Here is a 115,343-nt window from a genome sequence, read left to right as displayed (position 1 = left end):
TACGTGTCAAAGCAGCTTCCAAAGCAAATTGGCGGACAGTTTCCCAATTCTTTTCACTACCATAAAAAGCACCCATATTATTCAAATAAACATCGGCGATTTCCTCTTCACTTTCCCAACGGTCACCAGATTGCACCATACTTTGTATACCCGTACCATAATTGCCATTCACTCCTCCAAACACACGAAAAGTAGACATTTCGCGGGCTTCTTTCGGAGTCAGACCTTTTTCTATCAATACACGTTCAGCTTCCACAACACCTGCCGCCACTTGATTTTCAAATTGATCCTCTTTAGCATTGGCAGCCATCTCTACGGCACGGTTGATAAGGAACAGGCGTGAAGCGGCAATATCTCTCAACTGCCCGCTAGTTTGCACCACAACATCAATACGAGGACGCCCCAATTCTGCCGAAGGGATCAAACGAAGATCCGTCACGCGTCCGAACGTATCACGAATAGGCTCTACACCTAACATATACAATACCTGTGCAATAGTAGCGCCACCGGTTTCTATAAATTCTCCACTCCATAATGTATAGCTTACTTTACGGGGAATAGAGTCATTATGACGACGACGATACATTTCGATAGTATTGTCAGCCAATTGTTTCCCTTTCTCCCATGCAGATTCCGACGGAGTTTCTTCAGCATTGATAGCAAAAAGATTTCGTCCCGTAGGTAAAGTATTAGGATTGGCGATAGGATCGCCACCCGGTGAAGGTTGTGTATATCCTCCATTCAACGCATTAACCATAGAGGTCAATTCTCTTTCCGGACTTTCCAAAAGAGCACTCTTATAATTACCCACATTCTTCAAAGTGCGTTCTACTTCCATGACAGCCAAAGCAAAATTTATCTCCTCTTTAGAGTATTCTTTTTTCTTGGACATCATAACTTTCATCATCGCTTCCATGCCTCCGAATTTATCACTATCCGCTTTTTCACGTTTTCCTCGAGAAGTTGTTTTCATTATAACCGTATCTTTGGCCAGTGTATTCATACCTACAGCATGGCTCTTGTACATTCCTGTTTCCATTTTCTTTAAAGCTTCAGGGCTTGCACCTATTCTTTTTGCAAGTTCCATAGCTTTCTCAGGATTCATACCTTTCGCTATTTCCTTCATTTTCTCTTTCATTGACTCAGATATGCTATTCCTTTTCGAACGTACGCTTTGGTCAGCCTGCATTATTCCACCGCTCATATCAGCATGTGTTTTAGCCTCAGCCGGAGCCTCTTCAGCTAATGCCATCATCATGGCCATCATGCCTTGGGGAGTATTACGGGATTTATTGATTTCATGTGCTTTAGCAAGTTCATCGGAAGTAATGCCAGTAATACGACAAATCAATTCGTCAGAAACCAACGACGGATCAGCCAATAAACGAGTGACCAAATCACGTGCAGGTTCCAAATAACGTTGAGTAAAAAGAGTGCGATGTTTCTCTACCTGTCCGTCCGCACGATTACGTAGTTTATCTAATGCCAACAGACTATAGGCTATCGGCTCGGTAGCCATAGCATACACACTGGAAGTAATACGAATGGGTTCGTAGGGAATCCCCATTGTATACAACTGACCTGTAATCTTCTCATTTGCCAGCTCCTCAGCAAAATTTTCTATACGCTGAATATCTTCTTCAGCATAAGGAACAGTAAGAAGACTATCCAATCCCAATTCACGATGGATGCCCAGTTTCACCGTGAGTTTCTTTACCATCAATGAAGCACGGTTCAAAGCTTCTTTATTTCCAGTAGACAGTACAGCCTGCCCATCAGCCGGAAGCAAATTATTGTATGTCTTGACAGCCTCAGTCAGTTCACGATAAATGGCGCGAACACTACTTTCCATAAAAGGTGGAGTAAGGTAAGATTGCAATCCCGCATACGAACGACGCTTAGCAATCATCCCTTCGCCTACATTGCCGATGGAATAAATATAAAAATGAGGTAATGCACCTACCAGACGGTCGGACCAGTCATTGCTACACAAAGCAACTTGTTTGCGCGGAGTGAACTCTAAACTGCCATGAGTACCGAAATGAATCAACGCATCAGCTTTAAATCCAAATTGTGTCCACAGATAAGAAGCAATATAAGTATGTGGAGGAGCTGCATTGGTTCCATGTACAACTTTAAATGCATTATCCCCACTACCGGCTGCATTCTGTGGCAAGAGCACCACATTTCCAAATTGCAAACGAGCTACTCCTAAACGGCCGTCTGAAGTAGTCATATATGCTCCGGGAAATTCACCATTAGCAGCTACTACTTCGGCATACATATCAGAACGAATGGATTTCTTTATCCAACTTTCATATTGTTCTTTTGTAATGAGTTCGGGCTTGCCGGTTTCCATAAACCGGTCAAAAGCTCCTTCGGCATACGGACCAAATACGGCTCCTTGAGATTGTATCATCTGTTCCAATTCTTTCGGAGAGGTAGGCAAACCGTCCACCTTGTAGCCCTCGCGTTTCATACGCTGCAACAAGTTATAAAGTGAAGGAACCACTTCCATACCACCCGCAGTCAGTGCATTCTGACCAGGACCCTTATAATAATAAATAGCTACGCGTTTCTCACTATTGGATTTACGCTGCAGAGTAATATAGTTATTAACTGTTTCCACAAAAGTTTCCAAGCGTTCTGGAATAGCATAAGCACGTTGTAAACCCTCCTCATCCTTATAATGTCCAAAAAGAGCGAACGGACGGATAGCTCCATCTATTTCGGGGGTAACAATACTTTGTGACATAAAGCCGCCATTCATACCCATCTTGTCACTCTCCCACTCCTCTACCAAGCGATTTACATTCAATGGGGAGAAAAGCGGTATATTCTGTTTCGCCAAATAATCTACGATATAATCGCCCATACGTCCATGCGCCATATTGATGATAGCAGACGGACGAACAGAATCAATTCCATGGTTCTGAATAAAAGAATGCATGGAACGTATAGGATAAACCATATTGCCTGTTTCCTCCAATTTAGCAATAAGTCCGGAAGGTTCACCCATCGGACCGGTCACAATAATACGCGGAGCATTCTCTTTCCACAAACCGTTGTTTTGCAGAAAAATATTGTATCCGGCTACCGTATTGAAACCCAACTCTTCGTCTTCGGGACTCTTTGGGTTCATGTGATAAAGCACATCATCGGCACGTTTCACTACGGCTTCCGGTTCAGACACAGAGAATCGTTTTTTATCAATATACACACGTACATAGTTCAGCATACTGCGATAGTTACGACGTCCTCCATTAGACAGATAATGTTTCAATGTATCCGCTTGGATGGAATCCAATGAAATAATCTTGTTTGCAGGATTGGTAGCGGCAGTAGTCAATATCGGAAGACCACCATCGGCCGCCTTTTGTATTTGCGCACGTTGCTCTTCAGTAATCCTTAATCCCATGGCATTGATAAATATCATATCATAACTGGTCAATCGGTTCAGGTCATCTGTGCTCAGTTCACTGATTTTAATAAATGAGTTGTCATTAGCCTTAGATATCTGCCCTAAACTGATTACCTGATAGTTGATGAAAGCCACTTTAGTTGCACTGAACCAAAGATTCCATACACCAAACAAAAGCAGCAAGATGACTGCTATCCCTCCTCCAATCAGTAATTGTTTCTTCTTCATATCTTTATTTAAATCACGTAGTTTATTTAGTATTAGCAGCCAAATTTCATTTGAATAATTGTTCTATATTTAATGATAAACCGGCTGAAAAAGTTGTTCCTTTAGTAGCAGGCGAATTATTATAATAACGGGAAGGAACATAATTAAACAAGTTGTCCACCGCCAAAGTCATATCAACACCTTTCCATACTTTTTGAGACAACGTAAGCTTCCACATTGTATACGCCGGATAGGTCACCTTCTCAGTTTCTTCATAAGAAGTGTTCGACGTATATTCCTCCGTATTCACCTTGGAAAGAAAACGTCCGTTCAAAGCAATATTAAACGCATAGTTCTTCCAATGCTTGTCATACTCAAGACGGACAGTAGCCGTATGCGGGCGAGTACTTGAAATGACAGGTTGCCCTTTCTTGATATTCTCATGTGTATAAGCATAAGATAAACGTGCCGACAGTCCACAAGGATATTTGGCAGAAGCATTTGCCTCGGCACCAGATATCTTGATATTTGATATATTGGTATATACCTGTCCTTTCAACGCCTCACTCCATGCCGTAGTGATACGATTATCAACTATATTATAGAAACCTGTCACCGTCAAATTATAACGACCTTTAATATATTCTGCCGAAAGAGAAAAATTATGGCTGGTTTCAGGCTTCAAGTCAGGATTACCATAAATCATAAAAATACTTGCCATATCAAAATTCATATACATTTCTTTCAAAGTAGGGGCTCGGAAACCACCGGCATAGGAACCTCTCAATGAACAGTTTCCTATTTTATACATCAGTCCTAATTTGGGAGAGAAATGATTAATATCGGAATCCGAATAATAATCAAAACGTAATCCTGTGATGACATTGAAATATTTCGTCGGGTTCCAGTCAAACTGTGCAAAACCGTCCACTGTATACTGATGTTTACTTCCATTATTGGCAAACTGATAGGACATTAAATAATCACGCATATAATCACCACCCAAGGTGAGAATATGCTTACCGACAAAAGTATGATTATAAAAAGTACGAACCGAATGTTGTACATTACTATAATCACGTACATCATTAGCATCTTGTGGCAAGTAATCGCTCTTATCATACTGGTCGAAAGAATAAGCTATTTCCAGATCTTTATCTTTATCAAATACATAATTTCCTTTCACCCCACCACTGAAGTCGCGATAACGGTCTTTACTAGTCTGTGACTTCTCACGTTCACGAAAAAAATATCCAGCACGTGCCGTCAGTTTCAGATGATCATTAGCAGTATAGACCAAACGTTCTTTGAAATTCCAAGTTTTATCACCATACACCTTTTTAAATGCCCAATCCTCCGTTTCCTCATTTGTTTTTCCATCTGCCAAATCTTTTTCATCTACTTGGGTATGCTGTACATTAGTCACACTATTGAATTTTCCGGCATTGAAACCTATTGTTCCTCCATAACGCTGCTCATTATAAGCCCCGTAACGTCCATTGAGATTCACAGTCCAAGGCTCCGCAGACACTTTACTTATGATGTTTACCACTCCTCCTACCGCATTCGAACCATAAAGTGAAGAAGCCGCACCCTTTACAATCTCAATACGCTCCACATTGTCCATATTCAAGCGGTTATAGTCTATATTATCCAAAGTCTCACCTGCCAGACGCTCACCATCAACCAGAAAAAGTATAGCATTTCCACCAAATCCTTGCATATTGAGAGAAACTTGCTGGTCCATGGAATAAGAAAATTCAATTCCCGGCAGTTCTGCCTGAAGCAAATCTCCAATATGGGTGGCATCTACTTTCTTTATTTCATCGGCAGTAATGACCCGAGTAACAATAGGAACATCTTTCAGGAGTTTCGGAGTACGGGTTCCTGTTACAACTATAGTTTCCATATTTACAGCATCTTCTTTCAGTATAAAATCAACTTTACCTGTTTTGCTGACAGACACTTTATGAGTTTGCGAGATATACCCCATGTATGAAACCTGCAGAGTATATTCTCTATTATCGGGTAATTTCAATGTGTATTTTCCCTGTGTATCCGTAGTGGTTCCCAAAGTTACTTTTTCTTTTACGGAGACTGTTGCTCCCATCAGAGGTTCTTTATTTTCATCAAATACAGTTCCCGAAATAATTCGTTGTGCTGATACTGGTATCGCCATCAGCCAACACAATATCAAGCACACGTTTCTGAGTAGTCTATGCATATCGTATGTCGGTTTACAATTCAAACGGATAAATATAGTCAATAGTCATGAAGCCTTTTACACCACTAGCATTCATATAATTTGTGAGACGAACAGCCGCATAAGTTCCATCTTTCAGCTTTACCATATAAACCTTGTTTGAAAGAGTATAGGTAGGTGGCATATTACTTTTATCAACATTCAACCATTTGGATAGTTCTTCATTATAATAGGATTCCATATAAACAATATTGCCATCCATCATACCTGACATATCAATGGCTACCTTAGCGGTAGTCCAAACATCATCCACATAGACTCCTTCGGGCATCGCACTCGCATTCTGTAAAGCGGAAAAACCTGTGAAACCGGTTTCCAATACTGCTCCAGCATTGGTTTTAACGTCATAACGATGGACAGCAATATCCCATTCCTCCGGTTCTTTCTGGTCAGAATCTGTCACATTCACAGAATCTACTTTTTGTGTATGGAAATCAATAAAAGTCCAACGTCTATAATCAGTAGCATCAATATAAATAGTACCCGAATGGGTAGAAGGGTCTGTTCTTATGAAACCGAATTCATTACTATCCGAAGCAGCAGGACTATCATATATTCCTTCCAAAATACCATCACATGCCGAGAATGGCAAAAGCATCATTCCCAGCATGGATATAATAAAGAGATATCTTTTCATGCTATTTAGTGCCTACAAAAGTCGCAGTAATAGCCATAGGCATGGCTCCCGGCTTTAGTGTAAAGATCAGATCAGCTTTTTCATCCTTAATCGTTCCTTGTAAACTTCCTGTATATTTTACAGTACCAACAGTTACATCAATAGCACTTTCCGGAAAAGTATAAGTAACATTATCGGAGGTCTGTACTTTAATTCCAGGTATAGCAATATCCGGCAATGACATCATTCCTTCACCAGCACCACCAACTAGAAGAACTTGAACAGTTCCTCCTTCTTCCGCAGTAATTTTCACCTGACTGTCTGACGTTCCTTGATCATTTCCTGATACTGAGAGTGATAATGTTCCATTGTAAGTACCAGCAACCTCCTGAGCCGGGATCACGGTATCTTCCTTTTTATTATCATCATCACTACATGCTACTGCACACAATGCAATAGCCATCATCGCTAAATAGTTTTTCAATTTCATAATACTTTTGTTTTATTGATTAATAGTTATTATTTTATGTTTTAAAATTTGTTGCAAAGTTACCCTTACTACCAAGGGTACACAATACCTAAAAATTGGGGTTTTATTGCTAATAATCACATATATAATAAAGTACACAAGTACTTATTTTTAGGTATAAAACTGGATTTTATCACCATTAATAGGTATTGTCAGTATATACTTCTATAACTAATTTTGCAAAAAAAACAAGCATGGTTAAACTGGTACATCATGAAATGCCTGTGAACAAGACACTTCATCATAGAAAGATAGAGATTCTGGCTGTACTAACCCTACTTATAGGTAGTCTGTCATTCCTTATTTACTCCTATTGTTCCCACGACGCAAATAATCCATTGTGCCGATGTTTGCTTTGCACTTTGAACCATACTCCCGAAGATGGGGAATATTTATATAATCGATACTTAGTAGTAATCAGTATCACATGGGCGGCACTTATATTCGGAACTTTATTTGTAATTTTATATCACATAGAAAGAAAGAAGAAAAAATGAAACTAAAAAAAAGAAATGTGTTTATCGGTATCACCTCATTCCTAATTGTATTGTTTACCATGCCGCTAGGACATGCATTGATGATCTTAATGGAACACCTGATGGAACCGGTAACCATGCATTACGCAACCTTTTTCATGGGATTAATAGGCTTAATAATGGTCATAACGGGCGTATTTGCCAAAGGAGATACTCAACAAACTCTTTGGGGGCTATTCGGAGGTCTGTTATTTTGGACAGGATGGATTGAATTCATTTATGTGTATTACGCACATCGTTTCGGAGTACAGCCACTCATAGTAGACGGAGAAGTGGTAACCAAACCAGAATATCTGATCATGCCCTCTTCTTTCGGATTTTGGATTATGTTCATGTTACTCTACTTATTCAATATAAAAAGCGGATGCGATTTTTTCAATTATCTGCAACGGGTATTTTTCCGCAACAGCAAAGTACAAGTAGAAATGCGTCCCATGACACGCCACACCTCACTGGTTACTTTCATGGAGCTGAATCTTATTTTATGGACCAATTACATGGTATTGCTATTCTGCTATGATGATAATTTTATAGGTGACCGCCATCCTATCACCGCATTGGTTGCATTCGGCTGCCTTGTAGGATCACTATTTATGTTCCGAAGATTGATAAATATCAGTCAATGGGGATACGCTCTCCGTTTTTCTATTGCTACAGTAGTCGTATTTTGGACTTTCGTAGAAGTTATGGGAAGATGGAATGCCTTCCACGAAATCTGGGTGGAACCAATGACATACCAATCAGAAATGATTACCATTTTCCTTGCATTTATCGTGCTAGTCACCTTTTTATGGTATAAATCCATCAAAAATAAGAAAACATTATAATCTTTCAAGCGCTCCTTTATTTATTTTTTATGCAGATAAGCCGAAGGGGGTGCTCCAAAGTGAGATTTGAAGCATTTACTAAAATAAAGAGGGTCATTCATTCCTACTTTATAAGCTATTTCACTTACATTGTATATACCCTCCTGCAAAAGTTCCATAGCCCTTTTCATACGAAGGATACGCATATATTCATTAGGTGTATATCCGGTCACTCCTTTTACTTTCCGAAAAAAAGCAGCACGGCTTACCCCCACCGCAGATGCAAAATCCTCTATAGTGAATTCCGGGTTGTCCAATTGTTTTTCCAAAATAGTCTGCAATTTTTCACCAAATTTCCTATCCAGTTCTGTAGAACATAAAGCCTGACTTGTCATAGCAGGGTCATTAGAGAATTTTCGTTTTAACTTTTCCCTCTGTTCAATAAGTTGAAATATACGTGCTAATAACAATCTGGAACTGAAAGGCTTCGTTATGTATGCATCCGCACCACTTTCTACCCCTTCAAGTTTATTTTCCGAAGTGCTCATAGCAGTCAGCAAAATAATGGGAATATGACTGGTCTCAAAATCACGTTTCAGTTTACGTGTCACATCAAAGCCATTCATACCAGGCATCAATACATCACAAATAATCAAATCTACCTCAAAAGACTGAGCTTTTTGTAAACCGGAAAGCCCATCCGGTTCACTTATGATCTCAAAATAAATACCAAGTTCCGTTTCTAAAAACTTACGCACATCTCCATCATCTTCTATTATCAATATTCTTTTTTTATTCAAAGGGTCCGGGGTCACTGAATCATGATTTACTGTTAAATAGGTATCACACTGCTCATGAACAAACGATTCTTCCTGAAGGATGCTTGATACTAGGAAATCGTTTTTTCCATAAACACTGGAATCTAACGGTAAGATAACAGTAAACACAGAACCACCTCCCTCATTTTCATCAAATGAAATGCTTCCTTTATGTACATTTACCAGTTCATAAGTCAAATGTAAACCGATTCCCACACTGTTATGTGAAAAACCACTTTGCATGAAACGGGAAAACAGCTCTCCTTGCTTCTCCTTAGGAATCCCTACGCCGTTGTCACTAACCGATATAAATAATTTCCCCACTTCCTCATTAACGATAATTGCAAAAACAACCTTTCCTCCTTTAGGAGTATATTTTAAAGCATTCGAAAGAAGATTATAGACTATTTTATCCAATTTACTTTGATCAACAAACATCTTATAAGATGACGTAGAAGGAGCAAAATGAAAATCAATCTGTTTGTCATCTGCCGTTTCCTTGAAACTTCGATAAATATCATAAAAGAACACCATCACATCTGTTTCTTCCAGCATCAAGGAAAGTTTATTGTTCTGCATTTTACGAAATTCCAACAATTGATTAATCAGACGAAGCATCCTATTCGTACTTTTATTCATCAACTGTATGGGATAAACCATCTCTTTGGGAATCTTATTCAAGCTCTCTATTTTTTCCAAAGCTCCCTGAATCATTGTCAACGGAGTACGGAATTCATGTGAAATATTAGTAAAAAACATGAGTTTGTACTCTGTCAACTGTGTTTCTACCTGAATGCGATTCCGTAAATTATTGAAATTCCGTATCAAACAAAAAGCAACATACAACACAATAACAACGACAAGAAAATAAAAAAGATAAGCCCAAGTGGTTTCCCAAAACGGAGGCGTGATAACAATATTGAGCACAGTTTCTTCATCACTCCATATCCCAGCAGAATTACATGCTTTTACATGCAGATGATAAGTGCCGGGAGAAAGATTTTTATAAGAAGCAAAATTCAAAGAAGAAGGGGTACTCCATTCATTATCAAAATGACTCAATTTATAAATAAACCTTGAAGGAAATGCCAAAGAATAATCCAATGTTGAAAATTCTATAATGAATGAATTCTGGTCATAATCTAATTTTATATTCTGTGTATAACTTAACGCCTGTGTCAAAGGAGAATCCTTCTCACCAACCTGTACTGTGATTCCGTTCACTTTCAAATTAGTTAGAATAACATTCCGGGTCATAGGAGATGAAGTTACTTTCAAAGGATCAATGACTATGACTCCATGATTTGTTCCAAATAGCAAAAGTCCATCTTCAGTTATGGCAGCGCCATGTTCGTTATATACATTTCCTTGCATAGAAGCTGAAAAGAAGAAATTTTCAAAAGTTTCCGTATCAGGTGAAAAACGAGATAAACCATACTGAGTGGCAATCCATATTTTTCCAGTCTTATCTTCGATAATAGACTCTACCATGTTATTGACCAAACCATCAGTTGTGGAATAATGGACAAATTTCAAGTTCCTATAATCCTCACTAGGGTTACAAACAGAAAATCCGCCTCCCAACATTCCTATCCACATACGATTCTGACTATCACGAAAAATACATTTAATTTCATATCCGGGCAAATCTCCATTTTCATAATTATAAAGTTTATAATTATGAGCATCAGCAATAATGGAATCTCCATAAAAAACACATAATCCCTTATTAGTTCCTACCCATAACCTTTTTTTATTATCCTGAGTGATCATCCTGACTTCCTGCAAACGACCGGATCCAGTCAGGAACTTACGAAAAACATACCTGTCTTTTCGTGAAACCGCCAAATTCAGTCCTCCCCCAAAAGTTCCTATCCACATCCTATTTTTATCATCACGATAAATATCGAATATATTCTCATGTGCCAATGACAAGGTATCACCTGCCATTTTATGATACCAACGTCCGTCAATACATAAACCCATCGTACGGGTTCCCAACCATAATTTACCATCTCCATCACAAGAAGCCGCATAAATATAATTGTATGGCATCTTATAACAAGATGCAGCCTCCAAATTTTTATCATAAGCGTAAACATTCCCTTGACGCGTACCAAACCAGAAACCACCATCGGGCATCTTTACCACTGTACGTATAGCATTCACATAATCATTTATACTCTCATGTTCCGGATAAATACGATAAGATCCTTCACTTAATACGGACAAAAGTGTAACACCGGCAAACTCCGATCCTACCCATACATTTCCCGAGTGATCGAGTAATAAGCTATGCAGAAAATTGGAATGAACTAGATTTTTACCAGTCTCCTGATAAGTGTAATGGCTGATTATATCTTCTTGGGGATTATACACAAATAAACCATAGCCAAAAGTAGATATCCATATCAATCCTCTGTTATCCTGTATTACTTCATAGCGTTCCTCGGCAGCAGGCATCATCTGAGCGGCATCTATCAATGACAGTATTTTACATATTCCGGTTTCCTTCTGAAAATAATGCAACACACCGGTCTGATTAAAAACATAGAAATCCCCCTGATTATCTCTGACAAAACGAGCGTTGGGGATATTAATCGGGTTGTCTAATCTTACCTGCCGGGTAGATAAATGAAACCTGTAACTTCCTTTTGTTGTAAAAAGCCACCAATCATCTTTCGTGCCAAAATGAGTAGTAAAATGAAAGTCAACGTCATCCTTTCCGATTCTTTGAACAAAATGTAGTTTTTCATCCTCATCATAAACATAAATATCACCATTATCAGCAAGAAAAAAGCATGCGTTCTCATAAGAAAATGCTGCTCTGAAATTATGCATATCAGAAATTACTTCGATTTTGTTTCTTGTTACTTTCACCAATCCTTCCTGAGTACAAATCCAAACATTCCCTCTAGAATCTTCAATCAAACTATTCACTTTATTAGAAGGTAGTTTGCCATTTTCACATTGAAATGTCACAGAGGAAAAATGTTCATTTTCAAATGAAATCTTTCTGCAACCTTTTTGTCCATCCCATAACCAATTATCACCATTAGCAGTTTCTACACGATAAGCATAAGCTTGGTCGTGTTCCCCACATCCTGTAAAATCCACAAAACAATTATGTCTTAAATCATAGCAACTGAATACATTTGAAGTAGAAAGCACCCATAAAAAACCATTTTTATCTTCATCAATCTTCTTGACATGATAATCCGCTAATGAAATCGGACTATCCTTTTCCGGTAACAATGTTATAAAAGAGTGACCATCATACCGGCTCAGTCCATTAGTGGTACTAATCCAGATAAAGCCTTTCTTATCTTGAAAAATATCTCTAATTGTATTATTGGCCAATCCGTCACTGGATGTAATATGAATAGATTGTATATCAATAACTGCATATGCATTCCATTCCAGACAAACAAAGAAGAGCAACAAAAAAAATATACGATTTTTCATATCATTCGGTTTAACATCAGAATAATACCGCAAAATTAAAAAAGGTATTTTAAAAGTGATTTTTAAAATACCTTTTTTAATTAGGAAGCCTTTACTAACCAACAAGCAGAACAAGTTCCTGCGATGCCATTCCTTCGACCTCCACTTTTACTTTGAGCTGTCCCCGCATACGCCCTGCCTGTACTACTATTTGGGCACGACCCAAATAAGTGGGTAAAGTATGACTGCTAAAACGTTCACTACGACGCATCTCGCCACTATCTATCCCCATCAAACGTCCGTTACCCTCCACGGTCACTTTCACTTGTCTGTCATCTATCCGTATGGGGATGCCTTGTTCATCATATAAATTCAAAGAGATATGAGATAAATCCTGCCCGTCAGCCTTTAACTGTTCCCGATCCGCTTTCAGAGTAAAACGGACAGCTTTATTTCCGGAAGTCTGTATACTGTCACGGCACACTTCTATCCCATCTTTATACCCTATCACCACCACCTTACCCGGACGATAAGGTTGATTCCATTTAATCGTATTATTTATATAATCCCGTGGCTTTCTAGGTCCATATACCTTTCCTCTAGGATCTATCAACATCACTTCGTCACAATTAGACGGCGTTTGAATCTGCATGACACGCGCATCCTGATAAGGAAAAGTCCAATCGTGTACCATTCCCGGTGCTTGCCAATGGTCTTTACCCGGATCTTCATCCAAATTATAATCTATGACATAAAGTCCCAAAAAAGGCTTCTCATTCCACAAAGCCCGAAAATATCCTCCTCTAGGTTTTTCAGACATACACATGTCAAACGGAGCAGAAGGCCATCCCTTACTAGGCCAACCTGAACTCTCCCCAATATAATCCACACCGGTCCACATGAAAGAGCCACAAATATATTCATGTTCCATTACATAATTCCATGGATTTTTCTCATCATAATCACGTGAATCAAATTCACGTATGCTACTATAATAAGGATAGCTCTCACTGATCAGGCAAATACGTTCCGGGTATTTCTTTTTATCATAAATCAACCGAGGTTCCATATAATTATACCCTAGTACATCTGTCACCGAAGCAAATTTATCTTCAAATCCCGGCTGCAAAGCGAGCATAACAAGACGGCTCGGATCCAGTTGATGTACAAAATCCTGCAACATACCAGCACGTTCAATCCCTGTATCATCTTTTAATTTTGCCTCAGCCAACTCATTACCTATACTCCACAAGATAACAGAAGGATGATTACGGTCACGAATTACCATATCGCTGATATCCTGCTGCCAGCTAGAATCAAAAAATTCTTCATAATATCCCGATTTCCATTTATCAAAAGCCTCATCTATAACCAAAAAGCCAATAGAATCACAATAGTTAAGAAATTCCGGAGAAGGAGGATTATGCGAGCAACGGATAGCATTCGTGCCAAATTCCTTTAAAATAAGCAAACGGCGTTCATAAGCCCTATCCGGTACAGCCGTTCCCAAACATCCTGCATCCTGATGAAGGCACATGCCTTTCAGCTTAAGATGTTTGTTATTGAGAAAAAAACCCTTGTCTTTATCAAATTTCACTGAACGTATTCCAAAAGGAGTCAGATATTTATCAATTGTCTTTCCTCCTTTTTTTATAATGGTTTCCACCGTATAACGATAGGGAAAATCCAAATCCCATAATTTAGGATGGCTGACTAACAAATTCTGAACTACTTCAGCTGTTTTTTCTTTATCAAGTTTCAACGTAGTCCGGGCCATCACCTCTTTACCTTCTGCTTTTACAATTTTTCCATCACCATCCAACAGGCGTTGCTGGACAATCACTGTTGTCGGTAACTCCATGGAGTTTTCGATAGTAGTGACAATCTTGACCGTTGCCTGGGATTCAGTTATCTCCGGTGTCGTAACATAAGTTCCCCACATTTTTACATGAATAGGGTTAGTCACTTGCAACCAGACATGCCGATAAATGCCGGAACCAGTATACCAGCGAGAAATTTCTGAATGATCTACCTTGATTTTCAAGTCATTACTCTCTCCATATTTCAGGAAAGGGGTCAGATCTGTTTCAAACGAAGTATATCCATAACGATGATAAGCAATCTCCTTTCCATTCAAAAAAATAGTAGCTTTATGATAAATACCATCAAAAACAAGACTAACTTTTTGATTTTTGTAACTCGCCGGAATCATAAAAGATTTGCGATACCAACCTATGCCACCCGGCAAATAACCACTCGCTCCTCCTGCTTTTTCATCAAAATCCAACTCCACACTCCAGTCATGCGGTAATTGTACCTCTCTAAAATCTCCATTTTCTCCTAATCTAAACTGCCAGTCAAAGTCAAAATTCTGCCGAATGCGATTAGCAGCCCCCGGCAAATCAAATACAAATATGCACAAAATGGCAATAAGCAACTTTTTATTTTTCATAAATAATCTACTTCTCTATTTTCCGATAAAAAGAGGGTGTGCCACATAACAAAGCAATTATCAAAAATAGCTTTTGACACACCTCTTTACCTTTTCACCTTCAAAACTAACTTTGTTTAACTTATATACTTAATATCCCTCATTTTGTTTATATAATCCCGGAGTCACATTTAATTGATTCAATGGAATAGGATATAAATAACGTCCTGTCTTTACATTATTCTTATCGGTACCATCCGGATTATGATAACTATCAAATAAACTTTGAATTTCCGTTTGCCATTCCCCCCAACGCACCAAATCAAACCAACGCACTCCTTCTCCCATTAATTCTATTCTACGCTCCCGTTTTATCAATTTCAAAGCATCTGCAGCACTTACCGTATTCACCTCATCACAACCGGCTCTTTTACGGATATCATTCACATAAGCTACAGCTTCCATTATTTTACCTTCTTCAACCAATAACTCAGCATACATCAACATCATATCTTCCAAGCGTAAAATAGGAAGATTTACAGGCCAGTCATTATCGTCTTTCATTGTGACTTCCGGAGTCAGTGACATCCCAAGTTCCGCTATCTTCCGTTTACTAGGCATAAACTTATAAAACATTGATTTTGTATAAACATCCACTTGCGAACCATCTTCCAAAATCAATTTCTCTTTTGTATTCGTATAAGCCGGATAATTAGGCTCTGCCTCATATCCTGTCAGAACAGAAAAACCATTCCCTCTTCCATCTTTTTTCCCATCAGAATAAATTTTATCAAATTCATACATCAAACTCTTTTCCACATAAATTTCATTTCCAAAGATTCTTCTATTCGTATAGGAAGGAGGTAGAGCCATACTGAAATTAAACAAAGCGCTGTTGCCTGTTCCTCCCGTACGATACTGAATAGCAAAAATAGAGTATTTATTATAATAATCCGTGCTCGGCATCCACTGCTTTCTCCATTCATCAAGTGTCGGAGCCCAATATTTATTCTGATTGGATTTTGAGTAATTCAACACAATTTCCAATTGCTTTTTAGCTAATATCTTGGCATCGGAATCATAATATGGGAAACCCGCCAAAGTCATATACACACGTGCCAGCATAGCTTCTGCCGCCATCTTGTCCGCACGCCCCTGCAATACAATCGAAGTTCCATTCGCACTCACCATATTTTCTTTTAGAGGAAGCATCGTCTGCGCATTAATCAAATCAGGAACCACTATATTATCCAAAACTTCCCGTGCAGACGATTGAGGTACTTTCTTCACTTCACTAGGCGATAAAGGAGCATCAATAATCGGAACATTACCAAAAAGGCGTGATAACTCAAAATAAGCCCATCCTCTCAGAAAATAGACTTCGCCCATAAACTGCTTTTTAATCTTATCATTCGATTCAAAGTTACATCCTGCTATTTTGGCAATAGCAGTATTCGCATCATAAATTACTTTATACCATGTATTCCATACACTATTAAAAGTTGCCAAATCACTGGTAGCTCTGAATGTGCTTATCTCTGAAAAATCTCTCAACCCATTAGGTCTTGGTTCTGTCCATGCATTATCCGAACGACATTCAGACATCAATAAATACTCTGAATTGGCAAGTTCACGCAAATCGGAATAAATACCTACCACCCCTTGTTCAGACTGACTGGGAGTCTGATAGAAACCATCAGAGGTCATTAAATCAGCAGGAGGAGTTTCCAAATAATCATCGCACGACATAACAAAGAACATCAATGCACTCAATTGCAATATATTTTTTAATTTGAACATAGCTCTATATTTTTATTAGAAATTAACGTTGATACCCAAAGTGTAAATTCTCGGTGAAGGATAACCACCATAGTCCAATCCCAAAGCACTGCTACCTCCGGGTGAGGAACTGGCTGCCGTATTGGCCGCCTCCGGAGAGTACCCTCCATAATAACTATCCCATTTAGCCAGATTTTCAATGGATACATATACACGTGCATAGGAAATAAATTTAGGATTAATAGGTAATTTATACCCCAAAGTCAAATTCTTGATACGCAGATAATTGGAAGAATATAACCATCGGGAGTCTAACGTAGCACCTGTAGTAGAACTTAAAATATAAGGTACTTTTCCATTGCCCGGCTCATCTTCCGACCACCATGCCTCTCTCCAATGTCCTAAAGCATTCCCTTTAGCCCCCATACCCGGACGGTCAATGGCACGTCCCAATACACCAAAAATCTTTCCTCCTGTCTGAGCTGTCATCAAGATAGACAAATCAAAATTTCTGTAAGTAAAAGTATTCGTCATTCCAAATACTAATTTAGGAGTAGGACTACCTAAATAGTCCCTGTCATTATCTTTATCGAACACACCATCATTATTTACATCTTTGTATCGGATATCACCCGGTACAATTTGTTTTCCTTCAAAAGTAACCGGCTTTCCTCCATGGGCAGCACTATAAGCATCAATTTCAGCTTGATTTTTCCATACACCTATTGCATCATACATATAGAATGTATTAACAGGCTTTCCCACAGTCAGAATATTAGACGGATTGTTCTTATCAAATCCCGAATATACCGGAGTATTATCTTTCCCTAGAGCTTTCACCTCATTTTTATTATATGACATATTGAATGACGTACTCCATGAAAATTTTCCTGTGAGATTATGCGTATTCAATTCGATCTCAAAGCCTTCATTATGGATATCTCCTAAATTATCCCAAACGGTAGTAAAACCGGAAGCTCCTTCCACAGGTACCTGATATAACAAATCAGTCGTATTCTTGGTATACCAATCCAGCGACAATTGAATTCTATTATTGAAGAATCCTAAATCAAGCGCAACATCAGTACTATGTGTTTTTTCCCAACCTAAATCAGCATTACCTAAAGAATTTGCCTTATAACCGGGAGCACCTGCATAATTTCCTGCAGACAAAGTAGGATAAGCAGCCGTGTTACTGATAGAATTATTACCGGTCACACCATAGCTAGCCCTCAGCTTCAATGTATTCCACCAAGACATTCTCCAATTTTTAAAGAATTTCTCATTTGACACTAACCAACCTCCGGAAACAGCCGGAAAGATGCCCCACTTATTGTTAGCTCCGAATACGGAACCGCCATCATAACGCAAACTACCGGACAACATATAACGTTCTGCATAATTATATTGCAAACGTCCAAACACAGACAACAATTTATTGGCTGTTTTCTCTGTTACCGTATTAGTTCCTGCTGTAACTTTCGAACCATCAAAGGAACCTGTTATGGCATCATTGGGAAATGGTTTGTTAAAAGATTGGGCCGTACTGAAACCAAGATTACTCTGTTCGGAAGAAAAACCCGCCATTACACTAATTCCATGATTGCCAAAAACATGGTCATAATTTGCAAGAGCCTGCAAAAGAGTACTCCATTTTCTTTCCGTATTATGCCCCCCCGAAGAGTTTTGTCCTTCTCCCTGCGCCCAACTACCGGTTGTACTAGTGTACTTATAATCATTTCCATCCAAATCATAATAATTAGCCGAAGCAGAAAGTTCTACCCTGAAATCTTTAAACGGAGTGATACGTACGAAAGCATTCCCAACCAAACGCATCATTCTATTCTGTTTGATATTCTTCTCCATATTATAAACCGGACTCGATGTGCTTCCCGCCCAAAGATAATAGGGATTCGGATCAACATTTGTCATATATCCTACCCCCGGTTCCGATACCGGTGTAGCATACAAAGCCTGATGTACCTGGGAATCCTTACCATTTGCCTGTCCGGAACCATCCTGCACAATATACGTAGGAGCCATATTCATACCTATTGTAAGATATTTGTTTATCTTTGATTCAATATTGGCACGAAAAGAGAATCTTTCATATCCCGTACCGGTAACGATACCAGCCTGATTCATATATCCACCTGAGAATAAATAAGATGTGTTTTCCGTCCCTCCCGAAACATTCAAACTATAATCCTGTACGATAGAGTTACGAAAAAACTCATCCTGCCAATCCAACAGGCTAAGTTGTTCCGGATTGGGAGTATAAGTATGCGCATTCCTCATGTCATCTCCCAAATAGTTAAACCAACGTTCATCAAAAACAACCAGATAAGAGTTTGCCGTACCTGCCTGAATTCCGAGATTAGACAAACGTGTGGCATTATCATCCTTTATATTGGCACTAGTCAAACCCAATTTCTTCGCTTCCTGCAAATAGTTTGCATCATTCCATCTCAATTTAAATTCCATCCATTCCGTCGCATTAAGCACATCCATTTTTTTCTCTAATGTCTGTACACCGAAACTAGCATTGAACGCCACCTTCGCTTTTCCACTCTTACCTTGTTTAGTACTAACCAAAACAACTCCATTGGAACCACGTGAACCATAAATCGCAGCAGAAGCAGCATCTTTCAAAACTTCTATGGAAGCGATATCCGAAGGATTCAATCCGCTCAACGTATTCATAGGCACCCCATCAACCACATAAAGTGGATCGGAATTTGCATTGACAGAAGCCGCACCGCGGACACGGATCTGCATATCGGCTCCCGGCTCACCTGTTGTATTACGTACTGTCACTCCAGCCAATTGACCTTGCAAAGCATTCTCTGCACGAGCCAAAGGACGATCCTCTATTGCCTTAGAATCCATTTTGGCAACCGCACCCGTCAAAGTGCTTTTCTTAACCGAGCCATATCCTATGACTACCACCTCATCCAATGTCTCAGTATCTTCTGACAATACCACCTTAATATTGTTCTGTCCCTTAACTGATACATCTGAAGTTTGATATCCGACAAAACTAATCTGCAAAATGGCATTGTCGGCCACATTCCTCAAAACAAAATTACCGTCAAAATCGGTAATCGTACCATTAGTAGTACCTTTCACCAATACACTGGCACCAATTATGCTCTCCCCTTTTTTATCAAGCACCACGCCCGATACATTCTTAACCTGAGCAAACAGGGTCATCGCAATTACCATAAGAATACCAAAGGAAAGCATCCTTTTAAAAGAATGCATACTTCCCGATAGTTTGTTCTCCGAGTCTTTCATTTGTAATTAATTAAAGTTATACATAAAATCTAATCCCTTCATTTCTTCATCAAGGAACATGGCAAAACTAGATATAATGCCATGAATAAAAAATAGCCGGAACAGCCACAAACCTCTGAAAATATGGAAAAGAATCTACATAGATGGAAAATAGTATAAACAGGGCAAAAAGCGCGATTTATTCAAGCTTTTATAAGTTTGGAGAAACGACTGTGCAGATAAAAAAAGCTCCTAAATTGTTCTTTCCAGACTAAGGAATCTCTCTATATCACAACCATCCGCCTTAATGAAAAGAATCAAGCCGTACAATTTTCCATTGAATAAAACAATAAATACAGATACAATTGACTGTTATTGTTTTTCTTTGTCATCCACATAATATGAACCAAATGAAAAACTTATTTATGAAACAATTACTATCACTCCTGTTATGCTTGAGCATAATAGTACCCTCAATGGCAAAAAAAGAACAAAGAAAACAAAATGTGTTTCCTGATGGTACTCCTATCTCCGAATGGTTTCTCCAAACTAAAGTGGTCCATCCTGACTCCTTAGGAAAAAAATACGACCTTTCCGATTATGGAATTGAAAGCAATCCCCATATCGTTCAAACACAGAAAATACAAAAGATCATAGACGAAGCGGCAGCCAATGGCGGTGGGGTCATTTACATCCCTGAAGGAATTTATAAAAGCGGTTCCCTCTTTTTCAAACAAGGGACTCATCTTTATTTGTCAAAAGGCGCCACCTTACTAGGTAGTGAGAACATTATGGATTTCCCTCTCCTCATGACTCGCATTGAAGGTGAATACTGCAAATACTTCGGTGCATTAATCAATGCCGACGGGTTAGATACCTTTACAATTAGCGGCAAAGGTACAATTGACGGAAACGGCACTCCCTACTGGAAAGCTTTCCGCCTACGTCGCGAATGGAATCCTCAATGTACAAACAAGGACGAAATGCGACCACGCCTACTTTACATAGCTCATTGCCGTAATGTGCAGGTTGCTGATGTGACTTTACAGAACTCTCCTTTTTGGACCAGCCATTATTATCGCTGCGATAAAGTGAAATTACTCAATCTACGAATTTTCTCTCCTATCAAACCTATAAAATCAGCTAGTGCGGACGGTATAGATATGGATGTATGTACCAATTTTCATATTAAAGGATGCCGGTTTACTGTAAATGATGACGCCATCTGCTTTAAAGGTGGAAAAGGACCTTATGCCGATCAGGATACTTATAACGGTCCCAATAAAAACATTCTAATAGAAGATTGTTTCTTTGATCATACTACTGGCAGTTGCATGACTTGTGGCAGCGAGTCCATCCATGTCTATAATGTATTAATGCGCAATTGCAGAGCAGAAGGCGGTAATGAACTACTTCTATTGAAAATGCGGCCTGATACTCCGCAACACTATGAATACATCACAGTAGAAAATGTAAAAGGCTTCTGCAAGGCTTTACTAGGAGTTTCGTCATGGAAACAATTTTATGACTTGAAAGGAAGAACAACGATTCCTAAATCCTACGGAAGCCATATCACGATGCACAACATAGAACTGAAATGTGACAAATTTCTAAATGTGAATAAAAATGAAGCTGAGTATGAGTTATCCAATTTTTCATTTAAAGATGTAAAGATCGAAACTAAATTTTCCCAATGGAATAAAGATGCTTTTCACAATATTCGTATGAAAAATGTTATAGTGAATGGCCAATACCAGCAATAATTTAAATTTAAGGATCTTTTCCTTATTGTTATCTTGTAAACAATAAGGAAAAGATCCTTAAATTTTTCTCCATTCCAAATCACTTATTTACATTCACTCATAAAAAATCAGTAAACATCTTCCACTTTATAAGCTACTATCCAAAGCATCCGGCCTTAAATACCTTATAATTTCATATGTTGATAAACTCTTTCTTAAACAGAAGATTCAATTTCATATTAGCAATGATTTAGTTGCATATTCCTTCTATAGCTTTAAAACATTTTAAATATCAAGTTATATTTGCCTGGGATAGATATATCAAAACTTTTTTTATCTTAAAATGTTTATAATATATGGAAATGCTATTTTTACTAAAGAATTTATACCGTGATCCTCTTGCACTATCCAGATTCAGCCAATTCAGATATCTTCATATAGGCAAGGGAGAAATTATCCAAAATCTGAATGAAAACCATGAATTCCAAGTTTGTTTTGTACTAAAAGGATCTTTATGTCTCTTCAGAGATCAAATGGAATCAATGCCTCTGATAGCAGTGCAAAATGAATTTTTCTTTATCAGCAGCTTACATAAATGTAAAATCAAAACAATGGATGATGTACAACTCGTCATCCATGCATGTAATATTGTGGCCCCTTATCTACATAGCAGAATAATAGAATATCTACAAGACATATCCATCGAAGAAGTAAAACCGGTAGAAGTTCTTCCCATTTATCCGTTAATACGTTCCTACTTGGATTTGCTGGTCGATTACATGAAAAATGGAACAGAAATTCCCGACTTACATCGAGCCAAAGAATATGAGCTGTTCTCATTATTTAAAATTTGCTATAGCAAAAACGAAATTGCCTCCATTTTCCGTTATGCCCTTTCGAATGATCTTCAGTTTTTCGTATCCGTCATGACACATTACAAAGCTTGCAGAACTGCCAAAGAATTAGCTATTCTATGCGGATATAACGACCTTATTTTCACACAGTTATTCAAAAAAAACTTTCATGGAGATACACCATATCAATGGTTACAAAAGCAAACATCTTATGAAATTGAATTCAAGTTAAAAGAAAGTACCCTACCCATCAAACAAATAATGTTGGACTATCATTTCAAGACATTTTCCCATTTTACGACCTACTGTAAAAGGAATATTGGAGCCACTCCTAACGAAATACGTAAAAAAGGAGAAGAATCAAAAGGTACACCTCCTCTCGAAACATATTCTGTTTCCGCAAACGATTAAACAAACATCCCGCATCCTAAAGATTATGAATATACTTATCTCCATCATACATACTGAAGCTAAGAATAAGTTTGTTTCCTGATCTCGGTATATGGATCTATTTTAAGAGTTTCTATACGTCATATAAAAACAAATATCACAAAACTTAATCATAATCCACCATCAATATATGAAAAAACTTATCACATATACTCCTTATGTAAAATCATATGAAGTATCTACCATTTAAAACTATCCAAAAACGAACATTAAGAAAAATAGGAAACCTTTTTATGCAGATATAAAAGAAAAGATTGATTATATGCAAACAAATCTTTTAAATACGCAACTTCTTTTTAGCACCAAATATAGAACTTTGCACCTAAATAAAATGTGAATATTATTATAATGTAAATCGCACACAGTAGAATAACCTAAAATATAAAATTGCATGAACACCCCCGACGATACAGTATTCAATAAAGCAGAACTGAGTTTATCAAATATGTAACAACAAAAAGTAATTCATTTTTAATTATTTATAGTCATGTATACAAAAAAGAAATGCAAAATTTATGTATTATCAGTGCTACTTTGCACATTTTTTTTCTCGTGCAGCAGTATTGATTTTGAATTACCCCAAGGTCCTCAGGGAACCAATGGCAAATCCGCTTATGAGATATGGAAAGAAGAAGTTGAAACCGGTCATATAAACTGGCCTTCCACCCAAGTTGATTTAGCAGACTTTTTAGTTTATATAAAAGGAGAAAAAGGAGACAAAGGAAAAGATGGAATGTCTGCATACGATCAATGGAAAATCCTGATCACCCAAGGTAATGTCACCAACCCTCATGACCCTTCGCTCATTTGGCCCTCTTCAAAAAATACAGAAGCCGATTTTTGGGATTTTCTTAGCGGAAGAGACGGACAATCACCTCATATTGGTGAAAATGGAAATTGGTATATCGGCAATAAAGACACAGAAATCAAAGCTATCGGCAAAGATGGAAAGAATGGAATTAATGGAAAAGACGGACTTTCCGCTTATGAATTATGGAAACAATCTGTTGCTGACGGCAATATAAATTGGCCCAAAAACCAAACAACAATGGAACATTTCTTTTTATATTTAAAAGGGAAAGATGGTGAAAATGGTATTACTCCACATGTTGGTGAAAATGGTAATTGGTACATTGGCAATCATGATACAAATTTTCCCGCTCAAGGTCAAAAAGGAGAAAATGGTAAAGACGGAGCATCCCCTTATATTGGTCCTAATGGAAACTGGTGGATCAATACATCCGATACAAAAATAAAAGCTCAAGGAGAAAAAGGAAGCGACGGCTTAACCCCTTTCATTAAAGACGGATACTGGTGGATAGGCACATCCAATACAGGGATTGCAGTGCAAGGCCCCAAAGGAGAACAAGGTGATAAAGGAACGGACGGACTTACCCCGGTTATAAAAAATGGGAACTGGTGGATAGGTACTACCGATACAAAAATAAAAGCTCAAGGAGAGAAAGGAGATGATGGCATATCTCCCCATATAGGTAATAACGGAAATTGGTGGATAGGTACTACTGATACAGGAATAAAAGCTCAAGGAGAAAAAGGAGTTAACGGAGCATCTGCATACGAATTATGGGTGAATGATGTCAAAAATGACAAAATCAAAGACAAAAATAATTCAGCATGGGCCAAAGATAAAATTACAATGGCAGATTTCTATACTTACCTCAGTGGAACAAATGGTAACAATGGAAAATCCACTTATGAACTATGGAAAGAAACTGTAGGAACAGGCAATATTAATGATCCTAAAAATCCAGGACAAAAATGGCCTTCTGACAAAGTTTCAGAATATGATTTTTTCAATTATTTAGCCGGTAAAGACGGAATAAACGGAAGCAATGGTTTGTCAGCACATGAACTGTGGAAAAATGACTTAGCTAAACGTTGTGGTACAACAGACGCACTTATCGATCACAAAAATGGTGGAGTATGGAACTGTGAAAAAAATACGTTAAATGATTTTTATGACTATCTACGCGGAAAAGATGGCAAAGACGGAGAAGATGGCAAAGACGGCAAACCCGGAGAACCAGGAAAACCGGGAACAGAAGTTACCATCATTAAGGGTATACCTAATGTTATTGCACAATATTCTCAATCAGAATATGGTGAATATGTACGCACAACTGATGGAGGTGTACTCTATAAAGTATATGATGAAACTGGACAAATCGCACCCAAAGCTCAAGTAAAAGGTATGCCGGGTATCAATGCAGAAAAAACTTACATAACCAATGAAAACGGAGAGTTTATTGTACCTAAAGAAGATTTACCCGAAATACAAGACATAAACTTACGCTGGGGAACGGTAAAAGAAGTAACCCTAGCCGGAAAGACACCGCAAGAATCCGCTAAAAACACATATGTTCCCAATAGAGTACGCATGAGAATGATCCTTCGCGATAATTCAAATTCATTATACGATTATCAGTATCTATATTTCTATATACAACGAAAAGTTAATCCGGAAGACCAATGGCAAAATATCCCTTCTTATTTACCTAATAGTGGTTCAAGGAATTTAGACGCATATAGAGTCTCTGATAAAAATAATCCCAACAGTATTTTGTCAGACAAAAAATTATATTCAAGCCAAAATTCTAGTTCAAATAATGGAGGATATTATTACTATATTTATACCTATCGGTTCATTCAAGAAAATCCCGGAAAATTCAAAAACAATCAATCTGAATATTGGGATGGAAGTGACGTTTATTACACTGTAAAAGCTAGAGAGCCTTATTATGGAGAAACTTTCCAATGGAATGGTATTTGTTTATTAGCTCCTTATCAAATGGGACCTACGCTAAAAACATTAAAATTAAAAATAATATCCAATGGAGAAGCACCCAGTTTCTCATCTGCAGAAGGTGAATTGGATTTTTCAAAAATAGACTTTACAAGAATTTACAAATCATCGACCACACGTGTCGTTAAAGAAAATGGAATGGACTATGTAGAACCGATAGCTTATACTGAAGAAGAAGCCAACAAACTTAAAATGGCATATATCACATTCAGATATACCTCAACAGCTGGTTCACAAGAAGCATCAAGTTCTAATAACAGATCTTCTGCAGAAGTTCCAACGTTCAAAGTATTCGCACCGTTTTTAAATTCATCCATATACATTGACAATGGCAATAGTTCATATTTCTATAGATATTATCAAGGTTATCTCCGAAAAGGAAAGGATGAAAAAACATTTATTATTGAAAACTATAACAGCTCTTATGAGTTGCCCGAAGTACAAGTTATCTATGAAGAATAAAAATATGAAGAAAATATATATACATAAAATCCATCTCATACTATGCTTTACCTCAGTATTATGTTTCGGTTTACCTATAAATGCACAAAAAAGCGCAAAGAATGGAACAACCGATAATAATAAAAAAGCATGGGAAATAGGTATAGGCGCAACCGGACTTCAAATGACACGTTTTAATGTTATTAATTTCCATACTAATAATAAAGGCGGTTACACTGTAGGTACTAACAAAAAAGATTTCATTTTCGGAGGAAATCTATATTTTGCTCGTGAACTTAACTCTCATTTTTATCTAGATTTACAAGGAACATTAGACTACAGTTCCGATCCTGTCCGTAACGGTAAGGAATCAAGATGGCTAGGTATGACAGGAATCGGTTTACAGTGGCGCCTAGGTGAATATTTCCATTCAAATTATATTGATCCTTTTCTTCGAATGGGGGTCAACTATATGTACAAGAATTTTAAGATCAATTATAAGGGGATGGAAGAATTCAACAGTGAGGAGATGGGATGGAATCTGTCAAATGATTATACTAAAGAAGGGAAGGATAAACAAAATCTTATCCCTATTTCATTGGGAATAGGCGTGAATATGTGGCTTAATGACAACATTGGCATAGGACTCCAAGGAGACTATCTCATCATGCCATACAAACATATAGCCAATTCATGGCAAGGAAGCATTCGATTGATGTGGCGCATTGGTGGTAAATCCCTAAAAGTCAAACCGGAAATTCAATATGTGGAAAAAATCATAGAAAAAGAAATAGAAAAACCTATAATCATGAAACAAATTGTAGAGACTCCAAACCAGCCCAATGTTTTATGTGATTTATTCAACAATATCTATTTTGAGTTTGATAAAACAGAAATAACTCCTAAAGCAGCTACTATCATTGATGAAATAGCTCAAATTATGCTGACAGACACAAGCAAAAAATATCTCATTACAGGATGTACTGATGCAAAAGGATCATCACAATACAATATGGAACTATCCCAAAAACGTGCAGACGCTGTAGTCAATGCACTTATAAAGAAAGGAGTTCCCAATAAAATGTTAAAAGCAAAAGGAGTGGGCGCAAAAATATCTTATGCATCTCAGAATGCTCCCAACGAAATACGAGAAGGAGATCGTAAAATTATAGTTCAAATCGTTACAAATATGGATTATTGGAATTATATACCATAAAAAAATTTCCCCTCTATCAAAACGGCATATATTCCTATATCGTGGAATATAGCCGTTTTGCATGTTTCTAAGAAAAGTTCGAACCATGTATACCCTCATACCCTCACTGCATATATAACAGGTTTATTATAAACTATTTATGTAGTAAGGATAAAAATACTTGCTCTTATTCATGTTCTCATACTCTCACAACGTTTTGAAGCATATTTTTACATAACATCCTTGTTTTCAGCTATATATTCTTTTTTTATAAATTGTTTCGGCTTGATATAAAGTAGGGTATTTTAGGCTTTTTCCCCACAAAAAGTACACATGAAAAGTTTGTACCTCCACAGAATGACGGTTTACGATGTATTGGCAGCAATAAAAAAGATCAAGACGTTTTTAAAAAAGTTCCTGTTATTTTTTAAAAAGGTCGTCTTCTTTTTTGAAAAGTTCTTGATCTTTTAAAAAACACTTTTTGGGCATGAGGATATCACATATGTACGCATAAGACTGTACGTACACATATATAACCCTGCACATACGTATGTATAGTTCCATGCAAAAGTATGCTTTCTGATGCGAAATGAAAACAGCTTTGCAACACTCTCCATATTTTACAGGTGATCCGTAATAAGGTACACCGAAAGAATACTTTGATATGCCTATTTTTACTATACATCAAAAAATAAAAAATCCCCGTAAAGTATTAATTTACAGGGATTTTCTTTGTTTTACAATTCTTTCCAGCGGAGAGACAGGGATTCGAACCCCGGGTACCTCGCAGTACAACGGTTTTCAAGACCGCCGCAATCGACCACTCTGCCACCTCTCCCAAACTTCCTTTCAGAAGTGCTTTTGTTGAAAGCGTTGCAAAGGTACGACTTTATTTTAAATATGCAAGACTTTTGAACAAGAAAAATTAAAGGTTTTATTATATTTGCACTCTCAATCGAAAAAAGCATATGAAACTAAAATGTCTTTTCTTACTGTTACTTTTGGGGATATCCTTTTGTGTACATGCACAAAAGCGCCCCGTCATCCTTGAGAAACAGTTGGAAATCATTAGGAAAGAACCTGATAACGGGGATGCCTTAAAATTTCTATGCCAATACTATTTAAATAAAGGAGATTATTCCAAAACCATCACTTACGCTGAGATTATGAAAAACGTAGCGGACAAGACTAAAAATCCTCTACTCCAACTCTATTCATATATCTACCAAGCACAAGCGCAAATGATGAGCGGACGGGAAAAAATAGCCAAAAAAAACTTGAATCTTTCTCTTGAATTAGCAACCAAACTGAATAATGACTCCACCCTTTGTTCCGTCTATGGTAGTCTCGGACTCTATTCAGCAAATATTGAAACCGATTATTACCGTGCCATACGATGGCTTTATAAAGGTATCCAATTGGCACAACAAAATAATTTCCAACAACAATACGCTTTGCTTTTAGGCAATTTAGCAAATATCTATTACCTCAAAAAAGATACAGCCGGCATCAAATACGCATTAGAATGTTATGAATTAGGACACAGTATGCGTAATCCATACATCATTTATTCCGGTGCAGTAAATTCTGCCTATATGTATTTTTTAATGAAACAGAATGAGGAAGCAATGAAATATATCCATGAAGCCGAAACATTGATGCTGGAAAATGATTTCTACGACCAAGCCCATACCTATAATCTCTTTGGCAATATATTATATGATATGGGTGAATATGCTCAGGCTTTGGAATATTACAAAAAAGCCATGAAGGATAAACAGGCGGCACAAACTTCCTCTATTGTCTATGCCCATTTGGGATATGCACGTATACTAATGCAGCAAAACAAACAACCAGAAGCTATTTTATTGTTAAAACAAGGAATAGCTATTTCTTATGCACGCGTCAACGCCATCCATCGCAATGAACTATACGAAAATCTGTCTACCTGCTATGAGCAATTGCACCAATATCATGACGCACTGAAGTATTATAAAATATTCCGTTTGGAAAACGACAGCCTTTTCAACAAGGACAAAGAAAGAGATTTAAGCGAAATGCGATTCAAATATGACTCTGAGCGGCAGGAAAATTTAATAAAACAAAGCAAACTAGATGTAATGCAGAAAGAACAGCGTATACAGCAACAAACATTTATTCTTATTATCACTGTAATTGTTTTAGGGTTGCTTTATTACCTCTACCGCCGTAAAAACAAACTTTATTTAAGTATTGTCAAGCAAAATCAAGAAGCAATCAAAAGAGAAACGGAACTGAATCGCCGTATAAAAGAATTGGAAACCAATGCCCCCTCCATGGTTTCTACTTCCGAAAAGTATGCTTCCTCCTCACTCACCGATGAGAAAAGTTTAGAACTTTTCCGTACATTAGAGCGTATTATGAGAGAAGAAAAAATTTACAAAGACAATTTTATAACAAAAGACAAAGTAGCGGAAATACTAGGAACTAACCGTACTTATTTATCACGTATCATCAATGAGCAATCCAAATTATCCTTCACTCATTATGTAAATCGTTTCCGTATTGAAGAAGCTATCCGCCTATTATCTGACCCCAATAACGAAACTCCGATGAAAGCCATTTCTGCAGAGTTGGGATTTAACTCCATTTCCACCTTTTATAACCTTTTCCAATCCTCTGTGGGAATGCCCCCCTCCCAATATAGAAACAAAGTTATGGAACTCCAAAAAGAGCAATAGATTATCTTTTTGCTCTATTTTTTATTCTGAAAACAGCAATTGCCGATATTTATATAGGTATAGAGAGACATATCTAAGATATTATCCCTTACTTTGCGGTATGAACATTAATCAAAATTTAAATAATACGTAATGAAAAAGAAGTTTTTTTTAAGTTGCCTCTTAATCGTTATGGCATTGCTTCCGGCAGTTGCCCAGATTCAAGATCCGGTACAATTCAAAACCGAGTTAAAGACGATTTCCGATACGGAAGCACAAATAGTATTCACTGGTAAGATTGACGCCGGATGGCACGTTTATTCCACGGACCTTCCTTCGGGAGGTCCTATCTCCGCTACTTTCAACGTAGACAAGATAGAAGGAGTAGAATTAGTAGGGAAGCTCACTCCACAAGGTAAAGAAATTGAAAACTTCGACAAGGTGTTTGAAATGAAATTACGTTACTTTGAGAACACTGCCATTTTCATTCAGAAACTAAAAATAACTGGCGCTACCTATATGATAGAAGGTTATATGGAATTCGGTGCCTGCAACGATGAAAACTGTCTGCCTCCTACTGAAGTTTCTTTCTCTTTCTCCGGAAAAGGAGTTGCCGCTGCTACTACAAGCAAGACTACTGAACCCGCAAAAACAGAAACAGCCATAACGGAAGTTCCTGTAGCGGAAACAGCTACTGCAACTACCGCAACAGATAGTGCTACAACTGCCGCCCTGATCGGCAATGACACTGCTGTCCAAGATTACTGGACTCCGGTTATCCAAGAGTTGAACGCATTTGGCGAAACGACATCACAACAAGACCGTTCATGGATTTACATCTTCTTTGCCGGATTTATCGGTGGATTACTAGCCTTATTTACGCCCTGTGTATGGCCTATCATCCCAATGACGGTAAGTTTCTTTTTAAAACGTAGCAAAGACAAAAAGAAAGGAATCCGTGATGCATGGACATATGGTGCTTCTATTGTAGTGATCTATGTATTATTAGGTCTTGCCATAACCTTGATATTCGGTGCCAGTGCCTTGAATGCACTTTCCACAAATGCTATTTTTAACATATTCTTCTGCTTGATGCTAATTGTATTCGCAGCCTCTTTCTTTGGAGCATTCGAACTTACTCTTCCTTCAAAATGGAGCAACGCAGTAGACAGTAAAGCGGAACAGACCAGTGGTTTGTTAAGTATCTTCTTGATGGCATTCACCCTATCTTTGGTTTCATTCTCATGTACAGGCCCTATCATCGGCTTTTTGTTAGTAGAAGTTTCCACCACAGGTAGTGTGATTGCCCCTGCCATCGGTATGTTAGGTTTCGCCATTGCACTGGCATTACCGTTCACTCTGTTTGCCATGTTCCCATCCTGGTTGAAATCCATGCCTAAATCAGGTGGCTGGATGAATGTAATTAAAGTCGTATTAGGCTTCCTCGAACTTGCGTTTGCTTTGAAATTCCTGTCGGTTGCTGACTTGGCTTATGGATGGGGGATTCTAGACCGTGAAACATTCCTTGCTTTATGGATTGTGATTTTCGCTTTGCTAGGCTTCTATCTGTTGGGTAAGATCAAATTCCCTCACGATGATGATGATGATAAAGTAGGTGTTGCCCGTTTTTTTATGGCTCTTATCTCACTTGCATTTGCTGTATATATGGTACCGGGCTTATGGGGTGCTCCTTTGAAAGCTGTCAGCGCATTTGCTCCTCCCATGAATACACAAGACTTCAACTTATATACCAATGAAGTACATGCGCAGTTTGATGACTACGATGCCGGTATGGAATATGCAAAACGTACCGGAAAACCGGTAATGCTCGACTTTACAGGTTACGGATGTGTAAATTGCCGTAAAATGGAAGCCGCTGTATGGACTGATCCGAAAGTAAACAAGTTGATGACTGAGGACTATGTACTGATAACATTGTTCGTTGATAACAAAACCCCGTTGCCCGAACACATCAAAGTGATGGAAAACGGTAAGGAACGTACACTACGCACGATCGGTGATAAATGGAGTTACTTGCAACGTTCTAAATTCGGTGCCAACGCACAACCTTTCTATGTATTGATTGACAATGAAGGAAAACCGTTGAATAAATCATATTCATATGATGAGGATATAGATAAATATGTTGACTTCCTCCAGACCGGATTACAAAACTATAAAAAATAACCAAAGTGTGTCAAAAGTCGAAGGGGTGTCAAAACTAAATAAACCTATCATTCTATTCATTCAGAATATTCTTTAATGAAAAATATTCTGAAAATCAACGAAAAGGAAAAGACAAACGAAATGATAGTTTTATTCGAGTTTTGATACACTTTCAAAAAGATTTTTGCAAGACCCCTTAATAATTATCTACTATGATCGCCAAACCAGAAAGAGAGCAAATCATTGCCCTTATAAATCGCGAGGTCGTTCCGGCTATCGGGTGCACAGAACCCATAGCCGTAGCCCTTTGTGTAGCAAAAGCAACAGAAACACTAGGTAAAAGACCTGAAAGGATTAAAGCTTTACTCAGCGCCAATATTCTTAAGAACGCCATGGGAGTAGGCATCCCGGGGACAGGAATGATTGGACTACCTATCGCTATCGCCTTAGGGGCATTAATCGGGAAATCCGAATATCAATTGGAAGTCTTAAAAGACAGCACTCCTGAAGCCGTAGCAGAGGGTAAAAAACTAATTGACTCACAAGCTATCTCTATCGGGCTGAAAGAGAATATAGAAGAAAAGTTATATATCGAAATTATCTGTGAAGCTGACGGTGATAAAGCAACGGCCATTATTGCTTGCGGGCATACCAATTTTATATATGTGGCCTTTAACAACCAAGTTTTACTAAACAAACAAACTACCGCCGCCTGCAATGAGGATGCAAAAAAACCGGAGTTGAACTTGCGAAAAGTGTACGATTTTGCCACCACCACACCATTGGATGAAATTCGTTTTATTCTTGAAACCAAACGTTTGAACAAAGCGGCGGCAGAACGTTCTTTCAAAGGAAACTACGGTCACGAATTAGGCAAAATTCTGAAAAGTAGCAAAAGTGAAGAACAAATATTGGGAAGTAATACATTTACCCACATCCTTTCTTATACCTCGGCAGCTTGCGATGCACGTATGGCGGGAGCCATGATTCCTGTCATGAGCAATTCGGGAAGCGGAAACCAAGGAATTACAGCTACCTTACCGGTAGTAGTCTATGCCGAAGATAACCATAAATCAGAAGAAGAATTGATCCGCGCACTGACACTCAGTCACCTAACAGTGATTTACATCAAACAAAGCTTGGGGCGTCTGTCTGCACTATGCGGTTGTGTAGTAGCTGCAACAGGTTCTAGCTGTGGTATCACTTATTTGATGGGAGGCACTTATGAGCAAATCACTTTTGCTGTACAGAATATGATCGCCAACCTGACGGGTATGATTTGTGACGGAGCCAAACCCAGTTGTGCTCTGAAATTAAGCAGCGGTGTCTCTACCGCTGTATTTTCAGCCATATTAGCGATGGAACATAAATGCGTATCTTCTGTAGAAGGTATCATTGATAATGATGTGGACCGTAGCATCCGCAACCTTACCAGAATCGGTTCACAAGGCATGAATGAAACCGATAAACTAGTATTGGATATTATGACACACAAACAATGTGATTAAAGGTATATATAAAGATAAGAGAGCTAAAAACGAATCAGACACGGTGTTTATACAATCCGTGTCTGATTTTATTTCTCACTCCACCAACATGTCTTTATATTGGGTATGCCGGGTAAAAAACATTTTTGCAAAAGAACAAGTAGGACGTATTTTAAGCCCTACGACCGAAGCATATCTCACAGCGGCCTCGGTCAAAGCCTGAGCTATTCCCTGCCCCTCCAACTGTGGGGGAACTATTGTATGAAGGATATCCAAAACTCCGTTCTTTTCATCATATTGCAAATAGGCGATTTGTCCCGATTCAAATACTTCGAAACGGTCTACTTTCTCGTCATGTATAACTGTATGTTCCATTCTATATTGATTTTAATGTATGACTATTATTAATAAAAACAATAATAAAATGGAATTGTTTTTACTCATAGATGAAATCTGTTACAGAACGTATGTCTGTTGACGAAACTCCGATACAAACCTTAAATGGCACTATAAAATATTGAAAACTATCTACCTTGTTTATATTGGAAAGCCGAAGGTAGTATACCAAATTCTTCCTTAAAATATCGACTGAAATATTTCGGATTATTAAAACCCACCTGATAGGCTATTTCTGAAATATTCTGTTGACTTCCACGGAGTAATTGGGCAGCCCGCTTTAAACGAATTATACGAATAAACTCGATAGGGGTCTTACCGGTAATAGCCAATAACTTTTTATATAAATGAACGCGGCTCATCCCTAATTCCTTGCTTAGCTCTTCTACAGACAAATCGCTGCGTGCAATATTATCCTCTACATATTTCACAGCATGATTTATCAGTTTTTCATCCATCGAAGTTATGGCAGTCCCACTAGGTTTGAGATCAATATAAGCATGATTCCAAACCGTTTTCAACTCCAGTTCACTTTTTTCTTCAGGAACAGCGGTCACCATTTCCGGTACCCCCTCCGGTGGAATAATATGAGTTATCATCTCATTACTCTCACCCTCAACCAATTGAATCACCGTTGCTCTTTGTGGAGCAACGGCAGAGATTGTTTCTATATTTTTTTCTTCTGCAATTTCTTCCGTATTACCAGATTCTAATCTTCGAATATCCTCCTCCAGTCCTTCTATTGTTATTATATGGTTCAGTTCTTCTTTCGATTCCTCCCCGACATTAGACGCCACATAAGACTCCGGAACTTGAAGTGTGGAAATATCTTCTACCGACTTATCTACAACTTGCACCTGTTCTATCTTCATCGGTTTACCCCCAGAACGTTTTACTGGAATATGGATAATAAAAACACAACCGACAGGGGTATTATCCATTACGTTCACCGTGCCATCGTGAAGCGTGACAAAATCACGTACAATACTCAGACTACCTCCGCCACCTGAGAAGCTCATATCCGGATAATCCACTTGATAAAAATGTCCGAAAATGCGTTCTCTGTCTTCTTTTTTAATGCCGATCCCTGTATCAGCCACTCTGATTTCCAGCATTTCCCGAGAATCCTGTCCTTCCACTAAACTGACAGACACATCAACTCTTCCACCACTGCAAGTAAATTTAAAAGCATTGGAAAGCAGACTCATTATCACTTCCCTCATTTTATCCCCATCAAACAACATATTCAATGAGGAAACAGCTGAATAAAAAGTGAGAGAAACATCTTTCTGTTCAGACAAAGAGATAAAAGAATCACAAATCGTATGAATATAAGAGATGATATCATCATCAGACAAACTTAAATAATATCCATTCACATCAATTTTCCTAAAATCCAACAACTGATTTACAAGATTCAACAACCTTACCGCATTGCGTTGCACTATATTTAATTTATCCATCAGAACAGCATCCGATTGATATTCCTTCATCAGCGTTTCCAACGGTGAGATAATAAGAGTGAGCGGAGTACGTAGTTCATGGCTGACATGAGTGAAAAACTTCAAATTCATATCTGCCTTCTCCTGATTCCTCTCTATTTCTTGCTTTATTTGCTGTATCTTAAATTTATTCCGTTCTCCACGCAGAACCCAATAGCATCCCAATACCAATACAGCAACCACCAAAAGGCTATAAACAATATATGCCCAAACGGAACGCCAAAAAAGAGGATAGATAACAATTTTCAATGAAGCTTCTTCATCTCCACCATATCCGTCACTGTTGACTGCTTTCACTTTCAGCATATAAGTTCCGGGGGCTAGATTAGTATAAGTCACTTTGTCATAGGTAGTAGTCATCCAATCCTCATTGAAACCTTTCAGCCTATAAGCATACTCTGTTTTTTCCGGCAAAATATAGTTATCAGAAGCAAATTGTACACTGAACATATTCTGCTCATAACTCAATTTTATCTGATCTACCTTGTTCAACGCCTTATCCAAAATCACCCTACCTTCATATTCCTCACCCACCCCTACTTCTTCATTGAACAAGAACAAACGGGTAAACATCACGCTGGGACATTTTTTATTGTATTTTATATCATCCGGGCGGAAACGGTTAATGCCATACAGCCCTCCCATAAAAATTTCTCCAGAAGACAATTTTTTAATGGAACGCAGGTTGAACCCACTATTTTGCAAACCATCTTTATCATCATAAACACAACTATGAAAAATATAGCGCCCTGTTTTTAAATCTACTGCCGGTATAACATTAGTTATTCCACGTGCTGTAGTCACCCATATATTTTCATTACCATCTTCTACTATTCCAGAAATGATAGGGCTGGAAACTCCTTGCTCCACTCCTAATATAATCAGTTCATCCGTTTTGGGATTATAAACATTCAGCCCCTCACATGTACCAATCCATATCAATCCACGGCTATCCTCATACACCTGACTTATATTCTGATCAGAAAAATATTCCTTACCAGATTTAGTACCTTCCAGATTAACCACTTTTTTAGTTTCAATATCCAATTCCGAAAGTCCCTGAACGGTGCCAATCCACAAAGAGCCCTCTTTTCCCATACACAAAGAGGAAACATAATCGGATATCAAGCCGGCCGAAGTTGTATTATAAGTGGTGAACAAACCCGTCTTGGGATTCAAACTCTGCACTCCCCCACCCAATGTACCTATCCATATAATCCCCTGCTTATCTTCAGCCAAAGCCAATACATTATTATGAGCCAAAGAATTTTGCCGTTCCGGTATGTTTTTTTTATAATGAATAATACGACCGTTATCATAACAAATCAGGCCTCCCCCCAAAGTACCAATCCAAAGTTTCCCATCACTAGCTTTCAAAATGCAAACAATGGCATCAGTAATGAGTTTATCCGTACCTTTCTGTGGAAAAGCAGCCCGATTGCCAGTCACGGAATTCCAATATATGATACCGACATCGTTGATACCCAGCCACACATAGCCCTCTTTGTCTTCTTCAATGCAACTAATATCTCCCATATACTCTGCACCAAATTTAAAAGCACACTCATTAAAATAGGAAATTCCTTTTTTATAAGTCCCCACCCACATAGTTTCACTGGAATCCTCGTATAGAACCATTACTGTATTATTTTGCAAGCTACGTTCATCACCTGCCTTGTTCCGCAACTGCCTCACTTCCCCTGTCTTCTTATCTAATATATCAATGCCATCCTGATCTGTTCCTATCCATATACGCCCCTGCTTATCCTGTGATACAGCACGGACCATGTTATGAGACCGACGCTTGATAATATTTGCCAGCCAAGACAGCCACTTCTTCTGCTCCGGACTATAAACCCATATTCCAAATGGACTATACATCCATATATCATTATCACGATCTACAAACAGAGTGAAAATTCCCTGCTTGTCAGTTCCCAACTCCCTAGCTAAATCATCCTGCTGCCATTTAATCTTATTTGTCCGAGTATCCAGACAAACAAGCCTCCCGGTATTATATACCAACAAGATTCCCTCTCTACATTCTACAATGTCCGTAATATCACCTTCTGGCAACTGATGAGTATCAAACAAAAGCGGATATAGTAATTGAGATTCCGGAATGTACAAATAACAGCCTTTTCCTTTTATATAAAACCACATATTTTTATTATGGTCTATATATACTAATGCAGGAGTTCCGTCAATACCGACTTCACATAGCCATGCATGCACCTCCCTATTAAATGTTTCTGATTCCGAGTTGTAAATGGCATAACCCACACCGGTAAGAATCCATAAGTTTCCTTTATAATCTTCTTGTATGCTTTTGATATAATTATCAGGTAAAGAAGCCGGATCGGCATTATAACTACGAAACAAAGTCATCTGACACCCGTCATACCGATTCAACCCAGAAGCTGTGGCAAACCACATAAAACCTTCGGAATCTTTAAAGATATCAAGAACTTGATTGTTTGACAGACCATCTTTCACCTCCAAATGTTTAAACATGAATTCACTTGCATACATTAGACTAGAAAAGCATAATAATGTAATGATCAAACATTTTTTTCTTATTCCCATAGATTTTAAAGGCTAATTATTTTTATTCCACTGCAAATGAAGCAAAAAGCTTGATAACAGACAAACTAATATCGGCTTTTTTATCATTCGATACCCACAATATGTTTCATTTTTCCTATTTTTGCAATTGAAATGAAAGCATTAACGGATACACAATACATACGACAGCTTGTCTCGGAGGGAGAACACTGTCATCAGGATTTTAAATTCGAGATTTCGGACGCACGCAAAATAGCCCGCAGCCTTTCCGCATTCGCCAATACCGAGGGCGGCAGGCTATTAATAGGAGTAAAGGACAATGGCAAAATAGCAGGAGTCCGCTCTGACGAAGAAATATATATGATAGAAGCAGCAGCAACCATGTATTGCAAGCCCAAAGTCGAACTGGAAACGCAGACTTACAAGGTAGAAGGAAAGACTGTATTGGAAATACGTATTAACGAAACGGTTTCTAAACCTGTATATGCCCTAGATGAAATGGATAAGCCATGGGCCTATATCCGCATCAAAGACGAAAACATACTGGCCACTCCCGTCCATCTAAAGATGTGGCAACACAGCAAGAAACCTGAAGGAGCACTTGTAACATTTACCGAAAGAGAGCAACGGTTACTGGATGTCTTGAAAGAAAAAGAAAAACTTTCATTAAATCAATGTTGCAAACTTTGCAGATTAAACCACAAGACAACTTGTGAACTATTAGCAGACTTTATCCGTTTTGGTCTAGTGGAACTTGTTTTCCATGGACATAAGTTCTATTTTAAATTAAACAAGGAATAAGTAAAATGGATATACTGACCCTATTAATCAGCAGAGTGAATGATGTGCTTTGGACTTACATTTTGATCATCATGCTGTTAGGATGTGCGTTTTGGTTTACTTTTAAAACAAATTTCGTACAATTCCGCATGATAAGAGAAATGGTACGTCTATTAGGTGATTCTACCGGCAAGACAGAAGGTCGCGAACACCATATTTCCTCTTTTCAAGCTTTTGCCGTTTCCATAGCTAGTCGCGTGGGAACAGGTAATTTAGCAGGAGTTGCCACCGCTATTACTTTGGGTGGTCCGGGTGCTGTTTTCTGGATGTGGGTAATTGCTCTTTTGGGTGCCAGCAGCGCTTTTATTGAGTCCACATTGGCCCAATTATATAAAGTACACGGACATAATTCTTTCGTTGGCGGGCCAGCTTATTACATGAAAAAAGGATTAAAACAGCCATGGATGGGAGTTTTGTTTGCCTTTCTGCTTATCTTTACTTTTGGATTTGCTTTTAATTCAGTACAAAGCAATACCATTTGCGCTGCTTTCGAGGAAGCATTCAATATTCCTCCCAGCTTAATGGGAGTGATACTTACCTCGCTCACATTAGTTATCATCTTCGGAGGTATTCAGCGTATTGCCAAAGTAAGTAGTATTATTGTTCCTGTCATGGCATTGGGATACATCTTTTTATCCCTTTTCATCGTAATTGTGAATGCAAAGCATTTGCCAGAAGTTATTGAATTGATTATAGCGAATGCCTTTGGCTGGGAACAGGCATTGAGCGGAGGTATAGGCATAGCATTAATGCAAGGAATCAAACGTGGATTATTCAGCAATGAGGCCGGTATGGGTTCCGCACCCAATGTAGCGGCAAGTGCCGATGTTACCCATCCTGTAAAACAAGGATTAATTCAGACATTGGGAGTCTTTACCGATACACTTGTCATATGTACCTGCACTGCTTTCATCATTCTTTTCAGCGGAGGGGTCTCCACTAAAGAAGTCAATGGAATAAAACTTACTCAAATGGCACTAAATAATGAAATAGGCAACATTGGGACTATTTATGTAGCGGTGGCAATTCTGTTTTTCGCCTATAGCAGCATTTTGGGAAATTATTATTACGGTGAAGCCAATGTACGCTACATAACTCATCAGAAATGGGCTATCCCCATTTATCGTATATCAGTGGGGGGGATGGTTATGTTTGGGGCATTAGCCAGTCTGGACCTGGCATGGAGCCTGGCCGATATGGCAATGGGATTTATGACTATCTGTAACTTGATAGCCATTACTTTACTAGGGAAATATGCATTCCGTCTATTGGAAGACTACCGAATTCAAAAACGCAACGGGGTCAAAAATCCAGTTTTCACCAAAGACAGAATGAAAGACATTGAAAATGATTTGGAATGCTGGTAACACAAAGCAATAAAACAAAACCCCGGCATCAACCATTCAATAAAAATGATAAATAGTAAAACAAAAGGATTTTAATCAAAAATGTTTCAGTTTTTATCGCTATCTTTGCAGACAGGAAAACAATATAATTTAAGAACACAATGAGCATATTTTCAAAATTATTTGGTAAAAAACAGACAGAAGGAGAAGAAACAAGCCACGTAGGTGGTATGGAAGACTTCATGACACTGATCCGTGTATATTATCAGTCTGTAATGGCCTGCAATATAGGTATCACAAATATTAATTTTTTGCCAGATATGGCAGTTTTCAAACGTACACTCAAAATACCAACCCAAAACAACAAGTTGGGAATTGCTGAGAAATCACGCTGCAAAAAGATGTTAGTAGAACTTTATGGTTTAAGTGATGATTTCTTTAAAGAAATTGACGGTTCTATAAAAAAGAATTGCAAGAATGTAAATGATGTCAAGACTTATCTTTTTATGTTCCAAGGATTCAGCAATGACTTGATGATGCTGATAGGTAATTTGATGCAATGGAAATTCCGTATGCCCAGCGTAATGAAAAAAATGTTACGTAACATGACCGAGAAAACAATTCATGATATCATGACCAAGACCGACTGGAAAGACGAAAGCGTGCACAAGACCTGTGTTGCCATTCGTAAATACAAACAAGCCTTAGGATATTCTGAAAACTGGATGACGGAATATGTGTATAACATCGTATTACTGGCTAAAAAAGAACCAAAGCCAAAAGAATAATCATTAAAGATTTTATGAAATCCTTATTAAATATAGAAGAACATCCATTAGAGCCTTTTTTACCGGCTAACGCCAAACTGCTGATGTTAGGTAGTTTTCCCCCACAAAAGAAACGATGGAGCATGGAATTCTTTTATCCCAATCTGCAAAATGATATGTGGCGTATTTTTGGAATAATATTTTTCCAAAACAAAGAGCACTTTCTGAATCCTGATAAAAAAGTGTTTGACAAGGAACGTATTATTGATCTCTTAAATAAAAAAGGTATCGCACTTTATGATACCGCTTCAGCTGTTCGCCGTTTACAGGACAATGCCTCAGACAAATTTCTGGAAGTTGTAGAACAGACAGATATCAGTTTGCTACTGAAGCAGATTCCAATGTGCAAGGCTATTGTAACCACAGGACAAAAAGCAACGGATATTATTCGTGAACAAATAAAGGTGAAAGAACCCGTTGTAGGAACCAGCGAACCTTTTGAATTCGAAGACCGGATAATGCGATTATACAGAATGCCTTCGTCCAGCCGTGCCTACCCGTTGCCCATTGAAAAAAAATCAGCAATATACCGGGTCATGTTCAATGAGTTAGGCCTATTAAACGAATAATGAACAATATTTTTTCATAAATAGGTTTGTATATTCCAAATATTACACTACCTTTGCAGCCGCAAACACGGGAGTAGCTCAGTTGGTAGAGCACCGGTCTCCAAAACCGGGTGTCGGGAGTTCGAGCCTCTCCTCCCGTGCAAAAAAGATTATTCAATGCCACGCCATTGGATAATCTTTTTTTATATCTTCTACTTTCTTAAGGAATTTGCAAAAGTTTATGAGTTTGTAGGCTCAACCGCCACTCTGGATGTTGCAAAATGTAAGCAATCACTTCTTCTGTATTAGCACAAGAACAAGGCTGCAAAAAATAATGACTGGCAGACAAATCCAAATAAGCAGAAACATCTTGTCCCACATAAACCACTTTCACCTCATCTATACGATCTAGATTTATTTTCGCCCCTTCTTTAGGGGAACAAGTAACCCAATCTATATTTTCAGGCAGCAGACAAGTGCCGTTTGTCTCAATACAAACATACTTCCCTTCATGATGCAATGCATCAACTAATTTTTCATCAATCCACAATCCTGGCTCACCACCAGTCAGTATTACTACTTGAGTCGAATATTTTGCCACTTCCATTGCAATATCCTCATCACTCATCAATGTCCCCTCTTCATGCTGAGTATCGCAAAAAGGACATCTCAAATTGCATCCGGAAAAACGTACAAAAACGGCAGGTATTCCAGTATGATACCCCTCCCCCTGTAAGCTGTAAAATATTTCATTAATCCTTCTCATAGATAACGGTATTTCCTTCTGACTCGCGAACTTCAACCTTGAAACAAGTGGGAATTTGCTCACATACCCAGCGTGCAATATTTTCAGCTGTAGGATTAAAAGAAACAACCTCATTCAAATTCCGGTGATCCAAACGCCCCATCACCGTTTCCTTGATATGCGTGAAATCCACCACCATACCATCCTCGTTCAAAACCTCGGAACGACAATAAACGGTAATAATCCAATTGTGACCGTGCAAATTCTCACATTTACTTCTATACGACAGCTTCAAGCTATGGGAAGCTGAAATTTCCATTCGTTTAATTACTGTATACATAGCATTTAATTATAATAAGAAAGAACTCACACCTAATGTCACCTCGGTGCTACAGGACGCAAAGATACACCATAAAAAAGAATAATATAAAAAGGACACAGCATTTTTTTGTTTTTTGGTCTATATTTGCATCTATGAAAATACTATATACCATTGTAGGAACGACCTCACTCATATTAGGCATTATCGGCATATTTCTTCCTTTACTGCCTACCACCCCCTTTTTATTACTGACAGCTGCCATGTATTTCCGCAGTTCACCACGCTTGTATTATTGGCTCATCCAACAAAAATATTTAGGAAGCTACATCCGCAATTTCCGCGAGCATAAAGCAATACCTTTACATGCCAAGATCGTTTCCGTATCATTAATATGGATTACCCTAAGCTATTGCGCCATCTGGATACTACCCTACATTTGGGCAAGAATCCTGTTCCTGATTATTGCAATCAGTACCACCTGGCACATAGTATCCTATAAAACATTAAAACAGTAAACAATCCTCAACAGATATATGTAATAGTAAAAAGATCATATTCGAATAGCACGGGAAAAACAGCTAATAAAGACGTTAAAAAAGTTTTTTAAACGATAAACGATAAATTTAGGACGAAATATTTTCGTGTTTGCTCCCAATCCTTTATATTTGTGTACAATTTTGGTATAAAATGACTGAAGAAGACAAAAAGCTATTAAATACTTTCGAGGCAAAACTGAGGCATTTTATGTATTTGCATGATGAATTGAAACATGAAAATGCAAAGTTAAAGCAACTTCTCACTGAAAAAAACGAGGAGGTGAGACGATTAGAGAATAGCCGGAAAGAATTAGAAGTAATGTATACCAATTTGAAAATGGCCAGGACAATCAGTATTCATGATAAAGATATCAATGATACAAAACAACGGTTGTCAAGGCTTGTGCGTGAAGTCGACAAATGCATCGCTTTATTAAACGAATAGAAGAAGTTGAACAATAAAACGATAGTATTATGGACGATATGATGAAGATACATCTACTGATTGACAACGAACGATACCCGATGACCATTCGTCGTGAAGATGAACAGTTATACAGGGACGCTGCCAAACAGATTGACAATAAACTAAACAAATACCGTAGTTATTACCCCGATTTCAGCCCCGCAAGGCATTGGGCAATGGCTGCACTGGAGTTGGCTTTCGAAAATATTTCTATGAAAGACAGGAATGATACTGCGCCTTATCAGGAAAAATTACAGGAGCTAACCAAAGAACTTGAAAAACAGATCAGTAACAGAGAGTAATAGTTTAGAATTAATAAGGATATTCACGCACAGCTATACTGTCAAGAGAAGGGTTCTTAACAGATAGATTGTGCGTTTTTTATTTATATATAAATTAATAACAATGATAACAACGGTAATAATAGCAATTGTGTGTTTCGCTGTAGGTGGTGGCCTATCATACATGCTTTTCAGATATGGCCTGAAATCTAAGTATGACATCATCATCAAAGAAGCACAGACGGAAGCTGAAGTAATTAAAAAAAACAAGCTTTTGGAAGTAAAAGAAAAATTCCTGAACAAAAAAGCTGATCTGGAAAAAGAAGTCGCCTTACGCAACCAAAAGATTCAGCAGGCCGAAAATAAACTAAAACAACGCGAACTGATGTTGAACCAAAAACAGGAAGAGGTCCAACGCAAACGTACAGAAGCGGAAGCTATCAAAGAAAATCTAGAAGCTCAAATTGTCATCATAGACAAGAAAAAGGATGAACTGGATAAATTACAAATGCAAGAACGTGAAAAACTGGAAGCTCTTTCCGGTCTTTCTGCCGAGGAGGCCAAAGAACGCCTGATTGAATCTTTGAAAGAAGAAGCGAAAACACAGGCTGCTTCCTATATTAACGACATTATGGACGACGCCAAGTTGACAGCTAATAAAGAAGCTAAACGTATCGTTATCCAGTCTATCCAACGAGTAGCCACAGAAACTGCTATCGAAAACTCTGTAACCGTATTCCATATTGAATCGGACGAAATAAAAGGACGCATCATCGGTCGTGAAGGGCGTAACATCCGAGCTTTAGAAGCAGCAACCGGCGTCGAAATTGTTGTAGATGACACTCCCGAGGCTATTGTACTTTCAGCGTTTGACCCTGTACGCCGCGAAATTGCCCGCTTAGCATTACACCAACTGGTTACTGATGGACGTATCCACCCGGCACGCATTGAAGAAGTGGTAGCTAAAGTACGCAAACAGGTAGAAGAAGAAATTATTGAGACTGGTAAACGTACCACTATTGATTTAGGTATTCATGGCCTACACCCTGAATTAATCCGCATTATCGGTAAGATGAAATATCGTTCCTCATACGGTCAGAACCTTCTACAACACGCTCGTGAAACAGCCAATCTTTGCGCTGTGATGGCTTCTGAATTAGGTTTGAATCCTAAAAAAGCAAAACGTGCTGGATTACTGCATGATATAGGTAAAGTACCTGATGAAGAACCAGAATTGCCGCACGCATTGTTAGGCATGAAGATAGCCGAAAAATATAAAGAGAAACCAGATATCTGTAACGCTATCGGTGCTCACCATGACGAAACAGAAATGACTAGCCTGCTGGCTCCTATCGTACAGGTATGCGATGCCATTTCAGGCGCACGTCCAGGCGCTCGTCGTGAAATTGTAGAAGCTTATATCAAGCGTTTGAATGATCTAGAACAATTAGCTATGTCTTATCCAGGGGTAACAAAAACTTATGCCATCCAAGCTGGCCGCGAATTACGTGTGATTGTAGGTGCCGACAAGATTGACGACAAACAAACTGAAAGTTTATCCGGTGAAATTGCGAAGAAGATTCAAGACGAAATGACTTATCCGGGACAAGTGAAGATTACAGTCATCCGCGAAACACGTGCCGTAAGTTTTGCCAAATAAAAATCAGAAACTAGAAACTCAACTATAATCCCTCTTTTTCTTTAGAAGAAAGAGGGATTTTTCATTTTACATTCTCATATTTTATCCACAGACTGGACAAATTCAAGAAAAAATAAATTTCTAATTGCCAAGCAGTAAATCATCTAATCTCTCATTTAAACTATGTAGAACATAAAATAAGATCAAACTATGAGACTTAACAGTATGCTAGCCACAGTGCTTATTTTCCTTTGCTCTTTAGTAATTTCATCGTGCAGCAATGATGAACTTGCTCCCATCTCCTTAAAAAATAGAGAAACAGCAAATATAAAATTAAACTATCCTAATAATCAGACATACTCTTTTCCCTTGCAAGGAGGAGACGGGAATTATGAAATAAGCTGCGATAAACCGGAAATTATAGAAACTAAAATGATTTCTTCTTGTGACATATCCATAAAAGCATTAGCATTAGGTGAAGCAATTATTACTGTAAAAGATCAATCAGGAAACACACTTGACATTCATGTAATAGTAGACTATTACACCGATAATTACATTGTAAGCAAACAGGATATATTTCTTACAGGAGATTTAAAAGACTCTGAAAAACAAACAATTAAAGAAAAAGCATTAGCTACAATACCAGTAAAAACAGGAGGAGGATACAAATTTATCTATACGGATGCAGAAATAGCAAGAGGCAAAGTACTGGTTTATCAAGAAAAGTTTGGAGACAAAGCTATAGAAGGTAGTTTTGAAAGAAAGTCCAATGAAATAGAAAATGAACAATGGGGGACAAAACATCTCATCTCATTTGATTTAACTCTTCCAGAACAGCCCAAAAGAACATTTATAATTTCCGAATATATACCTTCTTCCAGGACTTCCCCCATAGTCCTCATGGCTTTTTTTGAAGATTTAAAAAAGACATTCACTATAGATTATCCGACTGTCGAGCAAGTTTATACCGAGCAAGTATTAACTGTACCGTCACATTTATATTACTAATATATTATCTTTCTTTCCAAAAGGAAAGAGCATTCATTCTTGTTATATGGGGCAGATGAAGTTCCACCCCATATAACAAGAATGATCCCCCATTCCTCCAATATCCCCATTTATAAAAACATTCTTGGCCAAAAATTTATTTTTGAAGTATTTGTTTTTCTTCAAACATTTTTTTTGCACAGACATACCCTTCCTCATATAAATCGGTCAGTTTCTTTATATCTGTTTCAATACGATCCACTTCCATCGGCTTTTCAGGACGAATTACCACAATCCTGCCCTTGTCTTCCAATTGCTCTACTAAATCAAGCTGTTCGTTGTAAATACGGCAACGTTTACTTAAAACCACGCGCAAACGAGGGTATTTTTTATAGATAAAATGAGGAATTTTCATATCCTTTCCTTTTTTGCGATATCCCCGATTACGGGTAAGTACCACTACATTTTTATCATATCCTTGTTCAATAGCACGCAACACAGGAATAGAATCCACAATTCCCCCATCAAGCATCGGCTCACCATCTACATAAGCTATAGGACAAACATAAGGAAGACTGCTGGACGCCTTAGCTATGGCAATAATACGTCGAGGATCATGTTTCTCTTCCAAATAACACGCCCTACCCGTAATGCAATTAGTAGTCACCATTTCAAAACGAGCAGAATTTTCAGCATATGTTTTATAATCATAAGGAAGAATTTCCTTAGGAAAATGTTCATAAAGCAATTCCTGATCAAGAATACTGTGCTTACGCCATAAATGCTTTATGCCGATATAATGATATTTCTCCAATAAATCAATATTACTAAACTTAGCTCTACCACGCTGGCGAGACATATATGAAAGACCATTGCACGCTCCGGCAGAAACTCCTACCCCATACGGAAACCAAACCTTCTTATCCATCATATAGTCTAATACCCCGCAGGTAAAAACTCCGCGCATACCTCCGCCTTCCAGTACCAGTCCTGTTTTATCATCTATTTTCATAATCAATGTTGAGGAACAAATCTATCCTTGAAAGAGTTCAGTGCAAAGTTAACCTTTTCAAAGTATTTAGCCGTATCTTTTATATTTATTAAATAATTGCATTCCATCATAAAAATCAATCAAATTCTCCTTCATTGATAAATTACTGAATGGCAACTTATCAAGGAAATATAAGAGAAACCTGTGAAATTAGAAAAGCAAGATTGACAAATGATAAAAATAAAGCCGAAATCGATTAAAAAATCAAATAAGCAAATAGTACTTTTAAGATTATAATTATTACATTTGCAACACAGTTCAATAAATATTCAATTAAAATAAAGTTAACCATGTTTGATTCCGCAACTTATCAAAGACGCCGTCAGGCACTTAGAAATAAAGTGCAAAATGGTATTATCCTTATACTAGGTAATAATGAAGCTCCGGCAAACTATCCGGATAACACATATAAATTCCGTCAGGACAGTTCATTCCTCTACTTCTTCGGTCATTCTCACCCCGGATATGCAGGTGTAATAGATATAGAAGCAGGAGAAGATTATTTCTTCGGAAATGATGTAGATATGGACGACATTATCTGGATGGGGCCCCAACCCAGTGTGAAAGAATTGGCTGCACAAGTAGGTATTCAGAAAAGTTTTCCTTTCCCCCAGCTAAAAGAAGTGGTAAAAAAAGCTATCACACAAGGGAGAAAAGTACATTTCCTTCCTCCCTACCGATTCGATAATATGATGCTCTTAGAAGACTTAACCGGTATCCGTGCGGCTATAGTAAAGAAATATGCTTCTGTAGAATTGATAAAAGCTGTAGTTGATTTACGTTCTGTAAAAGAAGCTTGCGAAATAGCAGAAATCGACTTGGCATGTAATATTGGTTATGAAATGCACACAACCGCCATGCGTCTATGTAAACCAGGAATAAAGGAACAATATATCGCCGGAGTACTGGATGGCATCGCCGCTTCTTATGGAAGCATGACTTCATTTGCCACTATCCTGACTCAACATGGGGAGACATTACATAACCATGACCATAGCCATATCTTAGAGCCAGGGCGCATGATGCTAACAGATGCCGGAGCTGAAAGAGTCACAAATTATTGTTCAGACCATACACGTACCGTACCTGTGGGAGGCAAATTTGAAGGACGGCAAAAAGATGTGTATAATATTGTATTGGCTTGCCATGATAAAGCATTGGAAATTACTCGTCCAGGTATAACCTATATGTCTGTACACTTAGAAGTCTGCAAAGTGCTAGTTCAAGGATTAAAAGACCTGGGACTCATGAAGGGCGACGTGGAAGAAGCTGTTGCCGCTGGTGCACATGCTTTATTCCTGCCTCATGGATTAGGTCATATGATGGGATTGGATGTACATGACATGGAAGACCTAGGACAAATTTACGTAGGATATGACGATGAAATCCGTCCTTCTTCCCAGTTCGGGCTAGCCTCTCTACGCATGGGACGTCGCTTACAGAAAGGCTTTGTAATTACTGATGAACCGGGTTGTTATTTTATTCCAGCATTGATTGACAAATGGAAAGCAGAGAAAATGCATACAGACTTCCTGAACTTTGATGCTATTGAAAAATTCAAAGATTTTGGAGGCATCCGCTTGGAAGATGATATTTTGATTACTTCGGAAGGCTCCCGTTTCACTGGCGAGAAACGCATCCCTATCACTATCGAAGAAGTAGAAACTATTATGAATGAGTAACATAACAAACAAAACTTTTATTTCTAAAATGAAAAGATTTACATTATTAGCAGCATTAGGTTTATGCAGTATAAGCCTCTTTGCACAAGATGCACAAAAAGAAGAGCCAAAGGAAGAAGGGTTTGTATTCACTACAGTAAAAGAACTGCCTATTACTTCTGTCAAGAACCAAAGCCGTGCCGGTACTTGCTGGTGCTATTCCAGTATGGCCTTTCTAGAATCAGAATTACTTCGTATGGGAAAAGGAGAATACGACTTTTCTGAAATGTACATCGTACACCAAACTTATTTGGATCGAGCTGATGCCGCCGTACGTACTCATGGAGATATATCTTTTTCCCAAGGAGGATCATTCTATGACGTTATCTATGGAATGAAAAAATTTGGTCTGGTGCCCGAAGAAGTTATGCGTCCGGGAGTCATGTATGGTGATACACTAAGTAACCATACAGAACTTACAGCCGTATCGGATGCTGTAGTAGCAGCAATAGCCAAAGGAAAATTACGCAAACTCCAAACAGATAATAACCATAATCCATTATGGAAAAAGGCCATTGCCGCTATTCATGATATCTATTTAGGTAAATGCCCTGAAAAATTCACTTATAAAGGAAAAGAATACACTCCCCATTCATTCTTCGAATCAACAGGATTAAATCCAAATGATTACATTTCATTAACCTCGTATACCCACCATCCGTTCTACGAACCATTTGTCCTTGAAATTCAAGACAACTGGCGTTGGGGACAATCATACAACCTTCCCATTGATGAATTCATGCAGGTTTTTGACAATGCCATTAATAACGGCTATCCAATCGCATGGGGATCTGATGTCAGTGAACAAGGTTTTACACGTGATGGCGTAGCTGTTATGCCCGACACGGAAAAAGTGCAAGAACTAAGTGGGTCAGACATGGCTCATTGGTTGAAAATGAAACCGGAAGAAAAGAAACTGAACACCAAACCACAACCTCAGAAATGGTGTACACAAGAAGAACGCCAGGAAGCATATGACAATTGGGAAACAACCGACGATCATGGCATGTTGATTTACGGTATAGCTAAAGACCAAGAAGGAAATGACTATTATATGGTAAAGAATTCTTGGGGAAAAGCTGGAAAATACGAAGGCTTATGGTACGCCTCAAAAGCATTCGTTCGTTACAAAACCATGAATATCGTAGTCAATAAAAATGCACTGCCTAAAGAAATTGCTAAAAAATTAGGCATCAAATAATCCGCTACTATACAATACTTTACCGCTAATTCCATAAAATATATATGGAATTAGCGGTTTTTTTATTTGTTTTTTCCTAACTTTACGGATTGATTGGGTAAGTATAACTAGAAAATGGTATCATCCCGTCTCCGAGAGCAGAAAAAAGAAAAAACAATATATAAAATGAATCACAAATGGAATTATCAACCTCCAAGCCAAGAACAGACAGAAGCAGCTAAAGCATTAGCAAAGGAAACAGGGATCAGCCCGATTCTTTGTAAGCTGTTGCTGGAAAGAGGTATAACCTCAGCAGCAGAGGCTAAAAGATTTTTCCGTCCCCAGCTTAACGAGCTACACGACCCATTCCTGATGAAGGATATGAGCATTGCCGTAGAACGGCTCAATCAAGCTATGGGCAGGAAAGAACGTATCATGGTTTATGGAGATTATGATGTAGACGGTACAACAGCTGTAGCATTGGTATACAAATTTCTCCAGCAGTTCTATTCGAACATTGACTACTATATTCCCGACCGATATAATGAGGGCTACGGAGTATCAGTAAAAGGAGTGGATTATGCCTGTGAAACAGGTGTAAAACTTATTATTGTGTTAGATTGCGGTATTAAAGCCGTAGAGGAAATTGCTTATGCAAAAGAAAAAGGTATCGATTTCATCATCTGCGACCACCATGTACCTGATGATATATTGCCACCAGCCGTAGCTATTCTGAATGCCAAACGGGCAGACAATACGTATCCTTACGATCATCTTTCAGGGTGTGGTGTAGGCTTCAAATTCATGCAGGCTTTCGCTTTGAATAATGGCATTGAATTTCATCAACTAACTCCTTTATTAGATTTGGTTGCTGTCAGTGTAGCATCAGACATCGTACCTATCATGGGAGAGAACCGAGTGCTGACACATCATGGTTTAAAGCAGTTGAACTCCAATCCCAGTGTAGGTCTGAAAGCTATTATTGATGTATGCGGATTATCAGAAAAAGAAATTACCGTAGGTGATATCGTATTCAAGATAGGTCCGCGCATCAACGCATCCGGACGTATACAGAACGGAAAAGAAGCGGTGGAATTGCTCATAGAAAAGGACTTCTCGGCAGCATTAGAGAAAGCCAACCAAATCAACCAATACAATGAAACCCGTAAAGATCTGGATAAGACCATGACCGAAGAGGCCAACCAAATTGTAGACCACTTGGAAGGACTAGCAGACCGGCGTTCCATTGTCATCTATAATGAAGCGTGGCACAAAGGTGTTATCGGTATCGTAGCTTCACGCCTTACAGAGATTTATTATCGCCCGGCAGTTGTATTAACCCGTACAGATAATCTAGCAACTGGTTCTGCCCGTTCCGTATCAGGTTTCGATGTTTACAAAGCTATCGAATATTGTCGTGACTTGTTGGAAAATTTTGGAGGACACACTTACGCTGCAGGACTATCCATGAAAGTGGAAAATGTGGAAGAATTCACCCGCCGTTTTGAGACCTATGTCACAGAACATATTTTGCCGGAACAGACTAGTGCTGTAATAGATATTGATGCAGAAATTGACTTCCGGGATATCACTCCGAAGTTCCATGCCGACCTGAAAAAGTTCAATCCCTTCGGACCAGACAACCACAAACCTATCTTTTGTACACATAATGTATATGATTATGGTACCAGCAAAGTAGTAGGTCGTGATCAGGAGCATATCAAGTTGGAATTGGTAGACAATAAATCAAACAATGTGATGAATGGCATCGCTTTCGGACAAAGTTCACAAGCACGCTATATTAAGACCAAACGTTCTTTTGATATTTGTTATACCATTGAAGAGAATACGCACAAGCGTGGTGAAGTACAATTGCAAATAGAAGATATAAAACCCAGTGAGGAATAATGGTAAAAATTTATCTTTGAAATATGTCAAAACTTTAATGACGTTATCAGATACTTATCAGAATAATAAGATGACAAGTCATTGGGGTTTTGACATAATTTTCTTATTCTCCTTCCAATGACCTATAAAGAAATTCTAAAACAATATTGGGGATATGATAACTTTCGGGGCATACAGAAAGAAATCATTGAAAGTATAGGCAACGGTCACGACACGCTAGGATTGATGCCTACCGGTGGCGGCAAATCCATTACCTTCCAAGTACCAGCTTTAGCACAACCCGGATTATGTTTAGTTATCACACCTCTTATTGCCCTGATGAAGGACCAGGTACGCAATTTACGCGACCGGGGTATCAAAGCTTTAGCAATTTATTCAGGCATGACGCGCGAAGAGATCATCGTTGCATTGGAAAACTGTATCTTCGGCGACTATAAATTCCTTTATATTTCTCCGGAAAGACTGGATACTGAAATATTCCGTAACAAACTACGGAACATGAAGGTAAGTATGATCACAGTAGATGAGTCACACTGTATATCTCAATGGGGATATGATTTCCGCCCTGCTTATCTGAAAATTGCAGAAATTCGAGAACTCCTTCCTGACATACCTATATTGGCACTGACAGCAACTGCCACTCCGGAAGTAGTAACAGATATTCAAACAAAACTAAACTTTAAAAAAAACAGTCAGGTTTTCCGAATGAGTTTCGAAAGAAAAAACTTGGCTTATATTGTACGTCCTACAGAAAATAAACAGGAAGAGCTATTACATATTTTAAATAGTGTGCCCGGCTGCGCCATTGTCTATACCCGCAACCGGAAACGCACACGTGAAATTGCCGAACTACTGGTCAATAACGGCATAACTGCCACTTTCTATCATGCCGGTTTGAATAATGATGTAAAAGATCAACGTCAAAAAAGCTGGCTCACCGGAGAAAGCCGTACTATGGTAGCAACCAACGCTTTCGGCATGGGTATCGACAAGCCAGATGTACGTATCGTTATCCACATAGATATGCCTGATTCTCCTGAAGCCTATTTTCAAGAAGCCGGACGAGCAGGGCGTGACGGGCAGAAAGCATATGCTGTTCTGCTATACGCCCAAAGTGATAAAACCACTCTCAACAAACGTATCAGTGATACATTTCCCGACAAGGATTATATCCGAAAAGTGTACGAAGATATCAACTACTATTTTCAAATGGCCATGGGAGACGGTATAGGTTGCACCTTTGCTTTTAACTTGGATGAATTCTGTCGTAACTTCAAACATTTCCCCGTACAAGCAGACAGCGCTTTAAAGATTCTGACCCGTGCCGGATATTTAGAATATACGGACGAGCAAGATAATGCTTCACGTATTCTTTTCACTATGAAACGCGACGAACTCTATAAACTACACGAGAATGATACAGATACAGAGAAACTGATAAACATCATCTTGCGTTCTTATACAGGATTATTTACTGATTATGCCTATATTAACGAAGATTCCTTAGTAATCCGTTCCGGATTAACCCGCCAACGAATCTATGAAATTCTACTGACGCTAACTCGTAGACATATCATACATTACATTCCACGGAAAAAGACACCTTATATTATATATACCCGTGAACGGCAAGAAAAGAATCGCCTTGTCCTAACTCGGGAAATATACGAAGACCGAAAAAAAAGCTATACCACCCGAATCAAGGCTATGATAGAATATGCCACAGCCGATGATAAATGTCGTAGCCGAATGCTACTCAGATATTTTGGAGAAAAGAACGAACACAACTGCGGACAATGTGATGTATGCCTTAACAAACATCATTCAGGAATAAAACAGGGGGAATTTCAAGAATTGGAAAAACAAATCAAACAGCTATTACAGGCAAACGCCATGCCTGTTTCAGAACTACTGAACCAATTGAATAGCAATCGTGAAAAAGCGGAAAAGGTACTCTCCTACCTACTTTCCGAAGAAATAATACAATTAAAAAATGGAATTCTTTCTGTATAAATCGTATCTTTGCCATTGATTTATTAACCTTTTACCCCAACAGAATATGAAAAAAATGCATCTGGCAATCATTTGTCTTTTTACCGGTTGTACTATCTTTGCCCAAAACATAGATGTACAGCCCATCCCTCAACAAGTTTCCAAACAAGGCGGACAAATCAATTTACCTGAAACTTACCAGCTCTTGGGAGAAACTGAAGCTAATCCATATGCCGTACAAGAATTAAAAGATTTATTAGGTGGAAAACACCCGGCCAATACCGGTTTGCGCATTTATATTGGAGAAAAAGGAGACAAATCTATCCGCAAGTTTACTCGTCAAATCCCCAACCAAAAGGAAGGTTATTATCTATCCATCAATAATAAGGAAATAATTCTGGCAGGGAACGATGAACGTGGAACCTACTATGCCTTGCAAACCTTAAAACAATTGCTCAAAGATAACCAATTACCGATAATAGAGATACAAGACTATCCGGCCATATGCTACCGTGGTGTCGTAGAAGGATTTTACGGGACTCCCTGGAGCCATAATGCCCGTCTTCGCCAACTTCAATTTTATGGTGAAAACAAAATGAACACCTATATATACGGTCCTAAAGATGATCCTTACCATAGTTCTCCCAACTGGCGCTTGCCTTACCCCGAAAAAGAAGCAAAACAATTACAGGAATTAGTAAAAGTAGCCCAAGAAAACGAAATAGATTTTGTTTGGGCCATCCATCCAGGGCAAGACATCAAATGGAATAAGGAAGACCGTGAACTATTATTGGCAAAATTTGAAAAGATGTATCATCTCGGTGTCCGTTCTTTTGCCGTCTTCTTTGATGATATTTCAGGAGAAGGTACTAACCCTGTGAAACAAGCAGAACTGCTGAACTACATAGATGAACATTTTGTAAAAGTAAAACCAGATGTAACTCCCCTTATCATGTGTCCCACGGAATACAATAAAAGTTGGTCCGACCCTGCTAAAGGATATCTTACTACTTTAGGAGACAAACTGAATCCATCCATACAAATTATGTGGACAGGAGACCGAGTTATTTCCGATATTACCCAAGATGGTATTCAATGGATAAACGACCGGATTAAACGTCCGGCATATATATGGTGGAACTTTCCTGTTTCCGATTACGTTAGAGATCATCTGCTCATGGGACCAGTATATGGAAACGATACTCAAATAGCCCATCAGATGTCTGGCTTTGTAACTAATCCGATGGAACATGCCGAGGCTTCTAAAATAGCTATTTATAGTGTAGCCTCATACGCTTGGAATCCCCAAAAATATAACAGTGAAAAAACTTGGAAAGATGCTATTATGAACATTTTGCCCGATGCAGCCACTGAATTGGAATTCTTTGCTGCCCACAATTCGGACTTGGGTCCCAATGGACATAAATATCGCCGAGAGGAATCTGTAAATCTCCAACCTACAGCGCAAAGCTTTACTGAAAGTTACATAAAAAATAAGACTTACACTGAAAAAGATTTCTCTATTCTACAAGAAACCTTCAGCCAGATGATTGAATCAAGTGATATTTTAGTCGCCCATGCTGATAAAAATCCGATTATAGTAGAAATCATGCCTTGGCTTTATCAATTCAAACTATTGGGAGAAACCGGAAATGAAGTATTGGCAATGGTCAAAGCATACGACAAAAATGACCAATCTTTATTTATGCGTAAATACAAGCACGTGAAAGCCTTACAACAACAAATGTTTCAAATTGACCAGACATACAACCAAAACCCTTACCAGCCGGGTATAAAGACAGCAGGAAGGGTAATCAAGCCATTGATTGATCAAACTTTCGCCACCGTCACGCAATGCTATAACCAAAAATATAGTACACTGCTGAATGCTGAAACCGACTATATGCCGCATAAACTAATAAGCGATATCAGTCAGATAAAGAACTTACCTTTACAGGTAAAGATAAACCGCATTCAGATTTCTCCGGCGCTGGAAGTTATCAAATGGCCCGGTAATGGTTCATTGACTATCGAACTGGATCAAGTTTATCCCGGAGAAAATATAGAGATAGATTTCGGGAAACCGGAAATCGCAACTTGGGGAAGCCTTGAGATATCTGCAAATGGAAAAGATTGGAGTAAAGTAAACTTTACACAAGAAAAGAACCTACTGACTGCCAGTTTACAACAGAAACCAATAAAGGCAGCACGTTTTACCAACATGCAGCATCAGGAACAAGAAATTTACCTCAGACGATTTATTATAACAATAGACAAATAAAACAACTATAAATTATGGGCTTATTTAAATCCTTATTCGGCGGAAACAACATCCCCGAAACCGAAAAAGAGAAAAATGATAAAAAGAACTTCGAGATTTTAAAATACGATGGCATCCGCGCCCAACGTATGGGTAAACTACCTTATGCCATTAAATGTTTTGAAGAGGCAGTTGCCATCAACGATGAATTAGAAACTCTCAGCCTGCTAGCCACTGCTTATACACAGGCGAACCGACTAGATGACGCCCGTATCACACTAGACCGCATGGCTACAAAAGATCCTGAACAAGTAAACACCTTCCTTTCACTAGCTGGCATCTGCTATATGCAGGAAGATTACGAAAATATGAAGGATGCCTGCCAAAAAGCTTTGGTTTTAGATAATAAGAACCCCCTATCTTTCTATTTGACAGCAAAAGCAGCTATCGGCATGAAAGATGATATCACTGCCATTGCCATGCTGACTAAAGCTATCGTATTGAAAGAAGATTATACCGAAGCATACCAGCTACGCGCTGAAGTACTTTGGAAAATGAAACAAGCAAAAGATGCTGCTGAAGATATACAAAAGTTACTCAGCCTCAATCCCGACGACGAACAAGCCTTGCTCTTGAAAGGAGAAATTCTAGCCGCCACCAATGAACCGGAACAAGCACAAGAATGTTTTAATCAAGTATTGTCACTCAATCCGTTCAATGAAAAGGCCTATATCCTGTCAGGCGAACTATATCTGGCAAACAAAGATTTTGACAAAGCATTGGTTATATATGATGAAGCCATTGAAATCAATCCAAACTTTGCCAAAGCATATCATGAACGAGGACGTATCAAATTACTTAAAGGAGACAAAGACGGATCTGTGGAAGATATGAAGAAAGCAATAGAACTGGCTCCTGAAAATGAAATTAATATTAGCGGTCAATACAATAATTATGAAAACATGACTAAGAATGTTCCGTTTTAAAAGCGGAACATTTCAATTCGTTTTATTGTTTATTTATATACAAAATAAGCAAAAAACACATGAGCGTAAAAGAACAATATTGGAAATACTCCCTTATCACCATTATACTGGGATTAGGACTTATTTTATTTATAAAAATGTCTCCTTTCATGGGAGGTATTTTAGGAGCATGCACCATTTACATTATGGTAAGAAAACAAATGTTTTATCTTACCCAAGAAAAGCATTTCAAAAAAAGCATTACAGCCATTTTACTCTTGATAGAAGCTATTATGTGCTTTCTTGTACCTTTATCATTGGCCGTATGGTTATTAATCAATAAATTACAGACGGTAAACGTAGATACGACAGGTTTTATCCATACGGTAACCAATCTTGCCGATTGGCTCCATACCAAGACGGGATATGACTTACTAAATGCGGAAAACATTTCATCCATAGCCTCAATTCTTCCTGCCATCGGACAGTTTCTGATGGGAAGTATCAGTAGCTTTGCCGTTAATGCTTTCGTATTGGTCTTTGTTCTCTATTTCATGCTAATTGGCGGAATTCAAATGGAAAAATATATCTATGAGTTACTTCCTTTCAGCGATACAAACAAAAAAAATGTACTGAAAGAAATTAATATGATTGTAAGGAGTAATGCGATAGGTATTCCCTTACTAGCAGTCATTCAAGGAGGAATAGCTACATTAGGTTACTATTTATTTGATGTACCCAGCGCGCTATTGTTTGGCTTCCTGACCTGCTTTGCCACCGTCATTCCTATTGTAGGAACAGCATTGGTATGGTTCCCGCTAGCTGCCTATCTTGCTCTTTCAGGAGATTGGACACATGCCATCGGATTACTTCTTTATTGTGGATTAATTGTAACAAACATTGATAATCTCATCCGTTTTATTCTGCAAAAGAAGATGGCAGACACCCATCCACTCATCACCATTTTTGGAGTAGTCATCGGACTTTCTTTATTCGGATTCATGGGTGTCATATTCGGACCGTTATTGTTATCCATCTTCATTTTATGCGTGAATATTTTCAAGACGCAATACTTAAAATAATCACTTTATATATAGTTGATAAGCATCCGCCAGTTGTTTCATCGCCTTTTCGATGATACAACGCGGACTTGCCACATTTAAACGCATAAAGCCAATACCTTCCTTACCAAACATCTCCCCGTCATTCAATGCCAAATGTGCTTTATCTACAAAGAATTCATTCAAATCTTTCTGGCTCAACTTCAGTTCACGGCAATCCAGCCAAACTAAATAAGAAGCCTCCGGACGAATGGCCTTGATTTTAGGTGCATGATTTTTCAAAAAATCGTCTACAAAATCTATATTTCCTTGTATATATGCCAAACATTGGTCAAGCCATTCCGTACCATGACTATAAGCAGCCTCAACAGAAAGAAAAGCAAAGACATGTCCCATATCCAACTCACCGGCATCCATATAGATACGGAAACGTTTACACAAATCTTCATTAAAAATAAGAGCATGTGAGGCAGATAGTCCCGGCATATTAAAAGCCTTGCTAGGAGACATAAAAGTAACAGAGTTCATTCGAGCCTTTTCACTGACAGTAGCAAAAGGACGATGTGTATGAGGAGGTAAAGTCAAATCCGCATGAATTTCATCCGAGAAGACCAATACTTTCTCATCATAACAGATATCAGCTATCGCTCGTAACTCTGCTTCAGTCCACACAACGCCACCCGGATTATGAGGATTACATAAAATAAACAGCTTACAACCTTTAATCTGTTCACGAAAAGTATCCAAATCCATACGATACATGCCGTTTTCCCATTTTAACGGATTGGTAACCAAAGTGCGCTCATTACGAGTAGTAACCCATGCAAAAGGATGATAAACAGGAGGTTGAATCATTACCTTATCCCCTTTCTGAGTAAAACAATTCATAGCCATACCGATACCTGGTACAATGCCGGGAACAAAATTTATCATTTCCTTGACCACAACCAGATCATAACGCTGTTTTACCCAGTTTATAATCGCATTATAATAGCTATCTGGTTTACCTGTATACCCTAGAACTTCATTTTCGCAACGTTTACGGATAGCATCTGTTACAAAAGGAGCTGTGGCAAAATCCATATCAGCCACCCATAAAGGAATCAAATCCGTACGTCCCCAAATATGCTTCAGCCCTTCTACTTTCTCAGCAGACGTACCGCTGCGATCTATCACTTTATCAAAATTGTATCTCATTGTTTCTATTTTTAGGAATTGTCGCCCAAATATAGGAAATTTCTACATTGGGCGACATTAATTCCCTTATTTTTTCAAGGCTTCAATTACCTGAGGCATCATTGTCCAAACAAAGTTTTCACTTTGTGCTGTATAAAAATTACCATCAACAACCGATTTTTCATCAGTAGCCATCCCTTTACTTACAGCCGGTTTTGCCAAAGGATGCACAGCTAATCTCTTTCCCTCTGTAATTCCAGCAAAATCAAACAACAGGCCTGCAGCACAATGACCTATCAGGATCTTTCCTTTCCCAGCAAATGCTTTCAAGACCGACATCAAGTCCACATTATAAGGCTTATCCGCATTTTGAGCGAATACAGGAACCGCATCCCCACAGGCAAAAACCAAAGCATCAAAATCATCCTCATGCCCTATAAGATTTGCAATCACATCATCGGCCACCAATTCAATACCCGAGTTTGTTTTAATTTCCTTTGTTTCCGCCACTGCATACACCTTATAGGATATAGCATTTTCAAAAAACGCTTCCAAATATTGGAACAAACCGAATCCGTTCACCGGATTTACTGCTAAAACAGCTACTTTCTTTGCCATAATCTTAACTAATTATAAGTGAAACAATAAATTTATCTAGTAAAACAATAGTTATCTTTAGTAAGTTTATTACTTTTGTGATACAAATATAAGTATCCTTCTTCCAAAAAACAAGAAGGCACCTGTAGATAAGGAACTTACATAGAGGTAACCATTGTTGAACGACAAGGAAATAGGAAATATTAAAAAATGAAAAATTTTCATCCGGATGATAATTGTCCTGTACGGAATGTATTGTGCAGGCTTGGTGATAAGTGGTCTATGCTAGTTCTTATCACATTAAATGCTAACGGAACCATGCGATTTTGCGATATTCATAAGACAATAGCCGATATCTCACAACGCATGCTGACTGTAACCCTGCGCACACTGGAAACTGACGGACTAGTGAGCCGGAGAGTATATGCCGAAGTTCCGCCACGAGTAGAATATGAACTGACAGAAAGAGGGAAAAGCTTAATACCACATATAGAAGGATTAGTAGATTGGGCTTTACAACAGATGCCGGGAATTATGGAAAGCAGGAGCCAAACAGGCACTGTCTAAAAAAAAAAATTGAAAAAAAACTTCTTATTTATTTGTTTTTGCTAGAAATATATTACTTTTGCAGCGTATTCAATAACAATAAGAACAAAATGAAAGCATTATACAATACATACTTTTTCTTCTTTTATTACTTTTACTTTAGCAACAAAGTGAAGCGGGAATTTGTATGTATACGTTAAACAACGAATAAATCAATGTGATAATAACAACGAAATCCCGCTTCCGGCAGAAGCGGGATTTTTTTATAATACAATAGCGAATGAAAAAGATAGCAATACAAGGTGTACCGGGCTCATATCATGACATTGCCGCCCACAAATTCTTCCCAGGTGAAGAAATCGAACTAATCTGCTGCTCCACATTCGAAGAAATCTTTTCGAATATGAAACAGGATAGCAATGTCATTGGTATGCTTGCTATCGAGAACACCATTGCAGGAAGCTTGTTGCATAACTATGAGTTGCTGCGCGAAAGTGGAATGACCATTATCGGAGAACACAAACTACGCATCAAGCACAGTTTCATGTGTCTGCCCGACGATGACTGGAATACATTGACCGAAGTAAACTCCCACCCCGTTGCCTTGGCACAATGCCGAGAGTTCCTGATGCAACATCCGAAACTGAAGATAGTAGAAACGGAAGATACAGCAGGAAGTGCAGAAGCCATCAAACGGGAAAACTTGAAAGGTCATGCCGCCATCTGTTCCAAATATGCCGCCGATCTATACGGAATGAAAGTATTGGAAGAAGGCATCGAAACAAACAAACACAACTTCACGCGTTTCCTTGTAGTGGCCGACCCATGGAAAGCCGATGACTTACGTGAACGTTCGAAAGTAAACAAAGCCAACATCGTTTTCTCCCTCCCTCACAACGAAGGAAGCTTGTCGCAAGTGCTCTCTATCTTTTCTTTCTATAAAATAAACCTGACCAAGATTCAATCATTACCGATTATAGGCCGAGAATGGGAATATCTGTTCTACGTAGACGTGATCTTCAATGATTATTTAAGATACAAGCAATCTATCGACGCCGTTTCACCATTGACAAAAGAACTTAAAATATTAGGAGAATATGCAGAAGGAACATCAACCATATAATATTCAGCCGGCAAACCGTCTGGCGAATGTTAGCGAATACTACTTCAGCCGTAAACTGAAAGAAGTGGCACAAATGAATGCCGAAGGTAAGAATGTAATCAGTTTGGGCATCGGAAGCCCTGACATGCCCCCTTCGGAAGAAACCGTGCAAGTACTGTGCGAGCAAGCAAAACGCCCCGATGTTCACGGATACCAACCTACTGTCGGCATCCCCGAACTACGCAAAGCTATGGCCGACTGGTATAAACGATGGTATCACGTCGATCTTGATCCGGCGACAGAAATCCAGCCTCTGATCGGTTCCAAGGAAGGTATCCTGCATGTGACGTTGGCATTGGTCAATCCTGGTGACCAAGTATTAGTTCCCAATCCGGGATATCCTACCTACACCTCTTTAAATAAAATATTGGGCAGTGAGATTGTGAACTACAACCTGTGCGAAGACAACCATTGGCAACCCGATTTTGATGAACTGGAGAAGATGGACTTGAGCCGCGTCAAGATTATGTGGACCAACTATCCCAATATGCCGACCGGAGCGAACGCCACGATGGAACTTTATGAAAAGCTGGTAAACTTTGCACGCCGCCATAATATTGTGATTGTAAACGACAACCCATACAGCTTTATTCTGAACAAAAAACCACTGAGTATTCTCAATGTGCCCGGAGCCAAAGAATGCTGTATCGAGTTCAACTCTATGAGCAAGAGCCACAATATGCCCGGCTGGCGTGTGGGAATGCTTGCCACCAATGCGCAGTTTGTACAATGGATATTGAAAATAAAGAGTAATATTGATTCAGGAACTTTCCGCCCCATGCAACTGGCCGCCGCACAAGCTTACAACAATAGTGTGGAATGGCACGAAGAAGCGAACGTCAATGTATATAGCCGCCGCCGCCAACTGGCAGAAGAGATTATGAAAGTACTCGGTTGTAGCTTTGATCCCAATCAGGTAGGTATGTTCCTTTGGGGACGTATTCCCGAATCTTACAATGACGTGGAAGAACTGACCGAAAAAGTTTTGCACGAAGCACGTGTGTTCATCACTCCGGGTTTCATCTTCGGCAGTAACGGCAAACGCTATATACGTATTTCCCTCTGTGCCAAAGAAGAAAAACTGGCTGAAGCACTGGAAAGAATTAAAAAGATAATGTAACAAAACAAAATATCAGATTATGGAATTAGATTTAAAACCCATCGAACTTCCGGGAATTGAAAAAAAACGCCCGATGATTATCGCCGGCCCATGTAGTGCCGAAACAGAACAGCAAGTTATGGATACAGCTCTCATGCTGGCCAATAAAGGCATCAAGATTTTCCGTGCCGGCATTTGGAAACCGCGTACCAAACCGGGAGGTTTCGAAGGCATCGGTGTAGATGGCCTGGCATGGCTGAAACGTGTGAAACAGGAAACCGGTATGTATGTTGCCACCGAAGTGGCTACAGCCAAACACGTTTACGAATGTTTAAAGGCAGGTATTGATGTGCTTTGGATTGGCGCACGCACCACTGCCAACCCGTTTGCCGTGCAGGAAATTGCTGATGCTCTGAAAGGTGTGGACATTCCTATATTGATTAAAAACCCTGTCAACCCTGACCTTGAATTGTGGATTGGAGCTTTCGAGCGCATCAATAATGCAGGTTTGAAGCAACTGGGTGCTATCCATCGCGGATTCTCTTCTTATGATAAAAAGATTTACCGTAACCTGCCTCAATGGCATATCCCTATCGAATTGCGTCGCCGCATTCCCGAACTACCGATTTTCTGTGATCCCAGCCATATCGGTGGCAAGCGCGAGTTGGTAGCTCCCCTCTGCCAGCAGGCGATGGACTTAGGTTTTGACGGTTTAATCGTAGAATCACACTGCAATCCCGACTGTGCATGGAGCGATGCCGCCCAACAAGTCACTCCCGATGTGCTGGACTATATCCTAAATCTGCTAGTCATCCGCAAAGAAACCCAAACCACCGAAAACCTGGGCGAACTGCGTAACCAAATCGATGATTGCGACAATGAGATTATCGAGGTATTGGCAAAACGTATGCGTGTCTGCCGTGAAATCGGTACATTCAAGAAAGAACATGATATGACCATTCTGCAGACAGGCCGTTACAATGAAATTCTAGACAAGCGCGGTGCACAAGGCTCACTGTGCGGCATGGACTCAGATTTCATTAAAAAAGTATTCGAAGCCATCCACGAAGAAAGCGTAAGGCAACAAATGGAAATCATAAATAAGTAAACCGATGAGAATATTAATTTTAGGAGCCGGTAAAATGGGCTCCTTCTTTACCGATGTATTGAGCTTCCAGCACGAAACCGCCGTATTTGATGTAGACCCGAAACGCCTTCGTTTTGTTTACAATACCTACCGATATACCACACTCGAAGAGATTGAAGAATTCAAGCCCGAACTGGTTATCAATGCGGCAACCGTGAAATATACACTGGATGCTTTTCACCAAGTATTGCCTGCTCTCCCCAAGGATTGCATCATCAGCGATATTGCCTCGGTAAAGACCGGACTGAAAGAATTTTATGACCAATGCGGATTCCGTTATGTGTCTACTCACCCCATGTTCGGTCCCACATTTGCCAACCTAGACAAACTGAGCACCGAAAATGCCATCATCATCAGCGAAGGGGACCATTTGGGTAAAATCTTCTTCAAAGACTTATACCAAAACCTTGGTCTGAATATCTTTGAGTATACCTTCGACGAGCACGATGAGACAGTGGCCTATTCACTGTCTATCCCTTTTGTTTCCACTTTTGTTTTTGCGGCAGTGATGAAGCATCAGGACGCTCCCGGTACTACTTTCAAACGCCACATGAAGATAGCTAAAGGAGTACTAAGCGAAGACGACTACCTGTTGCAGGAAATTTTATTCAATCCCCGCACCCCGGCACAGGTAGAAGGTATCCGTACAGAATTAAATGAGCTGTTGGATATCATCAACAAGAAAGATGCTGCGGGGATGCGTGCCTATCTTAGCAAGATTCGAGAAAAGATTAAATAACGCATCAGTATAACATAGAAGAGGATGTCAAAGCTCCAACAAGACTTTTTGCATCCTCTTTTTTATTTTATCCATAAAAATGATTTATCAACATATGGCACAACAGCCACACAATCAGATGCTCTGCCGCATAACACCACCAGGCAGGATTGGGACCGGACCGAAATGAGGCCCCCCAACGCTCCCCATACCAATGCCCACATACCGGCAATCTGTATAAACTGATTCACCGCTTTGCCTATCATTTTATTTCCCATTACTCATCCATTTTAGAAAGTCTATCAATTAAATCGTCCAAGATATTTCTCACCGTAGGGTAACTGACCCCCATACTTTTCGCCATGCCCTTCAAACTTCCGCTCGATTTGACAAACGCAAGAATAAACTGCTGCTCTTTATCTGAAAGCCGTGCCAGCACAGGCAGTTCAAAATCTCCGCACACTTCCGTGCGGCATTCTCCACAGAAAAGCCTACCCACCCTCAACGGTGCATTACACGCAGGGCATTGCAACGGCAAACGTTTCTTTATTTCTCCCATATCATTTCAGTTTTTTCACAAATGTACTGACAGAAGCTATCAAAGCATTGTTCACCGGCAGAGAAGGATTCCCATAAGTAAGCATCTGCTGCTGTACGGCCTTTGACTCACAATCTTTCAGCACATGGTTCATCTTATCAATCAAAAGCAGCTCGGCAGCCGGGCAACCCTTTTTCAGAAATTCGGCATCCTCCACCGATACCTGAATATCATTTTTACCCTGAACAATGAGAACCGGCACTTTGACGGAAGCAATCACCGTCCGGGGATTATACTTGAACCAGGAAATCAAATAAGGCTGGACAGAAGCCCGATACAATGATTGCAGATAAGCCGGCACGTCACTCACTTCCTTGCCGTTTTTCAAAGACCCGTTAATGGATGCCACCTCTTTCCGCACCGCTTCCGGATTCTGTTGAGCGGTCACTTGCGCCTCTATAATCTCGTAGGCAGGACGACCCGCACCGGCAATCGAGATATAGCCTTTCACCTTCGGCCGGTTCTGACAGGCCAACATTCCAATCAGCGCCCCTTCGCTATGTCCTGCCACCGTGATCGTCGTAAAACGTTTCTCTTTCGACAGGTAATCAATCCAGCCAGTTACATCGTTCACATAATCTTCAAAACGAAGTTTCGCTTCCTCCTTACCAGCCGACGCACTGGTTCCTATCCCCCGCTTGTCAAAGCGCAAGGAAGCGATGCCGTTTGCCGCCAAGCCTTCTGCCAGGAACTTCAACGAATTATTCCTCAAATTGCCAATGGCTGAATTACCATCCATATCCGTAGGTCCGGATCCGGCTATAATAAGCACCACCGGACAGGTTTTCACCCCACCGGGCAAAAGCAGTTTTCCTTTGATTTGTCCTTCCTTGGTGTTCAACACCACATTTTCTTCCAAAGGAAGCACCTGTGCCCGACAACAAAGACCGCACAGGAAAAATAAACCGGCTAAAATAAAATTCAAATGTTTCATCTATTACGTATTTTAAGATTATTCATTTAACAAATATAGTGATTATATTGAATAAAGCGAATCAATATTTGAATGTTGTTAAGCATCAGTTTTATTTTATTCAATACTATTTCATTTTATCTTCAACATGGATAGAATCAACTAGTTTTGCCACTAAAAAAGAACCGTTACACACGCCTACTTTTGCTGGGAAAGAAATAAATCTGCAACTAATTTCAAAAAAGGATTTTTTATCATTTCCCTTTTCTTATTCATCCAAACAAACTATCTTTGCCACGTTTTGTTCCGCGTACCTCCGACTGATGCGAGGAAGCGGATGAAAAGGGAATCAGGTGCAAGTCCTGAACAGTCCCGCTGCTGTAAGCTCCATCTACCCCTATAAGGGGATAGGTTTATTTATCCACTCACGCCACTGCCTGTATATATAATTAAGGTGGGAAGGCAAGTAAACAGGAGTAAGTCAGAAGACCTGCAAAACGTAAAGTCATCGACCGTCGCTTTCGAGGAAAGAGCAGCGGTAAGAATGCGGTATTTATTCATTAATATGTTTTTTTAAATGAAAGGAAATAACCAGGCTTATAAGCTATGGCTTTGTCTGCTTTGCAGCTTTATCCTATTGCCGCTTGAAATACAGGCACAGGAGAAAGGAGATTCCATTACCGGGAAAGTGCATAAAATAGACGAAGTTACGGTTACGGCTGAACGTACCAAGCAACAGGTTAAAAGTAGCAGTCCCTTCCAACAACTCGACAAGAAGCAATTGCAACAACAAGGCATTACGGATATTGCTGATGCTTTACGTCGCTTCTCAGGAGTCAACATAAAGGATTATGGGGGTGCAGGAGGAATGAAAACTATCTCCGTTCGGAGTTTAGGAGCCAAACATACAGCCGTAGTTTATGACGGGGTTACACTCAGTGATTGTCAAAGCGGACAAATAGACTTGTCTCGTTTCTCTATTGACAATATCCAGCAAATTTCACTGACCATTGGGGACAATGAAGATATTTTTGTACCGGCACGTACAGTTGCTTCTGCTGCCGCCTTAAAATTACAAAGCATATCCCCGGATTTTTCAAACAAAAAAAATCACTTGACGGGACAGATAAAGACAGGTTCTTTCGGGATGATTAATCCCCTTATCCGCTACGAACAAAAGTTTAACGAAAAGATTTCAGCATCTACCACTGGTGAATTTATGAGGGCAGATAACCTATATCCTTTCACTTTAGTCAACGGAGATTATGTTTCCAAAGAAAAACGCTATAACAACAACATTCAAACCTACAGAGGAGAACTGAATCTTTACATCAGCCCTAATAACAGAAGCACACTGAACGGAAAGATTTATTATTACGATACAAATCAGCAATTACCCGGTGCAGTCATTCTTTACAACGCGAAAAGCCGTGAGAAGTTACGCGAACGAAATTTCTTTTCACAAGTACATTACCGTACTTATTGGGAAAATAATCTTTCTTTGTTAATCAATGGGAAATTTAACTGGAGCCAATCTCATTACCACGATGAAGGAGGAAAATACCCCGGAGGAGAATTAAACGACCGTTATTTCCAACGAGAATACTATACATCAGGAGCATTACTATATACTCCGACTAGTCACTGGAGCATGGTTTATGCGGCAGATTACATATATAATAACCTAAATGCCAATACTCCTAACAATACAAGCCCTTACCGGCATTCTATATTACAAACAGCAACTCTCCGATATCAAACTGATAACATAACAGCTGTTGCCATACTACTCGGATCGATATATCTTAATGGTGCAAAAGAAGGAAACGGAGCTGAGAACCGGCGAAAATTATCCCCTTCCTTCTCTTTTTCATGGAAACCTTGTACAGACGGACAGCTATACCTTCGGGCTTCCTATAAAGACATATTCAGAGTGGCTACTTTTTCTGAAAACTACTTTGACCGGATGGGTAGCCGTGATCTTCGTCCCGAAAAGGCTCAACAATATAATATAGGTATCACTTACCAGAACAACTTTACAAGCTGGCTACCAGCAATCAGTCTGACATTGGATGGGTATTATAATAAGGTAAAAGATAAAATTGTGGCAATGCCCTATAATATGTTTATCTGGAATATGGTAAATTTAGGCAAAGTAGAAATTTGGGGAGTAGATGCCAATATAAACACCACTTTCCAACTTGCAAAACATTATTCCTTACTATTGACTGGAAACTATACCTATCAATATGCAGTAGATAAAACAGACCCGGAAGTCGTATATTACAAACATCAGATTGCATATACCCCACGTCATAGCGCAGGTGCTTCTTTAGCCTTGGAAAATCCTTTCATAAATGCTTCTCTTCATGCTACAGGTGTGAGCAAACGATATATTGCTTCCGAAAATCGTCCAAGTAATGAAATGGATGGATATATAGAATACGGACTTTCATTATACCGCAGCTTCAAGATAAAGAAGTTTACATACAATCTTCGGGGAGATATTATCAATTTGGGAAATAAACAATATGACATAGTGAAAAGCTACCCGATGCCGGGTAGAAGCTATAAACTAACTTGCAGTATTCATTTTTAAAAATTATATAAGTATGAAATTCAAACATTTATTTTTTGCAGCAGCCTTATTTAGTATAGCTCCGCTGTTCTGTGCTTGTAACGATGATGACAATGAGATCGAAGTTCCTAGAGATCCGGAAGAAGACCCTTCTTCACAACCCGACACGACTCCCGAAGTAACTTCGCCAACCGAGGCAACAGGCTTGTACGTTATTAATGCAGGTAATCTTAGCAACAATGTTAATGGAACACTTTCTTTTATTAACTTTGAAAAAGGAACAGCAAGCAATAATGTATTTTTTGACATAAACAAAAGAAGTTTGGGAAGTACCCCTCAAGATGCAATAGTGTACGGTTCGAAAATGTATATTGCCATATATGGTTCAAATATTATAGAAATAGTAGACAAAAATACAGCTAAATCCATCAAACAGATTGTTCCGACATCCACTCAAGGGGAAGGTCCACGTGATATTATAGCTGCTAATGGAAAAGTATATGTTTCTATGTATGATGGGTACGTTTCCCGTATCGACACCCTTAGTCTAACTATCGATGCAACATTAAACGTTGGTCCAAATCCAGAAGAGATGACAGTGGCCAACGGCTACCTGTATGTTGCTAACTCAGACGGAATGAATTACGGTGCAGATTATGCAAATGGAAAAAGTGTTTCTAAAATAGGCCTAAAGACATTTACAGAAGCAAAAAGAATACCCGTAGGACTAAATCCCACTAAAATTTGTTCTACTACGGAAGGAAACGTATATGTCTTAGCAATGGGTAATTATAATGACATATCAGCTAAAGTACAAAAAATTGACAATATGAATGTTGTTACAGATGTAACGGAAGCAACATTAATGACTGTAAAAGATAATACCCTTTACCTTATCAATGCTCCTTATGGCGCAACGGCAAATACTTATTTCAGTATAGATACAAAAACAGGAAATGAAACAAAAAATTTAATAGATCAACCTGTTGATAGCCCTTGTGGCATCGCAGTCAATCCATTTACCGGAAACATTTATATCAGTTCTTACAATATGGTTGGAGGATGGCCAAGTTATACCACTGATGGCTATGTAAACGAATATTCGGCAAACGGCAAATTTACAAACAAATACAATGTAGGGGTAGGTCCATGCGGATTAACCTTCTTACTGAAATAATAAAATATGGTTTTGCTTCTCTTCACTTTTGATGAAGGAAGCAAAACTACAATTATTTCCCTCATAAATTAAATAATCTCATAAAACTTTCCTCACTTTTTTACCGTACTTTTGTACAGGATTCACAAACAAACCTAGAAAAATGAACAGCAAAGAATTACAGCTCATTATAAAATGTGGAGAAACCAGTACGGTACAATTCAAGGAATGCTTTCCCAACCAAGACAGTATTGCCGCCGAAATGGTAGCTATGTCCAATGCTCGTGGTGGAATGATACTATTCGGCATAAAAGACAAAACGGGAGAAATCATCGGCTTGTCTTATCAGGAAATCCAGCAACTCAATTCTATCTTGGCCAATATAGCCACTAACTTGCTTCGCCCGGTTATCTATATACAGACGGAAACCGTTATTGTAGATGAACGTTCCCTTCTTATCGCCCACATAGCAGAAGGTGATAACAAACCTTACAAGGATTTGAACGGGATAATCTGGACTAAACAAGGGGCGGATAAGCGCAAAGTAATGGAGAATAGTGAAATTATGCGTTTATTCCAATGCTCCGGCATACTGTACGCTGACGAGCAACCCATTCCTTTCACTTCCGAAAAAGATATCAACGGATATGCTTTGGACAACTTTATCCGCAAAGAATATGGTCGCGAAAAAGATTCATTCGGTATTCTATACACAGAACTTTTACACAACCTTCATATCATGAAAGAGGACAGAATGACTTTGGCAGGCCTGCTGTTCTTCGGCAAAGACCCTCAGCAGTACCGTCCAACTTTTGTCATCAAAGCTGTTTCTTTTTTTGGTAACGATATAGGAGGTATCAACTATCGGGACAGTAAAGATATCACCGGCACACTGCCCGAATTATTTGAAAAGGGAATGTCTTTTCTGAAAGCAAATCTTCATAATATACAGGCAGGACAAGGATTTAATTCTATCGGAAAACTGGAAATATCAGAAGTGGCATTAGAAGAAATCTTGCAGAATGCCTTGGTACATCGTGATTATACGCGTAATGCACCGATAAGATTACTCATTTTTGATAACCGTGTAGAGATTATCAGCCCGGGATGCCTTCCCGATGGGTTGACGGTGGAAAGCATCAAACTGGGAAGCGCCGTAGTACGCAATCCTTTCATTGCTAATTTCTGTGCTAAAACGATGCCTTATCGCGGGCTGGGCTCGGGGATTATACGTGCACTTCAAGAAGAGCCGAATATAAAATTCATTAATGAGCCGGTAGGTATGCAGTTCATTTCAGTAATAGACAGAATCGCTGATGAGGGAGTAAACAAAGATGAGGGAATAAATGAGGGAATAAATGAGGGAATAAATGAGGGAATAAACGAACTTGAAAGCCTTATCCTCACCTTCTTGGAAAAGAAACCCGGTGCAAAAGGATATGAAATTGCAGAATATATCCAAAAAGGAGCTGCTACGACAGAGCGTTATTTACGATCACTGAAAGATAAAGAATTAATAGAATACAAAGGTTCCCGTAAAACCGGCGGATATTATAAAAAATAACATGAAACAAGTAATCCTATTCATCTTCTTACTTGCCCTTCTTTCCTCCTGCGGCGGAAAAAGCAAGAGTTCTTCTGTAATAGAAGCAGAAAAAGCAATCCCTTTGCGTTATGCAGAAAACCTCAGCCTGTCTGCAACCGAAGACTATACCATTGCCCGTCTGCGCAATCCATGGGATACGACCCGGATACTGCACACCTATGTCTTGGTTGACAAAAAAAAGTCCCTGCCTGCCGACTTGCCGGAAGGGACACTTGTCCGCACGCCATTGAGTAAGGCCGTTGTTTACTCATCCGTACATTGCGGATTGCTCAACCAGATTGGTGCATTGAAAAGTATTGGAGGAGTCTGCGATTTGAAGTATATCAAACTGCAAGAAGTGCAGGATGGCTGCCGCACAGGAAGCATCGCCGATGTAGGGAATGGAATGAACCCGGATATAGAAAAGATAATCGACCTGCATCCCGATGCCATTATGCTCTCCCCTTTTGAGAACAGTGGCGGATACGGACGGGTGGAGAAACTCAACATCCCCATTATCGAATGTGCAGACTACATGGAAACTTCGGCATTGGGACGTGCCGAATGGATGCGTTTCTACGGCCTTCTGTTCGGTGAGGCACAAAAAGCGGACAGCTTGTTTGCCGAGGTGGAAAAAAACTATAATGAGCTGAAAGCATTGGTTGCTCCCCTTTCATCTGCACCGAGCGTTATCAGCGAACTGAAGAATGGTTCGGCATGGTATGTTCCGGGAGGGAAAAGCACCTCCGCACGGATTTATGCGGATGCCGGGGCAAATTATGTGTTTGCCAATGACGAGCATAGCGGTTCTGTTCCCCTAGCCTTCGAAACCGTGTTTGACAAAGGGCAGAATGCAGACTTTTGGCTCATCAAATATAATCAGGCCATTGACAAGACTTATAAGGAATTGGAGCAGGACTATGCTCCATACACCGGTTTCCGCGCATTCAAGGAACGCAACATTTATGGATGCAACACAGGGAAGGTAGACTTTTACGAAGATTCCCCTTTCCATCCCGACCGGTTGCTGAAAGATTTGATAAAAATATTCCATCCTACGCTTTTAGAAGGGTATGAATTAAAATATTTCACTAAATTAGCGGAGTGATTTTGAAGAATAAAGGAACGAAATACGGTATCATACTGCTCCTCCTCATCCTTGCATTGACAGGAGCCAACCTGTTGTTCGGTTCGGTAAACATCCCTGCCGAGGTGGTGTGGCATATCCTTACAGGCAATGAAGTAGAAAAGGCGAGTTGGAGTTTTATTGTCTGGGAATCCCGCCTGCCGCAAGCGGTTACGGCTTTACTCTGTGGAATGGCGTTAGCCTCATCGGGACTGATGTTGCAAACGACTTTCAATAATCCCCTGGCCGATCCTTCCATCTTGGGCATCAGTTCAGGGGCAAGTCTGGGGGTTGCTTTGGTCATGCTGGCAGGTGCAGGAACAATCACCGCCGGCGTATTTACTTTATCCGGTTTTATTTCCGTCATTATCGGAGCGTTTATAGGATCCATGCTGGTGATGGGAATCATTCTATTCTTCTCCACTTTGATAAAAAACAGCATTATGCTGCTCATTATAGGTATCATGATAGGGTATATCACTTCATCTGCCATCTCCCTACTCAACTTTTTCTCCACGGCAGAAGGAGTACATTCCTACATGATTTGGGGAATGGGAAACTTTGGAGGAGTATCTTTACAACAGCTTCCCTTTTTCTCTCTGGTTACAGCGACAGGGCTGCTGATTACCATACTCTTGATAAAACCTCTGAATGCCTTGCTGCTAGGCACACGCTATGCCGAAAACCTAGGAATTAACATTCGCCGTACACGCAACCTGCTGCTTATCGCCACCGGAATACTGACAGCAATAACAACTGCTTTTTGCGGTCCGATTTCTTTCATCGGACTGGCTGTACCTCATATCGCCCGTCTGATGTTGGGAACATCCAATCATAATTCCTTGCTGCCCGTCACTATGCTGACCGGCGGAGTGATTGCACTAGTTTGTAACTTTATCTGTATTTTGCCGGGCGAAACAGGTATCATTCCGCTAAACGCCGTCACCCCGGTCATTGGTGCGCCCATTATTATTTATGTCATTGTGAACCAACGTAAAATCCAGTATTTCAACTGATGGAAAAGCAAGCTGTTATCACCGCAACAGACCTATGTATAGGTTATCGCACCCATAAAGAAGAGAAGAAAGTGCACGAACACCTTTCTTTCGAGCTTTACCCAGGAGAACTGACCAGTCTGCTTGGAGCCAACGGAGCCGGAAAATCGACGTTACTTCGTACATTATCCGCCTCACAACCCTCTTTAGCCGGAGATTTACAATTACTGGACAAACCTTTACAACACTATTCGGAAAAAGAACGCTCCCGTACCATTGGCGTGGTTTTGACGGACAAGACCCAAGCAGGAGGATTGACCGTGTATGAACTGGTAGCTTTGGGACGCCAGCCGCACACGGGGTTCTTCGGAAGATTGCACCGGCATGACCATGCCATCATTCAAGAAGCCCTAAATGCCGTAGGAATCACTCACAAAGCACAAAGTTATACAGCCGAACTTTCGGACGGAGAGAGACAGAAAGTAATGATAGCCAAAGCATTGGTACAAGAATGTCCACTGATTATTCTGGATGAGCCAACCGCCTTTCTGGATGTAGTAAGCCGGATAGAAATCATGACTTTACTGCACAGGCTGGCCGTGGAACAAAACAAGGCTATTCTGCTATCAACCCATGATATAGAACAAGCTCTAGTCCTGTCGGACAAGCTTTGGCTGTTGTCTAAAGAGAAAGGATTGCAATGTGGAGTGACGGAAGATATGATTCTAAGCCATCAGATGGACAACTTATTCTCACACAGTAATATCCGGTTCGATTATGATCATGGCATCTACTATCCAACCGTGAATGGAAAGCAGGAAATAACGGTGGAAGCGACAGATGAAACCTTGCTGCACTGGACTATCAACGCACTGAACCGTCACGGATATACTTGTCTGCAAGCCAAAAACGCTCCTGCCGGTCTGCCCCATCTACAAGTCATCGCCCCCGATGCCTTGTACCTCACCCGGGACGGGAAACATCGGACATTCACTTCGTTCGGAAAGTTGCTGGAAGAAATAAAATAAAGACACGCATCAATCATTCCGAATTATGCACAGTATCTTTCTGTAAATCAACGACATGCTGTGCAAATATATTCTAAATTCCCCTGAAACGGTTTGCCATTCTCCACTGCCAGATTCTACTTGACGTATATTGGTTGTTCCAATTCCTGTGTCATAGTTGCGGTTGCTTCCTTGCAGGGGAGCGTCATAAGGCGTATTTTTGTCCATCTGCATTTGTTGCTTCACCCGAGTGAAGAGGCGATTTCACTTAGGTGAACAGCCGTTTCCGCCTAGGTGAAACAGTTGCTTCACCCGGGTGAAATATCAAATGGAACGGAGTGAAAATATGATAGGAATAGGCTCTTGTTACATACGTAACAGGATTCGATAGCCGGAAGCATACCACCGATTGAGGGGGATTTGAGAAACCTTCACACAGAAAGTGATTAGTAATGAGCATGTTGCTGTGACGGAACTTTTTTGTTCTTCATGTAAATGAACCCAAAGTAACTATTCAATCCGCCCCCACGGTGAACCATTGGATAGTTACTTTGGACTTTTGGCCCCCTCTCTTATCAGAATTTCTAAAAGCTATTCTTTCATCAAATAGCCTTTGAAACTTTCAAAGTCTTTTTCCATCGGAATACTTTGTTTAGTTCCTTTCATAAACTCTTGCAGTTTGGTGGGAATCTCCACTTTGTCGCCAATGATACCTTCCACAGTTTCCAGGAATTTAGCCGGATGTGCCGTTTCCAGAAAAATACCCGTCTCGCAGGGGAACAATCCTTCGGATAAAGCACGATAACCGCAGGCTCCATGCGGATCGAGCAAGTAACCGGTTTCCCGATATACCTCACCCACCGTTTCACGAATCTGTTCATCCGTATAAGTCGCACCAGAGATATCCGCTGTTATGGCAGCATGACTGTTATCATACAATGCCAGTACACGGGCAAAATTACTTGGATCTCCCACATCCATTGCATTGGCAATAGTAGCAATGGAAGGACGAGGGTTGTATTTTCCGGTCTGCAAGTATTGGTAGAAAATATCATTCCGGTTATTGGCCGCAATAAAACGCTTGACAGGCAAGCCCATACGTTTACCAAATAGTCCGGCGGTGATATTACCAAAGTTTCCGCTAGGTACGCATACTACCAGATGATCCGCTTTTCCTTCTTTCTTTAACTGCGCGTAGGCATAGAAGTAATAAAATGCCTGTGGCAGGAAACGAGCCACATTGATGGAGTTGGCAGAAGTCAACTTCATGTGTGCATTCAAGTCAGCATCCATAAACGCATTCTTAACCAATGCCTGGCAGTCATCAAAAGTACCGTCCACTTCTAGCGCTGTAATATTCTGACCCAGAGTCGTGAACTGCTTTTCCTGAATTTCACTGACTTTTCCTTTCGGATAAAGCACATACACATGAATACCTTCCACTCCGAGGAAGCCATTGGCTACAGCACTACCGGTATCCCCCGAAGTCGCAACCAGTACATTCACCTGCTTTTGCCCTTCTTTTTTAATGAAGTAGCCCAACAAACGGGCCATGAAACGTCCACCTACATCTTTAAATGCCAATGTGGGACCATGAAACAGTTCCAAAGAGTAAATATTATCTTTTACCTTTACGGCAGGAACATCAAAACTCAATGTATCATAAACTATCTGCTTCAGTGTTTCAGCAGGAACATCCTCACCGAAGAAAGCATCGGCCACGCGATAAGCAATTTCCTGAAACGACAGATTCTCAATCTGATCATAAAACTCTTGCGGCAATGGCTTGATGGCCTCGGGCATATACAAACCTTTGTCAGAAGCCAGTCCCTTCACTACAGCTTCTTCCAAAGAAGCATCGGGAGCCTGGTGATTCGTACTGTAATATTTCATAGTAAACAATTTTTCAATGTGTTAATGTGCTAATGTGCCAAGGGCTTTACATGGAGGATTGCCATTGGGGCAAATTAGCAAACTGCCACATTATTTTTTCATAAATTCATTCATAAACTCATCTTCTTTCAATATTCCATAACTGCCTTCCACACATGCCACTTCATCAAAGGTCTGCACACAGTCTGGTTCTATACCGGGATAATAGATAAGGAAAGGCACAGGTTCGGCCGTATGGGTACGGAGTTCGCAAGGCGTAGGATGATCCGGAAGCACGGCGATAGCCACAGGCTCATCCCAATCCTTCACTGCTTCATAAATAGGTCCTACAGCACGTTTATCCAGATTTTCAATAGTAAACTGCTTCAACTTAAAATCTCCTTCGTGACCGGCCTCATCACTGGCCTCAATATGCAGATACACAAAGTCGTCCGTCTTCAATGCTTCCAATGCCGCAGCAACCTTATTCTCATAATTCGTATTATATAAACCGGTAGCCCCCTCTACAGCAATACGGCGTAATCCTGCATAATGTCCTATGCCATTGATTAAGTCCACCGCTGAAATAACAGATCCTTTCTGTATGGCCGGATACTTCTCGAAAAGAGGTTCCATCTGCGGACGATAGCCCGGACTCCAAGGCCAGATACTATTAGCAGGATCTTTGCCTTCGGCTATACGTTTTTGATTAATCGGATGATCTGCCAATAATTTCTGAGAAGCCAGGATAAGATTATTAATCAATCCGGCCGTTTCCTGCGCCTCCGGTACTTCCGCCTTCACCATGAGCGGACGGAAAGGCTGCAAAGGCACATCATGGGGCGGGGTGCAGTCCAATTGTTTATTTCCCCCTTTTATCACCAACAAATGGCGATATTGTACACCGGTATAGAAATGAATCCGGTCAGAACCCAATTTCTCGTCCAAATATTTAACCAGCACATCAGCTTCTTCGGTAGTGATATGTCCGGCGGAATGATTTTTTATCTTCTCATCTTCGATGCAGATAATATTACAACGCATAGCCATATCGCCCGGTTGCAACTCCACCCCGATGCTTGCTGCTTCCAACGGCCCACGACCTTCGTACACTTTCGGTAAATTATAGCCCATAACAGACATATTCGCCACTTCACTACCCGGATGAAATCCGGGAGCGACTGTAATCAATCTCCCGGTGCGTCCCATAGCAGCCAATTTATCCATATAGGGTGTACTGGAGTATTGCAGCAATGTTTTGTTTCCTAGTGATTCAGCAGGCCAGTCGGCCATACCATCACCTAAAATAATAATATGTTTCATAAGCCTAAATATTAGCGATGCTCATGATATCGGCAAATACTCCGGCGGCAGTCACACTGGCACCGGCCCCATATCCTTGTATCATCATCGGATATTCTTTGTATCGCTCGGTTGTAAGCAGAATTATATTATTGCTGCCTTCCAGGCCATAGAACGGATGTTTACTGTCTACTTCCTGCAAAGACACACTGCCTTTCCCATTTTCCAGCTTGGCTACAAAACGCCAACGTTTGTTTTCATCCTCCAACTTTTGACGGCGTGATTCAAAATCCGCGTCCAAAGAAGGTACTTTCTTCCAGAATTCCTCCAATGAGCCTGCAAAGAAATCATTCGGTACAAAAAGATGTTTTTCCACGTCTTCCTGTTCCAATTTATATCCGGCTTCACGAGCCAGAATAACCAATTTGCGGATTACATCCTTGCCACTTAGGTCAATACGCGGATCGGGTTCCGAGTAGCGTTCTTCCTGTGCCATTTTTATGGTCTTACTGAAAGGAATATCCGCACTTATTTTATTAAAGATATAATTCAACGTACCGCTCAATACCGCCTCTATTTTCAAGATCTTGTCTCCACTGTTTATCAAGTCATTAATTGTGTTGATAATGGGAAGCCCTGCTCCTACATTGGTTTCAAACAAGAATTTCACACCGCGACGACGGGCTATTTGTTTCAGTTCACTATAAACGGAGTATTCGGAAGAAGCAGCAATTTTGTTGGCTGCTACCACCGAAATATTATTCATCAGAAAATCTTTATATAAGGATGCAACTTCTGCACTGGCTGTACAATCCACAAACACAGAGTTGAATATATTCATACCTATAATCTCGTCATGCAACACCTGGGTGGACGAAGGCATTCCTTTCTCTGCCAACTCTTCCTTATACTGTGACAAGTCTACGCCTGCACGGGTAAACAACGCATGATGTCCATCGGCTATACCTACCACTTTCAGCTTCAAACCGCGTTCCTGCATCAACTTTTGTTGCTGACAACGGATTTGCTCTATCAAACTGCCTCCTACCGTACCTGTACCGCAGATAAAAAGGTTCAGCACCTGATATTCGGACAAGAAGAACGAATCATGAATCACATTCAATGATTTGCGCAGTGACTTGGATTCTACCACGAAAGAGATATTGGTTTCTGAAGCACCTTGCGCACAAGCAATCACACTAATGCCGTTACGGCCTAAAGTTCCGAACAATTTACCGGCGATGCCCGGTGTATGTTTCATGTTCTCACCGACAATAGCAATGGTGGCCAAATTCATTTCGGCAACTACCGGACTGATTTCCCCCATTTCTATTTCTTTGGAGAATTCCTCATTCAGCACTTCACAAGCCAGCGCCGCATCTTGATTACGCACACCGATAGAAGTACTGTTCTCGGAAGATGCCTGCGATACCATAAACACGCTGATTCCGTTTTGTGCCAATGCTTTAAAAATTCGGAAATTCACTCCGATCACTCCCACCATTCCCAGGCCGGTAACCGTAATCAAACTCGTATCATTGATGGATGAAATACCTTTAATGGCTTTAGAACCGGAATTAACTTCCTGCTTTATGATAGTTCCCTCGCCTTGAGGATTGAACGTATTCTTAATCAGAATAGGGATATTCTTATGACATACCGGATAAATAGTCGGTGGATAAACCACTTTCGCTCCAAAGTTACAAAGCTCCATCGCTTCCACATAGCTCAACTCATTAATGGTATAGGCCGTACTGATTACACGCGGATCCGCCGTCATGAAACCATCCACATCCGTCCATATTTCCAAGCTATCCGCATTCAGTGCCGCAGCTATGACAGAAGCGGTATAATCTGAACCGCCACGTCCCAAATTGGTCACTTCACCACTGTTCTTATCAGTAGAAATAAATCCGGGAACCAATGCCACTTCCGGTAATTCCTGAAAAGCTTCTTTAACCAAGCAAGTAGTCAATTCGGAATCCAGAATATGCTTGGCATGTTTTTTTTCAGTCTTAATGAAGTTGCGTGAATCATACCATACCGCACCCTTTATCAACGAAGCTACAATAATAGACGACAAGCGCTCACCATAACTTACAATAGTAGCCGACGTTTTAGACGACAAGTCCTTTATCAGATAAATTCCCTGAAAAATATCCTTCAGCTCACTCAACAATTCGTTGACCTTATCCAATAAAACAGTACGCTCATTACCTGCCGGAATTACGGTATATACCATTTCAATATGACGATTCACAATTTCACGATATTCTTTCTCGTATGCGGAATCCCCATTGGCAGCCATCTGCGAAGTATTGATTAACTTGTCAGTAATACCACCCAAAGCTGATACAACTACAATTACAGGCTCTTCAACTGCCTCTACTATCTGTTTGACACTTAAAATGCTGTTCACGGAACCTACGGATGTTCCGCCGAATTTCATAACTTTCATGCAATTATCTATTTTTGTCCCAGCTTCTTTTGTCATTCTGCCCTTCTCACCATTTCAAATCCGGTAAAGAATCTACTTTCGTTTCACTCAGCATGACAACGAAAAGAAACTGTTTCTGTTTACACTAAAAAAATAAAATTAAAAGCTTGTTTTGCTTACGTCCGTAAGCGTGTATCACGTAGAAACACATATACTATCCTTAACCCCGAGGGGTCATTGTTGTGGATGTGGACATTGTAGTTGTCATGTGCCCCATCCCTAATGTGGTGGTTGTATGGAGATAGTACATCGTCATTTTATAATTGTTCTTCTTCTGTTTTTTATTTGAACGATGCAAATATAAAAACAATTTCCTACAATCTATCACAATTTCCCATTTTTTTGCGATAAAATATAAGAATACTTTTTATTAAGGCAGAAATAAGACAAAATAGCGGTGAAAAAGAAGGAAAAACAGGAGGATTCACCACAGATTACACAGATTCACACAGATTTAGTTGACCCAACTCTTTAGTATCAATCGTCATAATCCGTGTGAACCGTTATAAATCCACATAATCTGTGAATCTGTGTAATCTATGGTGAAACTATCCCCCGTCAGAAATTATAAGCAACACCTACCCCCAATATTTCTTTGAACTGAACTTTCGCCCCTCTTTTAGTTCCATCCTCTTCAAAAGTCTTCACATCATTATCATATTTCAAAGTCGTATTGATGGTGGCGGACAAAAACTTATTAATTTTCATGCTGATCAATACATCCCAATTTACATCCACATTACCAAACTGGCTACTGTAAGGAGTAAAGAAATCGGCTGTTGTAATCATGCTCACATTTTCCATAAGTGGCATCTCGGCCCTGCCTTTCAGATAAGCGCCGCATTCTATTTTGAAACGATCTCCCGGATCCACACCAAAAGCTCCTATCTCCGAAAGATAATCATCTTCCACAAAAGTCATTTTTGCAGAAACCGGAGAAAGAAAAACAGAATAGTTACTCTTAGGGCGATACTCCATACCTAATGAGATATTAGAATAAGCCGGTGCAAAGAAGTTCGAAATATAGTGAGTCTTGTCCGGATAGTTGTATCCTTTGGCAAATTGTGTATTCAAGTCTCCCATTAAAGTATAATACCATACATTATTAGTAGAATATCCTAATTGGGTAGAAAGGCCTATTTTATCGGTAGTCTTTCTCATTCCCTGCGATTTTGTTTTGGACAGGCCATAATCCAATATCAGATTAGTCACCCATAGCCAGTTTCCATTTTTATGAGTCAACGAACCATTCAGGTAAGCGTTTCCCGATAAGGCATTCTCACCACCGGCCGACCAGTTAGTCATGGCGGTTTGTGACAAATTCAGACCGGTAACACCATTCAGTACCCATGCTCCTTCCTTATATCCTTTATCATCGGTTTGAGCATATATGCCGGTTGACATAACGGCAAGTAATATTAAAAAGAATATACGCTTCATTTCAGTTTTATTTTTTAGTTCTTTAATTTATAAGACGTCTTAATAACTAAAACGGAATAATCTTTCCATTTGTTCAGGTATTTTTCATTTCGATAAGAAAGCAGCCTTGAAAAGCCTGAAACATCCAGCTACTTCTGAAAAGAGAAAAAACCTTTAATACTTTTTTATCTGACCCATAATTGGTATGCAGAACTATTTCCTTACCTTTGTACAAATTCAGCCTCAAGTTGTGCTGTTTTAATTATCCCGTAAGAATATGGCAAAGGAAAAAACTGTATATGTATGCACCAACTGTGGGCAGGATTCACCCAAATGGGTAGGGAAATGTCCGTCTTGCGGTGCATGGAACACATACGTAGAAGAAGTTGTACGCAAGAAACCTGCAAATAAAAGACCGGTATCCGGTCTGGAACCCGTAAAAAGCAAGCCTGTCACACTGAATGACATAACCGGAGGAGACGAGCCTCGAATTGATATGCAAGACGAAGAGCTGAACCGGGTATTGGGAGGTGGCTTAGTACCGGGCTCACTCGTTTTACTGGGTGGTGAACCGGGGATAGGCAAATCTACCTTGGTGTTGCAAACCGTACTTCATCTGCCTGACAGAAAAGTATTGTATATTTCGGGAGAAGAAAGTACACGACAATTAAAACTACGTGCAGACCGTATCCCGCATAATTCTTCCGACTGCCTGATCGTCTGTGAAACTTCATTGGAGCAGATTTATATACATATAAAGAATACACAACCCGATCTCGTCATCATCGACTCTATTCAAACCATCTCCACTGAAACAATAGACTCTTCTCCCGGCAGTTTAGTACAGGTGCGTGAATGTTCCGCCTCTATTTTGAAATTTGCCAAAGAAACAAATACGCCGGTCATCTTAATCGGCCATATCAATAAAGAAGGAAGCATTGCCGGACCGAAAGTACTGGAACATATTGTAGACACCGTATTGCAATTTGAAGGTGACCAACATTATATGTACCGCATTCTTCGCAGCATCAAGAACCGTTTCGGAAGCACTGCCGAACTGGGCATTTATGAAATGCGACAAAATGGTTTGCGCCAAGTGAGCAACCCGTCCGAACTGTTGCTTAGCCAAGACCATGACGGAATGAGTGGAGTCGCTATCGCCTCTGCCATAGAAGGTGTCCGTCCTTTCTTAATTGAAACACAAGCCTTAGTCAGTTCGGCTGTATATGGAAATCCGCAACGTTCTGCCACCGGATTTGATTTACGACGTATGAATATGCTTCTGGCAGTACTCGAAAAACGGGTAGGATTCAAACTGGCACAAAAAGATGTCTTTTTAAACATTGCGGGTGGATTGAAAGTGAATGATCCGGCCATCGACTTGTCTGTCATCAGTGCCATTCTATCCAGCAATATGGATACAGAGGTAGAACGCGATACCTGCATGGCCGGAGAAGTGGGACTAAGTGGTGAAATCCGACCTGTAAACCGTATTGAACAGCGAATCGGAGAAGCGGAAAAGTTAGGCTTTAAACGAATCCTTATACCAAAACATAATTTACAAGGAATGGATACATCAAAATTGAAAATAGAAATTATTCCGGTCAGAAAAGTGGAAGAAGCATTCCGGGCCTTGTTTGGATAAAAATCTATTTTCTCCTTTAAGACTTAATTTGAAGAATGATATAAAATGACAAAAGATAAATCTCACACCCCTACCTGCGTAGATTGCGGCACACAGAACTGCAAGTTCAAAGAGCGCACCTACCCCGAATTTTGCCTGACAACCCATTTGGAACAAGAAGACTTGGAATGGGCACTGAAACGATATAACGAAAACCACAACGTAATGGTGGCCAGTGCCGAAGTGGAATATGAAGGTTATTGCCGGTTAACCCGTGTGGAAGAAATCATGACTTTTGCACGAAAGATGGGATATCAAAAAATAGGAATTGCTTATTGTATCGGGTTGGTAAATGAAGCCCGTATTTTTGCCCGTATCCTCCGTGCTAACGGCTTTGAGGTTTACTCAGTAATCTGCAAAGTAGCCGGAGCAGCCAAATCCTCTATTGGAATCCCCAAAGAATGTGAGAATATCGGTGCTGCTATGTGTAACCCTATCCTGCAGGCACGTCTTCTCAACCAAGCACATACAGAGTTAAATGTGGTGATCGGACTGTGCGTAGGACATGACAGCCTGTTCTACAAATACTCTAATGCCTATACTACAACTTTGGTGACCAAAGACCGTGTGACAGGACACAATCCTGCCGCCGCATTATATACCGCCAATTCCTATTATCGCAAAAAATTAATGCCGGAAGGCGAATAACCTAAACAAGAACCATGATACAAGAATTTCAAATAAGAGTCTTGCCTGAACAGGCAGCTAATGAACAGTCACTGAAACAATTCATCGGACGTGACAAGGGATTGGATATACGTACCATTCATGCCCTTCGTATCCTGAAAAGAAGCATAGACGCACGTCAGCGTACTATCTATGTAAACCTGAAAGTGCGTCTGTACATCAATGAAGTTCCGCAGGACGAGGAATTTATCCGCACTATATACAATAAGGTAGAAGGAAAGCCACAAGTCATAGTTGTAGGAGCAGGTCCGGGCGGACTGTTTGCAGCTTTACGATTAATAGAGTTAGGACTTCGGCCTGTCGTAGTGGAACGAGGAAAAAATGTACGCGATAGAAAAATAGATATCGCCCGTATCAGCCGTGAGCACAAAGTTGACTCCGAAAGTAATTATAGTTTCGGAGAAGGAGGAGCAGGAGCCTATTCAGATGGTAAGCTCTATACCCGAAGCAAAAAGCGGGGTAATGTAGACAAAATTCTGAATGTATTCTGTCAACATGGTGCCAGTACCTCCATTTTGGTAGATGCCCATCCGCACATCGGTACGGACAAGCTGCCGCGCGTGATTGAAAACATGCGGAATACCATCATAGAATGTGGAGGTGAAGTGCATTTCGAAACACGAATGGATTCCCTTATCATAGAAAAAAACAAAATCACAGGTATAGAGACAAATACCGGAAAGACTTTCAAAGGACCTGTTATTCTGGCTACCGGACACTCCGCACGGGATGTATATCAGTGGTTATATGATAATGGTGTAGAAATGGAAGCCAAAGGTATTGCGGTAGGAGTACGTCTGGAACACCCGTCCATGCTGATTGACCAGATACAATATCATAATAAAAACGGACGTGGAAAGTATCTGCCTGCCGCCGAATATAGCTTTGTGACACAAGCAGAAGGACGTGGAGTCTATAGTTTTTGTATGTGTCCGGGAGGATTCGTAGTTCCCGCCGCAAGCGGTCCGCATCAAATTGTAGTAAACGGCATGAGTCCCAGCAACCGTGGCTCCAAATGGAGCAATTCCGGAATGGTAGTAGAAATCAGACCGGAAGACCTGTCGGACAATAGTCTTTTTACAGAAGAATTAAAAACGAAAAGTGAAGAATTAAAAGCCACGAATAAAAATAATGGTCAATGGACTACCGGCCATTGTCCATTAACCATGATGTATTTTCAAGAAGCATTAGAAGCCACCTGCTGGCAACAAGGCAATATGCGCCAAACCGCACCCTCACAACGAATGATGGACTTCACCCGCAAAAAACTAAGCTATGATTTACCTGACAGTTCGTATAGTCCGGGATTAGTTTCCTCTCCTCTGCATTTTTGGATGCCCACATTCATCACCAGCCGTTTGATCAAAGGCTTCCAACAATTTGGGAAAAGCAGTCATGGCTTTCTGACCAATGAAGCAGTGATGATTGGTGTCGAAACACGCACATCGGCTCCGGTACGGATTCTGCGAGATAACGAGACACTGCAACACGTCACTATCAACGGGTTATTTCCTTGTGGAGAAGGGGCAGGTTATGCCGGCGGAATTGTTTCAGCAGGTATTGATGGAGAAAGATGTGCGGAAGCCGTTGCCACTTATTTAGGTATAGAGGAGGATTGAATCTGTCCGAAAATGATTTACTGTATACATTTGGGCGCATTAAATGCGCCCCTACAGTAAATAAATGATTTGCGATATTATTTTATTATTCTTTCTTATTGGAAGTAAAGTCTTCTTTTATCAGCTTGCACCAATCAGCAATACGTTTACTGGTCAATTGAGCCTGATTTTCTTGGTCAATTACCAAACCGCAGAATTTTTCACCACGTACTGCCCTCGATTGGTTGAAGGTATATCCGTCTGTCGAAGTAAAACCGACCAACTCAGCCCCCGCCTTTTGAAAAGCATCTGCTAAAATCCCCATTCCATCCACAAAATTATCAGGATAGTTCTTCTGATCCCCCAAACCGAATATTGCTACTTTCTTTCCCTTTAAATCCAACGACTCCAATTCGGGAACCAGTTCGTCCCAATAAGTAGGAAGTTCACCATCAAACCAAGTTGACGCTCCCACTATCATATTGTCATACGCTTGAAAATCATTCTGCCAAGCCTTTTCTATCAAAACGACTTCTATTACTTTCACTCCTCCCAAATCTTCCCGAATCTTTTCAGCTATATGGGAAGTCTTGGCTGCATTCATTGCATAAAATAATCCTATTGTTTTCATAATTCTTTTTTATTCACCACAGATTAACACGGACAACATATAAAACGGTCCATGTAACCTGTGGACATTTGATTAATATTCCAGCAGTGTCCTGGCTGCATCATAAATTTTATCCTCAGTAGGTAAAATAGCCTTTTCCAATATAGGATGGAAACCTACAGGAGTGAAAACAGAACCTACACGCTGTACAGGAGCATCCAGATAACGGAACAGCTCCGTACCAATTCCGGCAGCAATTTCAGCTCCGAAACCAGAGAAAACTTTATCCTCATGAACCACCAAAGCCTTACTTGTTTTCTTCACTGACGCATAAATAGTTTCTTTATCCAGTGGAATAAGCGAGCGAAGATCAATCACTTCCACACTCCACCCCTCTTGAGCCAAGCGTTCAGCCACATTCAAACAGAAATGAGTTGTATTTCCATACGTTATCATACTTAAATCTGTACCTTCACGGCGGATACGCGCCTTCCCAAACGGAACCTCAAATTCTTCGGGTACTACGGAAGAAGCCTCTACTGAATTATACAAGGCCTTCGGTTCAAGATATAAAGTAAACCCACGAGAGCGCATCGCAGTACGAAGCAACCCGGCCGCATCATCGGCAAAAGAAGGGCAAACAATCCGGGCCCCCGGCAAAGTAGCTAATGCACCCTCTATATTTTGAGAATGATAAAGTCCACCACCAATATATCCACCCGAGGCCAGACGTAATACAATATTGGGAACAAACTTCCCATTGCTACGCCAGTATTCATGAGTACACTCTACATATTGCTCCACAGCAGGCCAGAAATAATCGGCAAATTCAGCTCCTTCAATAACGACATGTATCTTAGGATCGAAACGGCACATGCCATTTGCCGTACCCACAATATAGTCCTCTGCTATAGGAGCATTAAACACGCGGGCATCCCCAAACTCCTGCTGCATTCCTTTAGTAATATTGAATACTCCACCTTTCTCTTTATTCGCTACATCCTGCCCATAAATGAAAGTATCCGGATTATGGCGGAATTCCTCTTTCAACGTTTCGTTGATAGCAGTTACCATAAAGGCCTTCTCACCATTTTCTTCTTGATGAAGTCCCTCTTTATACTTTTCCGGTATATAAGGATCGGGCAAAACATAATCAAAGATACTTTTCGGATCAGGATCAGGCGCTGCAAGTGCTTTCCGGTTAGCAACCGACAGTTCTTTCTTTGCCGCTGCTTCTATCTGTTGCAACTCTTCTTCCGTAAGACGTTTGTAACGCAACAGCATCCGGCGGAATTTCATCAAAGGATCAGCCTCTTTTACATAAGCCAATTCGTTTTCATCCCGATACAACGTCTGTTTATCTGAATTAGAATGGGAACCAATACGGACACAATTGGCATGTACAATAACAGGAGTACGATGGGCTATGGCAAATTCACGGGCTTCACTCATGGCATTCATCGAGTCGAACACATCTTTGCCATTACAATGAATAATCTTCAGATTCTTAAAACCGGAAAAATTATCAGCATACTTCCGGGCAACTGTCTGATCCTTTTTGGGAACAGAGATACCGTACCCATTATCCTGCCATACAAATATCACAGGAAGACCTTCCCTACTGGCCCCGTTAATCGCCTCGTAAACATATCCTTCCGAAGAAGCAGACTCTCCATGCGAAGTGATCGCCACCCCCTTATGTCCATAATACACCATGGCACGCGCCACTCCGGCAGCATGAAGGTCATGCGTTCCGGTAGCGGACGACACATTTTCTATATGCCATTCGGGTTTAGCAAAGTGGTTGGACATATGACGTCCTCCACTGCCGGGATCAGTTGCTTTCGAAATGCCATTCAATATCAATTCCTCCACACTCATGCCTGCCGAAAGCACGGTCAGCATATCGCGATAGTATGGAAAAAGGAAGTCCTCTCCTTTGGTAAAGACTTGACCTACGGCCAATTGGATTCCGTCATGCCCCGCATAAGGCGCATGATAGGACCAACCCAATGATTGCAACAGATAAGACGGAGCTTTTTCATCAAGCGCACGTCCCAATACCATCAAATGATACCACTTTTTCAACGTTTCGGTATCAGTGGTCTTTATATCATATTTTTTCATTATATTATTTTTTTACTGTGATGAATGGTTATTCTTTCCAATTTTCCAGATAATCTTTTATCGCATAGAGGAATTGCCCCCCTAACATACCATCCACCACCCGATGATCGTATGACAAAGAAAGATACATTTTATGACGGACAGCAATCACATCGCCTTCAGAAGTTTCAATAACTGCCGGCTTCTTTTCGATATATCCCACACCGAGAATGGCAACCTGCGGCTGATTGATTATAGGAGTACCAAACAAAGACTTGAAAGTTCCAAAATTAGTAATCGTAAACGTACCACCCGAAATGTCATCCGGCATCAGTTTATTATCACGCGCTTTCACCGCCAGAGTATCAATGGTCACAGCCAAACCATTCAAATTCAACCTGTCGGCATCATGTATCACCGGAACAATCAGATTTCCATCATTCAGTGAAACAGCAATACCGACATTGATATGCTTTTTAAACAGGATATTATAACCGTCTACAGATACATTTACCTGCGGATAGGCAACCAATGCCTTCGTTACGGCTTCGGTTATGGCAGGCATATAAGTCAATTTGACTCCTTCACGACGGAAAAAAGCCTCTTTATTCTTATCACGCCATTTCACGAGTTTGGTCACATCCACTTCTACCACATTCGTAACATGAGGAGAGGTATGTTTAGACATAACCATGTGATCGGCAATCATTTTCCGGACACGATCCATCTCTTTCACTTCCACGCCTTCTTGCGAACCGGAAACTGGGGGTGTTAAAGAGGAAGCCGATGATGGCGCAGTTGGAGAAGTCCGGACAGAAACAGCCTTAACAGATTGGGCGGATGCAGATACAGGTTCAGTTACGGTTATGTTACCTTGTTCCTTTCTAGTAATATAAGCTTTTATATCTTTTTTACTCAGACGCCCTTCATATCCTGTCCCTTGAATACGATCCAATTCCTCTTTCGAAATATGTGCAGCCTGAGCCAGCTGAAGTACAATGGGGGAATACCAACGCTCTTCTTCTGTTTTAGCCGCTATTGCCTTAGGAACTTCCTTTACTTCCTGAACAGATGTTACAGATGGTACATGGGAGGACGTTTCTTCTACTTGCGGTACATTTCGCTCTTCTACAAGAGCCTCTCCTATTCCTTCATCACTATCTATATCTACAATTGCTACTACTGTACCTACAGGTACGGTATCTCCTTCTTTAAATAATATCCCGATCACCTTGCCTTCTACGGGAGATGGAATTTCAGCACTGACCTTTGCTGTATTCACTTCGAACAAGACATCGTCCTCTTGGACAGTATCACCCACTTTTACCGACCAGGATATAATGGTTCCTTCAGTAATACTTTCGCCTAGCTTAGGCATTTTTATTTCAAATCTTGACATATTGATAATTTTATTTTTTTTAATCCTTTTATATGAACAACAAGCCACTGAAAAAGAAAGTTTTAACTTAAATCTTTTTTAAGGTGACCCGGTGATGTATCCAATCCTCATTAGCATATTTTTCTACTTTCAGCAACTCGATTGCCGCCAAATCCTTTCGGGAAAAATGATAAATGCTATTCTTTTCATCTTCTATCAAGAAGTAATGAAACAAAAGATGAATAAACCGTTTGATATTCACCGAAACATCCAAAAAACAATTGAGATTGACCACTTCACTAGGTACAGACGGTACGGCACGGATATTCTTTAATCCGGGAATCGACTCCAATTCATCAGACTTCCCCTTCAACACTGTATGAAGTACATCCAAGTTTGCAGAAAATAACAAAGTACAATGATACATCACACGGTTTTTATGAATACATTGCGCACTGCCCGATATTTTCTTTCCATCCAGATAAATCCCCAAACGCTCATCCGTATAGGCCGTGACTCCCATCGTTTCCAGAAAACCAACAATACGCTGCAAATAGTCTTCAAACAGGGGTTGCGATGTCGTTTCTATAAAAGTAAGATTAATATTTCCCTTATCATGGTAAACTGCACCACCTCCCGAAAACCTACGAGCCAAACGAATGCCCTTCTCTATCCTGTAATCCTCATTCACCTCGGCACGAACAGACTGATTCTTGCCCATGACCACGGAAGGTTCCGACTGCCAAATTACAAAATAATCCCCCTGTGTCTGCTTTAAAAGATACTCCTCCACTGCCAAATTGAAATAAACATCCGTACAGCGGTTATCTATGCAAAACATTATGCAAAAAGTGTTTCGTGATAAATCTCGCCTACCGTAGGATGTGGAAATACCGTTTTTTGAAATTCTTCTACAGTATATCCATATTGAACGGCAATCCCCGCTACAACGATTATTTCCGAAGCAGGATTTCCCAACAAATGGCAACCTATAATGCGGTCTTCCTCATCCAAAATCAATTTGCAAAGCCCGTTCCCTGTTTCATTTTCTGCCACGAAACGCCCCGAATAAGCCATCGGTAATTTCTGTACATGATAGCTAGTTCCTGATGCTTTCAACTCCTCTTCCGTTTTTCCCACTCCGGCCAGTTCAGGATTCGTATATACCACCCCCGGTACACAATGATAATTCATCCGGTCCTCCACTCCCAGAATATGATTAATGGCAACTTCGCTTTCACGAATAGCCGTATGAGCCAACATGGAGTATCCGGTTATATCTCCACAAGCATAGACTTTAGGATGGGAAGTAAGCATGTGTTCATCCACTTTTACACCGTTACGCACCATTTCCACTTTTAGTTTATCCAGCCCCACTTGGTTCAGATTCGCTTTTCTGCCTACACTTACCAGAACCTTATCCGCTTCAATCAGTGATAATTTACCGGCTTTTTCTATGGTAACTCCTGCCGGACTGACTTCAATCACTTTAGAATTCAATTGGAAGTTAATCCCTCGCTTCTGATACTCTGTACGTAACATCGCACTGGTTTCCTTGTCCATAGCCCCTAATATTTCAGGCATCATCTCAATGACACTCACCTTTACCCCCATACTATTAAAGAAAGAAGCAAATTCCATTCCAATTACTCCGCCACCAATAATAGCCAGCGATTTAGGTAATGCAGCCATTTCCAAAGCCTCTTTGGAAGTCCAATAATCTATTTCCGACAAGCCTTTAATGGGTGGAATCACGGTATCCGAACCTGTACAAACCAACAGATAAGTCACTTCATATTTTTCTCCTCCGGCTAAAATTTGAATCAGTCCATTATCTTCTCCGGTTATAACCGCTTCTTTTTCTATCAATTCGGCTCCATAAGATTTCACAGTCTGTTTTACACCTCCGGTCAGTTTCTTGACCACTTTATCTTTACGGTCTATTATTTTCTCCAAATTGAAGCTGATTCCATCCGGTACAGCAATTCCATATTTTGCCGCACCTTTTGCATTATCCAATAATTTTGCTGAATACAAAAGAGTTTTCGTAGGGATACATCCTTCATTCAAACAAACACCTCCCATGGCTTTCTTTTCAAAAATCACAGTTTTCAATCCTCCGGCAGCAGCTCTTTCCGCAGCCGTATATCCGGCAGGTCCCCCACCGATTATCGCTATATCATATTTCATATTGTTAAGGTTTTAAGCTTTATATACTCTAACAACAAATAAGTGAGGGACTTAGTTGTCCAAAAGAAGATTTCTTCATCTTTATGAACCTATTTTTTCTAAAAGATATGTATCTTTGCACCAAAGAAAGCATTATGCATCATCCCGAAATAGCCATAGTAGATCCAAATACCCTTACTTGTCTGGGGTTAAAAAACATTTTGGAAGATATCATTCCAATGGCTACTATCCGTGTATTCCATTCGTTTGGTGAGTTGACGGATGACACACCGGACATGTATGCCCACTATTTTATTTCTGCCCAAATCTATTTTGAACATACTTCCTTCTTTTTACTTCGTAAACCAAAAACAATTGTATTAGCAGGAGGTGACAACCAACCTCAATTATCCGGTATCCCCAAGCTGAATATCTACCAAGATGAAGGTTCTTTGATAAAAGACATCCATCAATTACGCCAATATGGACATCAGGCAAGAAAACAAGCAGTAGATAAAGCAATGCATATAGAAAAAACAGAACATGAATTGTCTATCCGGGAAATAGAAGTATTGATACTTATCACCAAAGGACTTATCAATAAGGAAATAGCAGACAAACTTCATATCAGCCTGACCACTGTCATCTCCCACCGCAAGAATATTACCGAAAAACTGGGTATCAAATCTGTATCCGGGCTAACTGTCTATGCTGTGATGAACGGTTACATTGAGGCAGACAGAATATAAAATCCTCATTTATTAGGATTGCACACATATCAGGTTTACCGTTACTTTGCAGCCGGAATCATTCTCCATCATGGATTATACAGAGTGGAATGTATAAATTTTCCGCCTGGTAGAAACTTGTAACAACTCTGGTCATCCGTGATGTATCAAATAAAACCAAACAATAAATATGAGAAAAAACATTTTATTCATTACATCCTGCCTGCTGGCTACAACAACTTTTGCGGAAAATATCAACACGCTGCCTAAGGACACTACGAAAGTCATTGATATAGAAGAGGTGGTGGTTATCGCTTCACCTAAAGAAACCGGAAAATTAAGGGAACTCCCTACAGCCGTATCTTTACTCTCCCAAAAAGATATGCAAGCAAACCAAATCACAACTTTAAAGAACGTGAGTTCACTGGTACCCAATTTCTTTATGCCCGACTATGGTTCAAGACTCACCTCAGCTATTTATATCCGGGGAATCGGTTCGCGTATCAACACTCCTGCGGTAGGTTTGTATGTGGACAATATCCCTTACATTGACAAATCTGCATTTGATTTCAATTTTTATGATATAGAACGTATTGATATTCTTCGCGGTCCACAAGGAACCTTGTACGGACGCAATACCATGGGGGGATTAATCAAAGTACATACCCGCTCTCCATTCTCCTATCAGGGAACAGACGTAAAACTGAGTTATGGAACAAAAAGTAACTACCGCAGTGCTTCATTAACCCATTACCATCGTTGGAGTGACTGTTTTGCTTTCTCCGCCGGTGGTTATTATGAGGGCTCAGACGGATTCTTCCGCAATTCTCTTAATGGGAAAAAAGTAGATAATATGGAAGCGGGAGGCGGACGAATACATGCTATCTGGCTGCCTTCAGAAAACCTAAAACTAGACTTTACCATAGGCTATGATTATAGTGACGAAGGAGGATACCCTTATTACTATACAGGAGCTATAGACGGATACGACAAAGAGAATGAAAAATATAAAAACTACACAGGGAAGATTTCATACGATCAGGATTGTACTTATCGCCGTGGACTGTTCAATACCGGTTTGAATATTGAATACCAGGCACAAAAGTTTATCTTAAGCGCTGTTACTGGATTTCAGAATTTAAATGACCGTATGTTTATGGACCAGGATTTCCTGCCTGTCAGCATTTATACTATTGAGCAGAAGCAACGTCTGAATACCATCAGTGAAGAGATTACTTTTAAAAGCAAAAACAACAAGCGCTGGCAATGGGTTACAGGAGTTAGTGGTTTTTATCAATGGCTACATACCACCGGTCCGGTAAACTTCATGGAGGACGGAGTGACCGATATGATCGAAGGAAACATCAACAATACTTTCAAGAAAATTCATTTAGACAATCCCCGTACCCCTGAAATGAGTCTGGACGTTTTGAACAACCGTATCCGCGTAAGTGGAAGTTTTGACACACCGGTATTCAGCACCGCACTGTACCACCAATCTACATTCAATGACCTGTTTGTGAAAGGCCTTTCAGTAACAGCAGGTTTGCGTTTGGAATATGAAAAAATGTCTATGAATTATTTCTCGGATAGTAATATCGATTTCGATTTCTTTCTTAAAATGGCAATGCCTCCCCTTAATATTCCATTCAGAAATTTGAATGCCGCACCGCTATTGGAAGGAAAAGAAAAAAACGACTATGTACAGCTACTTCCCAAACTAGCTTTTAAATACGATTTCAGCCCTGCAAACAATATGTATGTAAGCATAACCAAAGGATATCGTTCCGGAGGGTATAACGTACAGATGTTTTCAGAACTGATACAAAGTGACATGCAACAAAAAATGATTGAAGCCATACTAAACAAGGCACCAGAATCTATGGCAGGTATGATAGAAGGAATGATCAAGCAACACATGCCCAACTACGGAAAAGAATTGAACGTACAAGAAACAACAGTCTACAAGCCCGAGTACAGCTGGAATTACGAAGTGGGATCACATCTCAGTTTGTTCAACGGCAAACTGAAGACCGACCTTGCCGCATTCTACATGGATACCCACGACCAACAAATCGCCAAATTTGTCAATAGTGGCTTGGGACGAATGATGGTCAATGCCGGTAGTAGCGAAAGTTATGGAGTAGAGGCCAGCTTTCTGGCATCTATCAACAAAAACCTGAATATGAATGTAAGTTATGGATATACTCATTCCACATTCAAAAAATATGACGGAGGTACTACATCATCAGAAGAGCAAATTGATTATAGCGGCAATTATGTACCATTTGTTCCCCGCCATACCATGAATGCAGGCGCAAATTATAGTTTCTTTTTCGATAAAAGCAATTGGATGCAAAGCCTGACTTTAGGCATGAGCTATACCGGAGCAGGAAAAATTTATTGGACTGAAAAAAACAATGTCTCACAAAGTTTTTACGGAACACTGAACGGGCGCATTTCTTTGCAGACAGAAGCTTTACAGATAGATGTATGGGGACGTAATTTAACCAACAAGGATTATACGACCTTCTATTTTGAAACCATGCATAGAGGATTCGAACAAAAAAGCAGACCTTTGCAACTGGGGGTGGATATACGTTATCACTTCTAACCATTCTTGCAAAAATAAAAAGGGGGTTCTTCGCAGAACTCCCTTTCTGTTTCCACATTTACCAAATCAAATTTATTTTCTGTCACACTAAGAAAAGTAAGAACTTTATTATTGCTGCAAATGAAGCGAATAGCTCCTAAAACAAACCTATTCGTTTGAGTGTATGTACATAGAGAAAATGCTGTTTACTATAGAAAACTGCTTGAGTCTTTGTTAAAAGAAGCAAACAATAAAATTATTCATTGACAGCGCCGCAATGAGGACACACTCCTTTATTCTTCATCTTCGCCCCGCAATTTCCACAACTGAATTTATACCGAGAAGCGTGCTTTATACGATTAAATGACCATACAGCATATACCAATAAACATGGATAACCCAAATAGTAGTACGTAGTAAATGTAAAAAACAAATATAGAAAGATGCAGCAGGACATCAATCCCAACAAATAAAAACATGCAGCTTCAATATGTGTCTGATGAAACAAATCATCTAAAGTAGCCAACCCCACAAGAATAATTCCCCAAATATTAAACATGAAAAGAGAAAGAATAAAAGGCAAGCTAAAAGGATTCAAAGAAGGATTATAATAAAACTGCTCCCAAGTTCCTGGAACAAAATGCTGAATACTAGCATAAAGCGTAGCTGCGGTAGCTACCAACCAAGAAAGAACTGTAGGAAAAACGCTATCAATATCATTCAACCAAATTAATTGCAGCTTCTGGCGACGAATAGCCCTATGAACATACCAAATACCGAAAAAGCCTAATATGATAAAGAAAGCGATGGTATGAGAATTACTGAAAAAATGAATAAACTGTGACACTGAATCCACAGGGACTACTTTCTCCAACAATTCCTTTTCATGTACCCATCCCATTGTTTCCTGGTCCCGTGCGACCTTCACCCATACAGAATCCACACTATCAGCAGGTTGTATCATAAACTCCGCTACCACCAGCCGTTCTCCTTTAAAAACAGGAAGCACATCAACCAATGGTAGTTGCTGTAACATAAGCGAATCTGAAGTAACCTCAAAATTACTGTTTAATGTATAATGCCGTTCCACCAAATAATTGACAGAATCCCTTGTCTTTTGCGGCATATCCTCACTCGAAGTAACAGGTGAAGGATATTGGCAAGCCATCAAAATAGCCAATACCAAAAACAGTAATCCGATGTACTTACTTTTCAGCATAGACTTTCATCTGACAATTCTTACAATCAAACTCTAAACGGAAACGCCTGTTATCCGAGCTAACCAGATAATAAGGTTCCTTATAAGGAGAACGCACTTTATGCCAAGAGGGGCACCATCCCATACTATAACGCAAACAATGCTTGCAAAACATCAATACTGCTTCTTCTGCCGGAGCCTTTTCATAAGCCGGAGCAATACGCTGCACACCATGATTCCTATAGAAGGAAACAGCATCAGCATTCATCACATTTCCCAAATAAGTCAATTCATTCACAGGAAAAGCATGATGCGTTCGAGGCAACTTGTAAATTTCCTGCCGATAGTTAATACGGCGCACTTCCAGCAGTTTCTCTATTCCCTTACGGCGAAGTTCGGCAAGCATAGAAGCCGGAATAAACCAATTGTCCGACCAGTCAATCACTATATCTGATGCTTCAAATGGAGTATTTCCTAACTTTCCAAGTTGTGTACGCAAGTTATCTTCCTGCAGAGTACGGGCACGTTCCTTCTCCCTTTCCAGCACCACACTGACACTGTTATCATCTTCATCAGTCAGAGACAGAGTAAAGCCCCGATTATTCTCAGCCAATTTTAAAATGACAGCAATTTTCCTTTCGGCTGATTTACGCGACATCAACCTCTCAAATTCCTGATCAAAATTACGATAAAGTATCGTACGGGGCTTTATCCGAGGCATCTCCTGAGGAAATAATTTATTATTCTCCACCCGGTTTATGCGAAATCCCTGCAACTTACCAGTCTCATCCAAAAAACAAACACCATCTCCATTATTAAAAGACTTGATTCCGGCTACGGTAAGATAATTACCACGAATTTCCTTCACTGTTCCCATCTCCTCCCCTAAAGACTTGGGAGTATCAAAAGAAAAAATATCCTTATTCCTGTCAAAAAGAAAATAATTAGTAAAACCACGACTGAAACTCTTATCCAATTGAGGTTTGAACTCTAATTTCACTTCTCCCGATGAAGCACGGATATACTCTTTACGACGTTTGAAAATAGTATCCAGCTTCTGGCGATAGTAAGCTGTTACATTTTTAACGTAAGATACATCCTTCAAACGTCCCTCTATTTTCAGGGAAGAAGCTCCGGCATCCAGCAATTGCTCCAACTCTTCGCTCTGATTCAAATCTTTCAGAGACAATAGATGCTTATTCCTTACTATAGATTTACCGTCCGCGTCTATCATATCAAAAGCAAGGCGACAGAACTGGGCACATTCCCCCCGGTTGGCACTACGCCCAAAACAAGCCTGACTAACATAACATTGTCCACTATAGCTTACACACAAAGCACCATGTACAAATACCTCCAAAGGCACATCAGGACAAGCATGATGGATATTTTCTATTTCAACAAGAGAAAGTTCACGAGCCAATACCACCTGACGGAAACCTGCCTCAGCCAGGAATCTTACTTTTTGAGAAGTACGATTATCCATCTGCGTGCTGGCATGTAACGGTATAGGTGGCAGATTCAATTCCAACAATCCCATATCCTGCACTATCAAAGCATCCACTCCGGCACGGTATAAATCCCAAATCATTTTTTCCGTATCTTTCAGTTCCTCATCCTTCAGAATCGTATTCACAGTCACATAGATACGGACATTATATACATGAGCGTACCGCACCAACTCAGCAATATCCTCCAATGAATTCCCCGCAGCCGCACGTGCTCCGAAACGGGGAGCACCAATATAAATGGCATCAGCACCGTGATCAACAGCTGCAATACCGCACTCCAGATTTTTAGCAGGAGCTAATAATTCTATTTTTCGTTGTCTGATCATCGTATCTCGTTTATATCAAACGGGGTTTCCTGATATACATAATAGTTCAACCAATTAGAAAACAACAAATTGGCATGTCCGCGCCAACGCACCACCGGGGCATTGTCCGGATTATCGTCCTTATAATAATTTACAGGCATTTCAATAGGCAACCCTTTCCCCAAATCACGCTTATATTCCGTATCAAGCGTATAAGGAGAATACTCCGAATGCCCGGTAATAAAGAATTCACGCCCATTACGAGCCATAGCCATATAAACCCCAGACTCATCAGACTCAGCTATCAAAGCCAACTCTTTTACTTTCAGAATATCCTCACGGTGTATTTCGGTATGACGGCTATGTGGTACAAAAAACTCATCATCAAAACCACGGAATATGGGCAATCCCTGTACATTGATATGATGGCGGAAAATACCAAACATTTTTTGTTTCAGCGGATATTTGGGAACTCCATAGAAATGATAAAGCCCGGCTTGGGCCGCCCAACAAATATAGAGAGTTGAGGTAACATGAGTACGCGCCCAATCAAAAATAGTAGTAATCTCATTCCAATAATTCACATCCTCATACGGCATCTGCTCTACCGGAGCCCCCGTAATAATCATCCCGTCATATTTCTCGCCACGCATCAAATCAAAGTCATGATAGAATGCTTTCATATGTTCCACCGGCGTATTTTTCGATGTATGGCTTTTCAACTTCATAAATGATATTTCCAACTGCAAGGGAGTGTTGGAAAGCAAACGTACCAAATCCGTTTCTGTCGTTATCTTCAACGGCATCAAATTCAATATCACGATTTTTAACGGACGAATATCCTGTGCACTGGCACGTGAATTGTCTATGACGAAGATATTTTCCTCCTTCAGCAATTCAATAGCAGGTAGTTTATCGGGTAAATTTAACGGCATTTTCTTATCTGTTAATTAGTTGTAAGTGCAAAATTAAAAAAATCCCGCCAAATCTCCTTACTAAACGATCTTTTGGACTAAATTATTTCCTTTCTTGATCGTTTTCAATCAACAAACCTTGATTATTTTTAGATTTTCACTCATATCTTCACAACTTCTGTCTTGATTCCACTTTTTCCCTTCCTTCATTTTATTTATTAACTCACCTTTTTCTCAGAAAAAAGAGGACGAACTTATATCCATAATCAAAAAAGATTAATTATCTTTGAGCGCAAAAATAAAAAATATTCTTATTATTAATGTGAAATATAATTAAGTTTCAAGTAGTTGACTCAAGAAACAACCTATATTTTTAAATTTTAATCTTTAAATTCAAAAAGTATGAGAACCTTTAAATCATTGATGATAAGCTTATGTATGGGTACAACCCTATGCATGTGTTTACCACAAACCACGACAGCACAAACCGTAAGTTCAGGAGATTCCTGGAAATGGGACAAAGGAACCATTGTGATTGACACTCCTGAACGTCCGTCCGGCCAGAAAAGTGTATTAGGCTTAACCATCCCGAAAATGGAAGTAGTCCGCGTAGGATTTGTCGGATTGGGAATGCGAGGTCCCGGAGCCGTAGAGCGCTTCACTTATATTCCCGGCACACAAATTGTGGCACTTTGTGATTATGAAGCATCTCGTGCAGAAAAATGTCAGGATATCCTAAAGAAAGCATCTATGCCGAAAGCTGCCATTTATTCCGGAGAAAAGGGATATGAAGAATTATGTAAACGTACAGACATAGATTTAGTTTATATCGCCGCAGACTGGTTGCATCATTTCCCCGTAGCAAAATGCGCATTGGAAAACGGTAAAAATGTAGCTATTGAAGTTCCCTCGGCCATGAACCTGCAAGAATGCTGGGATTTAATCAACCTGAGTGAAAAAACCCGCAAGCATTGCATGATTCTTGAGAACTGTTGCTATGACTGGTTTGAGATGAATACACTGAATATGGCACAACAAGGTGTATTTGGCGAAATAATCCGTGCCCAAGGAGCCTACATTCACAATTTAAGCCCGTTCTGGGATCATTATTGGAAAAACGGCAAAGAAGACAAACTAGGATGGCGTTTAGATTATAACATGAAACACCGGGGTGATGTATATGCCACTCACGGCTTGGGTCCTGTAGCACAAGCATTGGATATCCATCGTGGTGACCGTATAACCACTTTAGTAGCTATGGACACCAAATCTGTTGTTGGTAAAGATTTAGTGGAGAAGAGAACCGGCGAAGAATGTAAAGAATTCCGCAACGGAGACCATACCACCACCCTGCTTCGCACAGCAAATGGGAAAGTTATTGAAATCCAACATAATGTAATGACTCCCCAACCTTACAACCGCTTGTACCAACTGACAGGAAGCAAAGGGTTTGCCAATAAATATCCCGTTGAAGGATATGCTTTGGATGCAGCACAACTGACCGCATCGGGCGTGCAACCCAAAGTAGACGATTTGAACTCTCACGGATTCTTACCCCAGGCAGAAATGGAAGCGCTTATTGAGAAATACCAGCATCCTATTTTAAAGAAATATGGTGAAATGGCAAAAGAAGTCGGCGGCCACGGCGGTATGGACTTCATCATGGATAGCCGTCTGGTATATTGTCTGCAAAACGGACTGCCTTTGGACATGGATGTATATGACTTGGCCGAATGGTGCTGTCTGGCCGAACTGGGAGCTATCTCTATGGACAACGGCTGTGCGGCAGTAGCCTTCCCGGACTTCACACGAGGTGAATGGAACGTGACCAAAGGTTACAAACATGCATACGCTTCACCCGAAGACGAAAACGCAAGCATGGAAAAAGCAAAGGCTTTCACCGCGAAACTGAAAGAGCAGGGAGCGAAAGAATGGGCGAAAGAAGCCAAGAAAAAAAGAAATAAATAGAAATAAACAAGAAAAAATGTGTCGGAAGTCACTCTGTCATAAAAGGTAGCCCAATTCTTCCGGCACATTTTTTTATGCCATTCTGAACGACAATCGTTTCCAGCTTTTATTAAGAATCAAAAAAAGGACGTAACCGGCATTCTTCGAATTTCTAGCCAAAGTACTTCGGCTTTAAGGAGAGTATCATCATAGGACGATTCAGCCAACCTGGGAAACCAGCTGACAGACCATCTGGCGGACGGATATAATGTGAGACTGGAGGAAATAGAAACCTTATCGGCAACATTGATCAGCCGGAAGATTACGGACAAAAAAACACAATCCGCTTCGGTACATTTTTGACAGCGACAGTCTGCTTTTTTAAATGAAAAAGCAGGATAACACGGATATAGTTTGTTGACTATCCGTACCATCCTGCCATCCGTTTTTACCCTATCTGCGTTAAAAGAACAGACTGTCAGCTTTACAGATTATTCTTGTAAATATTCGCCATCACCTTCTGGTATTGATTCTCAATCTGCATATACGCCTGGAGATTCTTATAAATATTTTCCGTTTCCACAAAATATTCAATCAATGAAATTTGTCCCTCGGTCAATGCTTGCTTCAATAAATCCAGCGAACGGTACATCAAAGGAACATCATACGCATTCATGGCATCCTTCAACTGCTGCATCTCATTGAAGAGAGACATCAGAGAAGCTTCAACCTGATCTTTAGCATTTTCTTGCATCAATTGTGCGCTGATAGCCTGTGCCTTGGCTATCTTTACCTTTTTACGATTCTGAAACAAAGGCAAGGAGCCCCCTACCACAAAACCATTCATCGAAACCGCATCATCCGTGTTACGGCGAAAACCGGCTTCCAGTTTCGGCAACCATCCTTGACGGTCTACCGAAACCTGCTTCTCGGCGGCACGGGCAGTGGCGACGGCGGCCTGCAAGTCAAGGTCTGATGCCATCACTTCATCCCGCATGACATTGTAATCATTGATTTCCTGTATGGCAGGGTATGTGGTTTCAGCAAATTCTAAAGGCATGTTGCCGTTCATGGCAAGCAGAGATTGCAAGGCAGTGCGGTGGGCTGCGCTGTTTTGGGCAACTTCCGTCTGCACATTCATACGTTCCATTTTGATTTTATTGACTTCCAATATGTTCGCATCACCGGTAGTCAGACGCTTTTCATAAAGTGCCTGTAATTCATCTGCATTTTTCATACGGATATCCATCAATGTTTTTTCCTGATTCAACAGAATAAGGTCTAGACAGAGATTCTTCGCATTCAGCAGAATATCTCGGCGAGCAGCCTGTTGTTGCTTGTCCACCGCTTCGTTCTGCAAAGTAGCCTGCCGATTGCGGACAATATACTGAGTAGGGAAATCAAAACCTTGTGAAGCGACAAGTTCCGTACCGTGCCCCCCTTCGGCACCATTACTGTAAAAAGAACTGTAGCTCACTGTAGGGTCAGGCAAGTTGTTGTTTGTCCGGTTTTCCATCTTGGTTGCATCGGCTGCATGTTTCTGCGCCTTGAGCTCTTTATTATTCTGCTCGATGCTTTTCAAAATGTGCTCAATACTCTGGGCCTGCGCCAGCAAGGGAGAGCAGAAGGCTATTATAAATAAGATTCGTTTCATATATTTCTATTATTTCTTCTTTCGATTCATCAGTTCATAAACAATCGGAATAATGAAAGCGTTCAAGAAAGTCGATGTCAAAAGACCTCCCAGAATAACTTTCGCCATCGGACTTTGTATCTCATTACCCGGCAAATCGCCACGGAACGCCAAAGGTATCAAAGCCAACGCGGAAGACAATGCAGTCATCAGGATAGGGTTCAAACGGTCTAACGAACCGTGAAGAATGCTTTCTTTCAAATCCATACCTTCTTCGCGCAACGTATTGTAATGACTTATCAACAACATACCATTACGGGTAGCAATACCAAACAACGAGATAAAGCCGATAATAGCCGGAATGCTTATCTCACCCGTTGTTATCATCAATGCAAATACCCCACCAATCAACGCCAAAGGCAAATTCAACAAAATGACTCCACTTTGGGCTGCATTCTTAAACTGGGTATAAAGCAACAGGAAGATAACTACGATACTCATAAACGAAGTGAGCATCAGCGTACGGCTGGCCGCCTGCTCGCTTTCAAACTGACCGCCATATTCCACATGATATCCTTCGGGAAGCTTGATTTGCGCATCAATCCGTTCCTGTATATCATTCACCACGCTGCGCAAATCACGGCCGCTGGTATTGGCTGAAATCACAATCTTACGCTTCACGTTCTCACGGCTGATGGTATTCGGTCCCATGGCAGAAATCACATCGGCTACATAGTTGACAGGGATTTTCTGACCGTCACCGGTATCAATCATCAGGTTACGCACTTTCTCCATCTCATCACGCACCTCGTCCTTGGTACGGACAATAAGATTAAACGCTTTGCCTTCTTCATATACCTGCGAAACAACTTCACCCGCCATGTTTACAGATACAAATTCGGCAAAGTCCGGCAAGGAAATACCGAATTTGGCAAGCATCTCGCGTTTGGGAACAATCTTGAGCTGCGGACGTTCGATTTGTTGTTCCACATTCAAGTCGGCAATACCCTCCACGCTACTGATAGCATCCTTTATCTGATTACCGATGGCAAACATCTTGTTCAAATCGTTACCAAACAGTTTGATGGCAATGTTGGCCTTGGTACCCGAAAGCATGGCATCGATACGATGGCTGATAGGTTGGCCTATTTCGATATTCGCACCGGTAATGGTAGATAACTTGGCACGCACATCGGCTACCAGTTCCTGACGGGAACGGTCTTTCAATTCAAACGGAGCCTCAATTTCACTCACGTTAACCCCTAGTGCATGTTCATCCAGTTCGGCACGTCCCGTTTTACGGGCTACAGTCTGTATTTCGGGAATAGACATCAGCAACTCTTCCGCACGGTGTCCCATTTTGTCCGATTCTGCCAAAGAAATTCCCGGCAATGAACTAATATTAATGGTGAACGAACCTTCATTGAAAGATGGCAGAAAACTACGTCCTAATGCAAAAAACATAACCAATGCCACCGCAAACAGTCCACCTGTAAAACCCAATACTACGGATTTATGATTCAAGGACCATAACAAGGTATTGCGGTAATGCTTTTTCATCCATACGGCTACAAATGCCTCTTTGGGTAATCCTTTACTTTTATTATTACCTAACAGATAGCTGCACAGTACCGGAGTCAGTGTCAAAGCCACTACCGTAGAAGCAAACAACGCCACAATAAAGGCAATGCCCAGCGGAACCAGCATACGACCTTCCATTCCTGTCAGGAAGAACAAAGGAACAAAGCTGACTACAATAATCAAGGTAGAGTTCAAGATAGGCATACGCACTTCTTTCGAAGCATTGAACACGACTTCAATCACGCTTTTACGTTCCCCTTCGGGCAACAAGCGGTTCTCGCGCAGATGTTTCCATACATTTTCCACATCCACAATAGCATCATCCACCAACGAACCAATGGCAATAGCCATACCACCCAAACTCATGGTATTGATGGTGAGCCCCATATAGTGAAGAGTCAATATAGAAACAATCAATGACAACGGAAGAGTTACCAATGAAATAACCGTGGTACGTACATTGGCAAGGAACAGGAAGAGAACAATCACCACAAAAATAGCACCTTCATACAACGAATCCTTCACATTGCCGATAGAACTTTCAATAAAACGGCTCTGACGGAAAATATCTGTAGAAACGTGCACATCAGCCGGAAGATTCTTCTGCAAATCCTTCAATGCGGCTTCTAATTGCTCTGTCAGTTCAATAGTCCCAGTCTTGGGTTGTTTGGTAACGGTCAGCAGTACGGCAGGTTTTCCTCTCTCCGAAGCAGTACCTAGTTTTGGTTCCTGCGAACCGATCTTCACATCGGCAATATCCTCCAATGTAACGGGCACCCCTTCCACCGTCTTAATGACGGAACGTGACAACTGAGCCACATCATGGCTGGAAAGCACCCCACGAACAATATATTCGTTTCCATATTCATAAATCACTCCGCCATTGGCATTCTGATTCATGTTACGGGTAACGTTCATCACCTCTGCCAACGTAACATTGTAATGTTTCATGCGGGCAGGGTCAAGCAACACCTGATATTCCTTGATATCACCTCCTAGCACGGCAACCTGTGCCACACCTCCCGTAGAAAGCAGGCGCGGACGGATAGTCCAGTCTGCCAGTGTACGGAGATCGAGCATGGAAGTAGTATCCGAAGTCAGACCGATAATCAGCAATTCACCTAAAATAGAGGATTGAGGTCCCATGGTAGGTTTACCTACATTCTCGGGCAATTCCTCGCTGACCAAGGACAATTTCTCACTAACAATCTGACGGGCCAGATAGATATCAGTATCCCATTCAAATTCCACCCACACAACGGAAAAGCCATTGGTGGAAGATGAACGCACCCGGCGCACATTGGTCGCACCATTCACAGCAGTTTCTACAGGGAAGGTTACCAATTGTTCCACCTCTTCGGCAGCCATACCATTCGCTTCAGTCATAATCACTACAGTCGGCGCATTCAAATCGGGGAACACATCGACTTCCGTATGAAAAGCCGTGTAAGTACCGCCAATAAGCAGCAAAACCGACGCCACCAGAACCAATATACGGTTTTGAAGGGAAAAATGTATAATTTTATTTAGCATAGGGCGGCTTGATTAATGTTCATGACTATGAGCCGGAATCGCATTGCTGGCCGATGCCAATTTCACCTGATAGGCTCCTTTTGTTACCACACGGTCACCGGCTTTTAACCCCGTAAGAATCTGAACTTCCTTTCCGTCACTAGCCCCCAAAGTCACTTCCTGTTTCTTATACCCTTCTTCATCCAATTGCAGATAAATAAAATACAAGCCCTGTTCTTCGGTCAATGCTGTAACAGGTAAGGCCAGCACATCGGGCATTTCCGACGAGAGCAGATACACCTCCACATACGAACCGGGAATCACATCTCCCCGATTATCAAATTCGAAAGTAACAGGTACATAGAAAGAAGTACCACCGGATGCTTTACCATAAGAAAGCAGATGCCCTTTCAACTCACCCAACTCATATACCTTATTATCGTATGGAGTCTTGAAGTTTGCCGACTGGATGCTATGCAGATAACCATAATATTTCTCGGAAACATCTGCACGAAGGAACAGACGACGGTTCTGAGTGATACTCACCAAAGGCTGGCCTACCGACACATAATCACCTTCCTTCACCAGACAATTCTTGATATAGCCACCTAAAGGAGCTGTAACGGACACACCTGTCTTGGTCTGGTTCTTTGAAATAGCCTCGTATGCCAATAATGCATTTTCATAACTCTCCTTAATGGCATTGAAATCTTTCTGTGATATTATCTGACTTTTTACCAACTTGGCGGCACGTTCATATTCTTTTTTGGCGGTTTCATATGCGATACGGGTACGTTTTACAGGGTCTCCGTCCGGCATATTCTCAGCAGAGATATTCAGAATGGGAGCCCCCTTGCTCACACTCATACCGTCCGTTACCGGATGGCGGAAAGAAACCACACCGGCTACATTGGCAACTACTACGCTTTCATCACCTTGTGCCGCCTGTACCTGTCCGCTGGTCGTTATTACCTGACGGAATGATTTAGGCTGGATTATTTCCGATTCTACTCCAGCTGCTTTCGCTTTTTCCGGAGCCAGGATTATCTCATCGGAATGTCCGGCTGCCATCTCTGCCTCGTGGTTATGTCCTTCGTGGTTTTCACTCGCATGATCGTGTTCCTCATGCTCGTGATCATGGCCTTCATGATCATGATTATGTGCTTTTTCCGTTTCATGACTATGCCCCTCATGGTCATGTTCCGATTTACTGTTGCAAGAGCCTAAAAGAAATAATCCCAAGACTCCCATAAAGATAAGTTTCTTCATGATGATATAATTTGTTCTTACTTTTTTATTAAATACAAAATTAGCGTAAAGAAAATGCAACAAAGTTGCGGATAAAAAGATAAACTTTCTATCTGTTAAGCAAGAACATCGCAAGGAGGAGCACGCAACCCCTTTACGTGGGGAAGACACGTAGAATGCAGTTTTTCTAAATAGTAATTATAAGGTAATGTGTTGTGTTCTGTCAACTGCAATGAAAGCGCCAATACATCCGTTACCGTATATAGCAACAAACAAAACGAATAATCAGGAGAAACACTGTCCTGAGCCCGATCCGGAGTTACACTTTTAAACTTGGTCACGCATCCGGCATTACATGTATGATTCTCATCGGAACTATTATGCTGCTGATGCTGTACAGAACATTGACAGCCGCACAAAGTCATATCATGCTGCAAGCAAAGGATTTCCCGGTGATGATGATGAGGCAGAACAGATGCAGTCAACATGATTATGCTGACCAACATTAATACCCATGCTATATATCGTCTCCGTTTCATCGGGCACAAAAATAGGTGTTTATCATGTAAATTCCAAAAAGAAAGCATGGTAAATGCCAAATTATCAGCAATTACCATGCTTTTTATTATCTTTTATGTATAAAGCTTACCAAATAGAGACACGTTTTTCAGGAGCCAAATACATAGGATCCCCCTCTTTAATGCCAAAAGCATCATACCATGCACCAATTTGAGGGAGTGCTCCGTTCACACGCCATCTGCCCAATGAATGTGGATCAGACTTTGTTTGCAAACGAATCTGCTCGTCGCGGATATTGCCAGCCCACACTCCGGCGTATGACAAGAAGAAGCGCTGTTCCGGAGTAAATCCGTCTTCTACTGGTAGCGGAGCATCTTTTGTCGCATTCTTGAACGCTTGGAAAGAAACCTGCAAACCACCATGGTCGGCTATATTCTCACCTAAAGTCAAAGAACCGTTGGCATTGAGTCCCGGCAAAACCTGAATGCTATCAAAGAAATTCACCATTACCTGAGCACGTTCTTCAAAACGTTTGGCATCTTCGGCTGTCCACCAATCTTTCAAATTACCATCCTTATCGAACTGACGTCCCTGATCATCGAATCCATGAGTCATTTCATGACCGATAACCACGCCAATAGCTCCATAATTAAATGCATCATCAGCATTCATGTCAAAAAACGGATATTGAAGAATACCTGCCGGAAAACAAATCTCATTCGTGGTCGGATTATAATATGCATTGACAGTCTGCGGAGTCATTCCCCATTCATCTCTGTCAACCGGCTTGCCTGCCTTGGACAACATATAATCCAGTTCGAATTCTGTAGCACGCTTCACATTGGCCCAATAAGAATCTTTTTCAATATTCAAACCGGTATAATCCCTCCACTTATCAGGATAGCCTACCTTTACATAAAAAGAATTCAACTTCTCAATAGCTTTAATCTTTGTGCTGTCACCCATCCATTCCAAATTCCGGATACGTTCTCCCAATGCGGTCTGCAGATTCTTTACCAACTGCACCATACGTTCTTTTGCGGCTGCCGGAAAATATTTCTCCACATACATCTGACCTACCGCTTCACCCAGTACCCCATTCACAGTACTTACGGCACGCTTCCAACGAGGTTGGTTAGCCTGTTTACCGGATAGTGTTTTTCCATAAAAATCAAAGTTTTGTGCTACCAAATCATCACTCAAGTAACCGGCAGCCCTGTCTATCAGATTCCATTGCATATAAGCGATCTGATTTTCAACCGGCAAGCTATTGATAATTTTCTCAACCTCTTTAATCGGCTCCACTTGAGAAACACTCAGTTCAGTCACCCCTTTCACGCCTATACCATTCAAGAAAGCATCCCAGTCAATGCCCGGAATCTCTTTCTTTAATTCATCCAAAGACATTTTATGATAATTGGCCGCAGGGTTACGCTGTTCCACCGCACTGAAAGAAGCTTTTGCAATACGGGTTTCGATATCCATTACAGCCTCCATTTTCTTTTTAGCGGCAGCCTCATCAAAACCAGCCAATTGGAACATCTTTACAATATGTTCTTTATACTTATTACGGATATTGGTAGTCACATCATCATTGTCCAAATAATATTCTCTTTCACCCAGACTGATACCCCCTTGATACAATTGAAACAAATTGCTCTTGCTGTCCATGATATCGGCACCCACATAGAAACTGAAATAAGGGAATACACCGCTATGAGCCAGTTCCGCCATCAAAGGAACTATTTCCGATTTATCCTTCACTGAAGCAATCTTTTCCAAATCAGCTTGAATAGGAGTTACTCCATCCGCATTCAGTTTCACACTATCCATAGCCAGATTATAGATATCCCCTATTTTCTGACCTATTGTACCTTGCGCATTCTGTCCGGCAGCAATTTCCACAATCAATCCTTTCAGTTGTTCCCGGTTATTTTCGGCAAGCATATCGAATGAGCCAAAACGGGAATATTCATTGGTCAGAGGGTGTTTCTTCATCCATCCGCCACAAGCATACTGATAAAAATCAGCTCCTTGAACAGCCGTAGTGTCCAAATTTGTCAAGTCTATACCCGAAGTCATGACGGCTTCCTTTTTACTGTCGCATCCGGCAGCTACTGCCAGAGCCAATACAGCCATTGGTAAATAATGTTTTGCTTTCATTTGTTCTATATATATGATACATATTAACTTCCCTGCATCTCTTCTAATTCCATAGAAACGGCCTCCCATTCTTCTACCGTCTGATCCAAGTCCTTTTTCAGTTTCTGATGCTTTTCATACAAAGCCATATCCGATGCACCTTCGGGAGTAGCCATATCGGCTTCCACCCCGCTAATCTCAGTTTCCAGCTTTTCTATTTTTTGTTCACAATCCGCAATTCGTTTCTCCAATTTACGAATTTTCTTATTCAATTCCTTTTGCGCCTCATAAGATAATTTGTTCTCACTGACCGTTTCGGGTTCTTCCTTTTTAGTGGCAGACACAGTAGGAGAAGCCGAAAGCTGCAACTCATTCAGACTCTCTATTTTCTTTTTCTGTAAAAAATCATAAATGCCGCCAATGTGTTCTTTTACTACTCCACCTCCAAATTCATAAACTTTGGTCACCAGTCCATCCAAGAACTCACGGTCATGAGAAACAACAATCACCGTTCCATCAAATTCCTTGATAGCTTCTTTCAATACATCCTTTGAGCGCATATCCAGATGGTTGGTAGGTTCGTCCAAAATAAGGAAATTCACCGGTTCTAACAAAAGTTTTATCATGGCAAGACGACTCCGCTCCCCACCCGACAGTACCTTTACTTTTTTATCAGAAGCCTCACCTCCAAACATGAATGCTCCCAGAATATCACGAATTTTTAAACGAATATCCCCTTTTGCCACATAATCAATCGTATCAAAAACACTCAGATTTTCATCCAGCATCTGAGCCTGATTCTGAGCAAAATAACCAATCTGTACGTTGTGCCCGATGGTCAGTTTACCTTCGTATGGGATTTCGTCCATTATACATTTCACCAAAGTGGACTTACCTTCCCCGTTCTTTCCGACAAAAGCCACCTTCTCACCTCTATTAATAGTCAAAGTCACATCGTGGAAAACAAGATGACTGCCGTATACTTTCTTCACCCCGTCACAAATGACCGGATAATTGCCGGAACGCATGGCAGGCGGAAACTTCAACCGTAAGGCTGAATTATCTTCATCATCAATTTCAATAGGAACTATTTTTTCCAATTGCTTGATGCGGCTCTGCACCTGGACAGCCTTGGTAGCCTTATAACGGAAACGCTCTATGAAATCTTCCGTATCCTGAATTTGCTTCTGCTGGTTCTCGTATGCACGCAATTGCTGCTCACGACGCTCTTTGCGCAATACCACAAACTCATCGTAAGCCACTTTATAATCATAGATATGCCCGCAAGATATTTCAATCGTACGATTGGTCACATTATTAATAAATGCGCGGTCGTGACTCACCAATACAACGGCCCCCGCACTTGTCTTCAAAAAGTTTTCCAACCATTGAATGCTTTCTATATCCAGATGATTGGTAGGCTCGTCCAACAGCAACACATCGGGCCGTCGCAACAACAACTTGGCCAACTCTATACGCATACGCCAACCACCACTGAACTCGGATGTAGGACGGTTAAAATCTTCCCGGTTAAATCCTAACCCCATCAATGTACGTTCTATCTCAGCCGTATAATTGGTACCTCCCATCATCAGAAAGCGTTCATTGTCATGTGTGAATTTCTCAATCAGTTTATGATAGTTTTCTGAATCATAGTCTGTTCTATCCGCCAATTCCTGATTCATTCTCTCAATACTAGCCTGCAAGTCAAAGATATGTTCAAAAGCCATCTCCGCCTCTTCCATCACAGTATGTTTATCACTCAGAATCATGACTTGAGGCAGATAGCCTATCGTCACATCACGCGGAACAGAAACACTACCTGAAGTAGGCGCCTGTATTCCTGCCAATATTTTAAGCATAGTAGACTTACCGGCCCCATTCTTCCCGACCAGCGCAATACGATCTCTCTTATTGATAACGTATGACACGTCCTCAAACAGAGGCGTTACTCCAAACTCTACTTTCAAATTATCTACTGAAACCATTCGTTTTTATCCTTTTGCAAAAGTGGCAACAAATATACGGTTTTATATGTAAAAAAGATAAAATACAAGTAAATAAAAAAGGCCCTTATCCTTAACAAATAGGATAAAAGTATTAAAACGTGTTAGAGAACATATTTTTTTAGTTGTTTTATTTGCAAAATTCACTAAAGTCCGTACCTTTGCAATGTGTTTTTCATAGTATTAGATTTAAGGTTAACAAAGGTTGGAGCAAGGCGTTGCTCCTTTTTTTATGTCTACATTTTCGAGAAGAGATTTTTTCACTTTATACTTTACTCCTGCTAATTTCAAACTAGAACTTAATGACTAACTTCCTCGGAGAGCTAAATAACGACTTCACCATTTGTTGGTAACATCGTAAGCTCCCAAGAGTCTGTGCAAAACCTTAGAAGCTATATTTAATTGTCACCTATTTTTTATATATTTATGGAAAGAAACTAGACAACATATCTATAAACTACATAGTAGGAGAAAACAGAAATCAAATTCAAATGATACCTCTCGACCAATTGATTGCTCCAAATTCTTGGGCAAGGATTATCAATTTATTTATGGATATCTTGCCTATAAATGAGCTTGGGGTTAAACATGTCAAACTTCAATAAAAGGAGCCTACCGTATAATCCTGCAACATTACTAAAATTGTATTTATATGGTTATAAGTATTCAATAAGGTCATCAAGAAAACTGGAGTACTCCTGTAAGGTAAATGTGGAATTATGATAGCTATTAGGAGGCTTAACGCCCTCTTTTCGGACAATCGCTTATTTCAAAAAAATAATGCGAAGGCTTTTAGAAAAATCTTTAAATAGAATCATAAATTGAGGACCAAACCTCAAATATCTAGGAATGGTCCTCGATCTATTCGAACTTCAATACTTAAATAAAACCTCTGCCTTTTTAACAAACATCTCTTATAAAACTCTTTTTTTCATTGAATTTACTTGAGATCCATTTCTGAATTTGATGGCAATATACGAATATCAAAAATATCTCCTGTCATATTCTTTAATCTAGCGGCAATTTTCAATGTTATATTTTTCTTACCACGGGTCAATTCAAAAGGAATAGGAATATATTTTGCATAATTCTTCGTGACCAACCCTTCATCACCTAGACTACGCACAAATGATTTAATCACCTGTCCATCTATCAACAAATCAAAAGCAAATTCATCCTGATCATTCCCCCGAAACGCAATATAAAGTGTCTGCTCCTTATCTGGAAGTGATGCTAAATTATACATAAAATATCCTCCATTGACTGCACGACGCCATGATGAAATATAATCATATTTTCCTGTAATATTACTCACCTGCTCTATCTTGTGCATTCGTTCAGAATCAGTATCTCCTATACAAATAGCATCTACATTTATCGTTCCTAAATTTTGATTCATATTGACATAATAGCTACCATCCCAAACTGTTTTTATATACTCTTCTTTGTCATCAACATGAATCATGTAAATAGCATATCGACTAAAATTTATCCTATTGTAAGGAACCAATTTTACAGATTTTCCTTCTTTCGGATTATAGATAAATAATAATTCCTTCCCAACTACTCGTCTGATATTACCTTTTATTTCATTCAATGTTCCAAACAAAACAGGAGTATCTGACATAGGAATCATTACATTACTAACAGTTTTACGCTCATGTCGGAATTCTTCTTTCCCAATATTAGTATTGTCTATTTTAGTCGCTAACACAATAGGCCCGTAAGTCATAGCAAGATATCTTTCACTATTTTTTAAAGGTACAATTTCTAATAGAGGTGTAAATGTCACTTTAATTTCATCCCCATCTGACCATTCACGTGATATTGTAACATAACCTTTTTCTGATTTTATGCCTTTCACAATTTTATTATTTACTCTCACAACCATACTTTTATTTTTGATCCAAAAGGGGATCCGTATTTTTAAATCTATTTGTTGTGTAGATGAAGACTTTATAGTAAGTAATGTCTGATCTTCGTCAGGAAAATTAGTAGATTGAGTAATCATAATGTTCTTTTCATTCCAGTCCAACGTTGATGCTATAAACATATTTACATAAAGTGAATTATCTTTATGTGCATAAATCATTTTCGCAAACTTTGCTGGAGCTTCAAATCCCGTACCTGTACAACACCAAAATGAATGATACCTTGTTCCATATATTTTATAATGACCAGGCCGCATAGGAGTATAATAAACACACATTCCTTCTTCCGGGTCATAATTAGCTAAAATATGATTATAAAGTACACGTTCATAATAATCAATCCTATCTACTCTGCCATCAGTTTGATAAAGACTTTCAGTCAATCGCATCATATTAACTGAGTTACATGATTCTGGACCACCATATTGTGGTATTTTCTTTTCAAACATACTTTCCTCGAAAAAATGCTCTCCAGTACTATTTCCACCATTTATCCATGTATGCTTTTGAACAACAATATCCCAAAAACGAGTAGCAGCATCATTGTAAGCCTTATTATTCGTATATCGATAAACTGCATTAAAACCTGTAAATTTAGGTATTTGTGTATTAGCATGCCAACCATTCAGTATATCCTCTCCTTTGGAAAGAGGTACCCACATATCCTCATCATTTAATTTTTTAGCCCATTCTAAATATTTCTTATCTCCAGTTATCTTATATAC

The 115,343-nt window shown here is 40.0% G+C and carries 79 protein-coding genes, 2 tRNA genes, 1 pseudogene and 1 riboswitch (2 of these 83 only partly in view); of the genes and pseudogenes, 44 read left to right on the top strand and 38 right to left on the bottom strand.

The genetic code is table 11. The annotated features are described in order from the left end of the window. The 4 genes in view from GKD17_RS04240 to GKD17_RS04225 are tightly spaced (at most 46 nt apart) and all read right to left on the bottom strand, a layout consistent with a single transcriptional unit that may run on beyond the window. A protein-coding gene (locus GKD17_RS04240) for a cobaltochelatase subunit CobN (RefSeq protein ID WP_007836876.1) crosses the window boundary here: on the bottom strand, positions 1-3,649 show its 5' portion. It extends 827 nt beyond the left edge of the window; 3,649 of the gene's 4,476 nt are visible here — the first part of the coding sequence; the start codon lies at positions 3,647-3,649; its stop codon lies off the left edge, out of view. 46 nt (positions 3,650-3,695) lie between these two features. Next, positions 3,696-5,852, bottom strand: coding sequence for a TonB-dependent receptor (locus tag GKD17_RS04235; RefSeq protein WP_007844759.1), 2,157 nt, complete (start codon positions 5,850-5,852; stop codon positions 3,696-3,698). Between the two features lie 13 nt (positions 5,853-5,865). After that, the gene (locus GKD17_RS04230; protein WP_007836869.1) at positions 5,866-6,528 is read right to left on the bottom strand and encodes an HmuY family protein; all 663 of its coding nucleotides are present in this window, start codon (positions 6,526-6,528) and stop codon (positions 5,866-5,868) included. A 1-nt stretch (position 6,529) separates the two neighbouring features. Then, on the bottom strand, positions 6,530-6,997 hold the full coding sequence (locus GKD17_RS04225; protein WP_007836867.1) for a calycin-like domain-containing protein: 468 nt from the start codon (positions 6,995-6,997) through the stop codon (positions 6,530-6,532). Between the two features lie 233 nt (positions 6,998-7,230). Between GKD17_RS04225 and GKD17_RS04220 the strand changes: the two genes are divergently transcribed. Beyond that, positions 7,231-7,533 (top strand): hypothetical protein, encoded by a 303-nt coding sequence (locus tag GKD17_RS04220; RefSeq protein ID WP_007844761.1) that lies wholly within the window; start codon positions 7,231-7,233, stop codon positions 7,531-7,533. Further along, positions 7,530-8,399, top strand: a complete 870-nt coding sequence (locus tag GKD17_RS04215; protein WP_022185843.1) for a hypothetical protein — start codon at positions 7,530-7,532, stop codon at positions 8,397-8,399. The genes GKD17_RS04220 and GKD17_RS04215 overlap by 4 nt, the downstream gene beginning before the upstream one ends. Before the next feature lie 20 nt (positions 8,400-8,419). Here GKD17_RS04215 and GKD17_RS04210 read toward each other — a convergent pair whose 3' ends face one another. The 4 genes from GKD17_RS04210 to GKD17_RS04195 form a co-directional block, all read right to left on the bottom strand. Further along, on the bottom strand, positions 8,420-12,661 hold the full coding sequence (locus GKD17_RS04210; RefSeq protein ID WP_032934043.1) for a hybrid sensor histidine kinase/response regulator transcription factor: 4,242 nt from the start codon (positions 12,659-12,661) through the stop codon (positions 8,420-8,422). Positions 12,662-12,755: 94 nt separating this feature from the next. Then, on the bottom strand, positions 12,756-15,092 hold the full coding sequence (locus GKD17_RS04205; protein WP_007836862.1) for a glycoside hydrolase family 2 TIM barrel-domain containing protein: 2,337 nt from the start codon (positions 15,090-15,092) through the stop codon (positions 12,756-12,758). A gap of 129 nt (positions 15,093-15,221) precedes the next feature. Beyond that, positions 15,222-16,871 carry a RagB/SusD family nutrient uptake outer membrane protein gene (locus GKD17_RS04200; RefSeq protein ID WP_007836860.1) on the bottom strand — a complete coding sequence of 550 codons (1,650 nt, stop codon included), beginning with the start codon at positions 16,869-16,871 and terminating at the stop codon, positions 15,222-15,224. A 15-nt stretch (positions 16,872-16,886) separates the two neighbouring features. Then, complete coding sequence (locus tag GKD17_RS04195) at positions 16,887-20,147, bottom strand: SusC/RagA family TonB-linked outer membrane protein (RefSeq protein WP_007836858.1); 3,261 nt, start codon at positions 20,145-20,147, stop codon at positions 16,887-16,889. Between the two features lie 404 nt (positions 20,148-20,551). Between GKD17_RS04195 and GKD17_RS04190 the strand changes: the two genes are divergently transcribed. The 4 genes from GKD17_RS04190 (at position 20,552) to GKD17_RS04175 (ending at position 27,653) form a co-directional block, all read left to right on the top strand. Continuing rightward, a complete protein-coding gene (locus GKD17_RS04190; protein ID WP_007844769.1) occupies positions 20,552-21,889 on the top strand; it encodes a glycoside hydrolase family 28 protein in 1,338 nt (445 codons plus the stop codon). A 335-nt stretch (positions 21,890-22,224) separates the two neighbouring features. Next, complete coding sequence (locus GKD17_RS04185; protein ID WP_007836855.1) at positions 22,225-23,133, top strand: helix-turn-helix domain-containing protein; 909 nt, start codon at positions 22,225-22,227, stop codon at positions 23,131-23,133. 526 nt (positions 23,134-23,659) lie between these two features. Beyond that, positions 23,660-26,458 carry a collagen-like domain-containing protein gene (locus GKD17_RS04180; RefSeq protein ID WP_007836852.1) on the top strand — a complete coding sequence of 933 codons (2,799 nt, stop codon included), beginning with the start codon at positions 23,660-23,662 and terminating at the stop codon, positions 26,456-26,458. Between the two features lie 4 nt (positions 26,459-26,462). Beyond that, on the top strand, positions 26,463-27,653 hold the full coding sequence (locus GKD17_RS04175; protein ID WP_007844770.1) for an OmpA family protein: 1,191 nt from the start codon (positions 26,463-26,465) through the stop codon (positions 27,651-27,653). 732 nt (positions 27,654-28,385) lie between these two features. Here GKD17_RS04175 and GKD17_RS04170 read toward each other — a convergent pair. Beyond that, a tRNA-Ser gene (locus tag GKD17_RS04170) sits at positions 28,386-28,470 on the bottom strand. A gap of 130 nt (positions 28,471-28,600) precedes the next feature. On the opposite strand from GKD17_RS04170, the gene GKD17_RS04165 reads away from it, so the two are divergent. From GKD17_RS04165 to GKD17_RS04155, 3 genes are all read left to right on the top strand, one after another. Continuing rightward, on the top strand, positions 28,601-30,352 hold the full coding sequence (locus GKD17_RS04165; RefSeq protein WP_007836842.1) for an AraC family transcriptional regulator: 1,752 nt from the start codon (positions 28,601-28,603) through the stop codon (positions 30,350-30,352). A 132-nt stretch (positions 30,353-30,484) separates the two neighbouring features. Then, positions 30,485-32,518, top strand: a complete 2,034-nt coding sequence (locus GKD17_RS04160; RefSeq protein WP_007836841.1) for a protein-disulfide reductase DsbD family protein — start codon at positions 30,485-30,487, stop codon at positions 32,516-32,518. A 191-nt stretch (positions 32,519-32,709) separates the two neighbouring features. Further along, the gene (locus GKD17_RS04155; protein ID WP_007836840.1) at positions 32,710-34,005 is read left to right on the top strand and encodes an L-cysteine desulfidase family protein; all 1,296 of its coding nucleotides are present in this window, start codon (positions 32,710-32,712) and stop codon (positions 34,003-34,005) included. Between the two features lie 75 nt (positions 34,006-34,080). On the opposite strand, the gene GKD17_RS04150 is transcribed toward GKD17_RS04155, so the two are convergent. Both GKD17_RS04150 and GKD17_RS04145 read right to left on the bottom strand, forming a co-directional pair. After that, positions 34,081-34,359, bottom strand: coding sequence for a GNAT family N-acetyltransferase (locus GKD17_RS04150; RefSeq protein WP_005839036.1), 279 nt, complete (start codon positions 34,357-34,359; stop codon positions 34,081-34,083). A gap of 149 nt (positions 34,360-34,508) precedes the next feature. Continuing rightward, on the bottom strand, positions 34,509-38,468 hold the full coding sequence (locus GKD17_RS04145) for a two-component regulator propeller domain-containing protein (RefSeq protein WP_032936451.1): 3,960 nt from the start codon (positions 38,466-38,468) through the stop codon (positions 34,509-34,511). Positions 38,469-38,600: 132 nt separating this feature from the next. Here GKD17_RS04145 and GKD17_RS04140 point away from each other — a divergent pair, with 132 nt between their 5' ends. The 5 genes from GKD17_RS04140 to GKD17_RS04120 all read left to right on the top strand — a co-directional run bounded on the left by GKD17_RS04140 (position 38,601) and on the right by GKD17_RS04120 (position 42,169). Beyond that, positions 38,601-39,248: an AlbA family DNA-binding domain-containing protein gene (locus tag GKD17_RS04140; RefSeq protein ID WP_007836832.1), complete on the top strand. Its 648-nt coding sequence runs from the start codon at positions 38,601-38,603 to the stop codon at positions 39,246-39,248. Positions 39,249-39,253: 5 nt separating this feature from the next. Continuing rightward, positions 39,254-40,654, top strand: coding sequence for an alanine/glycine:cation symporter family protein (locus GKD17_RS04135; protein ID WP_007836830.1), 1,401 nt, complete (start codon positions 39,254-39,256; stop codon positions 40,652-40,654). 140 nt (positions 40,655-40,794) lie between these two features. Continuing rightward, a complete protein-coding gene (locus GKD17_RS04130; RefSeq protein WP_007836824.1) occupies positions 40,795-41,421 on the top strand; it encodes a hypothetical protein in 627 nt (208 codons plus the stop codon). A 14-nt stretch (positions 41,422-41,435) separates the two neighbouring features. Further along, positions 41,436-42,029 (top strand): uracil-DNA glycosylase family protein, encoded by a 594-nt coding sequence (locus GKD17_RS04125; RefSeq protein WP_007836822.1) that lies wholly within the window; start codon positions 41,436-41,438, stop codon positions 42,027-42,029. A gap of 67 nt (positions 42,030-42,096) precedes the next feature. Further along, positions 42,097-42,169 (top strand) — tRNA-Trp (locus GKD17_RS04120). Positions 42,170-42,228: 59 nt separating this feature from the next. Here the strand turns inward: GKD17_RS04120 and GKD17_RS04115 are convergent. Further along, positions 42,229-42,774 (bottom strand): 7-carboxy-7-deazaguanine synthase QueE, encoded by a 546-nt coding sequence (locus GKD17_RS04115; protein ID WP_007836820.1) that lies wholly within the window; start codon positions 42,772-42,774, stop codon positions 42,229-42,231. Further along, positions 42,761-43,093, bottom strand: a complete 333-nt coding sequence (gene queD, locus GKD17_RS04110) for a 6-carboxytetrahydropterin synthase QueD (protein ID WP_005839017.1) — start codon at positions 43,091-43,093, stop codon at positions 42,761-42,763. Before queD ends, GKD17_RS04115 begins: the two co-directional genes overlap by 14 nt. A 134-nt stretch (positions 43,094-43,227) precedes the next feature. Between queD and GKD17_RS04105 the strand changes: the two genes are divergently transcribed. The 5 genes from GKD17_RS04105 (at position 43,228) to GKD17_RS04085 (ending at position 47,008) form a co-directional block, all read left to right on the top strand. Beyond that, the gene (locus tag GKD17_RS04105; RefSeq protein WP_008653116.1) at positions 43,228-43,590 is read left to right on the top strand and encodes a YbaN family protein; all 363 of its coding nucleotides are present in this window, start codon (positions 43,228-43,230) and stop codon (positions 43,588-43,590) included. Positions 43,591-43,762: 172 nt separating this feature from the next. Next, positions 43,763-44,056, top strand: a complete 294-nt coding sequence (locus GKD17_RS04100) for a hypothetical protein (protein ID WP_007836815.1) — start codon at positions 43,763-43,765, stop codon at positions 44,054-44,056. Between the two features lie 29 nt (positions 44,057-44,085). Then, positions 44,086-44,379 (top strand): cell division protein ZapA, encoded by a 294-nt coding sequence (locus GKD17_RS04095; RefSeq protein ID WP_007836813.1) that lies wholly within the window; start codon positions 44,086-44,088, stop codon positions 44,377-44,379. Positions 44,380-44,482: 103 nt separating this feature from the next. Continuing rightward, entirely contained in the window at positions 44,483-46,018 is a 1,536-nt protein-coding gene (rny, locus tag GKD17_RS04090) for a ribonuclease Y (RefSeq protein WP_005848820.1), read from the top strand. A gap of 189 nt (positions 46,019-46,207) precedes the next feature. After that, positions 46,208-47,008, top strand: coding sequence for a hypothetical protein (locus tag GKD17_RS04085; protein WP_007836811.1), 801 nt, complete (start codon positions 46,208-46,210; stop codon positions 47,006-47,008). Positions 47,009-47,144: 136 nt separating this feature from the next. Here the strand turns inward: GKD17_RS04085 and GKD17_RS04080 are convergent, their stop codons facing one another. Continuing rightward, entirely contained in the window at positions 47,145-47,999 is an 855-nt protein-coding gene (locus tag GKD17_RS04080) for a patatin-like phospholipase family protein (RefSeq protein ID WP_007836809.1), read from the bottom strand. A 329-nt stretch (positions 48,000-48,328) separates the two neighbouring features. Between GKD17_RS04080 and GKD17_RS04075 the strand changes: the two genes are divergently transcribed. The 7 genes from GKD17_RS04075 (at position 48,329) to GKD17_RS04045 (ending at position 59,146) form a co-directional block, all read left to right on the top strand. Continuing rightward, positions 48,329-49,720 carry an aminopeptidase P family protein gene (locus tag GKD17_RS04075; protein ID WP_007836807.1) on the top strand — a complete coding sequence of 464 codons (1,392 nt, stop codon included), beginning with the start codon at positions 48,329-48,331 and terminating at the stop codon, positions 49,718-49,720. Positions 49,721-49,748: 28 nt separating this feature from the next. Next, positions 49,749-50,960 carry a C1 family peptidase gene (locus tag GKD17_RS04070; RefSeq protein ID WP_032936613.1) on the top strand — a complete coding sequence of 404 codons (1,212 nt, stop codon included), beginning with the start codon at positions 49,749-49,751 and terminating at the stop codon, positions 50,958-50,960. Positions 50,961-51,125: 165 nt separating this feature from the next. Continuing rightward, positions 51,126-52,847, top strand: a complete 1,722-nt coding sequence (recJ, locus tag GKD17_RS04065) for a single-stranded-DNA-specific exonuclease RecJ (protein WP_007842303.1) — start codon at positions 51,126-51,128, stop codon at positions 52,845-52,847. Between the two features lie 117 nt (positions 52,848-52,964). Then, on the top strand, positions 52,965-54,860 hold the full coding sequence (locus tag GKD17_RS04060) for a RecQ family ATP-dependent DNA helicase (RefSeq protein ID WP_007836804.1): 1,896 nt from the start codon (positions 52,965-52,967) through the stop codon (positions 54,858-54,860). A 46-nt stretch (positions 54,861-54,906) separates the two neighbouring features. Further along, positions 54,907-57,120, top strand: coding sequence for a beta-N-acetylglucosaminidase (locus GKD17_RS04055; RefSeq protein ID WP_007836803.1), 2,214 nt, complete (start codon positions 54,907-54,909; stop codon positions 57,118-57,120). A 14-nt stretch (positions 57,121-57,134) separates the two neighbouring features. After that, on the top strand, positions 57,135-58,085 hold the full coding sequence (locus GKD17_RS04050) for a tetratricopeptide repeat protein (protein WP_007836798.1): 951 nt from the start codon (positions 57,135-57,137) through the stop codon (positions 58,083-58,085). Positions 58,086-58,144: 59 nt separating this feature from the next. After that, the gene (locus GKD17_RS04045; protein WP_007836796.1) at positions 58,145-59,146 is read left to right on the top strand and encodes an AI-2E family transporter; all 1,002 of its coding nucleotides are present in this window, start codon (positions 58,145-58,147) and stop codon (positions 59,144-59,146) included. On the opposite strand, the gene GKD17_RS04040 is transcribed toward GKD17_RS04045, so the two are convergent. Both GKD17_RS04040 and GKD17_RS04035 read right to left on the bottom strand, forming a co-directional pair. Next, positions 59,147-60,322: a MalY/PatB family protein gene (locus GKD17_RS04040; RefSeq protein ID WP_007836794.1), complete on the bottom strand. Its 1,176-nt coding sequence runs from the start codon at positions 60,320-60,322 to the stop codon at positions 59,147-59,149. A gap of 66 nt (positions 60,323-60,388) precedes the next feature. Then, positions 60,389-60,919, bottom strand: a complete 531-nt coding sequence (locus GKD17_RS04035) for a DJ-1/PfpI family protein (protein ID WP_007836791.1) — start codon at positions 60,917-60,919, stop codon at positions 60,389-60,391. A 189-nt stretch (positions 60,920-61,108) separates the two neighbouring features. Between GKD17_RS04035 and GKD17_RS04030 the strand changes: the two genes are divergently transcribed. The 5 genes from GKD17_RS04030 to GKD17_RS04010 all read left to right on the top strand — a co-directional run bounded on the left by GKD17_RS04030 (position 61,109) and on the right by GKD17_RS04010 (position 65,591). After that, positions 61,109-61,465: a winged helix-turn-helix transcriptional regulator gene (locus tag GKD17_RS04030; RefSeq protein WP_007836789.1), complete on the top strand. Its 357-nt coding sequence runs from the start codon at positions 61,109-61,111 to the stop codon at positions 61,463-61,465. A gap of 259 nt (positions 61,466-61,724) precedes the next feature. After that, a complete protein-coding gene (locus GKD17_RS04025) occupies positions 61,725-62,567 on the top strand; it encodes a prephenate dehydratase (protein WP_007836786.1) in 843 nt (280 codons plus the stop codon). Continuing rightward, a complete protein-coding gene (locus tag GKD17_RS04020; protein WP_007836779.1) occupies positions 62,542-63,726 on the top strand; it encodes a pyridoxal phosphate-dependent aminotransferase in 1,185 nt (394 codons plus the stop codon). The genes GKD17_RS04025 and GKD17_RS04020 overlap by 26 nt, the downstream gene beginning before the upstream one ends. A 19-nt stretch (positions 63,727-63,745) precedes the next feature. Beyond that, entirely contained in the window at positions 63,746-64,813 is a 1,068-nt protein-coding gene (locus tag GKD17_RS04015) for a bifunctional 3-deoxy-7-phosphoheptulonate synthase/chorismate mutase type II (RefSeq protein ID WP_007836777.1), read from the top strand. A gap of 4 nt (positions 64,814-64,817) precedes the next feature. Next, entirely contained in the window at positions 64,818-65,591 is a 774-nt protein-coding gene (locus tag GKD17_RS04010; RefSeq protein ID WP_007836776.1) for a prephenate dehydrogenase, read from the top strand. Positions 65,592-65,653: 62 nt separating this feature from the next. Here GKD17_RS04010 and GKD17_RS04005 read toward each other — a convergent pair whose 3' ends face one another. The 3 genes from GKD17_RS04005 to GKD17_RS03995 are packed head-to-tail and all read right to left on the bottom strand — an operon-like array spanning position 65,654 to position 67,102. Beyond that, complete coding sequence (locus GKD17_RS04005; protein ID WP_007836775.1) at positions 65,654-65,848, bottom strand: hypothetical protein; 195 nt, start codon at positions 65,846-65,848, stop codon at positions 65,654-65,656. Continuing rightward, positions 65,848-66,129, bottom strand: coding sequence for a DUF2089 family protein (locus tag GKD17_RS04000; RefSeq protein WP_007836774.1), 282 nt, complete (start codon positions 66,127-66,129; stop codon positions 65,848-65,850). The genes GKD17_RS04005 and GKD17_RS04000 overlap by 1 nt, the downstream gene beginning before the upstream one ends. 1 nt (position 66,130) lies before the next feature. Further along, on the bottom strand, positions 66,131-67,102 hold the full coding sequence (locus GKD17_RS03995; RefSeq protein WP_007836773.1) for an alpha/beta hydrolase: 972 nt from the start codon (positions 67,100-67,102) through the stop codon (positions 66,131-66,133). A gap of 263 nt (positions 67,103-67,365) precedes the next feature. Next, positions 67,366-67,593: riboswitch (cobalamin riboswitch) on the top strand. A 65-nt stretch (positions 67,594-67,658) separates the two neighbouring features. Here GKD17_RS03995 and GKD17_RS03990 point away from each other — a divergent pair. From GKD17_RS03990 to GKD17_RS03965, 6 genes are all read left to right on the top strand, one after another. Beyond that, on the top strand, positions 67,659-69,680 hold the full coding sequence (locus tag GKD17_RS03990; protein ID WP_007836772.1) for a TonB-dependent receptor plug domain-containing protein: 2,022 nt from the start codon (positions 67,659-67,661) through the stop codon (positions 69,678-69,680). Between the two features lie 13 nt (positions 69,681-69,693). Then, positions 69,694-70,836: a YncE family protein gene (locus GKD17_RS03985; protein WP_007836771.1), complete on the top strand. Its 1,143-nt coding sequence runs from the start codon at positions 69,694-69,696 to the stop codon at positions 70,834-70,836. Positions 70,837-70,978: 142 nt separating this feature from the next. Next, on the top strand, positions 70,979-72,379 hold the full coding sequence (locus GKD17_RS03980) for an RNA-binding domain-containing protein (protein ID WP_007836770.1): 1,401 nt from the start codon (positions 70,979-70,981) through the stop codon (positions 72,377-72,379). 1 nt (position 72,380) lies between these two features. Then, positions 72,381-73,508 (top strand): ABC transporter substrate-binding protein, encoded by a 1,128-nt coding sequence (locus tag GKD17_RS03975; RefSeq protein WP_007836768.1) that lies wholly within the window; start codon positions 72,381-72,383, stop codon positions 73,506-73,508. A 2-nt stretch (positions 73,509-73,510) separates the two neighbouring features. Continuing rightward, positions 73,511-74,542, top strand: coding sequence for an iron ABC transporter permease (locus GKD17_RS03970; RefSeq protein WP_032936611.1), 1,032 nt, complete (start codon positions 73,511-73,513; stop codon positions 74,540-74,542). Continuing rightward, complete coding sequence (locus GKD17_RS03965) at positions 74,542-75,549, top strand: ABC transporter ATP-binding protein (protein WP_007836764.1); 1,008 nt, start codon at positions 74,542-74,544, stop codon at positions 75,547-75,549. Before GKD17_RS03970 ends, GKD17_RS03965 begins: the two co-directional genes overlap by 1 nt. Positions 75,550-76,119: 570 nt before the next feature. Here GKD17_RS03965 and thrC read toward each other — a convergent pair. From thrC to GKD17_RS03945, 4 genes are all read right to left on the bottom strand, one after another. Next, the gene (gene thrC / locus GKD17_RS03960) at positions 76,120-77,421 is read right to left on the bottom strand and encodes a threonine synthase (protein ID WP_007836758.1); all 1,302 of its coding nucleotides are present in this window, start codon (positions 77,419-77,421) and stop codon (positions 76,120-76,122) included. Positions 77,422-77,511: 90 nt separating this feature from the next. Further along, positions 77,512-78,723: a cofactor-independent phosphoglycerate mutase gene (locus GKD17_RS03955; protein ID WP_007836756.1), complete on the bottom strand. Its 1,212-nt coding sequence runs from the start codon at positions 78,721-78,723 to the stop codon at positions 77,512-77,514. Between the two features lie 4 nt (positions 78,724-78,727). Continuing rightward, positions 78,728-81,160 (bottom strand): bifunctional aspartate kinase/homoserine dehydrogenase I, encoded by a 2,433-nt coding sequence (gene thrA, locus GKD17_RS03950; protein ID WP_022185657.1) that lies wholly within the window; start codon positions 81,158-81,160, stop codon positions 78,728-78,730. A gap of 597 nt (positions 81,161-81,757) precedes the next feature. Then, positions 81,758-82,639: a DUF3078 domain-containing protein gene (locus GKD17_RS03945; RefSeq protein ID WP_007836753.1), complete on the bottom strand. Its 882-nt coding sequence runs from the start codon at positions 82,637-82,639 to the stop codon at positions 81,758-81,760. A 256-nt stretch (positions 82,640-82,895) separates the two neighbouring features. Here GKD17_RS03945 and radA point away from each other — a divergent pair, with 256 nt between their 5' ends. Genes radA through GKD17_RS03930 form a run of 3 tightly spaced genes read left to right on the top strand, consistent with a single transcriptional unit; the run spans position 82,896 to position 86,608 of the window. After that, the gene (radA, locus tag GKD17_RS03940; protein ID WP_007836751.1) at positions 82,896-84,263 is read left to right on the top strand and encodes a DNA repair protein RadA; all 1,368 of its coding nucleotides are present in this window, start codon (positions 82,896-82,898) and stop codon (positions 84,261-84,263) included. 45 nt (positions 84,264-84,308) lie between these two features. Next, a complete protein-coding gene (locus GKD17_RS03935) occupies positions 84,309-84,950 on the top strand; it encodes a DUF1847 domain-containing protein (RefSeq protein WP_007836750.1) in 642 nt (213 codons plus the stop codon). A gap of 14 nt (positions 84,951-84,964) precedes the next feature. Continuing rightward, positions 84,965-86,608, top strand: coding sequence for an NAD(P)/FAD-dependent oxidoreductase (locus tag GKD17_RS03930; RefSeq protein ID WP_007836749.1), 1,644 nt, complete (start codon positions 84,965-84,967; stop codon positions 86,606-86,608). A gap of 85 nt (positions 86,609-86,693) precedes the next feature. On the opposite strand, the gene GKD17_RS03925 is transcribed toward GKD17_RS03930, so the two are convergent. The 5 genes from GKD17_RS03925 to lpdA form a co-directional block, all read right to left on the bottom strand. Beyond that, complete coding sequence (locus GKD17_RS03925) at positions 86,694-87,218, bottom strand: flavodoxin (protein ID WP_007836748.1); 525 nt, start codon at positions 87,216-87,218, stop codon at positions 86,694-86,696. Between the two features lie 72 nt (positions 87,219-87,290). After that, positions 87,291-89,324, bottom strand: a complete 2,034-nt coding sequence (locus GKD17_RS03920; RefSeq protein WP_007836747.1) for an alpha-ketoacid dehydrogenase subunit alpha/beta — start codon at positions 89,322-89,324, stop codon at positions 87,291-87,293. A 28-nt stretch (positions 89,325-89,352) separates the two neighbouring features. Next, positions 89,353-90,702, bottom strand: a complete 1,350-nt coding sequence (locus GKD17_RS03915) for a dihydrolipoamide acetyltransferase family protein (protein WP_007836746.1) — start codon at positions 90,700-90,702, stop codon at positions 89,353-89,355. 67 nt (positions 90,703-90,769) lie between these two features. Then, positions 90,770-91,522 carry a lipoate--protein ligase family protein gene (locus tag GKD17_RS03910; protein ID WP_007836737.1) on the bottom strand — a complete coding sequence of 251 codons (753 nt, stop codon included), beginning with the start codon at positions 91,520-91,522 and terminating at the stop codon, positions 90,770-90,772. Continuing rightward, a complete protein-coding gene (gene lpdA / locus GKD17_RS03905; RefSeq protein ID WP_007836736.1) occupies positions 91,522-92,871 on the bottom strand; it encodes a dihydrolipoyl dehydrogenase in 1,350 nt (449 codons plus the stop codon). Before lpdA ends, GKD17_RS03910 begins: the two co-directional genes overlap by 1 nt. 107 nt (positions 92,872-92,978) lie before the next feature. Between lpdA and GKD17_RS03900 the strand changes: the two genes are divergently transcribed. Further along, positions 92,979-93,599, top strand: a complete 621-nt coding sequence (locus tag GKD17_RS03900) for a response regulator transcription factor (protein ID WP_007842260.1) — start codon at positions 92,979-92,981, stop codon at positions 93,597-93,599. Between the two features lie 169 nt (positions 93,600-93,768). Further along, on the top strand, positions 93,769-96,192 hold the full coding sequence (locus GKD17_RS03895) for a TonB-dependent receptor (RefSeq protein WP_007836732.1): 2,424 nt from the start codon (positions 93,769-93,771) through the stop codon (positions 96,190-96,192). Between the two features lie 235 nt (positions 96,193-96,427). Here the strand turns inward: GKD17_RS03895 and GKD17_RS03890 are convergent, their stop codons facing one another. Genes GKD17_RS03890 through metA form a run of 3 tightly spaced genes read right to left on the bottom strand, consistent with a single transcriptional unit; the run spans position 96,428 to position 100,120 of the window. After that, positions 96,428-97,390 (bottom strand): zinc ribbon domain-containing protein, encoded by a 963-nt coding sequence (locus GKD17_RS03890; protein WP_007836731.1) that lies wholly within the window; start codon positions 97,388-97,390, stop codon positions 96,428-96,430. Next, complete coding sequence (locus GKD17_RS03885; RefSeq protein ID WP_007836729.1) at positions 97,377-99,206, bottom strand: peptidase U32 family protein; 1,830 nt, start codon at positions 99,204-99,206, stop codon at positions 97,377-97,379. The genes GKD17_RS03890 and GKD17_RS03885 overlap by 14 nt, the downstream gene beginning before the upstream one ends. Beyond that, on the bottom strand, positions 99,203-100,120 hold the full coding sequence (gene metA / locus GKD17_RS03880; protein WP_007836728.1) for a homoserine O-acetyltransferase MetA: 918 nt from the start codon (positions 100,118-100,120) through the stop codon (positions 99,203-99,205). The genes GKD17_RS03885 and metA overlap by 4 nt, the downstream gene beginning before the upstream one ends. A 381-nt stretch (positions 100,121-100,501) precedes the next feature. On the opposite strand from metA, the gene GKD17_RS03875 reads away from it, so the two are divergent. After that, on the top strand, positions 100,502-102,067 hold the full coding sequence (locus tag GKD17_RS03875) for a Gfo/Idh/MocA family protein (protein WP_007853266.1): 1,566 nt from the start codon (positions 100,502-100,504) through the stop codon (positions 102,065-102,067). A gap of 463 nt (positions 102,068-102,530) precedes the next feature. Here GKD17_RS03875 and GKD17_RS03870 read toward each other — a convergent pair whose 3' ends face one another. The 6 genes from GKD17_RS03870 to GKD17_RS03845 form a co-directional block, all read right to left on the bottom strand. Then, complete coding sequence (locus tag GKD17_RS03870) at positions 102,531-103,700, bottom strand: TolC family protein (RefSeq protein ID WP_007836726.1); 1,170 nt, start codon at positions 103,698-103,700, stop codon at positions 102,531-102,533. Between the two features lie 9 nt (positions 103,701-103,709). Then, positions 103,710-106,793 carry an efflux RND transporter permease subunit gene (locus GKD17_RS03865; RefSeq protein WP_007836725.1) on the bottom strand — a complete coding sequence of 1,028 codons (3,084 nt, stop codon included), beginning with the start codon at positions 106,791-106,793 and terminating at the stop codon, positions 103,710-103,712. Between the two features lie 12 nt (positions 106,794-106,805). Further along, positions 106,806-108,041, bottom strand: coding sequence for an efflux RND transporter periplasmic adaptor subunit (locus GKD17_RS03860; RefSeq protein ID WP_007842257.1), 1,236 nt, complete (start codon positions 108,039-108,041; stop codon positions 106,806-106,808). A 95-nt stretch (positions 108,042-108,136) separates the two neighbouring features. After that, positions 108,137-108,637, bottom strand: coding sequence for a DUF6769 family protein (locus tag GKD17_RS03855; protein WP_007836723.1), 501 nt, complete (start codon positions 108,635-108,637; stop codon positions 108,137-108,139). 28 nt (positions 108,638-108,665) lie between these two features. Continuing rightward, positions 108,666-110,702, bottom strand: coding sequence for a M13 family metallopeptidase (locus GKD17_RS03850; protein WP_008675020.1), 2,037 nt, complete (start codon positions 110,700-110,702; stop codon positions 108,666-108,668). A 23-nt stretch (positions 110,703-110,725) separates the two neighbouring features. Continuing rightward, complete coding sequence (locus GKD17_RS03845) at positions 110,726-112,669, bottom strand: ABC-F family ATP-binding cassette domain-containing protein (RefSeq protein WP_007836721.1); 1,944 nt, start codon at positions 112,667-112,669, stop codon at positions 110,726-110,728. 470 nt (positions 112,670-113,139) lie between these two features. On the opposite strand from GKD17_RS03845, the pseudogene GKD17_RS23845 reads away from it, so the two are divergent. Further along, positions 113,140-113,496 (top strand): annotated as a pseudogene (locus tag GKD17_RS23845) (transposase); the annotation flags it as partial. A 131-nt stretch (positions 113,497-113,627) separates the two neighbouring features. Here GKD17_RS23845 and GKD17_RS03835 read toward each other — a convergent pair. Next, positions 113,628-115,343: the 3' portion of a glycoside hydrolase family 127 protein gene (locus GKD17_RS03835; protein WP_007836720.1), read on the bottom strand. It continues 720 nt past the right edge of the window; the window shows 1,716 of its 2,436 coding nt (coding positions 721-2,436); its start codon lies off the right edge, out of view; the stop codon is at positions 113,628-113,630.

Origin of the sequence: Phocaeicola dorei (genome assembly GCF_013009555.1) — a bacterium.
Taxonomy (GTDB): Bacteria; Bacteroidota; Bacteroidia; order Bacteroidales; family Bacteroidaceae; genus Phocaeicola; species Phocaeicola dorei.
This window is presented reverse-complemented; position numbering and strand designations above follow the sequence as displayed.

Excerpts from the sequence above, each read along its gene's own strand:
- GKD17_RS04235 (WP_007844759.1), bottom strand. The coding sequence starts at position 5,852 with ATGCATAGACTACTCAGAAACGTGTGCTTGATATTGTGTTGGCTGATG.
- GKD17_RS04230 (WP_007836869.1), bottom strand. The coding sequence starts at position 6,528 with ATGAAAAGATATCTCTTTATTATATCCATGCTGGGAATGATGCTTTTG.
- GKD17_RS04225 (WP_007836867.1), bottom strand. The coding sequence starts at position 6,997 with ATGAAATTGAAAAACTATTTAGCGATGATGGCTATTGCATTGTGTGCA.
- GKD17_RS04220 (WP_007844761.1), top strand. The coding sequence starts at position 7,231 with ATGGTTAAACTGGTACATCATGAAATGCCTGTGAACAAGACACTTCAT.
- GKD17_RS04215 (WP_022185843.1), top strand. The coding sequence starts at position 7,530 with ATGAAACTAAAAAAAAGAAATGTGTTTATCGGTATCACCTCATTCCTA.
- GKD17_RS04210 (WP_032934043.1), bottom strand. The coding sequence starts at position 12,661 with ATGAAAAATCGTATATTTTTTTTGTTGCTCTTCTTTGTTTGTCTGGAA.
- GKD17_RS04205 (WP_007836862.1), bottom strand. The coding sequence starts at position 15,092 with ATGAAAAATAAAAAGTTGCTTATTGCCATTTTGTGCATATTTGTATTT.
- GKD17_RS04200 (WP_007836860.1), bottom strand. The coding sequence starts at position 16,871 with ATGTTCAAATTAAAAAATATATTGCAATTGAGTGCATTGATGTTCTTT.
- GKD17_RS04195 (WP_007836858.1), bottom strand. The coding sequence starts at position 20,147 with ATGAAAGACTCGGAGAACAAACTATCGGGAAGTATGCATTCTTTTAAA.
- GKD17_RS04190 (WP_007844769.1), top strand. The coding sequence starts at position 20,552 with ATGAAACAATTACTATCACTCCTGTTATGCTTGAGCATAATAGTACCC.
- GKD17_RS04185 (WP_007836855.1), top strand. The coding sequence starts at position 22,225 with ATGGAAATGCTATTTTTACTAAAGAATTTATACCGTGATCCTCTTGCA.
- GKD17_RS04180 (WP_007836852.1), top strand. The coding sequence starts at position 23,660 with ATGTATACAAAAAAGAAATGCAAAATTTATGTATTATCAGTGCTACTT.
- GKD17_RS04175 (WP_007844770.1), top strand. The coding sequence starts at position 26,463 with ATGAAGAAAATATATATACATAAAATCCATCTCATACTATGCTTTACC.
- GKD17_RS04165 (WP_007836842.1), top strand. The coding sequence starts at position 28,601 with ATGAAACTAAAATGTCTTTTCTTACTGTTACTTTTGGGGATATCCTTT.
- GKD17_RS04160 (WP_007836841.1), top strand. The coding sequence starts at position 30,485 with ATGAAAAAGAAGTTTTTTTTAAGTTGCCTCTTAATCGTTATGGCATTG.
- GKD17_RS04155 (WP_007836840.1), top strand. The coding sequence starts at position 32,710 with ATGATCGCCAAACCAGAAAGAGAGCAAATCATTGCCCTTATAAATCGC.
- GKD17_RS04150 (WP_005839036.1), bottom strand. The coding sequence starts at position 34,359 with ATGGAACATACAGTTATACATGACGAGAAAGTAGACCGTTTCGAAGTA.
- GKD17_RS04145 (WP_032936451.1), bottom strand. The coding sequence starts at position 38,468 with ATGGGAATAAGAAAAAAATGTTTGATCATTACATTATTATGCTTTTCT.
- GKD17_RS04140 (WP_007836832.1), top strand. The coding sequence starts at position 38,601 with ATGAAAGCATTAACGGATACACAATACATACGACAGCTTGTCTCGGAG.
- GKD17_RS04135 (WP_007836830.1), top strand. The coding sequence starts at position 39,254 with ATGGATATACTGACCCTATTAATCAGCAGAGTGAATGATGTGCTTTGG.
- GKD17_RS04130 (WP_007836824.1), top strand. The coding sequence starts at position 40,795 with ATGAGCATATTTTCAAAATTATTTGGTAAAAAACAGACAGAAGGAGAA.
- GKD17_RS04125 (WP_007836822.1), top strand. The coding sequence starts at position 41,436 with ATGAAATCCTTATTAAATATAGAAGAACATCCATTAGAGCCTTTTTTA.
- GKD17_RS04115 (WP_007836820.1), bottom strand. The coding sequence starts at position 42,774 with ATGAGAAGGATTAATGAAATATTTTACAGCTTACAGGGGGAGGGGTAT.
- queD (WP_005839017.1), bottom strand. The coding sequence starts at position 43,093 with ATGTATACAGTAATTAAACGAATGGAAATTTCAGCTTCCCATAGCTTG.
- GKD17_RS04105 (WP_008653116.1), top strand. The coding sequence starts at position 43,228 with ATGAAAATACTATATACCATTGTAGGAACGACCTCACTCATATTAGGC.
- GKD17_RS04100 (WP_007836815.1), top strand. The coding sequence starts at position 43,763 with ATGACTGAAGAAGACAAAAAGCTATTAAATACTTTCGAGGCAAAACTG.
- GKD17_RS04095 (WP_007836813.1), top strand. The coding sequence starts at position 44,086 with ATGGACGATATGATGAAGATACATCTACTGATTGACAACGAACGATAC.
- rny (WP_005848820.1), top strand. The coding sequence starts at position 44,483 with ATGATAACAACGGTAATAATAGCAATTGTGTGTTTCGCTGTAGGTGGT.
- GKD17_RS04085 (WP_007836811.1), top strand. The coding sequence starts at position 46,208 with ATGAGACTTAACAGTATGCTAGCCACAGTGCTTATTTTCCTTTGCTCT.
- GKD17_RS04080 (WP_007836809.1), bottom strand. The coding sequence starts at position 47,999 with ATGAAAATAGATGATAAAACAGGACTGGTACTGGAAGGCGGAGGTATG.
- GKD17_RS04075 (WP_007836807.1), top strand. The coding sequence starts at position 48,329 with ATGTTTGATTCCGCAACTTATCAAAGACGCCGTCAGGCACTTAGAAAT.
- GKD17_RS04070 (WP_032936613.1), top strand. The coding sequence starts at position 49,749 with ATGAAAAGATTTACATTATTAGCAGCATTAGGTTTATGCAGTATAAGC.
- recJ (WP_007842303.1), top strand. The coding sequence starts at position 51,126 with ATGAATCACAAATGGAATTATCAACCTCCAAGCCAAGAACAGACAGAA.
- GKD17_RS04060 (WP_007836804.1), top strand. The coding sequence starts at position 52,965 with ATGACCTATAAAGAAATTCTAAAACAATATTGGGGATATGATAACTTT.
- GKD17_RS04055 (WP_007836803.1), top strand. The coding sequence starts at position 54,907 with ATGAAAAAAATGCATCTGGCAATCATTTGTCTTTTTACCGGTTGTACT.
- GKD17_RS04050 (WP_007836798.1), top strand. The coding sequence starts at position 57,135 with ATGGGCTTATTTAAATCCTTATTCGGCGGAAACAACATCCCCGAAACC.
- GKD17_RS04045 (WP_007836796.1), top strand. The coding sequence starts at position 58,145 with ATGAGCGTAAAAGAACAATATTGGAAATACTCCCTTATCACCATTATA.
- GKD17_RS04040 (WP_007836794.1), bottom strand. The coding sequence starts at position 60,322 with ATGAGATACAATTTTGATAAAGTGATAGATCGCAGCGGTACGTCTGCT.
- GKD17_RS04035 (WP_007836791.1), bottom strand. The coding sequence starts at position 60,919 with ATGGCAAAGAAAGTAGCTGTTTTAGCAGTAAATCCGGTGAACGGATTC.
- GKD17_RS04030 (WP_007836789.1), top strand. The coding sequence starts at position 61,109 with ATGAAAAATTTTCATCCGGATGATAATTGTCCTGTACGGAATGTATTG.
- GKD17_RS04025 (WP_007836786.1), top strand. The coding sequence starts at position 61,725 with ATGAAAAAGATAGCAATACAAGGTGTACCGGGCTCATATCATGACATT.
- GKD17_RS04020 (WP_007836779.1), top strand. The coding sequence starts at position 62,542 with ATGCAGAAGGAACATCAACCATATAATATTCAGCCGGCAAACCGTCTG.
- GKD17_RS04015 (WP_007836777.1), top strand. The coding sequence starts at position 63,746 with ATGGAATTAGATTTAAAACCCATCGAACTTCCGGGAATTGAAAAAAAA.
- GKD17_RS04010 (WP_007836776.1), top strand. The coding sequence starts at position 64,818 with ATGAGAATATTAATTTTAGGAGCCGGTAAAATGGGCTCCTTCTTTACC.
- GKD17_RS04005 (WP_007836775.1), bottom strand. The coding sequence starts at position 65,848 with ATGGGAAATAAAATGATAGGCAAAGCGGTGAATCAGTTTATACAGATT.
- GKD17_RS04000 (WP_007836774.1), bottom strand. The coding sequence starts at position 66,129 with ATGGGAGAAATAAAGAAACGTTTGCCGTTGCAATGCCCTGCGTGTAAT.
- GKD17_RS03995 (WP_007836773.1), bottom strand. The coding sequence starts at position 67,102 with ATGAAACATTTGAATTTTATTTTAGCCGGTTTATTTTTCCTGTGCGGT.
- GKD17_RS03990 (WP_007836772.1), top strand. The coding sequence starts at position 67,659 with ATGAAAGGAAATAACCAGGCTTATAAGCTATGGCTTTGTCTGCTTTGC.
- GKD17_RS03985 (WP_007836771.1), top strand. The coding sequence starts at position 69,694 with ATGAAATTCAAACATTTATTTTTTGCAGCAGCCTTATTTAGTATAGCT.
- GKD17_RS03980 (WP_007836770.1), top strand. The coding sequence starts at position 70,979 with ATGAACAGCAAAGAATTACAGCTCATTATAAAATGTGGAGAAACCAGT.
- GKD17_RS03975 (WP_007836768.1), top strand. The coding sequence starts at position 72,381 with ATGAAACAAGTAATCCTATTCATCTTCTTACTTGCCCTTCTTTCCTCC.
- GKD17_RS03965 (WP_007836764.1), top strand. The coding sequence starts at position 74,542 with ATGGAAAAGCAAGCTGTTATCACCGCAACAGACCTATGTATAGGTTAT.
- thrC (WP_007836758.1), bottom strand. The coding sequence starts at position 77,421 with ATGAAATATTACAGTACGAATCACCAGGCTCCCGATGCTTCTTTGGAA.
- GKD17_RS03955 (WP_007836756.1), bottom strand. The coding sequence starts at position 78,723 with ATGAAACATATTATTATTTTAGGTGATGGTATGGCCGACTGGCCTGCT.
- thrA (WP_022185657.1), bottom strand. The coding sequence starts at position 81,160 with ATGAAAGTTATGAAATTCGGCGGAACATCCGTAGGTTCCGTGAACAGC.
- GKD17_RS03945 (WP_007836753.1), bottom strand. The coding sequence starts at position 82,639 with ATGAAGCGTATATTCTTTTTAATATTACTTGCCGTTATGTCAACCGGC.
- radA (WP_007836751.1), top strand. The coding sequence starts at position 82,896 with ATGGCAAAGGAAAAAACTGTATATGTATGCACCAACTGTGGGCAGGAT.
- GKD17_RS03935 (WP_007836750.1), top strand. The coding sequence starts at position 84,309 with ATGACAAAAGATAAATCTCACACCCCTACCTGCGTAGATTGCGGCACA.
- GKD17_RS03930 (WP_007836749.1), top strand. The coding sequence starts at position 84,965 with ATGATACAAGAATTTCAAATAAGAGTCTTGCCTGAACAGGCAGCTAAT.
- GKD17_RS03925 (WP_007836748.1), bottom strand. The coding sequence starts at position 87,218 with ATGAAAACAATAGGATTATTTTATGCAATGAATGCAGCCAAGACTTCC.
- GKD17_RS03920 (WP_007836747.1), bottom strand. The coding sequence starts at position 89,324 with ATGAAAAAATATGATATAAAGACCACTGATACCGAAACGTTGAAAAAG.
- GKD17_RS03915 (WP_007836746.1), bottom strand. The coding sequence starts at position 90,702 with ATGTCAAGATTTGAAATAAAAATGCCTAAGCTAGGCGAAAGTATTACT.
- GKD17_RS03910 (WP_007836737.1), bottom strand. The coding sequence starts at position 91,522 with ATGTTTTGCATAGATAACCGCTGTACGGATGTTTATTTCAATTTGGCA.
- lpdA (WP_007836736.1), bottom strand. The coding sequence starts at position 92,871 with ATGAAATATGATATAGCGATAATCGGTGGGGGACCTGCCGGATATACG.
- GKD17_RS03900 (WP_007842260.1), top strand. The coding sequence starts at position 92,979 with ATGTATCTTTGCACCAAAGAAAGCATTATGCATCATCCCGAAATAGCC.
- GKD17_RS03895 (WP_007836732.1), top strand. The coding sequence starts at position 93,769 with ATGAGAAAAAACATTTTATTCATTACATCCTGCCTGCTGGCTACAACA.
- GKD17_RS03890 (WP_007836731.1), bottom strand. The coding sequence starts at position 97,390 with ATGCTGAAAAGTAAGTACATCGGATTACTGTTTTTGGTATTGGCTATT.
- GKD17_RS03885 (WP_007836729.1), bottom strand. The coding sequence starts at position 99,206 with ATGATCAGACAACGAAAAATAGAATTATTAGCTCCTGCTAAAAATCTG.
- metA (WP_007836728.1), bottom strand. The coding sequence starts at position 100,120 with ATGCCGTTAAATTTACCCGATAAACTACCTGCTATTGAATTGCTGAAG.
- GKD17_RS03875 (WP_007853266.1), top strand. The coding sequence starts at position 100,502 with ATGAGAACCTTTAAATCATTGATGATAAGCTTATGTATGGGTACAACC.
- GKD17_RS03870 (WP_007836726.1), bottom strand. The coding sequence starts at position 103,700 with ATGAAACGAATCTTATTTATAATAGCCTTCTGCTCTCCCTTGCTGGCG.
- GKD17_RS03865 (WP_007836725.1), bottom strand. The coding sequence starts at position 106,793 with ATGCTAAATAAAATTATACATTTTTCCCTTCAAAACCGTATATTGGTT.
- GKD17_RS03860 (WP_007842257.1), bottom strand. The coding sequence starts at position 108,041 with ATGAAGAAACTTATCTTTATGGGAGTCTTGGGATTATTTCTTTTAGGC.
- GKD17_RS03855 (WP_007836723.1), bottom strand. The coding sequence starts at position 108,637 with ATGGTAATTGCTGATAATTTGGCATTTACCATGCTTTCTTTTTGGAAT.
- GKD17_RS03850 (WP_008675020.1), bottom strand. The coding sequence starts at position 110,702 with ATGAAAGCAAAACATTATTTACCAATGGCTGTATTGGCTCTGGCAGTA.
- GKD17_RS03845 (WP_007836721.1), bottom strand. The coding sequence starts at position 112,669 with ATGGTTTCAGTAGATAATTTGAAAGTAGAGTTTGGAGTAACGCCTCTG.